Annotated in this window: 114 protein-coding genes and 4 pseudogenes (1 of these 118 cut by a window edge); 43 read left to right on the top strand and 75 right to left on the bottom strand. The window is 68.9% G+C overall.

All coding sequences use genetic code 11. The features are described 5' to 3' along the window. The 3 genes from ACODT5_RS03710 to ACODT5_RS03700 all read right to left on the bottom strand — a co-directional run. A protein-coding gene (locus ACODT5_RS03710) for a PLL family lectin (protein WP_422517736.1) crosses the window boundary here: on the bottom strand, positions 1–1,061 show its 5' portion. The gene continues 838 nt to the left of window position 1, outside the view; only the first 1,061 of its 1,899 coding nucleotides appear in the window; its start codon is at positions 1,059–1,061; its stop codon lies off the left edge, out of view. 568 nt (positions 1,062–1,629) lie between these two features. Then, entirely contained in the window at positions 1,630–2,010 is a 381-nt protein-coding gene (locus ACODT5_RS03705) for a hypothetical protein (RefSeq protein ID WP_422517735.1), read from the bottom strand. Positions 2,011–2,607: 597 nt separating this feature from the next. After that, positions 2,608–3,366, bottom strand: a complete 759-nt coding sequence (locus ACODT5_RS03700; protein WP_422517734.1) for a hypothetical protein — start codon at positions 3,364–3,366, stop codon at positions 2,608–2,610. 89 nt (positions 3,367–3,455) lie between these two features. Here ACODT5_RS03700 and ACODT5_RS03695 point away from each other — a divergent pair, with 89 nt between their 5' ends. Continuing rightward, positions 3,456–4,274, top strand: a complete 819-nt coding sequence (locus ACODT5_RS03695) for a S1 RNA-binding domain-containing protein (protein WP_422517733.1) — start codon at positions 3,456–3,458, stop codon at positions 4,272–4,274. A gap of 12 nt (positions 4,275–4,286) precedes the next feature. On the opposite strand, the gene ACODT5_RS03690 is transcribed toward ACODT5_RS03695, so the two are convergent. The 5 genes from ACODT5_RS03690 to ACODT5_RS03670 form a co-directional block, all read right to left on the bottom strand. Then, positions 4,287–4,715 carry a hypothetical protein gene (locus ACODT5_RS03690; RefSeq protein ID WP_422517732.1) on the bottom strand — a complete coding sequence of 143 codons (429 nt, stop codon included), beginning with the start codon at positions 4,713–4,715 and terminating at the stop codon, positions 4,287–4,289. Continuing rightward, a complete protein-coding gene (locus ACODT5_RS03685) occupies positions 4,712–6,805 on the bottom strand; it encodes a hypothetical protein (protein WP_422517731.1) in 2,094 nt (697 codons plus the stop codon). Before ACODT5_RS03685 ends, ACODT5_RS03690 begins: the two co-directional genes overlap by 4 nt. Further along, positions 6,802–8,742, bottom strand: coding sequence for a hypothetical protein (locus ACODT5_RS03680; protein ID WP_422517730.1), 1,941 nt, complete (start codon positions 8,740–8,742; stop codon positions 6,802–6,804). The genes ACODT5_RS03685 and ACODT5_RS03680 overlap by 4 nt, the downstream gene beginning before the upstream one ends. Beyond that, a complete protein-coding gene (locus ACODT5_RS03675) occupies positions 8,723–10,174 on the bottom strand; it encodes a site-specific integrase (RefSeq protein WP_422517729.1) in 1,452 nt (483 codons plus the stop codon). Before ACODT5_RS03675 ends, ACODT5_RS03680 begins: the two co-directional genes overlap by 20 nt. A gap of 467 nt (positions 10,175–10,641) precedes the next feature. Then, positions 10,642–10,857 carry a hypothetical protein gene (locus ACODT5_RS03670; RefSeq protein WP_422517728.1) on the bottom strand — a complete coding sequence of 72 codons (216 nt, stop codon included), beginning with the start codon at positions 10,855–10,857 and terminating at the stop codon, positions 10,642–10,644. A 296-nt stretch (positions 10,858–11,153) separates the two neighbouring features. Here ACODT5_RS03670 and ACODT5_RS03665 point away from each other — a divergent pair, with 296 nt between their 5' ends. Further along, positions 11,154–11,369, top strand: coding sequence for a DUF6207 family protein (locus ACODT5_RS03665; protein ID WP_422517727.1), 216 nt, complete (start codon positions 11,154–11,156; stop codon positions 11,367–11,369). 67 nt (positions 11,370–11,436) lie between these two features. Here the strand turns inward: ACODT5_RS03665 and ACODT5_RS03660 are convergent, their stop codons facing one another. Together ACODT5_RS03660 and ACODT5_RS03655 are read right to left on the bottom strand one after the other, a co-directional pair. Continuing rightward, on the bottom strand, positions 11,437–11,916 hold the full coding sequence (locus ACODT5_RS03660) for a hypothetical protein (protein WP_422517726.1): 480 nt from the start codon (positions 11,914–11,916) through the stop codon (positions 11,437–11,439). A 377-nt stretch (positions 11,917–12,293) separates the two neighbouring features. After that, the gene (locus tag ACODT5_RS03655; protein WP_422517744.1) at positions 12,294–13,370 is read right to left on the bottom strand and encodes a replication-relaxation family protein; all 1,077 of its coding nucleotides are present in this window, start codon (positions 13,368–13,370) and stop codon (positions 12,294–12,296) included. A 330-nt stretch (positions 13,371–13,700) separates the two neighbouring features. Here ACODT5_RS03655 and ACODT5_RS03650 point away from each other — a divergent pair, with 330 nt between their 5' ends. Both ACODT5_RS03650 and ACODT5_RS03645 read left to right on the top strand, forming a co-directional pair. Then, positions 13,701–14,141: a hypothetical protein gene (locus ACODT5_RS03650; protein ID WP_422517725.1), complete on the top strand. Its 441-nt coding sequence runs from the start codon at positions 13,701–13,703 to the stop codon at positions 14,139–14,141. A 154-nt stretch (positions 14,142–14,295) separates the two neighbouring features. Further along, the gene (locus ACODT5_RS03645; protein WP_422517724.1) at positions 14,296–14,769 is read left to right on the top strand and encodes a hypothetical protein; all 474 of its coding nucleotides are present in this window, start codon (positions 14,296–14,298) and stop codon (positions 14,767–14,769) included. A gap of 841 nt (positions 14,770–15,610) precedes the next feature. Here ACODT5_RS03645 and ACODT5_RS03640 read toward each other — a convergent pair. Then, on the bottom strand, positions 15,611–15,967 hold the full coding sequence (locus ACODT5_RS03640; RefSeq protein WP_422517723.1) for a hypothetical protein: 357 nt from the start codon (positions 15,965–15,967) through the stop codon (positions 15,611–15,613). Then, complete coding sequence (mobF, locus tag ACODT5_RS03635) at positions 15,964–17,781, bottom strand: MobF family relaxase (RefSeq protein ID WP_422517722.1); 1,818 nt, start codon at positions 17,779–17,781, stop codon at positions 15,964–15,966. Before mobF ends, ACODT5_RS03640 begins: the two co-directional genes overlap by 4 nt. 159 nt (positions 17,782–17,940) lie before the next feature. Between mobF and ACODT5_RS03630 the strand changes: the two genes are divergently transcribed. Beyond that, a complete protein-coding gene (locus ACODT5_RS03630) occupies positions 17,941–18,135 on the top strand; it encodes a hypothetical protein (RefSeq protein ID WP_422517721.1) in 195 nt (64 codons plus the stop codon). A gap of 142 nt (positions 18,136–18,277) precedes the next feature. Here the strand turns inward: ACODT5_RS03630 and ACODT5_RS03625 are convergent, their stop codons facing one another. The 4 genes from ACODT5_RS03625 to ACODT5_RS03610 form a co-directional block, all read right to left on the bottom strand. Beyond that, a complete protein-coding gene (locus ACODT5_RS03625) occupies positions 18,278–18,961 on the bottom strand; it encodes an isochorismatase family protein (protein ID WP_422517720.1) in 684 nt (227 codons plus the stop codon). Then, the gene (locus ACODT5_RS03620) at positions 18,921–19,559 is read right to left on the bottom strand and encodes a restriction endonuclease (RefSeq protein ID WP_422517719.1); all 639 of its coding nucleotides are present in this window, start codon (positions 19,557–19,559) and stop codon (positions 18,921–18,923) included. The genes ACODT5_RS03625 and ACODT5_RS03620 overlap by 41 nt, the downstream gene beginning before the upstream one ends. 143 nt (positions 19,560–19,702) lie before the next feature. Continuing rightward, positions 19,703–20,869 carry a ParB/RepB/Spo0J family partition protein gene (locus ACODT5_RS03615; protein ID WP_422517718.1) on the bottom strand — a complete coding sequence of 389 codons (1,167 nt, stop codon included), beginning with the start codon at positions 20,867–20,869 and terminating at the stop codon, positions 19,703–19,705. Then, a complete protein-coding gene (locus ACODT5_RS03610) occupies positions 20,866–22,071 on the bottom strand; it encodes a ParA family protein (protein ID WP_422517717.1) in 1,206 nt (401 codons plus the stop codon). Before ACODT5_RS03610 ends, ACODT5_RS03615 begins: the two co-directional genes overlap by 4 nt. Positions 22,072–22,512: 441 nt before the next feature. On the opposite strand from ACODT5_RS03610, the gene ACODT5_RS03605 reads away from it, so the two are divergent. The 4 genes from ACODT5_RS03605 (at position 22,513) to ACODT5_RS03590 (ending at position 27,432) form a co-directional block, all read left to right on the top strand. Then, on the top strand, positions 22,513–23,265 hold the full coding sequence (locus ACODT5_RS03605; protein ID WP_422517716.1) for a TnsA-like heteromeric transposase endonuclease subunit: 753 nt from the start codon (positions 22,513–22,515) through the stop codon (positions 23,263–23,265). A 356-nt stretch (positions 23,266–23,621) separates the two neighbouring features. Further along, positions 23,622–25,151, top strand: a complete 1,530-nt coding sequence (locus ACODT5_RS03600) for a Mu transposase C-terminal domain-containing protein (RefSeq protein ID WP_422517743.1) — start codon at positions 23,622–23,624, stop codon at positions 25,149–25,151. After that, complete coding sequence (locus ACODT5_RS03595; RefSeq protein ID WP_422517715.1) at positions 25,148–26,194, top strand: ATP-binding protein; 1,047 nt, start codon at positions 25,148–25,150, stop codon at positions 26,192–26,194. The genes ACODT5_RS03600 and ACODT5_RS03595 overlap by 4 nt, the downstream gene beginning before the upstream one ends. 308 nt (positions 26,195–26,502) lie before the next feature. Continuing rightward, on the top strand, positions 26,503–27,432 hold the full coding sequence (locus ACODT5_RS03590) for a hypothetical protein (RefSeq protein ID WP_422517714.1): 930 nt from the start codon (positions 26,503–26,505) through the stop codon (positions 27,430–27,432). Here ACODT5_RS03590 and ACODT5_RS03585 read toward each other — a convergent pair. The 18 genes and pseudogenes from ACODT5_RS03585 to ACODT5_RS03500 form a co-directional block, all read right to left on the bottom strand. Beyond that, on the bottom strand, positions 27,397–27,975 hold the full coding sequence (locus ACODT5_RS03585) for a hypothetical protein (protein ID WP_422517713.1): 579 nt from the start codon (positions 27,973–27,975) through the stop codon (positions 27,397–27,399). The two genes, ACODT5_RS03590 and ACODT5_RS03585, sit on opposite strands and share 36 nt — an antisense overlap. A 109-nt stretch (positions 27,976–28,084) precedes the next feature. Continuing rightward, positions 28,085–28,261 (bottom strand): hypothetical protein, encoded by a 177-nt coding sequence (locus ACODT5_RS03580; protein ID WP_422517712.1) that lies wholly within the window; start codon positions 28,259–28,261, stop codon positions 28,085–28,087. A gap of 185 nt (positions 28,262–28,446) precedes the next feature. Then, on the bottom strand, positions 28,447–29,493 hold the full coding sequence (locus ACODT5_RS03575) for a hypothetical protein (protein ID WP_422517711.1): 1,047 nt from the start codon (positions 29,491–29,493) through the stop codon (positions 28,447–28,449). Continuing rightward, positions 29,490–29,663 carry a hypothetical protein gene (locus tag ACODT5_RS03570; protein WP_422517710.1) on the bottom strand — a complete coding sequence of 58 codons (174 nt, stop codon included), beginning with the start codon at positions 29,661–29,663 and terminating at the stop codon, positions 29,490–29,492. Before ACODT5_RS03570 ends, ACODT5_RS03575 begins: the two co-directional genes overlap by 4 nt. A gap of 367 nt (positions 29,664–30,030) precedes the next feature. Continuing rightward, a complete protein-coding gene (locus ACODT5_RS03565; protein ID WP_422517709.1) occupies positions 30,031–30,261 on the bottom strand; it encodes a hypothetical protein in 231 nt (76 codons plus the stop codon). A 441-nt stretch (positions 30,262–30,702) separates the two neighbouring features. After that, positions 30,703–30,843: a hypothetical protein gene (locus ACODT5_RS03560; RefSeq protein ID WP_422517708.1), complete on the bottom strand. Its 141-nt coding sequence runs from the start codon at positions 30,841–30,843 to the stop codon at positions 30,703–30,705. Between the two features lie 133 nt (positions 30,844–30,976). After that, a complete protein-coding gene (locus ACODT5_RS03555) occupies positions 30,977–31,396 on the bottom strand; it encodes a hypothetical protein (RefSeq protein ID WP_422517707.1) in 420 nt (139 codons plus the stop codon). Then, positions 31,393–31,834: pseudogene (locus tag ACODT5_RS03550) on the bottom strand (NUDIX domain-containing protein). Before ACODT5_RS03550 ends, ACODT5_RS03555 begins: the two are co-directional and overlap by 4 nt. Positions 31,835–31,836: 2 nt before the next feature. Then, entirely contained in the window at positions 31,837–32,040 is a 204-nt protein-coding gene (locus ACODT5_RS03545) for a hypothetical protein (protein WP_422517706.1), read from the bottom strand. Then, positions 32,037–32,819: a hypothetical protein gene (locus tag ACODT5_RS03540; protein WP_422517705.1), complete on the bottom strand. Its 783-nt coding sequence runs from the start codon at positions 32,817–32,819 to the stop codon at positions 32,037–32,039. Before ACODT5_RS03540 ends, ACODT5_RS03545 begins: the two co-directional genes overlap by 4 nt. Positions 32,820–32,868: 49 nt before the next feature. Continuing rightward, positions 32,869–33,078: a hypothetical protein gene (locus ACODT5_RS03535; RefSeq protein ID WP_422517704.1), complete on the bottom strand. Its 210-nt coding sequence runs from the start codon at positions 33,076–33,078 to the stop codon at positions 32,869–32,871. After that, positions 33,075–34,073 (bottom strand): AAA family ATPase, encoded by a 999-nt coding sequence (locus tag ACODT5_RS03530; protein WP_422517703.1) that lies wholly within the window; start codon positions 34,071–34,073, stop codon positions 33,075–33,077. Before ACODT5_RS03530 ends, ACODT5_RS03535 begins: the two co-directional genes overlap by 4 nt. Beyond that, positions 34,070–34,423, bottom strand: coding sequence for a hypothetical protein (locus ACODT5_RS03525; protein ID WP_422517702.1), 354 nt, complete (start codon positions 34,421–34,423; stop codon positions 34,070–34,072). Before ACODT5_RS03525 ends, ACODT5_RS03530 begins: the two co-directional genes overlap by 4 nt. Beyond that, positions 34,420–35,037, bottom strand: a complete 618-nt coding sequence (locus ACODT5_RS03520) for a hypothetical protein (RefSeq protein WP_422517701.1) — start codon at positions 35,035–35,037, stop codon at positions 34,420–34,422. The genes ACODT5_RS03525 and ACODT5_RS03520 overlap by 4 nt, the downstream gene beginning before the upstream one ends. A 207-nt stretch (positions 35,038–35,244) precedes the next feature. Then, positions 35,245–35,886, bottom strand: coding sequence for a hypothetical protein (locus ACODT5_RS03515; RefSeq protein ID WP_422517700.1), 642 nt, complete (start codon positions 35,884–35,886; stop codon positions 35,245–35,247). After that, positions 35,790–36,290, bottom strand: a complete 501-nt coding sequence (locus ACODT5_RS03510; protein ID WP_422517699.1) for a hypothetical protein — start codon at positions 36,288–36,290, stop codon at positions 35,790–35,792. The genes ACODT5_RS03515 and ACODT5_RS03510 overlap by 97 nt, the downstream gene beginning before the upstream one ends. A 141-nt stretch (positions 36,291–36,431) precedes the next feature. Next, a complete protein-coding gene (locus ACODT5_RS03505) occupies positions 36,432–36,725 on the bottom strand; it encodes a hypothetical protein (protein ID WP_422517698.1) in 294 nt (97 codons plus the stop codon). Continuing rightward, positions 36,722–36,970 carry a hypothetical protein gene (locus ACODT5_RS03500; protein WP_422517697.1) on the bottom strand — a complete coding sequence of 83 codons (249 nt, stop codon included), beginning with the start codon at positions 36,968–36,970 and terminating at the stop codon, positions 36,722–36,724. Before ACODT5_RS03500 ends, ACODT5_RS03505 begins: the two co-directional genes overlap by 4 nt. A 227-nt stretch (positions 36,971–37,197) precedes the next feature. Here ACODT5_RS03500 and ACODT5_RS03495 point away from each other — a divergent pair, with 227 nt between their 5' ends. Further along, a complete protein-coding gene (locus ACODT5_RS03495) occupies positions 37,198–37,692 on the top strand; it encodes a DUF4265 domain-containing protein (RefSeq protein WP_422517696.1) in 495 nt (164 codons plus the stop codon). Between the two features lie 24 nt (positions 37,693–37,716). Here ACODT5_RS03495 and ACODT5_RS03490 read toward each other — a convergent pair whose 3' ends face one another. Continuing rightward, positions 37,717–37,914, bottom strand: coding sequence for a hypothetical protein (locus ACODT5_RS03490; protein ID WP_422517695.1), 198 nt, complete (start codon positions 37,912–37,914; stop codon positions 37,717–37,719). A gap of 175 nt (positions 37,915–38,089) precedes the next feature. Between ACODT5_RS03490 and ACODT5_RS03485 the strand changes: the two genes are divergently transcribed. Further along, positions 38,090–39,766, top strand: a complete 1,677-nt coding sequence (locus ACODT5_RS03485; RefSeq protein ID WP_422517694.1) for an ISL3 family transposase — start codon at positions 38,090–38,092, stop codon at positions 39,764–39,766. Positions 39,767–40,118: 352 nt separating this feature from the next. On the opposite strand, the gene ACODT5_RS03480 is transcribed toward ACODT5_RS03485, so the two are convergent. The 3 genes and pseudogenes from ACODT5_RS03480 to ACODT5_RS03470 form a co-directional block, all read right to left on the bottom strand. Next, positions 40,119–40,481, bottom strand: a complete 363-nt coding sequence (locus ACODT5_RS03480; RefSeq protein WP_422517742.1) for a transposase — start codon at positions 40,479–40,481, stop codon at positions 40,119–40,121. 564 nt (positions 40,482–41,045) lie between these two features. Next, positions 41,046–41,687: pseudogene (locus ACODT5_RS03475) on the bottom strand (ISL3 family transposase); the annotation flags it as partial. After that, positions 41,582–42,229 carry an RRQRL motif-containing zinc-binding protein gene (locus ACODT5_RS03470; RefSeq protein WP_422517693.1) on the bottom strand — a complete coding sequence of 216 codons (648 nt, stop codon included), beginning with the start codon at positions 42,227–42,229 and terminating at the stop codon, positions 41,582–41,584. The pseudogene ACODT5_RS03475 and the gene ACODT5_RS03470, both read right to left, overlap by 106 nt. Before the next feature lie 34 nt (positions 42,230–42,263). Between ACODT5_RS03470 and ACODT5_RS03465 the strand changes: the two genes are divergently transcribed. Then, positions 42,264–42,746 carry a hypothetical protein gene (locus ACODT5_RS03465; RefSeq protein WP_422517692.1) on the top strand — a complete coding sequence of 161 codons (483 nt, stop codon included), beginning with the start codon at positions 42,264–42,266 and terminating at the stop codon, positions 42,744–42,746. A gap of 464 nt (positions 42,747–43,210) precedes the next feature. Here ACODT5_RS03465 and ACODT5_RS03460 read toward each other — a convergent pair whose 3' ends face one another. The 16 genes from ACODT5_RS03460 to ACODT5_RS03385 form a co-directional block, all read right to left on the bottom strand. Then, the gene (locus ACODT5_RS03460) at positions 43,211–43,450 is read right to left on the bottom strand and encodes a hypothetical protein (RefSeq protein ID WP_422517691.1); all 240 of its coding nucleotides are present in this window, start codon (positions 43,448–43,450) and stop codon (positions 43,211–43,213) included. A gap of 179 nt (positions 43,451–43,629) precedes the next feature. Then, complete coding sequence (locus tag ACODT5_RS03455) at positions 43,630–43,938, bottom strand: hypothetical protein (RefSeq protein ID WP_422517690.1); 309 nt, start codon at positions 43,936–43,938, stop codon at positions 43,630–43,632. A 128-nt stretch (positions 43,939–44,066) separates the two neighbouring features. Beyond that, positions 44,067–44,849 carry a hypothetical protein gene (locus ACODT5_RS03450; RefSeq protein ID WP_422517689.1) on the bottom strand — a complete coding sequence of 261 codons (783 nt, stop codon included), beginning with the start codon at positions 44,847–44,849 and terminating at the stop codon, positions 44,067–44,069. Between the two features lie 126 nt (positions 44,850–44,975). Continuing rightward, entirely contained in the window at positions 44,976–45,515 is a 540-nt protein-coding gene (locus ACODT5_RS03445) for a DUF6197 family protein (protein ID WP_422517688.1), read from the bottom strand. Between the two features lie 319 nt (positions 45,516–45,834). Next, positions 45,835–47,955, bottom strand: coding sequence for a P-loop NTPase family protein (locus ACODT5_RS03440; RefSeq protein WP_422517687.1), 2,121 nt, complete (start codon positions 47,953–47,955; stop codon positions 45,835–45,837). An 81-nt stretch (positions 47,956–48,036) separates the two neighbouring features. Further along, a complete protein-coding gene (locus tag ACODT5_RS03435; RefSeq protein ID WP_422517686.1) occupies positions 48,037–48,450 on the bottom strand; it encodes a conjugal transfer protein TraB in 414 nt (137 codons plus the stop codon). A gap of 20 nt (positions 48,451–48,470) precedes the next feature. Beyond that, entirely contained in the window at positions 48,471–50,348 is a 1,878-nt protein-coding gene (locus ACODT5_RS03430; protein ID WP_422517685.1) for an ATP/GTP-binding protein, read from the bottom strand. A gap of 493 nt (positions 50,349–50,841) precedes the next feature. Beyond that, positions 50,842–51,078 (bottom strand): hypothetical protein, encoded by a 237-nt coding sequence (locus ACODT5_RS03425; RefSeq protein ID WP_422517684.1) that lies wholly within the window; start codon positions 51,076–51,078, stop codon positions 50,842–50,844. After that, on the bottom strand, positions 51,075–51,572 hold the full coding sequence (locus ACODT5_RS03420; protein WP_422517683.1) for a hypothetical protein: 498 nt from the start codon (positions 51,570–51,572) through the stop codon (positions 51,075–51,077). Before ACODT5_RS03420 ends, ACODT5_RS03425 begins: the two co-directional genes overlap by 4 nt. A 121-nt stretch (positions 51,573–51,693) precedes the next feature. Next, entirely contained in the window at positions 51,694–53,871 is a 2,178-nt protein-coding gene (locus ACODT5_RS03415) for a coiled-coil domain-containing protein (RefSeq protein WP_422517682.1), read from the bottom strand. 64 nt (positions 53,872–53,935) lie between these two features. Then, a complete protein-coding gene (locus tag ACODT5_RS03410) occupies positions 53,936–54,301 on the bottom strand; it encodes a hypothetical protein (RefSeq protein WP_422517681.1) in 366 nt (121 codons plus the stop codon). 121 nt (positions 54,302–54,422) lie between these two features. Then, positions 54,423–54,845 (bottom strand): hypothetical protein, encoded by a 423-nt coding sequence (locus tag ACODT5_RS03405; RefSeq protein WP_422517680.1) that lies wholly within the window; start codon positions 54,843–54,845, stop codon positions 54,423–54,425. A gap of 129 nt (positions 54,846–54,974) precedes the next feature. Then, complete coding sequence (locus ACODT5_RS03400; protein WP_422517741.1) at positions 54,975–55,163, bottom strand: DUF5999 family protein; 189 nt, start codon at positions 55,161–55,163, stop codon at positions 54,975–54,977. 213 nt (positions 55,164–55,376) lie between these two features. Then, complete coding sequence (locus tag ACODT5_RS03395) at positions 55,377–55,664, bottom strand: WhiB family transcriptional regulator (RefSeq protein ID WP_422517679.1); 288 nt, start codon at positions 55,662–55,664, stop codon at positions 55,377–55,379. A gap of 169 nt (positions 55,665–55,833) precedes the next feature. Next, complete coding sequence (locus ACODT5_RS03390; protein ID WP_422517678.1) at positions 55,834–56,025, bottom strand: hypothetical protein; 192 nt, start codon at positions 56,023–56,025, stop codon at positions 55,834–55,836. 323 nt (positions 56,026–56,348) lie between these two features. Beyond that, positions 56,349–56,918 carry a hypothetical protein gene (locus tag ACODT5_RS03385; RefSeq protein ID WP_422517677.1) on the bottom strand — a complete coding sequence of 190 codons (570 nt, stop codon included), beginning with the start codon at positions 56,916–56,918 and terminating at the stop codon, positions 56,349–56,351. Positions 56,919–57,251: 333 nt separating this feature from the next. Between ACODT5_RS03385 and ACODT5_RS03380 the strand changes: the two genes are divergently transcribed. The 14 genes and pseudogenes from ACODT5_RS03380 (at position 57,252) to ACODT5_RS03315 (ending at position 72,256) form a co-directional block, all read left to right on the top strand. Further along, positions 57,252–57,689, top strand: a complete 438-nt coding sequence (locus ACODT5_RS03380; protein ID WP_266888262.1) for a GntR family transcriptional regulator — start codon at positions 57,252–57,254, stop codon at positions 57,687–57,689. 191 nt (positions 57,690–57,880) lie between these two features. Continuing rightward, positions 57,881–59,269 (top strand): NsdA family TPR-like regulatory protein, encoded by a 1,389-nt coding sequence (locus ACODT5_RS03375; RefSeq protein ID WP_422517676.1) that lies wholly within the window; start codon positions 57,881–57,883, stop codon positions 59,267–59,269. A 29-nt stretch (positions 59,270–59,298) separates the two neighbouring features. Next, positions 59,299–60,503, top strand: a pseudogene (locus ACODT5_RS03370) (dihydrofolate reductase family protein). A gap of 82 nt (positions 60,504–60,585) precedes the next feature. Beyond that, a pseudogene (locus tag ACODT5_RS03365) lies at positions 60,586–60,831 on the top strand (GIY-YIG nuclease family protein); the annotation flags it as partial. A gap of 430 nt (positions 60,832–61,261) precedes the next feature. Next, on the top strand, positions 61,262–61,567 hold the full coding sequence (locus tag ACODT5_RS03360) for a helix-turn-helix domain-containing protein (protein ID WP_266888259.1): 306 nt from the start codon (positions 61,262–61,264) through the stop codon (positions 61,565–61,567). A 933-nt stretch (positions 61,568–62,500) separates the two neighbouring features. Continuing rightward, entirely contained in the window at positions 62,501–63,970 is a 1,470-nt protein-coding gene (locus ACODT5_RS03355) for a helix-turn-helix domain-containing protein (RefSeq protein ID WP_422517675.1), read from the top strand. Positions 63,971–63,980: 10 nt separating this feature from the next. Beyond that, positions 63,981–64,832, top strand: a complete 852-nt coding sequence (locus ACODT5_RS03350) for a DciA family protein (protein ID WP_422517674.1) — start codon at positions 63,981–63,983, stop codon at positions 64,830–64,832. Between the two features lie 347 nt (positions 64,833–65,179). Further along, positions 65,180–66,727, top strand: a complete 1,548-nt coding sequence (locus tag ACODT5_RS03345) for a competence protein CoiA family protein (protein WP_422517673.1) — start codon at positions 65,180–65,182, stop codon at positions 66,725–66,727. 321 nt (positions 66,728–67,048) lie between these two features. Continuing rightward, entirely contained in the window at positions 67,049–67,258 is a 210-nt protein-coding gene (locus tag ACODT5_RS03340; protein ID WP_422517672.1) for a hypothetical protein, read from the top strand. Positions 67,259–67,343: 85 nt separating this feature from the next. Continuing rightward, positions 67,344–68,048: a restriction endonuclease gene (locus tag ACODT5_RS03335; protein ID WP_422517671.1), complete on the top strand. Its 705-nt coding sequence runs from the start codon at positions 67,344–67,346 to the stop codon at positions 68,046–68,048. Between the two features lie 269 nt (positions 68,049–68,317). Then, positions 68,318–69,898 carry a hypothetical protein gene (locus ACODT5_RS03330; protein WP_422517670.1) on the top strand — a complete coding sequence of 527 codons (1,581 nt, stop codon included), beginning with the start codon at positions 68,318–68,320 and terminating at the stop codon, positions 69,896–69,898. A gap of 125 nt (positions 69,899–70,023) precedes the next feature. Then, on the top strand, positions 70,024–70,344 hold the full coding sequence (locus ACODT5_RS03325) for a hypothetical protein (protein ID WP_422517669.1): 321 nt from the start codon (positions 70,024–70,026) through the stop codon (positions 70,342–70,344). A gap of 141 nt (positions 70,345–70,485) precedes the next feature. Next, positions 70,486–71,367, top strand: a complete 882-nt coding sequence (locus ACODT5_RS03320) for a hypothetical protein (protein ID WP_422517668.1) — start codon at positions 70,486–70,488, stop codon at positions 71,365–71,367. Positions 71,368–71,533: 166 nt separating this feature from the next. Continuing rightward, on the top strand, positions 71,534–72,256 hold the full coding sequence (locus ACODT5_RS03315; RefSeq protein ID WP_422517667.1) for an HNH endonuclease family protein: 723 nt from the start codon (positions 71,534–71,536) through the stop codon (positions 72,254–72,256). Between the two features lie 20 nt (positions 72,257–72,276). Here the strand turns inward: ACODT5_RS03315 and ACODT5_RS03310 are convergent, their stop codons facing one another. Then, the gene (locus tag ACODT5_RS03310) at positions 72,277–72,474 is read right to left on the bottom strand and encodes a hypothetical protein (RefSeq protein WP_422517666.1); all 198 of its coding nucleotides are present in this window, start codon (positions 72,472–72,474) and stop codon (positions 72,277–72,279) included. A 260-nt stretch (positions 72,475–72,734) separates the two neighbouring features. On the opposite strand from ACODT5_RS03310, the gene ACODT5_RS03305 reads away from it, so the two are divergent. Next, the gene (locus tag ACODT5_RS03305) at positions 72,735–73,040 is read left to right on the top strand and encodes a hypothetical protein (RefSeq protein ID WP_422517665.1); all 306 of its coding nucleotides are present in this window, start codon (positions 72,735–72,737) and stop codon (positions 73,038–73,040) included. 233 nt (positions 73,041–73,273) lie between these two features. Here ACODT5_RS03305 and ACODT5_RS03300 read toward each other — a convergent pair whose 3' ends face one another. The 5 genes from ACODT5_RS03300 to ACODT5_RS03280 all read right to left on the bottom strand — a co-directional run bounded on the left by ACODT5_RS03300 (position 73,274) and on the right by ACODT5_RS03280 (position 76,871). Further along, a complete protein-coding gene (locus tag ACODT5_RS03300) occupies positions 73,274–73,672 on the bottom strand; it encodes a hypothetical protein (protein ID WP_422517664.1) in 399 nt (132 codons plus the stop codon). Positions 73,673–73,733: 61 nt separating this feature from the next. Then, positions 73,734–74,333 carry a hypothetical protein gene (locus tag ACODT5_RS03295; RefSeq protein ID WP_422517663.1) on the bottom strand — a complete coding sequence of 200 codons (600 nt, stop codon included), beginning with the start codon at positions 74,331–74,333 and terminating at the stop codon, positions 73,734–73,736. Then, complete coding sequence (locus ACODT5_RS03290) at positions 74,330–75,604, bottom strand: DUF7224 domain-containing protein (protein WP_422517662.1); 1,275 nt, start codon at positions 75,602–75,604, stop codon at positions 74,330–74,332. Before ACODT5_RS03290 ends, ACODT5_RS03295 begins: the two co-directional genes overlap by 4 nt. A gap of 1 nt (position 75,605) precedes the next feature. Then, complete coding sequence (locus tag ACODT5_RS03285) at positions 75,606–76,349, bottom strand: ATP-binding cassette domain-containing protein (RefSeq protein ID WP_422517661.1); 744 nt, start codon at positions 76,347–76,349, stop codon at positions 75,606–75,608. Between the two features lie 117 nt (positions 76,350–76,466). Further along, the gene (locus ACODT5_RS03280) at positions 76,467–76,871 is read right to left on the bottom strand and encodes a hypothetical protein (protein ID WP_422517660.1); all 405 of its coding nucleotides are present in this window, start codon (positions 76,869–76,871) and stop codon (positions 76,467–76,469) included. Between the two features lie 694 nt (positions 76,872–77,565). On the opposite strand from ACODT5_RS03280, the gene ACODT5_RS03275 reads away from it, so the two are divergent. Beyond that, positions 77,566–78,750, top strand: a complete 1,185-nt coding sequence (locus tag ACODT5_RS03275; protein WP_422517659.1) for an amidase domain-containing protein — start codon at positions 77,566–77,568, stop codon at positions 78,748–78,750. Between the two features lie 17 nt (positions 78,751–78,767). Beyond that, the gene (locus ACODT5_RS03270) at positions 78,768–79,190 is read left to right on the top strand and encodes a hypothetical protein (RefSeq protein WP_422517658.1); all 423 of its coding nucleotides are present in this window, start codon (positions 78,768–78,770) and stop codon (positions 79,188–79,190) included. Positions 79,191–79,519: 329 nt separating this feature from the next. Here ACODT5_RS03270 and ACODT5_RS03265 read toward each other — a convergent pair whose 3' ends face one another. From ACODT5_RS03265 to ACODT5_RS03255, 3 genes are read right to left on the bottom strand one after another with little or no spacing between them, the layout of a single operon-like run. Next, the gene (locus tag ACODT5_RS03265) at positions 79,520–80,095 is read right to left on the bottom strand and encodes a uridine kinase family protein (RefSeq protein ID WP_422517657.1); all 576 of its coding nucleotides are present in this window, start codon (positions 80,093–80,095) and stop codon (positions 79,520–79,522) included. A gap of 60 nt (positions 80,096–80,155) precedes the next feature. After that, a complete protein-coding gene (locus ACODT5_RS03260) occupies positions 80,156–80,704 on the bottom strand; it encodes a flavoprotein (RefSeq protein WP_422517656.1) in 549 nt (182 codons plus the stop codon). Beyond that, positions 80,701–82,026, bottom strand: a complete 1,326-nt coding sequence (locus tag ACODT5_RS03255) for a dehydroquinate synthase/iron-containing alcohol dehydrogenase family protein (protein ID WP_422517655.1) — start codon at positions 82,024–82,026, stop codon at positions 80,701–80,703. Before ACODT5_RS03255 ends, ACODT5_RS03260 begins: the two co-directional genes overlap by 4 nt. Positions 82,027–82,401: 375 nt before the next feature. On the opposite strand from ACODT5_RS03255, the gene ACODT5_RS03250 reads away from it, so the two are divergent. Both ACODT5_RS03250 and ACODT5_RS03245 read left to right on the top strand, forming a co-directional pair. Beyond that, positions 82,402–83,742 carry an NsdA family TPR-like regulatory protein gene (locus ACODT5_RS03250; RefSeq protein WP_422517654.1) on the top strand — a complete coding sequence of 447 codons (1,341 nt, stop codon included), beginning with the start codon at positions 82,402–82,404 and terminating at the stop codon, positions 83,740–83,742. 151 nt (positions 83,743–83,893) lie between these two features. Beyond that, positions 83,894–84,472: a hypothetical protein gene (locus ACODT5_RS03245; RefSeq protein WP_422517653.1), complete on the top strand. Its 579-nt coding sequence runs from the start codon at positions 83,894–83,896 to the stop codon at positions 84,470–84,472. Between the two features lie 264 nt (positions 84,473–84,736). On the opposite strand, the gene ACODT5_RS03240 is transcribed toward ACODT5_RS03245, so the two are convergent. Next, complete coding sequence (locus ACODT5_RS03240) at positions 84,737–85,567, bottom strand: hypothetical protein (RefSeq protein WP_422517652.1); 831 nt, start codon at positions 85,565–85,567, stop codon at positions 84,737–84,739. Positions 85,568–85,784: 217 nt separating this feature from the next. Further along, positions 85,785–85,934, bottom strand: a complete 150-nt coding sequence (locus ACODT5_RS03235; RefSeq protein ID WP_422517651.1) for a hypothetical protein — start codon at positions 85,932–85,934, stop codon at positions 85,785–85,787. An 808-nt stretch (positions 85,935–86,742) separates the two neighbouring features. Between ACODT5_RS03235 and ACODT5_RS03230 the strand changes: the two genes are divergently transcribed. The 3 genes from ACODT5_RS03230 to ACODT5_RS03220 all read left to right on the top strand — a co-directional run bounded on the left by ACODT5_RS03230 (position 86,743) and on the right by ACODT5_RS03220 (position 89,203). Next, positions 86,743–86,970 carry a hypothetical protein gene (locus tag ACODT5_RS03230; protein WP_422517650.1) on the top strand — a complete coding sequence of 76 codons (228 nt, stop codon included), beginning with the start codon at positions 86,743–86,745 and terminating at the stop codon, positions 86,968–86,970. Continuing rightward, positions 86,967–87,542, top strand: a complete 576-nt coding sequence (locus ACODT5_RS03225; protein WP_422517649.1) for a sigma-70 family RNA polymerase sigma factor — start codon at positions 86,967–86,969, stop codon at positions 87,540–87,542. Before ACODT5_RS03230 ends, ACODT5_RS03225 begins: the two co-directional genes overlap by 4 nt. Positions 87,543–88,387: 845 nt before the next feature. Further along, positions 88,388–89,203 carry an IclR family transcriptional regulator gene (locus ACODT5_RS03220; RefSeq protein WP_422517740.1) on the top strand — a complete coding sequence of 272 codons (816 nt, stop codon included), beginning with the start codon at positions 88,388–88,390 and terminating at the stop codon, positions 89,201–89,203. A gap of 396 nt (positions 89,204–89,599) precedes the next feature. Here the strand turns inward: ACODT5_RS03220 and ACODT5_RS03215 are convergent, their stop codons facing one another. Genes ACODT5_RS03215 through istA form a run of 3 tightly spaced genes read right to left on the bottom strand, consistent with a single transcriptional unit; the run spans position 89,600 to position 92,098 of the window. Further along, positions 89,600–89,986, bottom strand: a complete 387-nt coding sequence (locus tag ACODT5_RS03215) for a hypothetical protein (protein WP_422517648.1) — start codon at positions 89,984–89,986, stop codon at positions 89,600–89,602. 33 nt (positions 89,987–90,019) lie between these two features. Beyond that, positions 90,020–90,841, bottom strand: coding sequence for an IS21-like element helper ATPase IstB (gene istB, locus ACODT5_RS03210; protein WP_422517647.1), 822 nt, complete (start codon positions 90,839–90,841; stop codon positions 90,020–90,022). 3 nt (positions 90,842–90,844) lie between these two features. Further along, positions 90,845–92,098 carry an IS21 family transposase gene (istA, locus tag ACODT5_RS03205; RefSeq protein WP_422517646.1) on the bottom strand — a complete coding sequence of 418 codons (1,254 nt, stop codon included), beginning with the start codon at positions 92,096–92,098 and terminating at the stop codon, positions 90,845–90,847. A 27-nt stretch (positions 92,099–92,125) separates the two neighbouring features. On the opposite strand from istA, the gene ACODT5_RS03200 reads away from it, so the two are divergent. From ACODT5_RS03200 to ACODT5_RS03190, 3 genes are all read left to right on the top strand, one after another. Next, on the top strand, positions 92,126–93,586 hold the full coding sequence (locus ACODT5_RS03200; protein ID WP_422517645.1) for a zinc finger domain-containing protein: 1,461 nt from the start codon (positions 92,126–92,128) through the stop codon (positions 93,584–93,586). Positions 93,587–93,917: 331 nt separating this feature from the next. Further along, entirely contained in the window at positions 93,918–95,066 is a 1,149-nt protein-coding gene (locus tag ACODT5_RS03195; RefSeq protein WP_422517644.1) for a hypothetical protein, read from the top strand. A gap of 41 nt (positions 95,067–95,107) precedes the next feature. After that, the gene (locus tag ACODT5_RS03190) at positions 95,108–95,962 is read left to right on the top strand and encodes a hypothetical protein (protein WP_422517643.1); all 855 of its coding nucleotides are present in this window, start codon (positions 95,108–95,110) and stop codon (positions 95,960–95,962) included. A 279-nt stretch (positions 95,963–96,241) separates the two neighbouring features. On the opposite strand, the gene ACODT5_RS03185 is transcribed toward ACODT5_RS03190, so the two are convergent. Then, entirely contained in the window at positions 96,242–98,947 is a 2,706-nt protein-coding gene (locus ACODT5_RS03185) for a YfgM family protein (RefSeq protein ID WP_422517642.1), read from the bottom strand. 128 nt (positions 98,948–99,075) lie between these two features. Between ACODT5_RS03185 and ACODT5_RS03180 the strand changes: the two genes are divergently transcribed. Further along, complete coding sequence (locus ACODT5_RS03180) at positions 99,076–99,324, top strand: hypothetical protein (RefSeq protein WP_422517641.1); 249 nt, start codon at positions 99,076–99,078, stop codon at positions 99,322–99,324. On the opposite strand, the gene ACODT5_RS03175 is transcribed toward ACODT5_RS03180, so the two are convergent. Next, complete coding sequence (locus ACODT5_RS03175; RefSeq protein ID WP_422517640.1) at positions 99,288–101,213, bottom strand: zeta toxin family protein; 1,926 nt, start codon at positions 101,211–101,213, stop codon at positions 99,288–99,290. The genes ACODT5_RS03180 and ACODT5_RS03175 overlap by 37 nt on opposite strands. Positions 101,214–101,241: 28 nt before the next feature. Between ACODT5_RS03175 and tap the strand changes: the two genes are divergently transcribed. Both tap and tpg (ACODT5_RS03165) read left to right on the top strand, forming a co-directional pair. Then, entirely contained in the window at positions 101,242–103,497 is a 2,256-nt protein-coding gene (tap, locus tag ACODT5_RS03170; RefSeq protein WP_422517639.1) for a telomere-associated protein Tap, read from the top strand. A gap of 8 nt (positions 103,498–103,505) precedes the next feature. Further along, the gene (tpg, locus tag ACODT5_RS03165) at positions 103,506–104,069 is read left to right on the top strand and encodes a telomere-protecting terminal protein Tpg (RefSeq protein WP_422517638.1); all 564 of its coding nucleotides are present in this window, start codon (positions 103,506–103,508) and stop codon (positions 104,067–104,069) included. 135 nt (positions 104,070–104,204) lie between these two features. Here the strand turns inward: tpg (ACODT5_RS03165) and ACODT5_RS03160 are convergent, their stop codons facing one another. Both ACODT5_RS03160 and ACODT5_RS03155 read right to left on the bottom strand, forming a co-directional pair. Further along, positions 104,205–104,909 carry an AbiV family abortive infection protein gene (locus ACODT5_RS03160; RefSeq protein WP_422517637.1) on the bottom strand — a complete coding sequence of 235 codons (705 nt, stop codon included), beginning with the start codon at positions 104,907–104,909 and terminating at the stop codon, positions 104,205–104,207. A gap of 97 nt (positions 104,910–105,006) precedes the next feature. Further along, positions 105,007–105,762, bottom strand: a complete 756-nt coding sequence (locus ACODT5_RS03155) for a DUF4145 domain-containing protein (protein WP_422517636.1) — start codon at positions 105,760–105,762, stop codon at positions 105,007–105,009. A 156-nt stretch (positions 105,763–105,918) separates the two neighbouring features. On the opposite strand from ACODT5_RS03155, the gene tpg (ACODT5_RS03150) reads away from it, so the two are divergent. From tpg (ACODT5_RS03150) to ACODT5_RS03140, 3 genes are all read left to right on the top strand, one after another. Beyond that, a complete protein-coding gene (gene tpg, locus ACODT5_RS03150; protein ID WP_422517635.1) occupies positions 105,919–106,512 on the top strand; it encodes a telomere-protecting terminal protein Tpg in 594 nt (197 codons plus the stop codon). A 242-nt stretch (positions 106,513–106,754) separates the two neighbouring features. Further along, positions 106,755–107,327 (top strand): hypothetical protein, encoded by a 573-nt coding sequence (locus tag ACODT5_RS03145; protein WP_422517634.1) that lies wholly within the window; start codon positions 106,755–106,757, stop codon positions 107,325–107,327. Positions 107,328–107,520: 193 nt separating this feature from the next. After that, the gene (locus ACODT5_RS03140; RefSeq protein WP_422517633.1) at positions 107,521–108,519 is read left to right on the top strand and encodes a hypothetical protein; all 999 of its coding nucleotides are present in this window, start codon (positions 107,521–107,523) and stop codon (positions 108,517–108,519) included. A gap of 831 nt (positions 108,520–109,350) precedes the next feature. On the opposite strand, the gene ACODT5_RS03135 is transcribed toward ACODT5_RS03140, so the two are convergent. From ACODT5_RS03135 to ACODT5_RS03125, 3 genes are all read right to left on the bottom strand, one after another. Further along, a complete protein-coding gene (locus ACODT5_RS03135) occupies positions 109,351–109,773 on the bottom strand; it encodes a hypothetical protein (protein ID WP_422517632.1) in 423 nt (140 codons plus the stop codon). A gap of 309 nt (positions 109,774–110,082) precedes the next feature. Further along, positions 110,083–110,559 (bottom strand): hypothetical protein, encoded by a 477-nt coding sequence (locus ACODT5_RS03130; RefSeq protein WP_422517631.1) that lies wholly within the window; start codon positions 110,557–110,559, stop codon positions 110,083–110,085. Further along, the gene (locus ACODT5_RS03125) at positions 110,556–111,215 is read right to left on the bottom strand and encodes a hypothetical protein (protein WP_422517630.1); all 660 of its coding nucleotides are present in this window, start codon (positions 111,213–111,215) and stop codon (positions 110,556–110,558) included. The genes ACODT5_RS03130 and ACODT5_RS03125 overlap by 4 nt, the downstream gene beginning before the upstream one ends. Between the last annotated feature and the right edge of the window lie 986 nt (positions 111,216–112,201).

The following is a 112,201-nucleotide window of genomic DNA, read 5'->3' as shown; positions in this document are numbered from 1 at the left end:
ATGGGAATGTCTCCGGTGACCTTCACCCTCAGTTCGTGGTGGCCGTCACCGTTGAAGTGCCATCGTGTGGTCCCGTTGTAGGCCATCGCGGCCAGGGTGGGCTGGTCGAGGTAGAACGTGCGGGAGCTGGAGAGGTCGTTCTTCGCGACCAGGTTGACGATGGTGATCGCGGTGGCGGTGATGTCCATCAGAAGCCCGATGATGTCGGGCACTGCCGCACCGATGACTGTCCACAGGTGGGTGAACAGAGCATTCTGGTTCAGCTTGTTCATGGCCTCCCTGAAACTGTCGTCCTGGCCGTCGCCGGTGTCCCATTCCCAGCACGCCACATTCAGGACCAGGCCCTTGTCCGCCGCCCCATCGAAGGCCACCCGATCGCGGTAGGAGGTGTAGAAGGCCGGTGTCCTGCCCGCTTGCGCCGTCTCCCCGCCGAACTCCTGCGACAAGAAGGGGACGGCAGGCCGCAGGTCGCTCTGCCCGCCGGAGAGCCAGCGGATCTCATCCCTGGTAGTGGGCCAGCCGTCACCCACCACCCGGTGCACATAGAAGTTCTCGTACTCCAGCCGGAAACGGTACTCCGCCGCCCGCTCACCCTCAGGAAGCTCCCGGCCCGCCCGCTCTTCCCCTGACGCGGTCAGCCAGGCGGGCACCGTGACACCGAAGCCCCACTCACGCATGCCCTCGATGAACTCCGGGCTGTCGAAGTCCTCACCCGACGCCAGCGCCTCGGGTGTGGCCACCGACCAGTTCGGCTGCGCCATCCACTCCTCGGCCACCGCCGGCAGGTCCTGCTCCAGGTCGGCGTAGCCGTACCCCTGGGAGACCGGACGGCTCGTGACGACCTCGGGCACCCCCACCAATACCTTGCGGGCGGTCACCGACTCACGGTAGACCCGACCCCACTCCAGGACCTCCTCCTTCGGCAGCACACCCTCCAGCGTGCCCAGCAGCAGCTCCTCCAGCTCCGTCAGCCGCTCACCCTGACGCAGCCGGTCCGCAGCATGCAGCAACACCCCGAACAGCACGTTCGCCCTCGGTACACGCGCCAGGTTCCGTGCCATCCGCGACTCACCCCGCGTGCCTGACAACAACCCCCGCAACCGCTCCAGACGCTGCTCGGCAGTCATCTCCCCGCCACCCATGGCGTTCCTCCCCAGCTCGAAGGCACCAGGCCGCTCGTGACCAGGCCCAAGTGGAACGCTACGCATGGTGATCACGACACCGGGGCGAGTATCTGCAAATAGGCCATAAAGGGCCGGAAAGGTATCCAGCTAGTACAACCACTAATGCAAGGCACTCAGACATACGGCGACCCCATCCGGTTCACCAGCCAAAATGCCCGCCCCTGCGGCGTCCTGCCGCGCGGCCGGACGCCACGCAGGTACAAGGACGGCGCTGCCGTGGGGCACTGGGCCCCGGGCACTTGTGACTGAGCGCTCGACTTGGTCCCGTTTCGCCAACTGAAGCGCGAATTCCTCAAGTGCTCCCGGAGCCCTTCACCTGCGCAGCGTCTCGACCGGCTCCACCCCGCTCAGCTCTCAGGCACTCGCCGAGCTGGGACTCGGCTGGGCGCCGTGGGCGTCCAGCCCCAGGGCTGGTGCGGGGCGGTCGGGCCCCAAGCCGGCGGGCCTACTTGGTCAGGCTGAGGGGCCTGCAGTCGGGGGTGGCGCAGACGAGATCGTTCTGGTCCTCGGGAAGCATCCGGCTCGCGATCCGCTTCGGGGCAGGGCGTGCCTCGTACTCGGCCAGGACGTTCCCGGACCCGTCCACGACGGTGATCAGGGAGGGGACGATCGTGCCGCCGGTGAGGACGAGCGTGGGCACCAATCCCCTGTACCGGATGCTGAACAATCCCACCTCCTCCGCCTTCACGTCGGCCGGGGCGACCACGGTCAGGCCGCTGTCGGCCTCCGGGCGGATCTCGGTCACCGGGATCGAGCCCAGAGCGGGCGCTGCGGGACCGTCCCCGGACCCCGGGATCGCGCCGAGGTCGGTCACTTCATCGGACATGGTCTCTCCTCACAGGACGGCACGCTGCCTTCCTGGTCAGAGCCTTACACCGAAGATCACCACCAGGCCGGAACTCCCACGCGAACGGCCGGAACCCGACGATGGCGCAAACCACCCTGCCCGATGCCCGAAGGCTCGTGTCGCCCGGCTTCCCCGCCGCAGGGCACGCGCTGGTAACACGTTCCGGGACGCGGCTCTGCCCGGAGCCCCGTACGTCACATCGGTACGAAGAAGGTGCAGTCAACAAGCCAGCGCACGCACGGTCCGGACTGGGATGGGGCCCAGGTCGCGACTGCGGTGCGTGGAGTGGGGGTGCTCATGAGCGGGTTCCTCTCGGCGGCGGCACTGTAGTGAACCGTTTCGCCGACCCGGCATTCCCGCCGATACACAGCAGCACACGGACGCCACAAGCAGTCACCAGACCGCGCTCCAGTATCTGGGTAGCAGGGATCCCAGAACGGGGGCAACACGGTGGTGCAACGCGCTCGCGCAACAGCGCGTTGCACGCGTTGCGCCAGGTCAAGACCACAACGCACGGTTGCGTTCGACCGCGTTGCACCGCCTGTGTTGCAGGGCACCCGCGTGCAAACGGCGGGACTACCTCCTGCGGTCCGCGCCCCAGCCGCCGAGGAAGTCGGCCAGGGCACGGCGCTGCTCTTCCTCGCGGGCGATCTGCTGCGCGAGCACGGTGCGGTCGATGTACGGGTCGACGGCGGCGAGGACCAGGCGCTGGAGTTCGTCCGGCTCCAGCGCTTCTACCTCCCACTGGACCGGGTGCTCGATGTCGAAGCCGTAGCGGCGTGCGAAGGCCGGCCATCTCGGGTCGTCGCGCTTGCCCTCGGTCGCCGGGAGACCGTACGCGCGGACCTGCTCGCGAGTGAGCAGTACCCGGGTCACCGAGCTCCAGCAGCCCGTGCGCTCCACCCAGTCCCGCTCGATGTCCTCGCCAGAGCAGTCGAAGTCGCCGACCACGAGTAGACGGGCTTTGCGCTGCTCGTGGGCGACGCGGCGGCGGACGACGTCGGCGTAGGACTGGGAGCTGAAGCCGCGGACCACGAGCACGGGGATGCCCGCGAACTCGAGCCAGCCGGTCAGCTGCTGGCGGAGGGTGTCCTTCTCGGCGGCGACGTACAGGGCCTGCTTCTGGCCCGTGGTGCGGTCCAGGCGGAACCAGGCGGGCATCTCGGCGACGAACGCGCCCGCGCTCGGCCAGGCCGGCGGGACGTGGACCTCGCGCATGGTGTCGATCAGGTCGGGGAAGCGGCCCTCCCGCCGGGCCTGAGCAAGCCGCGAGGACAGCCGCCGGTACATCGGCGGCGTGTGCGGCAGCACGCCCTCGGCTGCGAGCCGGTACATCAGCTGTTCTCCACCGTTTCGGTGTCTCATGAGACACCGGGTCTCAGGGCACTGGGCTGTGGCAAGGGGGACCGCGTAGGGTCGGCGGCGTGACCGATTCCGAGCCGACTGAGACACTGCACGCCTTCTTCCAGACCATCCAACCCGGCGAAGTCAGGACTGGGAGGGTGACCGGCTTCGACGGTCACGAAGCACTCGTAGATCTTGAGGCGACTCCGGATCCGCATCACTCGGTGGGGTGCGTCCTGCGGCACGAACTGTCCTGGAAGCGGACGGATGACCCATCCGAGATCTTCCAGGTCGGGCAGGTCATCGAGGCCGAGGTGATCGGGATCGACTGGCGCAAGGAACGCGTCATGCTCTCAGCCAAGGCATGTGAAGACCGGGCTCTGCGGAGCTTTCTCGTGGGCATTGAGCGCGGGGCGATCGTGACTGGGACTGTGGCGGGTGTCCACAACTTCGGCGTCTTCGTCCATCTCGACGGCGAACCTGCGGAACACTGCACCGGGTTCATTCGAGTGCCCGACCTGACCTGGTCACACATCAATCACGCTGCGGACGTTGTCGAGGTAGGTCAGCGAGTCACCGCGCAGGTCATCGTGGCCGAGACTCGCCAGGGACAGGTGACTGTGTCGTTGAAGGCACTCCAGGAGGACCCGCTCATCCGGTTCGCCGACCAGGTCGGCGAGGTTGTGTCCGGCCGCATAACCAAGCTGATCCCCTTCGGCGTCTTCGTCCGCGTCGCCGACGGGATCGATGGTCTCGTCCACATCTCGGATCTTTCCGACGAGCCGGTGGAGTCTCCTGAAGAGGTCGTCCAGGAGGGCGACGAGATCGTAGTGAGGATCACCGAAGTCGACCTTGAAAGGCACCGGGTCAGGCTGACCCCCGCTCTAGCGAGGCCGTGAGCGGGAGGCCGGCTACTGCTGGTGAACGGTGTCGATGGCGACGACGCTTCCGGCCCTGGATGCCAGGTGTGCGCGGAGAGCTTGGTTGTCGTGATGGAGTGCGGCGATGACGGTGGCTGCGGCGTCAATGCGGTGCTGGAGGTTGGTCCGCTCGCGCTTGATATTCTTCAACTCGTTTTTGAGTTGTGTGAGTTCGTCGTCGCGGCGAGCCTCTCCGGGGGTGCACCCTCCGGCGGCGGCCGTGCGGCGGTTCCAATCGGCGAGGATCCCGTGCGCCCGGTTCATCGTGGCCCGGCTCACCCCGGCTTCCCGGTAGAGGTTCTCCTTGACCAGACGACCATCGGTGCAGGTAGGGCGGCCTGCGAGGAGTCGTTCCATGGCGGCCCGCAGGGCCTTCGCTACGGCACTGGAGACTTGGTCAGCGGCGGTGGCTGTGGTCACTGATGGGCCTTCCGGATCACGGAGCGGACGTCGTCAAGCTGCTGGTTGAGTTGTTCGCGACGGCATGGGGGCAGTTTGGGTGTGTCCAGGAGCTTGAGGAGGCTGTGCTCTTCCGATCGCCAGATCTGCATGTGGTCGGGGGTGATGACGCTGTTGTGGCAGCGGCCGGGCTGGCAGCGGTCGATCAGGGGGCCTCGGTGTCCTGGTGGGGCGGCCGCCTGCTCCAGGCAGCGGGCGCCGGCGGGGTTGTTCTCGTCGAAGGTGCAGTGGTTGAGCTTGCCGAACCGCAGCGAGATCCGGGTCTTGCGCAGGAAGGTGTACTCGGTCCGCTTGTCGCCGCCCACCGCGGTGCGGGTGCAGTGCTCGGCGGCGGCCTTCTTGACCGCGTCGAAGGCAGTGGTGAGTCGTTCCGCTCCGGGGCCGTAGCCGATCGTCTGGCCGTTGTGATGCCGGTCGTAGAGATCAGACAGGCGCCGGAAGCGGGCCTCGTCGACGGCGGTATCCAGATGCTCGGCCCAGGCAATGTCGGTGCCCGCGTAACTCTGGGTGGTGCGATTGGCCAGGGCCCTGGTGGCGGCGTGCTTGAGCTGGATACCGAGCGCGATCTCCGCGCCGGGCTCGGTGCCGACCAGCATGGCCATGGTCTTGCGGAACATGTGCGGGGTGGCCTTGCCCGCCGGGATGGCGACCAAGCCAGTGTGCTCGCAGTTTTCGTTGACGTGTCGGATGAACCGCCTGATCCAGTCCCGGCTGACGCTGAACTCGTGGGACTTCAGGTCGCTGCTGCCGCCGATGCCGGGGTCGGCGAATACCAGTTCGGGATGCTGGGACAGTTCCTCGGCAGTGACGATCGCGCGGGCGGCGGGTTCGATGATCCACCAGTGCTCCAGCGGCCGACCGGGGTCGAGCTTGCGCTTGCGGGAGACCACGGCGGGGGCGCCGTAGTGTTCCACCACCGACCCGCGCGTGATCTCGCGGATCTCGGAGTCACGCATCATGCTCATCGCAGCCAGGAATACGTAGCAGGCCGCCCGCAACGCCAGGCACTCCTTGCGCAGGGTGGTGGCGTCCAGGCCCTGGCGCCAGGGACCGCGGCTGCCGTCGGCGCGCGTCACCTCGGTGATGTCGTCGATCAGACTGGCGGGACTCCCCCGCCCCTCGGCGACCGCAGCCAGCACCCTTGCCCGCAGCCCGTCCCCGCCGATGAGGAGCGTACTGAACGGGGACAGATGCACCTGGTAGCCGAGCTTGAGTGTCAGCAGGTCCCAGTTGGGGCCCTGGACATGGGAGGTGTCGTGGTGAAGCGGGATCGACATGGCCGGTTCGGCGAGCCAGAGTTCGAGCGAAGTGCTGAAGCCGTCGCGGTTGCCCCGGGCCTCGGACTGTAGCCGCCGGTACGTATCCCGGGCTCGCAGGATGTCCGGCGCGAAGATGTCGATGTAGGTCCAGGCCGCCTTGACCAGGGCGAACCAGAGCGCGGGGGCGATGTTCTGGGTGGACAGCACCTCGTTCGGGGGGTTGTCTGCCGCCTGCCGGGCGGTACGGCCGGGCCAGGGATCCGCCTTCAGGCCGCCGCCGGTCAGCACCAGTCCGAGCTCGTGTAGCAGGCGGACCACGCAGATGTAGTTGCGGACGGTCGACTTCGAGCGCTCGCCGGCGACCTTTGCGATGAAGGCCCGGATATCGTCGGCCGCCCACTGGCCGAGGTCCTCACTGCGACCGGTCTTCTTCGCCCAGGCGGCCAGGATCCGCAGCTCGGACACCATGCCGGTCAGCGTGGTGGGCTGGAAGGGGTCGTGGTCCAGGGTCGTGCCGGCGGCCTCCAGAGCGGGGTGGCGGGGGTTGAGCACCGCCATGCAGACCTCACGGGCCCGCAGGTTCCAGACCGGTGACAGGCTGGAGAAGGTGACGGCCCAGATGTGGGGCGGGACGTTGGCGGGGCGGCGGACCGCGGTGAAGGGCCACTTCACGCTGGCACCGAAGTTCGGAACGTCGATGCCGGGCAGGAGGGGGTGGGACTGGATCACCCGTTCGTCGTCACGGAAGAAGAGCGAGGTCCGGCACGGTGCGGCAGCGGGTTCAAGGTTCATGCGTCGAACTCCACGAGGGACGAGAGCGGAAGCTGAAGCCGTAGGCCCTGCTCGGCGATCTGCCGCTGGGCCGCTTCAAGCTCGTCGGCGCCCCGTTCTGCCAGGACCGAGGCAAGGTTGGTACGGGCCAGAGCCCAGACCTGCTGAAAGTGCGGAGGGCTCAGCCGTTTACGCAAGAGCTCCAAGTGATCTGCAAACAGCAGGAGTTGCGGCAGGTTGGAGGGCAGTACGAACGCGTTGCGACACTCAAGACACCGCAGCGGGGCGACCGCGCAGAGCTCGCCGGGACGGTTGTAGGGCGAGTTGTAGGGATCGCGGCAGCTGGTGACGCCCATGTCTAACTCGCCCTGGCGGATCTGCTCAGCCTGAACCACCGTCAGACCCAGGCCCTCCAATGCCTCGGGCCCCGCCAACGCCTCGACGGCCGGCTCGTCCAGCACGACCGGACCCTCCAGTGCCCGGTCCAGCCAGGTCTGCTGGACGGTGGTGACGGTGTTCCCCGACAGCACCCGCAGCGTCGTGCCATGGGCGTAGTGGCCCAGGAACGTCTCCGCGGTGTGGTCGTCGGCGATGTCGGTAACCACCCCCCGGAACGCAACGGCCTTCTCGACCTTCACTGACTTGCGCAGGCGCCGGATGTCGAGCCTTCCGGCGACCTGCACGTTCGCCCGCTTGGCCCAAGCCGCCAGGCAGCCGTTGCTGTCGGTCGACTCGAAAGGCGCGAAGGCCAGGTCACCGCTTCCCACCCTCATGGTGCGTGGCAGCACCCGAGCACAGGTGAACAGGAAGGCGGGCCGGATTCCGCTTCGTAGGCGGGTCTCGGCGGTCGCGGCGGACAGGCGCTCCAGGATCTCCTTGACGTTCAGTCCGGTGCGATCCGGGTGGGTGATACGGCCCGCCTCGCCCAAGTCGCGGAACTCGCGTGAGCGGACCCTGTTCGCGCGGCGCTTGATCATCCGCAGCCTCACCCCGCCGGGGAGATACTCGACGTCGTCCTCGGTCAGCCCGGTGACCTCCTCGGGGGTGTGCCCGGTGGCCGCGACCAGCAGCAGCCGGAAAGCCTGCAGGTCGATATTGCGCGGATAGAGCAGGCCCGTCAGGGCCACGACCAGCTGGTAGTGGGCGATACGCGCGCTGAACTCGATACCGGCCTGGTCGATGACCTCCCGCAGTTCAGCCGGCCACCCGTCGGCCGGTGGCAGGCTCGACCAGATCTCCGTCGCGGTCACAGCATCGTTGGCCAGCGCCCAGAGCAGGTTGGCCCGATCCAGCCAGCCCCGCTCGGCCGGGTGCCCACCGGCGGCGACCAGTTCCCGGCCCAGTTCCAGCCGGGCCTCCAGGGACCGCACGTCCGTCCAGCCGGCCCGCACGATCTCCCGCTTCTCGGCCCGGGTGAACTCGTCGAGCTCCTTCATGCCCCCAGGACGGACCGGGGCGGCCATCGTGGTCAGCCTCTGGACCTGCGGCGCGAGCGGACGCTCGCCGTGAAGACCACGGAAGCGGATCAAGGCCAGGAGGAAGTTCGCCAGGAAGTAGGGCCGCTGCGAGCCCTCGGGCCAGCGCGTCGGCAGCCGGCGCATCCACTCACGGATGTGGAAGGCGGTGTCCGGAACCTCCCTCGCCAGCGAGCAGGCCGCAGCCTGGTCCCCGGCCGTCGCATCGACGAACGCGCAAAGGTCTCGAATCGCCTGCCGGTAGGCGAACACCCCGGTCGGGTGCGGGCGAGCGACCTCGCCGAAGTCCGCCCACTCGGCCCCGAGCTCGTCCGCCAGCTGCCGGCAGCGAAACTCGCCGGGGTCCAGCTCGATCACCTGGACTCGGCCGCTCGCGCGTGCGGCCATCACCCGCCACAGGCCGATGTGCCGGGCCTCCTGCACCTGCTGGGCATTCGGGTCGGATGGGAAATCCCGGCGGCTCTCACCTCGTCTGGCCATCACGGTCCCCTTCCAGGAGATGGCGGGCGATCTCGGCGTAGGTGGCGCCGTCGCTGTCGGTCCAGGCCCGGAACGCGTCCTCGACGTAGTTCATCGGGTCGTCCAGGTAGGCGAGGTAGACGTAGGTGGTGCGAGGACTGGCGTGGCCCAGGTGCCGCTGGACCCTCAGCAACGGGTTGAACGCGATGTGTTCGCCCAGCGTGACCAGCGGCCGCGGATCCTGGCGGCGGACATCGTGGGCCACCGCCAGCCGGGTCAGGTGCCGCAGCAACTGCAGGGCCAGCGTGTGACGAAGATCGTGGAATCGCCACGGTCGGCGCGGCAGCAGCGGAACCTCTGAGTGCTCGGCGTGGGCCAGCATCCGTCGCCAGGCGTGGCGCCGGACCCGGTCCCAGGACGAGGCGCTCAGCATCAGCCCGCCCTGCCCGAGGAACACCGCCAGCGACTCCAGCCCCCGCCCGCGGTCGCGGACCGTGATCGCCCGCAGCCCGGCGGGCATCCGAGCAATCGTGAAGGTCCTTCGGCTACCGGCCAGGACCCCGCTCATCTTGCCGGTCTCCTCGTCGGTCCGGTCCAAGACGAACAGGTCGCGGTGACGACGGCCCAGACGCGCCGCCGAGCGTTCGACGATCTCAGCCCGCTCCAACAACAGGTAGGTGTCCACCAGGTCCAGCGCGGCCGCCGGAACGTAGGCGTCACGAGCCCGCCCATACTTCGCGCACGCCTCCAACCGGAACTGCACCGGCTCCTGGCCCCGGCGGGCGCCCACCGCCAGCTCGGGCAACAGCACCGAGGACCACTCCCGCTTGCGCATCCCCGTCAGCAGCGCGAGCTCGGCAGCCGCCCGGCCCCGGTGCGGACACCAGCCCCGGAACCCGGCGTCGACCTCCCCGGCCGGATCCTGTCCTCCCAGCCCCACGTCCCTGAAGTACAGGTACTGCTCGATCGACAGGTGGCGGACCTGCATCTGCCGCGCCATCCCGCTGCCGTACCGCTTCGCCAGGCGCAGCGGCCGGCGTGCCACCAGTTTCTGGTCGACCAGCCAGTCGTAGAGGCCATTGACGGTGGCCGCCTCGCGGTCCCACGTCGACTCGCCGATCGGAATCGGCTGCAGCACCTGGCGCTGACGGCGATATGCCACCAGGTCCGCCTCGGTCGCGGACACCACGTCGGTGCCCCTGTGCTCCAAGAAGTCCATCAGCCGTGACACCACGTACGCGTACGACCGCATCGTCTCCGGATCCCGGTTCTTGTGTGCCAAGTGCCGGAACCACGAGCAGACCGGCTCCACCGGACGCATGTCCCTGTCCAGGAACACCGGAGTCCCGTCCGGGATCACCCGGCGGTCCAGCAAGCCGACCGCCCCCGACGACCCCGAAGGCAACGCCTCCGCGTACCGGTCGACCAGAGTCCGCTTCACGAAGTACAGGTCCAACTTCCCCTCCTGGTACATCGATCCCAGGACAGAGAAGAGCAGGACGAACGAACTGGATCTACAGCTCAGCGAGCAAACCACTCATTGCAGTGAGAGCCGTGAGACACCCTCAAACTATGCAGAGAAGACCTGCCTCAACGTGACCTTCAACGGGGCATACCCGTTCACGATCTCCCTCGCCCGTTCCACGACGAGAGGCCACCGGATCCGTTCACGCGCCATACCGGTACATGTACCCCTCGAGGCGGCCGACGGCCCCCGGGATACGGATAGACCTCTCCCCTCGGCTATCGCGAGGAAAGAGGTGTCGGTTTCCGAAGGGGGCTTGCCCACGGGCTCTGACCTGCACGGATGCAAGATCACAAGTTTCGGGGGGTCCCACTCCCGGTCACACCTGCGGTCCCCCGCCTAGCGCAACCCTGCAGACAACCCTCCAGCCCCCTTCCCGGTGCAACCCCTGCCGAGGCTCAGCGGGAGGGCTCCCAGCCCTCGGGGACGGCTCCTCGCCACTCGACGAAGTCGGGGTCGGTGAGGTCCACGTCCTCGGCGTTCTCCAGCCCGGCGGCCGCTAGGAACACCCGGATGTCGGCAGGCCGGTGCGCGACCCCGATGGCGACACCGTCGTAGCGGACCCGGCGCCAGCCCTGCTCGTCGGGCCGGTAGACGATCAGCTTCGCGACCATGCGCCCACCCTCTTCCCACACCTCGCCACCGGCACCCGGCCGCGCTCGAACGGGTGACGCCCGCCCCCGAGCCGCAGCGCGCGGGCAGCCGCACCGGCGCCTGCGGCCGCGGGGTACGTTCGGAGGTACGGGGTGCGGCCCTGGCCATCAGGGCCGCGACGGGGGCCGCACCCCGACACCCGGCCGGGCTCCTGGCAGGCGATACCAGCTCGCGTGGACTGGCTTCCCCGTCCCTCGTGCGAGTGGAACCGGCCCCGTCGGCGAACCGCTTCGCTTCCACCGCCGTCGCTGCGGTCATGAAGCCGATCGACGCGCAGCACATCGCGGAGCCCGGCCTGGTGGTCTTGGACATCACCGGCGGGGACGAGGACACCGTCCGGGCCGTCATGGCCGGGCTGGAAGAACGCTGGGCAACCTCCGGCATCGTCCCGGTCCGCCGGGACCCCGGTGAGCCCGGCGTGCGGGCCCGGGTCTACGCCGACGTCCTGCGCCCGGGACGAGACGGCCCGTAGGAGAGGCCCTGGGCAAGCCTCCCTCGCAGAGGGCTTACCCAGGTTCGCCTCAGGCTTGCCCAGGCACTCAGGGTTGCCCGGCCTCCGCGCCCCACAGCGGGCGGGCAAGCCCTGTGCCGTCGCAGTGGACGCAGCGGCCACCTCCAGCCGTTCCGTGAACCGCGATGGTGGCGGCGGCGTGGCGCAGGAGTCGGGTGAGGCCGTCGACGTGGGCCGGGTGCAGGGCGAGTTCGTGACGCTTGCCGACCATCACCTCGAGCGCGACCCCGGGCCCGGCGTAGCCCAGCTCGCTGGTGATGCCGTGGGTGACCGTGCGGATGAGGTCGTGGAGGTGACCCATCGTCTCCAGCCCGGACAGCTCCACTCGTGCGGTGAGCAGGAGGTCGTCCGGCTCGGTGAGGGACAGCAACGCCTCCGGTCGCTCGAACGGCACGAGGCGGCCGACCGGGTCGCGGTGCGCGGCGTGAAGACGCGCCAGGGCAAGCCACATGTCGCCCGCATCGCTCTGCCCGAGCGCAGCCGGGTTCTCTTGCTTGTTTCGTCTCATGGCTCCGGTCTACGGCCGGCGAGAGGGCTCCGGGCGGCTCCGGGACTTCGCGTTCCAGAAGGTGGCGCCGCGACCTTGGGAGCCATCCCGCCCTGCGGCCCGTACGGTGGGCAAGCCCTCCGTACGGTGGGGCTTGCCCACCGGACTCCGTGACCGGTCGGCAAGCCGGCCGTGACCGATCCGTCTCCGGAGATCGGTCAACCAGCACGTCAGCGCCCGTGACCGATCCGTGCAACTCCCGGCCGAGCCGGTGACCGGTCAGCCACGGCCCCACCGGGCGCCCCCGTGCGCACCGTGACCGACAAGGCCCGGCCGGGATGGGCAAGCCCGGTCCGGGGTGGCTTGCCCAGGCTCTCCCTGGGCTTGCCCGATGCCGGTCAGCGGTTGGCGGGTTCGGGGTAGCGTCGGCGGCGCCGGTCGGGGTCGTCGACCCCGGCCTCGTACCAGGGCTCCCCTCGCTGGAGCCGGGGCAGGGTGTTCACCCACACCGCGATGGTGATACCCCGGACGTCGGCGGTGAGTGCCCGGCGGCGGTTGTCGAGGAGGTGCTCGGCCTTGCCCGCCAGGACGACGTACAGCAGTGGGAAGCGCTCGGAGCGGGTGTAGCGGTGGAGCTGCCAGAACGGGTAGGTCCCGCCGATGGTGCCGCGGGCGCCTTCCCAGACGCGGTGTCCGGCGTAGCGCTCGTAGTCCCAGACCTCCTTGGCGAGGCGGGCCTGGGACATGGTGCCGTTGTCGAGCTCGAAGAGGCGCACCTCGCTGGTCTTGGTCGGCACGGCGAGGACGGCGTCGGTGTTGAAGGACAGGCCGGTCTGCTTGATGGAGTGGTTGACCTCCACCTGCCAGTCCGTCAGGCATCCACGGTCTCCGGACAGGACCGTGTCGGTGTAGGCGAGGATCATGTCCGTCACTGCGAGACCGTGCGGTCCGAGTCCGGCTTGAACGGCCTTCGCTCCGGTGCCGGCCTTCGGGCGGGGCGGTAGCTCATTGCCTTCGGCCAGAGCCTTCTGTCCCGCCACCGTCAGGTTCCAGATCTGGTGCTTGCCGTCCTTGCCGTTCGTCTCCGCCAGTCCGAGCTTCTCCAGTTCCACCATCGCCCTGCGCACGTACGACCGGCCGTCCGACTCCTCCCCCGTGATCACCGAAGCCATCTGCTGCACCGTCGCTATCCGCACACATCCCAGCAACCTCAAAGCCTCAGCCCTCACCTTCCCGGCTGTAGGAGTGGACCTCTTTCCCTTCGCTGGTGTCTCAGGTGAAGTTAGAGAGGTGTCAGCGTGCCGGGAGGCCCCCTTGCGGGCGGTGTGAGCTGCGGTGATGGGTACGACGTTGGAATCGTTCACGGCACTGGATACGGCACTGGCTTCCGGGCCGCCCCGAGGGCTCTCGCCACCCCTTGTCCAGGTGGGGTGCGGCTGCGGGTCAGGCTGGGCGGGCGAAGTGGGAGGGGGCATCGGATCCTCGGTTCTCCGGCGGGCGGCCGGATTGGTGAGCTGGACCAGCTCGCACGCCGCAGCGCACGAACTGGTGGCCACCGTGGAGAAGACCCCCTTGTCCGCGGTCTGACTTCCCCGCCCGGACCGTGTCCCCTATGCCCCCAAAAACCCTTTGGCCGGGCGGATATGTCCGTGACGGGTGCCACATCTACAGCCCGGCTTGTTGCGTCCGGGCGGGGAGGGAGACCTCTCCCTCCCCAAGCGCTCCCTCTGTCCACAGGCCCGCGGCCACAGGCTCCTCTTAAGGCCGCCGCGATCAGCGGGGCGGCCCGTACCTGAGGAGCTTTCATGCCCGAGAACACCGTCACCATCCCGCTCGCCCCGATGGAGCTGGACGACGTCGCCGACGCCTTCGCCTACATCCGGGCGCTGCAGGCCGGCGACATCGACACCGCCTGCGCGGTCGCCGACCACACAGGCCCGGAGCTGCACCGGCTGCTCCTGGAGATCGCCGCACGCGTCTTCATCCCGGTCACCGCCGTGGACGACTGCGACGGGGAACCCTGCGCGCACTCCTTCCTGGCCGCCGCGCTCGGCCGGCTCCTGCTGGAGCTCCTCTGCGACGGCGAATGCCTGGCCAATGCGCCGGGCATCGCCGAGACCATCATCCGCTTCACCGACAACATCCTCACCGACGAGCACGGCGACGTCGCCGACGTCCTGCGCCAGCTGGAGGCCGCGGGGATGAAGCAGGCGAAGGCGCACCCGGCGCACCGCACCACCGCGTAGCCGCACCTCCGATCCGGTGCCGGTACGCGTCACCCGATCCGCGAAGCATTCACGTTCATCGCCAGGCGTAGGCCGCTGTCCACAGGCCCGCGCGCTGAGTATCCGTCTTGAGGCCGCCGCGATCAGCGCGGCAGCCCGTACCCGAGGAGACCCCGTGTCCGAGACCATCACCATGCCGCTGACCCCGATGACCCCCCACGCGGTGATGAGCGCCTTCAACTACCTCCGGGCAATCGAGGCCGGCGACACCGAAGCCGCCGCCGAGTTCATCGCCGCGGAGCCGCGGATGCCCGCGCTGCTCATAGAGGTCGCGCACCACATCGTCATCCCGACGACCAACCTCCCCGACCGGGATCAGGAAGCGGTGCCGTGTGACAGCTCGTTCGCCCTGTTCGAGCTGGGGATCTGCTTCCTGGGCACCCTGCGTTCCTGGCACGAGCAGGCCGGCGCCGACGCGGCCGAGGGCCTCGCCCTCACCGTCATCCGGTTCATCACGCAGATCCTCACCCAGGACCACGAGGAAGTCGCCGACGTCCTGCAGCACCTGAACGCCATCGCCTTCGGCCAGGCACTGGAGGCGCACCCCGCACCGGCCGGAACGCACCCGGTGCGCACCACCGCGATGTAGTGCGCACCGTCGATGTCGGTGGTGCGCCCACGGTGCGCACCACCGACGGCCGGCGCGGTGCACCGTGCGCACCGCCGCACCGCACCGCGCGCACCGCACATCGTGGTGCGCGACATCGCGCTGGAGCTCCGCACCGAGCGCGGCACCACGGGGCGACGGGCCCCCTATCACACACCCCCTTGTCCGCGACCTGATCGGCGGCCGTGACCGGCTCTGTCAAGGGGAAACACCCCGGTAGCGAACCCGGTCAAGGAGAAACGTGCGGCCGCCCAGACCTGGACAAGGGGTAGGTGGTCGGCCACCCGAAGCCGGACAAGGGGTAGGCAGTCGGCCGGTGCGCACGATCCGGGAGGTGCGCTTCGCGTGCGGTGCGGACCATCGGATGCCAGACATCGTCGTGCGGGCGACTGCCGAACATCGTGGTGCGCACGGTGCGGTGGTGCGCACGGTGCGGTGGTGCGCACGGTGCGGTGGTGCGGTGGTGCGGTGGTGCGGATCATCGAGTGCCCGGCAGCGTCGACTGGTGCGGGCGATCCGGGCGGTGCGCACCGGGTGCGGTGCGGAGCATCCGATGCCGGACATCGTGGTGCCCGCGAGCGTGCCGGGCATCGTCGCAAGGCGCACCGGGAGCGATGGCGGACATCGTGGTGCACACCGGAGAGGCGTACATCGTCATCCGGTGCGCACCACGGTGGAGTCCACTCGGTGGCGTCCATCGGGTGTCGTCCATCGGGTGTCGTCCATCGGATCCAGCTCGCCGAGTGGAGCCCATTCGATGTCGTGCATAGCCACCGGATGCAGGTCATCGTCGGCTCCCCTCGGTGGACGATGCCCGGCATCGTCACCACAGCCAGGCGGTGGAGTGCCGCACCCGGGACAGGGTGCGGGCATCGCGGCGCGCGGCGGCGTTGCCGATCCGGCTCTGCCGGGAGCGGGGCCGGCGCGACTGCCCGGCGGCGAGGCGGCGCATCCCGGCGTCCTGGAGCCGCCGCCGCTGTTTGCGCAGTTCCTTCTTCTCCTCCGCCTTCGACTTCAGTTTCCGGGGCCGCTTCCACACCGGCTGCCACCCGAGGTCCTCATCGAGGCCGGGCTCCTGGTCCTCGTCGAGCGCGGCGGCCATCTTCTTGTGGGCTGCGCGGGCTCGGGCGAGGGCGTCCTCGAGTCCCGGGATCTCCGGGTTCTCCTCCGGTGTGCTCATGCGACTCCTCCAGTGGGTGTTCGGCCCGGCGTCTGCTGCATGCCGGGCTGCTGGGTGGGCGGGGACGCGGCCGGGGCGGGCTTCGGTGCGGGGCCGCGGGTAGCGGCGCGCTCACGGACGCCGTCCTGGAGCTTGGCGGCCATCTTGGCGACCGCCTCGAACGTGGCGCGGGTCACCTCCAGCGTGGCAACATCGGTCCCCTGCTCCTGGCCACGGCCGGCCTTCCGGTCCGTACGCAACGGATACGCGCGAGACCTCGATGCGCCGGACACGGCAACTGTGTGCGGGCGGGCACGGGAGCCCAGGCGGTCCGAGCGGCGCACTGCACGGACCCGGGCAGTCAGCGCTCCGGCGGCAAGGCGGGCCCGCTCGTAGAGAGGAGCGGGCCGCTTGCGGGTCAGCGGGCGCAGCACGGCCTGGTCGTCGGTGTCGCGCGGGTACAGGGCGCGCAGATCGGCGGTCATCATCCGGCCCCGCCCGACAGGCCGGGTGTAGTCGTCGACGACGGTCTGCACGATCTGTTCGTCCAGGCCGGGCTGGTGGGGTCGGCCGCGCAAGACGTAGGAGAGGTGGCGGCGGGCTTCGGCGAGCAGGTGGTGGCGCTTGAACGCGCCGCGCATCACGTACACCACGGCCACGACGTCGACGGCCGCCAGGACGACGTCGACCACCGGACGCACCCGCGCCCACACCGCCGCGGCCGCCGCCCGCGCCCGCTCCGCGAGTCGCTCGATGATGTCGGCGCCGAACCTGCGGATCGCCGACTCCCGCCAGATCGCGCGCAGTTCGGACAGCGACCGGAGCTCCTTGCGCTTGTGCGGGCGGGTCCGGTCTGCGGCCTGGCAGGCCAGCGCGTAGCCGGCCCGCTCCCCCGGCGCGTGCCCGTGCTCGGCTTCGTACTCCGCCGTGATGATGGGCAGCGCGTCCTCGATCTGCTGGCGGCGGGTCGACTGCCAGCCGATGAGCCGCTGGTCGATGCCCGAGATCTCCATGACGGGCCGGCGGCCGGGCGTTACCTCGCGCGGCTCCCACGCCCACCCGAGCCGGGCGGACACCTCCTCCATGAAAGTCAGTACGTAGAGGGTGTCGGCCGCGACGATGTGGGCCAGCATCGAATCCGCCGACAAGTTGCCCCACGTGCCCTTCTCGTCCGGCCGCCGGGCACGGATCGACACCAGCGCATGATCGTGGAGAAGGGGCTTCGACTCCGCGGCTCTGGACTCGTAGTGCCGGAAGACCGCGACCATCAGTCCGTCTCGGACACCGGCCCGGTGCTTGCCGCCGCCCTTCCAGCGGATCTGAGCGATCGACTCCTCCAGCCACTCCAGCGTCTTGTCCCGGGCGATGTCCTGGCACAGCTCCAGCACGAGGCGGATCTCGTGGCCCATCAGCGCCCACGCGATGTGGACCGTCGGCGGGGGCCGGAACACCAGGTGCATGCCGAGCCAGGGGACGCGCTCCTTGGCCTTGTCGGTCTTGGGTGAGCGGTTGTACTCGAAGGGCCTGCCCAGCACGGTCGCCCGCCGGGCCTTCGCCGGATCGTCGCTCGCCTCCAGGCGCTCGCGCTCGATCCGGTCGGCGTCCGGGTGCCGGCCCTCGCCCAGGAGGAGTTCGGCCTGCCGCTCGGTCACCACATCCCCGGCTACCAGGCCGACCGCGGCCAGGCCCTGGCCCCTCCAGATCCCGGGCGGGACACCGGCCTCGTCCTGAGCGGCGCGCAGCGACGTGCCCGCCCCGCGGTGGCCGTCGCCGACCATCACGCCACGGAAGAGATAGCGCCCGTCTCCCGGACGGATCGGTGTTTGACTGATCATCGGCCCATGGAACACCGGGCTTGACCTGCGGGAAAGCGTGATCCGGGGTCCTTCCCGCCGGGCGGGAGGCCATCACCAAGTCTTTACCGGAGCGCCCGCCAGGCGGACCGCGGCCGCAGCCCGAGACGGTAGGCCGCCAGTGTGTGCACCCCTCCCGCCATGAACATCACCAGGTACGGACAGCCCTGCCCCCTCTGCCACCAACGGCTGCTCCTAGACGTGCTCCAGGTGCGCTCCGCACAGTCCGACTTCCCCACCGCCGAGCGCATCACCAGGCGACGATGCCCCGGCTGCCAGACGGACCGGCCCGAGCAGTGGGCGAAGGCGATGCGGGACAATTACGGCGACGCCTGACAGTGCCGTGCGAATGCTGCGCGCACGGGACGCGCCACCTGGGCGTACGGACCCGAGCGCCGCCCTGGCACCCCGCACGTGATCTGGCGCCGCATCGGCTCCCACTCCATCCTCACCGGCCCCTGACGTACGGGGCCGACCGTCAGGCGCTCACGGCACCATCAATCAGTGCGAGGACTTCCGAGGTGGGCCGGACGTCTCCGAAGGACCGGTAGACCGTGTACAGGGTGGCGTTGTGGTCCTGGTCGCGGCCGGTGGAGTTGGCGTCGGCGACCATGATGACCCGGTAGCCGAGCGCCGAGGCGTCGCGGGCTGAGGATTCGCAGCAGACGTTCGTGACGGTGCCGGTGATCAGTACGGTGTTGATCCCGCGATCCTGGAGCAGCTCAGGCAGCGGGGAGTGGCCGGGGAAGAACGCGCTGGGCGTCGACTTCTCCACCAGGAGGTCGTCCCTACCGACGGTGAGACCGTGCCACAGCCGGTCTCGTAGGGGGCCGGTGCCGCCGGAGTTGCGGAACATCTCGGCTGCTTCAGGTCCGTGGAATTCGTCGCCGACTGGCGTGCGGTCAGTGCGGGCAGGAAGGACCCAGGCGACCGTGCCTCCAGCCGACCGGAGGCTCTGGGCGAGGTGCTGGATGTTCGGGACGATGCCGCGGGTGTAGGGGTTGGCGTCGACGAAGAACGGCACCATGTCGATGACCACCAGAGCGGTACGGGCGGGATCGAGGTGCGTGTACGCGTACCGGCGGCCCCGTCGTTCTTCCTGGCGCCGGTACTCCCGTTCATCAATCTGCCATGCGTGGAGGAGCGGCTCGGCGTCTGGCACGGGTGTGCTCCTGTCGGTCGTGGTCGGGCCGGAGTTTGCGGTTGGTGCCGGATCGACCGATGTCCAGGTCGAGGAGCGCGGTCAGGGGCGTGCCGCTGTTCCAGAAGCCCAGCAGGTCGACGTCGAAGAGCACGAGGCTGTGACGGGCGGCGAAGCCGCGGGCCTGCTTGGTGAACTTGCAGGAGGCGACGAAGAGCGGGACATCCGCTCCGTGCTCGTCGCGGACGGTGCCGTTGAACTTCTGGAGATCCGGGCTTCCCACGGTGCGGTGCTTGGCGTAGCGCTTGCACTGCACCACGATTTTCCGGCCGTCCGGGAGGCGCCCGATCACGTCAGCGCCAAGGTCGTTGGCGCCGCCTACCCGGCGGACTTCGGTGCAGCCGTCCCGCCGGCATAGATCGGCGATGTACTCCTCGAACTCGCGGTCCCCCATACACCAGACCGGCTCCATCGAGCGAACGGCCTGGACCCGTGCCTGTGCTGCAAGCCGGACCTTCTCCGCTTCGGCTTCGCGGCGCCCGGCGCGCACCAGCGTTCCCGTCACTCCCCCTGCGGCCAGGACGGCTAAGACCATCACCAGCACCAGTCCTGTTCCCATGCTCTGTCCCCTCCCCTTGCCCGGCTGTCCGTGCGCTCTACAACTCCCCCATGGAGCACGGATCCATCCAGACGAAGAGAGGCCGGACTCTCGACTGAGTCCGGCCTCTTCGGGAGGTGTGCTCACGCACACCCGGGTATCGATCAGATGGTGCGTAGGTCGGCTGCCACCGCAGCGAGGATCGAGGCAAGTTGGAGGCGACCCTCCTTGGGGAGGCTACGCGCGAGGTCGGCGACCAGCGCTTCCTTGCTTCCGCTGCGCTCGACATAGCGATGCAGGAATCGAGTCCGCTGCTCTTCATCCAGAGTCGCGAGGGCGATGTCCATGACGGCGTTGCCGTCGTGCCAGGGCATATGGGGAAGCGTCCGAACGTCCGCCAGCCGGGTCGGCGGGTCCTCCACACTGATAACGGCGTTATCAGTCGACGGGGGCGCCGCGCTCTGATGCTCGGCCTCTGAGGTGATAACGGCGTTATCAGTCGGCTGCGGGGCCACGCTGACGTCGTCTTGCTGTGCAGCTGTGGAGGGTGCGCTGATAACGGCGTTATCAGTTGCAGGGGCTGATTGCTGCGTCGGCACGGAGCTCCGGCGCCGCGGTTGCGGGGCATGTGCTCGTTCGTCGGCTGTCGCCCGCTGCTCTTCTGGCGTGAGCTTGGCCAGGCCGCGGACGTGTTCGACCTTGCGTCGGCCGGCTTCGAGATCTGCCTGAAGGTCAGGGGCGAGCGCCAGGAGCGAGAGGCGTTGGGAGATGTATGGCTGTGTCACTCCCAGCCGCTTGGCCGCCTTGTGCTGTGATCCGTAGAGCTTCACAAGCTGGCTGAGGGCATTGGCCTCCTCCAGGTCGGTCAGGTTCTCGCGCTGGGCGTTGGCGACGAAGGCGGCTTCGAGCAGCTTCTCGTCGGTGGCCGCCAGAGCGTCGTTAACGGTAATGCGGATGGAGTCGATGCCTGCTTCACGGGCGGCTGCGAGGCGTCGGTGACCGTCGATGACGACGTACTGAGCTCCGTCTGCGAGTTCGTTTTCGCGGCCGGGTCGCTCATTCAGGTATGCCTCGACGGTGGCGACCGTGATCGCTTGGACGAGTCCGATCTCGGCGAGGCTGGAGGCCAGTCCCTCGATGTCTCCCAGGGTGTCACGGGGGTTGTCGGGGTTCGGGCTGATGCGGTCGAGGCTGAGTTCGGTGACGTTCTCGTCTTGGGCTTCGCCTGTGGCGGCTGCGATGAGCTGTCCTCGGGTACTGCGGGCGAGGGCCGCCCGGCCGAAGGAGCTGGAGCTCCCAACACGGTCTGCGGCGGACTGGCGGGTGCTCACGTGATCTCCCGGACGATCTTGCGCATGGTCATGGCTTGGTCGCACTCCGGTGCGTAGGACAGGAGGGGCGTCTTGTTCCTGACGGCCTCGCGCTGTTCCTTGAGGCGCGCGACCTTGGCGAGGACGCGGGGGTCGCCGAGGGACTCCCACTCTCTGAGCGAGGACGTGACGACGTAGCCGTCGCGCGCGTCGTACATGTTGACGACGAGGCCGAGGTACTCGACGTCGATGCGCCAGTCCGTCTTGCCGGATTCGATCTGCTCTATCAGCAGCTCGTAGGCGTCCGCTGACGAGTCTTCGGCCTGCACGATGATCATTACGCCGGACTGGTTCTTGGCTTCGCCTTCGCGGCGCCGCCCGTAGTAGATCGCGGCGTCCATGCCTACTCCGAGGCTGGGGGGAGAGTCGACGAGGATGACGTCGTAGTCCTTCTCCAAGGGCTCAAGGGCACGCTCCAGAGTTGCCTGCCTGTTGCGGTCCATCGCGATCATGATGTCGAGGAGGAAGGCGTCCGGGCAGGAAGGCAAGACGTGGAGCCGGTCTCCATATCGGTCGTCTTCGACAACGACTACGAGGTCCCTGATCGAGGCGTCCTTGATCTGGCCGGCCATGAACTTGGCCAGGCTCGGCCCCTTGGCGGGAAGGCTCTGCAGGCCAAGCTGCTTGGTGAGGTGACCCTGGGGGTCGTAATCGACCAGCAGGACGCGCAGACCCTTGCCTCGAAACTCCTCCAGGAGCGCCTCGGTGTTCTTGGCCGAGGTTACGTAGGTCTCGCCCTCTGCCAGGGCCTCGCCGACGCCAGCGGAGATGGCGGTCTTACCCACGCCGCCTTTCTGGTTGCACACCACAATGCGGCGGGGGATCCCTGTGACGGGCCTGTACTTGGGGGAGGGATGCGTCTCCAGCCACAGGCCGACCGCCTGCGCGAGACCTTGCACGAAGGGAATGCCGCGCTCGCCGCAGGCCGCCTTGAGGTCCTCCCACTGGCCTGGAAGCAGCCAGGTCGAGAACGTCACGGACCCTGCCGTGTCGATGACTTCGTGCACTCCTGGGGAGCTGCGCCAGGCGTCGATGCCTTCGGTGACAGCGTCCTGGATGTCCACTCCGAGTTCGGCTGCTCGTACCTTCAGGTCCTGGCGTAGCTCGACTGGCAACTTGGAGACAACTTTCTCTCTGTCTCCGGAGGGGCTTTGGGTGACCATGAAGGCACCTTACTAACTCACAGGGCGCCTCGGGGTCTCCGACTCGCACAATGCGCGCGAGATTCCCACCTGTTTACCCAAGATGATCAAGGTTTGCTGATAACGGCGTTATCACTCAGGCCCGCTCATGCGGCCTCACCTCGATTCTTTCGGCTGTCCGTTCTCAACGAACTCAGTCGTTCCCGCGGCTGACCAGCGGCGACCAACTTCGCTGAGACGGCTGCTCCCCGGGGACTCTGGCCCTCCGGCCAGCGGCGACTGGATTCCCTGAGATGGATCGCAGTCGACTCGGTTCGGTGAGACGAGACACCGGGAACGCAAAGAGGCCCTGTCCCCAGCTGTCCGTTGTCATCCAATCGAGGCGTTTGACAGCGAACCCAGTCGTTTCGGCTTCTTTGCCAGCGAACCTAGTCGTACCGGGTGACGGGCTGGGGGTGCTGGGTGGCTGAACCGGTTGGGGTGGAGTCTGCAGAAGCACGTGTCGAGCTGTCGTACGTGGGCGCCGTACGCGAGCGGTTGAGGCGTCCGCTGCTGGACTGTGTGACGGCCCGCTTCGAGGACATCGCTCCGGTGCGGCGCTTTCGCTGGTCGCGAGGTGAGCGTCACTTCCCTGGCTGGTACTGGGCGGCTACGACCGGGCAGCATGTGGGGTTCGAGTCGTGGCTGGAACGGGACCGGCTCCTGCTGATGGACTTCGATTCCACGGTGGCGGGGATCGCCTCGCAGCCGTTCTGGCTGCACTGGTACGACGGCAAGCGGGAGCGTCGGCACGCTCCGGACTACTTCGTGCGTCGGGTGGACGGCTCGGCGGTGGTCGTTGATGTTCGCGCGGACGACCGGATCGAGCCGAAGGACGCTGAGGCGTTCGAGGTGACCCGTCTGGCCTGTGATCAGGCCGGCTGGGGCTTTGAGCGGGTCGGAGTGCCGGAGAAGGTGCTGTCGGCGAATGTCCGGTGGCTGTCGCGCTACAGGCATCCCAGGTGCTTGAACAGCCCGATTGCGGACCGGCTCCGGGAGGTCTTCGCGGCCCCGTGCCCGTTGATGGCTGGCGCGGATGCAGCCGGCGACCGCCTCGCGACGCTGCCCGCGCTGTTCCATCTGCTTTGGCTCCAGGAGCTGACCGCGGAGGAGATGACGGTGGAGTTGCTTGGCCCGTCCACGATCGTGCGCCTGGTGAGTGGAGGTGTCCGGTGACGGGGAAGGGGCGGCGGGTTCCTCCGACGGCCAGGATCGCGGAGTTTCCTGAGACGGCTGCCGGACAGGCTCGCTGGTGGGAGAACCACATTCTTGAGGTCCTGGACGGATTGCCTCCTGATGCTCCCGAAGGGACTGCCCCACGGCCGGAGTTCGACCCGAGGGTGAACTCGCTGGCCCAGCGCGAGCGGGCCAAGGCGGCCGAGCTGACGGCGGCCGGACACGCGATGACGGCCAGCGGCATCAAGCAGCGGCGCCAGCGTTACCAGCGCGACGGTCTGGTCGGACTGGCCGACGGCCGGTCGGCCAAACGGATGCCGGCCTTCGGCAGGGTTGCCCCGGCGGTGACCGAGGCAATGCAACAGGCGATCGCCGAGACGGCCGAGGCATCGTCGAAGACGATCGGCTTCGTGGTCTGGCGGGCGACGCAGATCCTGGCGGCCCGTGAGGACGCGGCGGACATCGAGGTGCCCTCACAGCGCACGCTCTACCGGCTGTTCGACAAGATGGCCATCGGCACCCATGCGACGGGCTCGGCGACCACCCGCCGTTCTGTGAATGCGCGTCCGGCCGGGCCATTCGGGGAAGTGCCGGCCTGCGCGCCGGGCGAGTGGATGCAGATCGACTCCACGCCGCTGGATGTCCTGGTGCGGTTGGACGAGGGGATCGCCGAGAAGGTCGAACTGACAGGAATGGTCGACCTGGCGACCAGGTCCCTTCCCGCTGCGGTGCTGCGGCCGACGACGAAAGCGGCTGATGCTTCTGCTCTCCTGGCCCGGAGTGTCACTCCTGAGCTGATGCGTCCGGGCTGGTCAGAAGCCCTTCGGATGTCGAGGTCGGTTCTGCCGCACCGGCGGCTGCTGGGCTTGGACGAGCGGCTGGAGCACGCGGCTGCGAGGCCGGTGATCGTGCCGGACACGATCGTCTGCGACCACGGCAAGGTCTTCATCTCGAACAACTTCCGTGCGTCCTGCCGCTACTTGGGCATCAGTCTTCAGCCGACTCACAAAGCGTCTCCCTTCGAGAAGGGCACGATCGAGAAAACACTGGGCTCAGTGGCCACGCTGTTCGCACAGTTCGTAGCGGGCTACACCGGCCGGTCGGTGGATCGCCGCGGCCGGGGCCTGGAGAACGGTCCTCTGTGGTCGCTGCCGGAGCTGCAGAGCTTGCTGGACGAGTGGATCGTCGCCGTCTGGCAGAACCGGCCGCACGATGCACTGCGGGACCCGGATTCGCCGAAGCGGGCGTTCTCACCGAACGAGAAGTACGCGACGCTGCTGGAATCGTGCGGCTACGTTCCGGCCCCGCTCAGCGGCGAGGACTACGTCGAGTTGCTGCCCGAACGCTGGCAGGCGGTCAACTCCTACGGCATCCGGATCAACCACCGGACCTACGACGGTCGCGAACTGGCCCCGTTGCGCCGGCAGCACTCCGGGGTGGTGGAGAAGAAGGGGTTGTGGGAGATCCACTACGACCCTTACGACGTCTCCCGGGTCTGGGTACGCGACCGCCGCGGAGAGGCAGATCAGTGGATCACGGTGTTCTGGAAGCACTTGCACCGCGTCGGCGTCCCGTTCGGTGAGATGGCTTGGGACCACGCCCGCGAGCAAGTTCCGGACGGGACCGAGGAACAGATCGCCGATGCTGCCGCCGCCTTGCTGCGGCGGGCCCACAACGGCCCACTTGAGGAGAAGGGCCGCTCGGCCAGACGCTCACGGCGCGACCGGCGGGTCGCTGCCCGCACCCGGGCCACCGCCACCGACCGGCCGATCCCTGACCTGCCCGCCTCCGAGCCCGCGCACGACGAGGAGGCGGACACCGACGTGGCCAAGGTCATCCCTCTGGGCCTGTTCAACCCGCTCGCCAACCCCTGGAGGCGCACGTGACCATCTCCGAGCCGACAGCCCGCCACCCCGCGCTGGGCGAGGCGGACGCCGAGGCCAACCGGCAGCTGACCACCCTGGACGGATGGCGGAAGTCGATCGAAGGCCCGCCGGCGCCCCCGGTTCTTTTGCCGCCAGGCGATCTGAAGCGGCTGTCCACGAGCGAACGGGATCTCTACGACGAAGACCGGCTCGACCACCACGCCCGAATGCTCGTGGTCGCGACCTCGTTCGTCGAGAAGACCGTGGTCTGCGGCCGCCGCCTGGTCCTGCTCAACCGCCACGCGATCAGCGCCCGCCGCGGCCTGATGGTCTCCGGGCTTCCCGGAACGGGCAAGACCAGCGCCATCACCCAGCTCGGACGCGCCCACGAACTCCTCGACCGGGCCCGCCACCCGAACGTCGCCGACCGCATTCCCGTCCTCTACATCACGGTCCCGCCCGCCGCGACCGCCCGCATGGTCGCAGCCGAGTTCGCCCGCTTCCTGGGCCTGCCGGTCCGGCCCCGGTCGAACATGACGGACATCATCGAGGCCGTGGTCGGCGTCTGCACCGATACCCGCACCGGCCTCGTGCTGGTCGATGAAATCCACAACGTTTCGCAGGTCACCCGGGCAGGGGGCGAGGTCTCCGACACCTTGAAGTACTTCTCCGAGCGCATCCCCGCCACGTTCGTCTACGCGGGCATCGGCCTGGAGACCAGTGAACTCCTGGCCGGCACCCGGGGCGCTCAGATCTCGGGCCGGTTCACCCTCGTCCCCACCCGCCCCTTCCCCTACGGCGCCGAGTGGAAGGGACTGGTGGCGACCATGGAGGAGACCTTGCTCCTGCACGACCACCCGCCGGGAACCTTGGTCAAGCTGGACCGCTACCTCCACGATCGGACCGCCGGGATGATCGGAGCGCTCTCCCACGCCATCCGGGGCGCCGCGATCGACGCGATCCTGAGCGGCACCGAGTGCGTCACCAAGGAAGGACTCGCCGCGATCCCGCTGGACCACGCGGCGGAGACCCAGAAGAAGCCGGCCAGGAAGGCCCCCAGGTGACCGGCGCACCCGCACGGCTTCCCATCCAGGCCTCACCGCGACTCGGTGAAGGCACCGATCCATCCGTTCGCCCTCACCTCGTCGAACATCTGGTTCCGCTTCCCGTTCGTGTTCGCCCGCGGTCTGAAGAGTCCGTTGACTCCTACGTCCGCCGCCTGGCCCTCGCGAACCATCTCAAGCCCAGCTACCTGCTTAGTTATCTTGCCGGACCGCCTGACTACGGGCCCGGGAAGCGTCCACGACCTGACCGGCTCGCCGCTCTCACCGGACGACAGCAAGACGTTCTGGAACGAGCTCTGTCCGATCTGGTGCGTCAGAAGCCCGCGAATCCCAAGAAGCCCAAGCGCAGCTTCACGAAGGCCGCGGACAAACCCGCGCTCTTCGCGGCGATCCGCCGAGACGCCGAAGTCGAACGGCTGCCCGTCTCACATCTGGCGAGACGCCACCGCGTCAGCCCCGCCACCGTCCGCCAGGCCCTGAACTCGCCCACGCCTCCACCCCGAAAGAAACGGCCTCCCACCATGGGCCCGGCCAAGGGACGCATCGGCCCCACAATCGACGCCATCCTCGACGAGTACGCCGCCGCCCACGCCGGCTGTTTCCCCACCATGAGGGTGATCTGGGAGAAGCTGCTGGACGAACACGGTGTCACTTCCGCCTACGCCACCGTCCACCGCTACCTGGCCAGCCATCCCCATTGGAGCACGGACACCCTGGCCCGGCAGCCCGGCCAGCCTTCAGGAGACTTCCTTGCGGCCGCTCAACTGCCCTTCTACGGCAACGTGATCAAGCACTACCAGGCGCTGCTGACCGCAATCCGCCGCGACCCCGCACGACACGGACTCGACGGCTCTTACGCCACTACGACAGCCTTCCTGCTCGGCCTCGACGCCGGCAGCTCGTGGAGCATGCTCACCGGATTTCAGGAATGGCTCGTCGTCCGGCTCGGCAAGGGACATGACCTGACCTGGCCCGTTCTCGTCCGACACCTCACCCCCGGAGGCTGGGTTCACCCGCTCTCCGCACCCGCCGACACCGCGGCGGTGACCACACTCCACCGACTCATCGGGGAATTCTTCACCACACGAGAGCAGCCGGACGGCCTCGCCCGAATCTTCCGGGACTACCAGTCCTGGGCGACCACCCAGGACTGGTACCACCTCGCACAAGCCCAAGACGGGTCTGATCGTTTGCCATCCAACCTAGTCGCCCCAGGTCAGGACACCGCACCCGACTAACTTCATTGTCAACGGACACCAGCTGTGCCGGGGACAGGGCCTTAGGTGGCGGCAATCGGCGGCTGTCGTCTGGGCGGCCGGGTGCCGCATGACGGTGATCGGGATGGCGCCGGGCTCGGTGGGCGGGGCGTAGACCAGGCGCCAGGTGTTCTCCCACTCGCAGGCGCAGGCGCAGGGGTGGTCGGGGTGCGGGTGGCTGAGGATCACGGCGTGGGTGTGGACGGCTCGCGGGATGCGGGGGATGAGCTCTGCCGAGTCGTCGCCGGGGTAGAGGTGCAGGTTTCGCCAGCCGTGGACGCGGTCCATGTAGGCGGCTGCGGCCTTGATGACGGCGGCCCAGGGCTGGTGTCCGAGGGCGACGAAGGCTGCCGGGAAGAGACTCTCGTCGTCGGCCGATCCTCCAATGCCGGTGATGTGCACGCCGCCCTGGGTGAGGAAGCCGTGCCTCTTGGTGTCCTCGTCTGGGGTCCAGATCTGTTCTGCGGGGCGCCTCGTTCCGTCGGCGGCTCCGGTGGGTTCGATCTCGTACAGGGCGCTGGTCATGCGCTCACCTCCGCGATGGCGGCGGCCAAGAGCTCGGCGACGTCGGCCTCGTACGGGTCGCTGTAGTTCTCGCGGTTGCTGACGTCGCAGCGGCGGAACACGCGACGGATCATCGGGAGGTCTCCTGCTCGGGGAGGTTGAGGTGGGTGCCGGCGGACATCTTCAGGACACGGGGGAGGTGTACGTGGAGGTGTTCGACGTGGACCTGGCGGCCGCGGGCGCGGAGTTCGCGGGCAAGGAGTTCGGTGAGACCGGATGCCCATTTCCGGACTAAGAGAACGATCAAGGTTCAGGCCTCCTCGACACGAAAGCGGCCCCGTCTGTGACGGGGCCGCTCGTTGTGACATTGATGTTGGGGCCGCTTGGGCACGTCGTTTGGATCTCCGGTAGTTGGCCAAGGCGGCTTACCGGACAGTCGATCGCGGTGTCGATTGTGGCGTAGGCGTCGGTGCGGAGGACTTCCGCGCGAGCTCACTGGAGCAGTTCGAAGTGGGGGTGGTGAGGGGAAGACGGGCAGACGTGGAGCTGCAGGTTGTTGCCGCCGGTGATGTCGATCAAGGTGAAGTTGCCGTCCCGGGCGCCCAGGGGCGGCGGGCCCGGGGTCGGCCGGTCCTCCTCTGCGATCCAGGTCGCGCTGCCACCGTCCCATTCCCATGAGGCGATGGTGAGGAGAGGGACCGCCTCGGTGCCGCACTCCGGACAGGCGCGGTCGACGGGGTCGGTGGGGCTCCAGCTGGTCCAGCCGCCGGTTTTCCAGCCGGGGGCGGTGCAGAGGTTGTTCAGGTAGAGCTCGCCCGGATCGTAGGCGTACGCGTTGTACTGCGCGGGGTCGATCGTCTCCCAGCTGCTCTCGTCGTCCAGCTGCTCCCGAAGCTCCTTGCTCAACTCGCTGGGGTGCGGGTAGTCGGTGACCTGCTCCGGTGAGAACAGGCACGGCTCCGGGAGGTAGCAGCCGTCCTGGACGATCGGCGGCTCGGGCGGGGCGTCGAGGACGTCGGTGATGGTGGCGGAGGACCGCCAGAAGAGGGCGGTCTTCGGGTGTGCCATCTCGTGATCGAAGGGGCACCACAGGACTTGAAGCAGGTCCGCGTCGGGCGGGCAGGGGAAAGGGATGTCGCGGGCGTGCAGCTGGGCGACGGGCACGAGAGGGATCGGGCCGTCGAACCATGGGCGGCCCGCCCTGATCAGATCCAGGGTCTCCTGTTCCTCGGGGGTCTGCTCGGGTGCCTCGCGGTCGAGGTGAAGGCGCTCGGCCGCTGCGGCGAGGACACGGCGCTGGAGCCGGATGTCGTCCGGGGAGTTGATCCTGAGCGCCGCATGCCTGTCGTGCGGTTCTTCGCAGTACGGCCACGGCTCGTCGGCGGGCCACAGGAGCGGCCCGCCGACGGAGCTGTCGTGCACGGTCGGCGACCCGGGCCGCGGGTGCAGCCGGGTCGCCGTGCGCGCCAACGGGACCAGTTGAGGGAAAAGCACGGTGACGTCGAACGGCCGCGGCGGGGTGGTAAACATGGCGCTCATAGCGGTGATGCTGCCAGCAACCACTGACGGTCAGCCTTGGAGTCCGGGCTCGCGACCTCGTCCGCGAGCGCCTGGAGTTGCACGGCGGTACGGGCGATGAGGGCGCGGGCGCCGGGGGTGGCGAGGACATGGGCGTAGACGTCGGGGTCCAGGCCGGTGCGGTAACGCATCGGGGGTCGTCCGCGGGGTTGCGCAGCGCTCGCCGGAGATCCACGTACAGGCCGTCCGTGACGAGGTTGTGGGCGCCTTCGTGGCGGAAGCCGATGGTGCTGATGACAGCGCTGACGGGGCCGAGCCCGTCAAGGAGGGGGGGCTGCATGCCCACCACGATTTCGGCTGGAGAGGTACCTCGGCAGTAGTTGCCCGCTGCCTCCTTCACCATGTGCGCCGGCGGTTGAGTTCGTGAGCCGACCGCAGCCCTTCTCCATCACCACGGTAGAGACAAGAAGCTCCGAACACCGCCCCGATCAGCGCTTCCCTTCAAAGGAACTACCTATATCCGCAGGGGCATCTTCGTCTCGTCGTCTGCACGTTGGACTACCTGAGTGCGGCGATCAGCATCAGGAAGCCCAGCACGAAGACCACCGACCAGAAGCACCCCACCAACAGGTTGTACTGCTGGTCGGCCTGGTCCGCGCTCTTGCCGAAGTCGTGCCGCCACAGCCTCCGATCACGGGCGAGCAGCGTCCCGCAGGTCGGGCACGATTGCCCGGCTACGTAGTGCAGGTACACCGTGATGGGACCCGTCTTGCACGACGGGCACTCCACCGAAGCCGTCGATAGACCGCGCCGACTGAGCACCCGGGGCAGGACCGGCGCCGGGTAGGTCTTGCCGGGCCGGGACTGGGGCTGAGCCGGGAGAGGCTGGAGCTTCCGCAGCGCGGCGACACTATCCCCCAGCCGGAGCGTCTCGCCGCTCGCGTCCCAGACCCCACACCGGCACCGCCAGAACCTCGGCGTCCCCTCGGGTTGGAACTCCTGCGCACATATCACGCAGTTCCCTCGCACAGTTTCCCTCCCCCTCTACCTCCAGACCGTGGCACTCGATGATGTCTAGAAGATCGGCACCCCGATAGTCCTTGAGCCGGCCGCCTTGCCAGCACCACCGGAAACGACAAGGCCCCATCTCAAGCCTCACGACGTAAGGCGGATCTTCACTCGAGAAGAGCCGCACCCTATCGAGATGGCGAAGTTGTCCCTGCCTCCGTGTCAGAACGGCTTGGGCGGGTGCGGCGGGTGCGATGGCCGGATGAGGATGCGCGGATGGAGTGGCCCCGGGGTGAAGCCGCGGCGCAGGTAGGCGCGGTGGATGGCCGGGCTGGTGGCGGCGGTGTCGGTGAAGACGGTCACGAAGGTCTCCTCGAGTTGAGGGGTAGCAGCCGGGGCGGCCGGGCTCGTGGCCGGCGGCCGCCACGGGCCGGACATGGGTGAAGCGGCCCGTCACTGGGGCGGGCCGCTTCGGGGGCGCTGATCGCAGTGGCGGTCAGCCGCTGGTGGGGGTATTCATGCGCAGTTCGGCCAGGGCGATCCCGACCGTGGCGCAGGACCCGGAGCAGAACGCGCGGGCGGGCATGGTCGAACCCTGGACGTGGATGCGGACCCAGCCGCGGCGCTGCACGCTGCGGCCCGCGACCTCCTGGCCGCATCCGTCGACGGGGCAGTCGCCCGGCGGCAGGATCCGGCGTCCGGGCTGGGAGCCGGACGCGGCGGTGACGTACTGCCCGCCGTACCACTCCCGCTGCTTCTGTGAGCGCTCCTGCACCGGCTTGCTGGTGCGCTGGGCCTCACGGACGGCTGCCAGGCAGCCGCACGCCTCGGTCGCGGGGACCTTTCGGTAGGTGTGCTGGCGGTAGCCGCGCATGCTGCCGTGATCGATCCCGGCTTCCTGCCCTATGACGCTCACCGCGCGGTCTCCTTCGAGGTGGTGAGCGCCACGGCCGTGTTCAGGATGTCGGCGTGGTCGAACGCCAGCGGCGGCAGGCCCTCCAGGGGCCACCAGCGGGCGGCGCGGGCATCGTCCCCGGCCATGAGCGGGGTGTCTGCGGGGACGATGGCCATGTAGGCGACGGTGACGTACCGGCCGCGCGGGTCGCGATCGGGCGCGTCCCACACGCCGACTTGACGCAGGCTGTCGGCGTCGACGTGGACACCAGTTTCCTCCGCCAGCTCCCGGACAGCGGCGGCACGGCTCGACTCCTGTCGGTCAACGTGCCCGCCGCATGAGGGCCCATTCGCCCTCATGCGGCGGCCAGCCGCGCTCGATCAGCAGGACGTCGCCGTCGGGGGTCAGGGCGACCACGTCGGCGGTGTAGCGGATGGTCTCGGGCTCGGGCTCGGTCATGCTCACCTCTCGGTTGGTCGGGCTAGTGGGTGTTGGCGTTGGTGACGACGAGGAAACTGGTCGCTGGCGAGGTCCATGACGACGTGGGCGTCGGTGCCCTGAGTGCGCTGGGCGGCGGCGTATTCGTCGGCGGGCCACGAGCCGCGGGGGTGGCCGGCGGGGAACCGCTCCAGGACTGTGTGCTGGGCGGGAAGTGTGCTGGTCATCGTTTCGCCGTCAATGCCGGGGTGGGGGAGTCGAGGCTCACGCCGCGCAGGGCGTCCAGGACGTACGCGTCGAAGCGGGCCTCGTGCTGGGTGGCCATGGCGAGGCCGGCGGCACGGCTGCGGGCGTACTGGGCGGCGCCCGCGCTAGTGCCGGTTCCGGCGAGGGCGCGGTCGGCGGCGTTGGCTGCCAGGCGCCGGTTCCAGTGCTGGGCGGTGGACTCGCGACGGGCGCGGGCGGTGTCGTGGGCCAGAATCTCGGCCTTCATGCCGCTCGTGGTGTTCGGGGCGCCGGCCAGCCGCCAGTTCTCGCGCCGCTCAGTCATCTGCCGGGGATCGGCGTCCCAGTCGGCGGCCCACTGCGGGGCAAGCTGGGGGATCTGGCGGGCGACGACGTCCAGGACCTCCTGGCCGCGGGTCCCGAGTGCCTGCCAAGCGTCGGTCTCCCCCAGTACGCGGATCTGGTGGGAGAGCAGCCGGTAGGGGAAATAGCGCCCTGACCAGTTCCCGGTCTCGCCGAGGGGCTCCACGATCCACAGCCTCACGGGCCAGGTGACCGGCCAGATCTCCGTACCCTCCAGCGCCTCACCGACGCGCTTGACCATGGGGAAGTAGGAGAAGCGCGTCTCGTCGTACCACTGGGTGCGGCACGGCGTCGGGTGCTCGATGACGTCGCCGACGGAGTCGGCGAGGCTAACGGGGGATAAGCGGCGGCTGCGCTCGATGATGCCGTCGGCCGGGGTGGCCATGTACCAGATCGGATGCTTCGGGGTACGGGTCACGAGGTCCTCCAAAAGGTGTTTGGGGGCGGCCCTGGGTGGGCCGCCGGGGTCACAGGGACAGGTTGAGATCGACCGTGATGCGGGTGCGGCGGTCGCCGTAGTCCCGGTGGGGGTCGTGCACGGTGCGGCGGTGCGCGGCGAGGCCGGCGGCGCCGCCCTGGACCGGCAGGTTGCATTCGTCGCAGCCATACAGCCACTCATCACCGGCCGGAAGCTCCGCCGGGGTGAGGGGGTGCGGTCCGTCGGCGGCGCGGCTCATTCGAAGACCGCTTCGGCGAGCTGCGCGTCGAGGTCGGCGCGACTGTCGGGGTTGTCGCCCCGGCCCCGGTAGTGGTCCTCGGGGTCGACGGCGCGGGGGCCGCCGTGGGCGGTGCAGAAGGTGTCGCGGTGCTGTTCCCAGCCGCCGGTGTGCGCGGTGAGGAGCTCGGAGGCTGAGCCGACCGGTGCCCACGCCGGAGCTGTGCAGTCCTCGTCGACGGGGCAGGGCATCAGCACCTCGAAGTCGACGTGCCCCTCGCCGTCAACGTCGGTACGCATGGTGATGGTCAGCTGGTCCGCTCCGAGACGGATGTCGCCGACGCGGTCGCCGTCTGCGAGCTGTGATCCGTCGCGCCACTGCCACAGCGCCAGGACTTCGGGACCGAAGTAGGAGTGGATCAGGAGCTGGTCGCCCAGGCTCCCGCTGCGGTGGTCGAGCTCCTGGCGGCGGGTGTCGATGGCCCGCTGCAGCAGCGGCTCCAGGCGGTGGATGTTGTTGGCGAAGACGACGTGGTCGAAGCCCTCGGAGTGCAGGCCGGGGAAGGCGGCGACGGCTTCGGCGTGCTGGCGGCGTACGACGTCGTCGGGCACGGCGCGGGCCGGGGCGCGGTCGGCCTGGCGTGCCACGCACACGGAGGACGGGGTGGAGACCAGGAGGGCGACGGTGGCTACGCCGTAGGAGCGGGCGACCCCGAGGAGGCCGGCCCTCACGTGCTCCTCGGTGTTGGTGGCGTCGATGACCGTGGTGCGCTTGCGGGCGAGGCGGGCCTCGAGGACGGCGTGCATGACGCTCGCCGCGGACAGGCTGGCCGACTGATCGCCGGCGCAGTCCGAGATCATCGCCCTGAAATGGTCGAGCTCCAGGACCTGCGTGGACGGCCAGCTGCTCGCGAGGACGGACTTGCCGCTGCCCGCAGCCCCGATCAGGACGATGAGCGCCGGTTCGGGGATGGTCGTGTCGAGCGGCTGCATGGTGCCTTCGAACGTGGTCTTCACGGGCGTTCTCCTTGCGGGTCGAGGGTGGTGGTGGCCAGGTGCAGGCGCATCCCGGCGGAGTCGGTGAGGAACGCCGCGGCCTCCTCAAGTGCGCGCGCTGCCTCCTCGCCGTCCGGGGGTGTGAGCGCGGCAGCCCGAGAGGCCGCTCGTGCGGCGAGGGTGAGCAGCTGGTTGAGGGAGCCGAGGATGCCGTCCTGCGGGAAGGGTTCGTCGAAGAGTTCGCGCAGCGTCTCGGTGAGGAACTCGGCGTCGGCGGGGCAGTCCAGCTCGTCCTGGATCTGCTGGATGGCGAGCTTCGCGATGCCCGCCGAGGCGCGCACCCGGCCCAGCCGGCGGCCGGCGGGAGTCACCGGCGGTCGCTCTTGCGCAGGGCGATGAAGGCGGTGACCAGGGCGGCGGCCACGCCGATCGCGCGGTGTGCCGCCTCGTCCAGCTCCATCAGCGCCGTGCCCGGACCGGACACGTCCTGCACCGGCTCGGGGTAGGCGGTGCCTTTACCACCGGCCTTGCGGACGACGGTGGCGTGCTGGACGTACCCGGTCTTGCCGGTCTTCTCGGCGAGCCAGAGGAGAGGTTCGCGCCTGTCCAGAACGGCATGGGTGATCGCGTTGATCGCGGCGCCGGTCAGGAGCGCGGCCGCGGGGATCCGGTAGCCCAGGGTGCGGGTGACGGCGAGGGTGGAGGCGAGCTGCACGGCGGAGTAGCTGGCGACGTGCCGGCTGACCGAACGCCTGCCGTACGCGCTGGCGGTGCAGGTGCGGCCCTCGGCCCCGTGCCGCCACGGGTCCTCGGTGACCGGGGTTCCGTCGTTCTTGTAGACCAGGTGGGAGCCGTGCATGCCCTTGGTCGAAGCATCGTGGCTGTTCTGCACGAACTGGTCCCCGAGGCCGTGGACTCCGTCGAAGACGGCGGTCAGGGCGGCGACCAGGGCGAGGCCCTCGATGGCGCGGAGGCGATCGGTCATGCTGGGTGTGCTCCTCATCTCGGATGTTCGGGTGGGGTGTGCGGGGCGGCCGGCCATTGAGCCGATGCTGCGGCCGCCTCGTGAGCGTCTTCACCCCCGGCCGATTCCGGCCGGGGGTGAAGGTGTCTGGGCACATCGCTGGTGTAGGAAGCCGGCACCGCGGCCGCGGCGGCGCTATGGTCTGCGCGGCCCCCGGGCCGGTCCTCGTCAGACGGAGGTCGTGGCGGGCTGGTCGGTTTCGACCTTCTCCCGCGCCGTCGCCAGGTACTTGTCCACCTCGTCCTGCCAGGCGTTCGGGTCGTGGCCGGCGGCCTCTGCTGCATCCCAGGCGAACTCGCCGATCTCGCCGCTGTCGAGTTGCCCGGCCGTGTCGGCGACGACGGAGGCGGCCAGCTGCGGGTCGGCGATCTGCAGGCCTTGCAAGTAGCGGTAGGCCGTCCACGCGTTGACGCCCGCGGTGATGCGCGCGGTGTGGACTTCAGAGGAGGGGTCGGGGCCCCAGAGCAGGGTGTGGGTGCTGCGCAGCGTCTGCTTGAGGAGCTCACCTGCGGTCTCGGCAACGTCGGTGGTCACCTCGCATGGGGAGCGCTTCGCTGGTGCCGGGATGCCTTCGGGCGTCCCCGTGTTGCCCGGGGTCAGGCTGGCCTCCCAGGCGGCGCGGACCTGGTCGATGGAGGACAGGTCGTCGGTGGTGATGCCGTGGTGGCGGGAGCGGACGGGCATATGGATGCCGAGGAAGTCCTCCCCGGCGATCAGCACGGCCTGCTCGTCGGCGGTGACGCGGATCCGGAGCTTGTCCTCGACGGCCCGGAACCGGTCCAGCAGGCGGGTGTCGAGGACGGGGAACACGGCGCTGGTCTCGCTGGTCTGGTCGATGACGCGCTGCGCCAGTTGAAGAAGTTCAGGCCCAGGCTGACAGCGATACCGAGGTCGCTGTCAGGGGCCGTGAAGCGCACCCGATCCTGCAGCACGCTCACGGTGATCTCGCACTCCCCGGCCCGGGCACTGGCCCACTCGCGCAGAGAGGGCAGGGCGCCAGCCGGGATCGTGCGGGCGAACGACTCGCCGTCCAGGCCGCCGTGGCGGTAGCGGGCGGCGGCGACCGTGTAGCGATCGCTGGCGATCGCGTAGAGAAACGTGTCGTCGGCTTCCAGGCGGATGCCGTGCAGCTGCTCGGTGTACTCGTCGCCGATGTGGCCGATCGTGCGGGCGACGAGACGGGCGAGCTGGTGGGCGTTCATGGTGATGGGCACAAGTACCTCTTCTCGGGAAGGCGGGGTGGAACAGGCAGACAGGGCTCGCACCGGCCCGTGTCGAGGCCGCATGTAGCGGGGGCGGTGCGTGGTGGGTTGTGTGCCGTCGGCCGGGTGTGAGGCGGTACGCGTGTCGGTGGCTCAGAACGAGGGATCGTCCGGCCAGGGCGCGACGGGCCGGAGCGGGATGATCAACTCGCGGCGGTGCGACCAGCAGCCGCACGCCTCCATCTCGGGGAAGGCTCCGCCCACCCACCAGCCACCGTCGCCGTAGCAGTGCGGGCAGTCCGGCCAGGGCTGGGGGGTGAGTTCGATGCGGTGCCGGTCGGCGGACAGCTTGAGGTGGCTCGCCTTGAGTACGGCGGCGGCCACGCTCACAGCGGCGGGTAGAGCAGCTACGAGCAGCAGGGCGGCGCGCAGGTGGCGGGTGGTCACGTCAGCGGGATGGCGCGGCAAAGACCGGCGTGGGTGTTGGCGCGGGCCCGGATCGGGTGGAGGTAATCCTCCTCGGGGAGGGCGGAGTGGTCGGCGCAGCCGTGGCACTTCCAGCGGTGGACGCCGGAGGCGTAGTTGGGGCCGGGGCCGGTGACGTCGACGTACGAGCCGCCGAGGGTGGCGAACCGGATCTGCAGGTCCTTGGGGCGGTCGGGTTCGGTGAGGGCGGTACGGAGGGCGCTCATGGGTCTGTGGTCCCTTCGGTGGTCAGGCGGCCAGGCGGTGCATAGCCGGGGGCGCGAAGTAGGAGCTGGGGTCGGCCGGGGTTCCGTCGGCGCATTCCAGGCACGAGCCGACGGTCTTGAGCGGTACTGGCGCAGGTCACTTGTTCCGGACGTGCGGTATTCCCGAGCGTCATCGCTGGTCTGCACCTGTCGAGGACTCCTGGGCGGAGCTCTGACATCCTTCGCGGGTGACTGTGAACGACATAGATCAGAGGGCTGAGCGGGTCCGGCTCATCTTCGAATTGGCGCAGGACTCGGATGGGTGGCCTCCGGCGCGCACTGAGCGCCTGTGGGCGATACGTGTCAGCGATGACACGGCCCGGCTGGACAACATCCCGTTCTTCGTGCGCGGCTTCTCGCTGGGCGACATTGTCCGTTTCACGGTCGATGACAAGGACGTTCTGCTCGGGCAGGAAGCCGTGGCGTACTCCGACAACTGCACGATCAGGGTGATTCCGGCAGAGGATGGGCATCTCGTCGAGAAGCGTCAGGCTGTGCTCGACGAGTTTTCCCGACTGGGCGTGGACGGCGAAGGCATTGCCCAGTTCGGTTTGGTGGCTTTGAACGTGCCTGCGAGCGCTGAGATCGCGCAGGTCAAGCAGCTCCTCGCCCACGGGGAGAGGGTCGGCCGGTGGCACTATGAAGAGGGTTGCGTGACCTCAGCCTGGCGAGCCGTCGAATAGTCCTCTCCGCAGCCAGGTCATTCATCAGCTTGAAGTGTCCCTTTTGCGGGCAGCGACGTAGTCGGTCCAGTCACGCTTGGCGAAGTTCGTCCACCGGACGGCGTTGTCGACGCTGGTGCCAGTGAGGTCTGCGAGGACAGATGCCGGCAGGTTCGCGGCAAGGGCCAGGCGGGCGGCGTTGCGGCCGGCGAGCCCGTTGAGGCCGTAGTCGCGGAACTTCAAGCTTAGGTATTCCACTCGCAAGGGGCGTGCTGGGCTTTGTCCGGGCATGAGCCAGGCTCGTGTAGAACACGTAACGTCGGCCACAGGTGGGAACCGGGCATGTTGTCAGCGGTCGCGTAATTCGGCTCTGTCGACGATCTTGTGATGTCGCAGGGTTGAGCTGGGCAGTCTCTGGGTGTGCGATTCAGGGGTGTTGGGGCGGCTGCTGCCGCATCTGTCCGGTGTTGTCGTCGAGTCGATCAAGCGAACGGGTGGGAGTGTCACAGTTCGCGCGGGGTGCCAGGCCTTGCCGGTCGGGTGCCCGCGGTGCGGGATGCCGTCTTGGCGGGTGCATGGACGCTACGTCCGCCGGCTTGCCGATGCCCCTCTGGGCGGGGCTGCGGTCGTGATCGAGCTGACGGTACGCCGTTTCAGATGCCGTAACTCCTATTGCCCCTCCGTGACGTTCACTGAGCAGATTCCTGGGTTGACCAGCCCTCATGCCCGGTACACGCCGCTCCTGCGTGCGGTGCTGACCTCCGTCGCGGTGGTCCTTGCAGGTCGGCCTGGAGCCCGACTCGCCGCCTCCTTGGCTATCCGCGTCGGGAAGGACGCTCTGCTCCACCTTCTGCGCGGGATGCCTCAGGCCCCGCCCGCATCCATCCGAGTGCTGGGCGTCGACGATTTCGCCCTCCGCAAGGGCGACTGCTATGCCACGATCCTGGTCGACCTGGAGACTCGACGGCCGGTCGACGTGCTGCCCGGCCGGGATGCCGAGCCTCTGGCCCAGTGGCTCCGGGGTCATCCCGAAGTCGAGGTGATCTGCCGTGACCGTGCCAGTGCCTATGCCGAGGGTGCTCGCAGCGGCGCCCCGCAAGCCCTGCAGGTGGCGGACGGCTGGCACTTGTGGCACAACCTCGGCGAAGCCCTGGAGAAGACGGTCGGCGCCCACCATCACTGCGTGCGGGCCGCGTTCGCGACACCCCAGGTCACCGCGGCGCCGCCCTCGAAGGACCTGGTCGGCGCGGATCCCGCCGCCCTCGCGTTGCCGGAGTTCGTTCCGCCGGACGGGACACTGGACTGGGCCGGACGCCCGCGCCGACTGGTGGCCCGCACCACCGAGCGGTACACCCTCGTGCAGCAGCGTCTCGCCGAGGGCAAGACCCTGGCCGCTATCCGCCGCGAGCTTCAGCTCGACCACTCCACCGTGCGGCGCTTCGCCCGCGCCAAGAACCTCAACGAGCTGCTGGTCAAGGCAACCAACCGGGCCACCATCTTGGACAAATACAAGCCCTACCTGCACCGACGCTGGGCCGAGGGCTGCCGCGACATTCCCCACCTCCACCGCGAGCTGCGAGAGATGGGATACGGCGGAGGGATTCAGAGCGTCCGCCGCTACTTCCAGTCCGCCAAGGAACCCCGCCACAGGAACCGCTCCGACCGCCCCACACTGTCACCGGTGCCCGAGCCGCGTTCAGTACCCAAACCCCGCCGCATCGTCAGCTGGATCATGAAGCCTCCCGACCAGCTCACCGACGAGCACCAGGCCAACCTCAAAGAGATCCGGACCCACTGTCCCCACCTCGACGCCGCGACACGTCACGTCCGCGACTTCGCCACCATGCTGCGCGACCTGACCGGCAAGGACCTGCCTGATTGGATGAACCGCGTCCTGGACGATGATCTGCCCGCCTTCCACACCCTGGTCACCGGCCTACGCCGAGACCTCGACGCCGTCGTCGCCGGCCTGTCCACGTCCTGGAGCTCAGGCCAGGTCGAAGGACACGTCACCCGCGTCAAGCTTCTCAAACGCATGGGCTACGGCCGAGCCAACCTCGACCTCCTACGCCAACGAATACTCCTCAACCCATGACCCGGCGACATCACAAGATCGTCGACAGAGCCCGTAATTCCCCACCCCGGCCTCCTTCGTCCCCAGGCGCCGGCCTCGAAGCGGCGGTGCCGACTGAGGGGGCCGCCCGATCTCGAAGTGTGCGGGCCGAGCCGGGCCGTCAAGGACGCCTTCGACGTCGCCAAGGCGATGAGCTGCGCTCATCCTTGACTGCCCGCCCCGACCCTGAACCTCGGCTGGCTATCGGGCGGCCCGGGGAGCTGTGGCATCCCCATGGGGACGACGGTGCAGCTCCGCCATCCCCATGGCCCATTCCGTGACGCTGGGGGTGGGGAATATCGGGCTCTGTCGACGATCTTGTGATGTCGCCGGGTCATGGGTTGAGGAGTATTCGTTGGCGTAGGAGGTCGAGGTTGGCTCGGCCGTAGCCCATGCGTTTGAGAAGCTTGACGCGGGTGACGTGTCCTTCGACCTGGCCTGAGCTCCAGGACGTGGACAGGCCGGCGACGACGGCGTCGAGGTCTCGGCGTAGGCCGGTGACCAGGGTGTGGAAGGCGGGCAGATCATCGTCCAGGACGCGGTTCATCCAATCAGGCAGGTCCTTGCCGGTCAGGTCGCGCAGCATGGTGGCGAAGTCGCGGACGTGACGTGTCGCGGCGTCGAGGTGGGGACAGTGGGTCCGGATCTCTTTGAGGTTGGCCTGGTGCTCGTCGGTGAGCTGGTCGGGAGGCTTCATGATCCAGCTGACGATGCGGCGGGGTTTGGGTACTGAACGCGGCTCGGGCACCGGTGACAGTGTGGGGCGGTCGGAGCGGTTCCTGTGGCGGGGTTCCTTGGCGGACTGGAAGTAGCGGCGGACGCTCTGAATCCCTCCGCCGTATCCCATCTCTCGCAGCTCGCGGTGGAGGTGGGGAATGTCGCGGCAGCCCTCGGCCCAGCGTCGGTGCAGGTAGGGCTTGTATTTGTCCAAGATGGTGGCCCGGTTGGTTGCCTTGACCAGCAGCTCGTTGAGGTTCTTGGCGCGGGCGAAGCGCCGCACGGTGGAGTGGTCGAGCTGAAGCTCGCGGCGGATAGCGGCCAGGGTCTTGCCCTCGGCGAGACGCTGCTGCACGAGGGTGTACCGCTCGGTGGTGCGGGCCACCAGTCGGCGCGGGCGTCCGGCCCAGTCCAGTGTCCCGTCCGGCGGAACGAACTCCGGCAACGCGAGGGCGGCGGGATCCGCGCCGACCAGGTCCTTCGAGGGCGGCGCCGCGGTGACCTGGGGTGTCGCGAACGCGGCCCGCACGCAGTGATGGTGGGCGCCGACCGTCTTCTCCAGGGCTTCGCCGAGGTTGTGCCACAAGTGCCAGCCGTCCGCCACCTGCAGGGCTTGCGGGGCGCCGCTGCGAGCACCCTCGGCATAGGCACTGGCACGGTCACGGCAGATCACCTCGACTTCGGGATGACCCCGGAGCCACTGGGCCAGAGGCTCGGCATCCCGGCCGGGCAGCACGTCGACCGGCCGTCGAGTCTCCAGGTCGACCAGGATCGTGGCATAGCAGTCGCCCTTGCGGAGGGCGAAATCGTCGACGCCCAGCACTCGGATGGATGCGGGCGGGGCCTGAGGCATCCCGCGCAGAAGGTGGAGCAGAGCGTCCTTCCCGACGCGGATAGCCAAGGAGGCGGCGAGTCGGGCTCCAGGCCGACCTGCAAGGACCACCGCGACGGAGGTCAGCACCGCACGCAGGAGCGGCGTGTACCGGGCATGAGGGCTGGTCAACCCAGGAATCTGCTCAGTGAACGTCACGGAGGGGCAATAGGAGTTACGGCATCTGAAACGGCGTACCGTCAGCTCGATCACGACCGCAGCCCCGCCCAGAGGGGCATCGGCAAGCCGGCGGACGTAGCGTCCATGCACCCGCCAAGACGGCATCCCGCACCGCGGGCACCCGACCGGCAAGGCCTGGCACCCCGCGCGAACTGTGACACTCCCACCCGTTCGCTTGATCGACTCGACGACAACACCGGACAGATGCGGCAGCAGCCGCCCCAACACCCCTGAATCGCACACCCAGAGACTGCCCAGCTCAACCCTGCGACATCACAAGATCGTCGACAGAGCCGAATATCGCCGTCGTTCACACATGTCTGCCGTGCGGCCATCGCACGGTCCAGCGCCCATTCCTGGGCGAGCGTCGGGACCCGCTTCGGTCGGGCGAGGCTCACGTCGTAGAGCCAGCCGCGGGTGGGGTGGTTGCACGACTGGTCGGGCCGGAGCGCGCAGTACGTGCAGCGCAGGACGGCGACCGGGTCGTGACCGCCGGGGCTCAGCCCCTTCGCCCGCAGTTGCCGCCGGGTGAGCAAGCCCTTGGGTAAGGCCCCGCGATCATGCTCTGAAACCAGTGGGTTCGCGGCATCTGAAGGGTCACCTGGCAGGAACCTGCTGGTGGAGCGAGGGTTCTGGAGCGGGGACGCACTTGGGTTCGGTCGCGACGTGTCAGGCAAGATGGGGTCTCCGATCGGTTGGAGAGGCCGTGAGATGGGCTACGTATTGCAGGCAGTGATCGCGGCTGACGAGTTGCTGCGCGTCGCGTCGCGGGAAGTTCCTGGAGCCCGAGTGGTGCCTCTTCGCCAGGGCCTGTCGCTGATGCCGATGACCGATGAGGTCTTCGACGCCGTCACAGATGGCAGCGACGGAGGGGGCCTGGGGTTCTGGAAGCTGCCGGGGGGCTTCGGCACGCTGCTGGCTCAGTGGTCCACCGCAGGGCCGATCGCCTATGTAGAGGCCGAGTATTTCGGGGGAGTCGGCGAGCAACGGTCCGCTGTCTGGGCTGCCGGCTCGCTGGCATTGGGACCACTGGACACGCCCGCAAAGAAGCGGTTCTCGCGGGCGGTCACTCCGGTCTCCCAGGCTCTGCGACAGCTTGGCGCACGAAAGAGCCTCGGCGAGGACGAGTTCGAGGCCGTGGGACTGGATCGCCATCGCGAAACCGACGACTGGATTTCTTCAAGCACCATCTAAGCCACGCGGGACAGCAGCGACTTCCGGAATCGAGCACGGACTGGCAAGTTGCTGGCCGAACTCTCAGAACCTGCCAGCGATCCGTAGAAGTTGAAATGCACGAGCGGTCTGCGCGAGGTAGGCATTGACCTGCCCACTTGCGCTCCTTGCCCCGCTGCATCCGTCCCGGAACCCGCGTGAACTCCAGTTGGCAGCGTCATGTTGGAGCGCGGAACCCGCTTGAGTTCGCGGTGCCGCTTGCGCCGTACCTGCGGCATCACCGACTCCAGGTACCGGGCAGGCGTCGCTGGGGCAGCGGGTAGCGGGGGCCGGGGGTGGTGGGGCGCGGGCGGCCGGTCCTGCGGCGCGGCCGGGGGGTGAGCACGATGGACCCTCCAAGACGAAGCAGTGGCTGGGCACGTACGGGCGCCCGCCGTCCCCGTTCGGGGTGGCGGGCGCGGGGTTCAGCGGGTGCTTGCCCCGGCCTATGTGGGGCGGGGGAGGGCCCGGCAGGTCTCGGCGTGTTTCTGGGCGTCGTGCTTGACGGTCTCCGCCCTGTAGTTGAGGTAGCGGGAGAGTTCCCGCTGGCAGCCCCTGCACGTCGCCGTGGTCTCGTTGCCGTTCTCGCTCACGTCAACGGTGGCTTCGTGGTCGCCGGTGATCTCGGCGGCCTTGGTGAGGTAGCGGGCGATGACGCCCTCGAGCCATGCGGTCTGGCTGGTCACGGGAGCGACTCCTTTCGGGTAGGCGTGGGTGATGCACCTGCCGAGTGCGGCGGGGTGGGGTGGCTGGTACGGGGATCTTGTTGAGGCCGGTCGGCCTGCCCGGGCACCGGCACCCGGCCGGCCCCGGGGTGCGGGGTGGCGGGTGCCGGTGGCCAGGCGGAGCGGCCGGAGCAGGTGAGTCAGAGTGCGGCGGTGATGACGCCGAGGACGAGGGCGGCCGCGGCGACGAGGATGAGGGCGGCTCCCGCCGTGGCCGACCACGGGAGGCCCATGCCTTTGGGGTCCTTGATGTCGGCGAGGTTGTCGGCGATCTGGGCGTGCAGGGCGGTGAGCGGGGTCAGGGAGGCGTACGGGCGGCCGAGTCTGTCTATTCGGCCGGTGCTCTCGCCGTCGGGGAAGTGGCCGCCGTGGATGGCCTGGCGGTGGGCCGTGCCCTCGGCGGCCAGGTCCTCGGAGTGGAAGGTGACGGGGCTGGTGGTGCTGCACACGGCACAGCGGTATCGGTAGCGGCGCACAGGGGGGTCCTTGTCGTGAGGTGTGAGCGGGCAGTGCTGTGCCCCGCCGAGCTCGGTTGTCGACGGGGCACAAGCTTGGGTGTAGGGCGGGGTTGCGGGGTTCAGTGCTTGATCGGGTGCACGTTGTCGGGGGCTTCGTCGGCGGGCGGTGTGGGCTGGGCGGGGATGTGGATCTCGGGCCGGATGTCGATCTGGGGCTGGACGGGGGAGTAGTTGTTGATGACCGGGCGCAGGCTCAGGCCGCGCAGGGCGAACGTCGAGGCGATGGTCCAGGCGAGGACGGCGATGACGGTGGCGACGGTGTGGCCGTCAGCGGGGGTGGTGGTCCACACCGCCGTGGCGGTTGCGGCGCCCCAGAGGGTCCAGGTGATGCGGGCACCGGTGGCGCCGATGAAGCCGCCGATGAGGCCGAAGAGGCCCGCGAGCTGCCAGAAGGTGTAGGCGGCGGAGCCGCTGACTGGGAGGCCGGCGGTGTGCTGGTCGATGTAGACGCGGACCGGGGTGTCGACGACGTTCCAGAACTCGCTGGAGGTGCTGGTGTCGATCGTGGTGGTGGGCGTCGAGGCGGCCAGGCCCCGCAGGAAGCCGTCGAAGATGTCGCCGGCGGCCTCGAGCAGGATGATCAGGGCGCAGACTCCGGCGAGGATCAGGAGTGCCTTGATCCAGTTGGCCATACCGTGCCAGCCGGCCTTGCGGGCCGTGCGGATCTCCTCCCACCGGCGGTGGAAGACGCCGCCGTCGTCCCAGGCGTCGTTCCAGGTGCTGCTCCACCAAGCGAGGATTTCCTCGAACTCGGCGTCCGTCGTCTTGGTCTCGGATTCGTTGCCGGGCTGGTTGCCAAGCGGGTGGTTCTTGCTGGTGGGCTGCTCGTCGTTGGAGGGCATGGTCGGGCTGCTCCTTCACGGAAGGTTGGTGGTGTTCAGGGGGAGGTGCTGGCCGGGTGGCCTGCCCCGTGCCCGATCCCGGCATTGGGTTCGGGCACGAGGCAGGGGGCCCGGAAAGGGGCGGGGCTACAGGCCGCGGGCGTCGGCGAGGGTGGCGGCCTGGGCGACCATGCGGGCCGGGATACGGCTGGTGGCCCAGGAGTCGTTGAAGGCAGGCACGGAGTCGATGTGCTCGCCGAAGGTTCGTTGGATCGCGTGCAGCAGAACGGAGACGGCACTGTCCTGCAGGCCGCCGTCGCCGCGGGCCTCGATCCCGATTGCGCCGAGCATGCAGCGGGCGCCTTCCGCGTCGACCAGGCGGCCGGTGCACCAGCCGGCGGTGAGCAGTCGGTGGTGGGCGCGCTGCAGGAGCGCTGCGACCGGTGTCGGGTACGGCGTCGGTGGCTGCAGGGTGGGGGTGAGCGGGATGGTGACGACGTCGGCCAGGTCGAGGGGCTCGGTGTCGATGTGCGCGGTGTTGACCTCGTAGGCGACGGCGGCCTGGTCCAGGCGCAGGGTCATCTCAGAGTTGATGAGGGTCAGCCGCTCCTCGAAGGTCAGCTTCGGGGACGGTGAGGTGGCGGTCGCGGTGGGGTGGTCTGTGGTGAGAGGGGCGGAGGAGGGCATCGGGGCTCCAGGCAGCGCAGGGGCACGCCGAAGGCCGCCGTCGGGGGCTGGCGTCCTTCGGCGTGGTGCAGCAGGGGAGATGGAGGCTGGTGGTGGGTAGGCACCGTCCACGCGGCCCGGGCATCCCTGGGCCGGCAGACGGGGGAGGGGGTTGGGGTGGAGTTCGTCTTCGATTGCGGTTGGTGCGGTGGGGACAACTACTTCGTGGGCCGGCAAGTCGGCTGGTGGGCCGACAAGTGGGAGATCCCTTCGGATTGGCACTGCCGCTTCTGTGACGGGCTCAACGACACCCCCGACCCGCCGTGGACCGAGGCGTAGATCAGGTGCGGGAGAGGTTCTTGATGGCCTCCAGTGCCTGGCGGGGCGAGGTCACCGTGTCGCGTCGTGTGGTCGGCTTCCCGCCACCGCTGCGGCGGTTGCCGCCGCCCTTCGCCGGTGCCTCCTCGTCCCCGTATTCGTCGTCGTCCTTGGGTTCGGGGCCGAACTCGCCGGGCCGGGGCGGTTCGGTCCAGTCGAACCACAAGTTGCGGGCTTCGAGCTCGCGGATCTCGTGGTCGGTGAGGGTTTCGATGGTGTCGGGGAAGTAGCCGTCGATGCCCGCCTTGAAGTCCATGAACAGGGTGCGCAGGACATCGGGCTGTTTGGCTTCGACGATCCAGCCGGCGCCGCCGGTGTTGGAGTCGGAGGGCGGCTCGGGCTCGCCGCGCATCACGCGGTCGATGCGGCCGGCTTCGGCGGGGGAGAAGGAGCGGGGGAGGGGGTCGGGGGTGTTCTCGGAGGAGATGCCCAGGGCCTTGAACATGTCGCCGACCTTCTTCGGCGCGACCTTCAGCACGACGGGGATGCAGTTCTCCCGCAGGTTTTCGCACAGCAGCTGCGTGAAGCCGTCCTGGACGTAGATGGACTGGCCGGCGACCTTCAGGCCGACCCCATACTTGCGGCCCTTGACCGACACCCTTTCGGCGAGGTCCATGATCTCCGCGCCGAACAGACCGTCACGGGCGGCGGAGAGGAACTCATCCAGGTAGGCGGACAGCATCCGGTAGGGGCAGCCGGGCAGGCTCGGGTCCCAGTCGTGGACCTGACCGTCCTCCCACACCATCTCGCCGCGGATCTCCATCAGCGCGTTCAGAACCCGCAGGAGACGAATCATGTAGAGCGCGCCGACGCCGTAGCGGGCGGTGTGGCTGCCCAGCACGGCCGTCTTCTCATCCGGTGCCTCGGTGGCCAGCATGACCACGGCTCCAAACAGGGCGTCGGCCGCGACGTGCAGGGCCATGAGCTGGGTCTTACCGCCGCCGGAGGGGGCGACGAACAGGCCGTGGGCGGCGCCCCGGTCGGTGTAGACGCGGTTGCGGGCCGGCTGGCCGTTGCCGAGGTAGCCGGTCACCCACCGGCCGTCCTTGTCCGGGGTGAGGAGCTCCCTGGTCGCGGGGAAGACCTGCCCGAGCGGGCTGGTGTCCCACAGGGAGACCAGGACCTGGTTGCCGTCGACGGTGACGAACAGCCGGCCCTCGTCGTACTTGGTCTTCAGCGCGGCCGCCAGCGTGTGCCGGTTGACGCGCGGCTCGCCCATCTCGTCGGGGACCTGGGCGATGTAGTGGGTGACCTTGCGCCCGTGTTCGCGGACCTTCCGGATGAACTGCGAGCCGGGGACGGGGCCGCCGCTCTGACCGATCCGGTCGGCCCACCACTCGTGGTCGGTGGGCGCCTTGCGGCGCTGCTCGTTCATGTCTGGGGTGACGTGGACTTCCTTCCAGCCGGGGCCTCCCTCACGCCCGTACTGCCGTCCCACCTCCTCGATCCGTACATCGGTGACGTCGACACCGAACGCGGCGGCCACAGCCTCCTCGGTCAGGCCGGAGATCGGCCTGCCCGGCTCGGCAGCGCGCAGCAGGAGTGACAGGTCCATGGGCATGCCGGGGTGCGGGGTGGCCTTGATGACGATGGTGCGGCCGGGCAGGCCGCGGTTCTCCCACAGCCAGCGGACCTGGCGGGTGAAGTTGTCGGCTCCGTCGTCCGGCTGCGCCGGCGAGGGCTCAGGCACGGCCTGCATCTGCGGGGCGGGGGCCGGGGCGGCGAGAGCGGGACGGTGGTGGCGGCGGGTGTGCCGGGAGAGCGGCATGACCAGCAGGCCGGCGGCCGCCCATCCGGCGGCGAGCAGTCCGTCCAGGCAGTAGGGGCCCCAGCCGATGGTGTGGCGGGCGGCGACGTCGATGGCGGCGGCGGCCACGAGCGGGGACCAGCGCAGGATTTTGCGGCCCGCGCCGAGCCCGTCGCTCTTGTAGGCCAGGAACCAGCCGCCGAGTCCGGCGACGCCGGCCAGCTGCACGACCGTGTTCACGGGGCTGTCGGGGTAGAGGGTGGGGGCCGCGGCGAGGACCGGGGCAGCCAGGGTGTAGAGGGTGCGCTCCAGTGCGACGCTGCGCGGCAGGGACACGTCGTTCTCCTTCGGGAAAGGCGAGGGGCGGCTCCGCCGTGCTGGCGGGGCCGCCCCTCGGGGGTGTTGGTGGATCTGGGGTCAGCGGACGAGGAAGCCCGGCTTGGGGGTGCGTTCGCGGCGGCCGGAGCGGACGGTGTCCAGGCCCTCGTACAGCCGTGCGTGCGTACGCCGCGTGTCGTTGGCCATGCCGGCGACTTCCTGGGCGGTCTCGTGGAGCTTGCGGACTTCGACGGCGGCGCCGCCCAGGGCGACGGACACCTGGTTGGTCATCTCCACGAACTTCACGTCGAGCTCGGCGTTGGCGATGTCGACGGCCAGGCCCTCCGCGCGCTGGGCGTTCGTGCGCATGCCGAGCAGCAGCCCTTCGAGTTCGTTGCTGGCCATCTCCATGGCGGTGCCCAGCGTCTTGAGCTTGTGCTGGACGGCCTTGAAGCGGTTGTCGCCGTCGCTCTGGGCGGCAGCGCCGCCGGTGTGGGGTGTGAGGTCGCTCATCAGCAAGTTCTCCGGCTTCTTCAGTCGTGGTGGGTGGCGGAGGAGGCGGTGGCCAGGCCCGCGTCGTCCATGGCCTGGATGTCCTCGCCGTAGGTGACGCCGACGGAGAGGGCGGTGATCCGCGCTCCCTGGGAGGCGATCTCGCACTCGGTGGCGCACCGTTCGGCCAGCTGCTTCATGCGGGCCGCGGCGTCGGCCAGATCGGTGATCTGATCGACGACCTCGGTGGCAATGTTGTGGTCACCGACCAGGTCGGCCGCCATGTCCCGCAGGGCGTCGGCGACCCTGCCGAGCGCGACGGCCAGGTCCTCGGCACGGGCCTTGTCGAGGTCGGCGGCGATCGCGATGTTCACGATCTCCATCAGGAACTCGCCGAAGGTGATGTCGGTACGGTGCTTGGCCGCCATACCGGCCTGACCGGACGCGGGCTTGCTGACCTGCGATGCCACGGGATCCTCCTGTGCAGTGAGGCGGCTGGTGCCGGGACGCTGGGTGTGGGGTTCCGGGGCACGAGGAAGAGCCGCGGGGCCGGACGGCGCCCCGGACGGGTCGTCAACGATGACCGCGTCCTCGATGTAGTCCTCCTCGGCGAGTCCGGACCGTGTCGGCCGGCTCGGACGGCCGGGGCTGTCGACGGTGAACCCGAGGTCCTCCGGCTTCACCGTTCCGGACGGCTCCTCCGCCTCGGGCTGGGCGTAGCCCTCGCGGGCCTTGGTGAAGAAGTCCCTGAGGCGGTCCTTGAAGGAGCGCTCGTCGTCGCTCCCGCCGTCGTCGGCCGCGTCCTTGGGATCGTCGGGCGGGTCCTTGACGTCGTCGGGCTTCGAGCCGTCGTCCGTCCCTGAACCGTCCTTGTCGGCGGCATCGCCCGCGGGTTCCTCACCCGGCTTCCCGGTGTCGGCCGGCTCCTTGCCGTCCTCCGGCTTCTTGGCTGCGGAGTCGCCCTCGGGGCCCTTGGAGGACGTCTTCGGGTCGTCCTTGGCCGTCTTCTCGGCCGTGGCCTCGGAGTCCTTGCCCGCGGTGGTGTCTGGGGCTTCGCCGTCCTTGGCGGCCTTGGCCTTGGCCTCTGCCGCACGGCGCTTCTCCCAGCGCCGCTGCGCCTCGCCGGCCACGGCCGCGCCCAGGGTGGTGCGGCCGTCGGCCGCCGTGGCAGCCTCCCGCTTCGTCTTCCTGGCGGCCTTCCGCTCGGCTTTCGCCGCTCGGCGTTCCTCCCGCGCCGCCTGCTGGTTGACGCGGTCCTGGTCACGGTCCTTGCTGCGGTCTGCGATGCTCGCCACCTGGCCGGCGCCGCGCCGCTGCTGACGCGCGGCCTGACGGGCCGACGCACGCTCCTGGCGGCCGCGGGCCCGTTCGGCCGCCGGGCTCGAGGCCGGGCCGATCTGCGACTTGCCGACTCCGCCGCCCTTGCCGGATCCAGGACCACCTGAACTGCCCTTGCCGGTAAGGCTCTTGCCTGACCCGGAGCCGCTAGAGCCGCTCTGGCGACCCTTGGGACCGCCGGACGAATCATTGCCCTTCGAGCCACCGCTACGGCCGCCAGAGGGGCGTCCAGAGCCGTTCCCGGCACCCTTGGGGGAGTTGCCGCCCCCGGAGCCGCGCCCGGCGCTCCCGGCCCCGTTCGTCCCGGAGGTGCGGCCCGCGCCGATGGAGCTGCCGCCTCCTGCTCGCGGGCCACCTCCGCCGCCGGCCTTGGAGCGGCCCTTGTCCGCGCCCATCCCCGACGCGGGGGAGCGTGTCGTGTCGGCCTTGCCGTGGGCCTTCGCTTTCATCAGTGCGGCGTGGAGCTTGCCGTTCTGCTCCATCATGGCGACTTCCGCAGCGGTGCGGGCCTCCACGAGAGCCGCTTTGCGCGCTATTTCCGCCTCACGGAACGGGGATTCCCCGGCATGGCGCTCGCGCATCACTTCCAGCCGGTATTCCAGCCAGTCACCGAGGCGATCGGCGAGAGAGCGAGGCTGGACGTATTCGCTTTCCTCATATTCTTCGTATTCGCCGTCGCCGGAATTCGGGGCGTCAGGCATTCCTGTCTCCCGTAAGGCCATTTGCGGGGAGATGGGGCCGCGAATGGCCGGGATTTCCATGGTTGTTTCCTCCGGGGATTCCGGGGGAACGCCGCCGCCCACACTGTTTATGGACGGTTCTGAATAGAAGAGATCCCCGCCGTCGGGGGCGTCCGGCATGCTGCCGGAATCGGCGCCCCGAGCGGGGAGGTGAACAACGTTGCTGCCGGTGTCGTCGGACACGCGACTCCTCCTCCTGGGCTTGACAGTCGGCTCCCGCCTCGCGTACACGCGCGCACGCCACGCGCGGCACGCGTCACGCGCGGCACGCGTTGGGTTGCCGAAGGGCCGCCCCCGGGGATCGGGAGCGGCCCTTCGTGCGGTGCGTGGTGGGTCAGCCGGCGTGGCGGCGGTAGACGTTCTCCAGGGCGAGCGCGACGTCACGGATGAAGCCGGTGTCTCCGTCGCGGTAAGCCTGGGTGCCTCGGATATTCATAATCCGGAGCCAGTAGTAGAAAGTGCCGAGGTCGTTGCCGTGCTGGGCGATCAGATCCTGTCTGATTTTCCGCTCGTGTTCCGCACGGTTCATTCTCTTCCGCTCGACTTTCGTGAGCGGGTGACCTGCACTCACGCCGACTCCCTGCGGTCCAGGTTGTAAATCGACGTGGGGCCACCATAGCCCGGATTCGGGTTATGCGCACCCTGCTGACCGGGGTTCTGCGGGGCGGCCTGGAGCGGCGGGTTATTCTTCCGCTCCTTGAGCTGCACCTTTTCCTTGCGCTGTTTCTTCACATCCTTCACTTTTTCGTCGTGGGCGTGACGCTTGTGGGCGCTCTTTTCCAGTCCCGAACTAATGCTCTTCAGGTCATTGAGAACGCCGTTCAGGGACTTTTCCACCGGGAAGGAGCGCAGGAAAGCCTGACCCCACTTGTCACCCTCCACGCGGGTCCCGCGGCAGTGCACGCGGGCCTCGCGCTGGAGGATCTCCAGCTTGGCCTGCATGTCCAGCACGACCCGGTGGAAGTCCGCGAGGTAGTGCGCGTAGGCGGCGGGGTTCTTCGCGATCTCGCGCAGTGCCGCGTCCGGGTCGTCGAAGAAGGGCTGGCCGTTGTTTTCGGTGCTCACGGGGTCCTCCAGGGGTCGGATCTGCTGTACTCGGGGGCTGTGGACTGCTTCCGGCAGTCGCAGCGAGGGCCAGCCCGCTTCCTTCGGGCTGGCCCTCACTGGTGTGTGCCGGATTGCGGGGTCAGGTCAGGTGCTTGTCCGCGTCCTCGGGGCGCAGCAGGCCGGCCTCGGAGAGCAGGCGTACCGCGCGGGTGTTGTTGACGGAGAGGTCGGTACGGACCCGGTAGAGGGTCACGAAGCCGTTCGCGTCCCGGGGCAGGTTCTGTACGAGCGGAAGGAGCTCCGCGTCTGTCCGTACAGCCGTCCCTGTACGGTCCGCGCCGCCTGTACCGCCGGTTCCGGTTGCGGGAGAGGACGCAGTGTCCGTACCTGTACGGACCCCCGGAAGGGCGTCGCCACCGGGCTGTGTACGGACGTTGATGGCGCCGGTGCGTCCCTGTACGGCCGCGCTGGCCGTCCCGGTACGTCCCGTGGCCGCCGTACCTGTACGCGCCGCCCCCTCAGGGGTGGTGTGTACGCCGTATGTACGGTCGCTGTACGCCCTGGTCAATGCTGCTTCTGCCCCGGCATCGTGTGCCGGGTGCGAGGCGGGGCGGACAGGGTCCGTACCGTCCCATCCGGTGCCCGTGCCGTCCGGCCGAACCGCGTTCTGCGGGGCGTACAGGTCGTGGCTCGCGCCCTCTGTACGGCTGGACGGCGCGGTGTCCGTTCCGTCGGTACGTCGGTGCGTACCTGTACGGGCGGGCGTTCCGTTTTCGGCGTCCTTACTGTCGTCGTGCATGAGCGTGTGGACGCGCCAGATGACGGCCACGAAGATCAACACCACGAAGGTCGTCAACTGCCAGGGTGCCGACTGGCCGTCCTGGACGAGGTGAGCCTGCTCGGACAGGTGGTAGGTGACGTTCGCCGACGCCATCAGCAGCAGCGCGTAGGGGATGTCCTTCTTCGCCCGGAACGCGGTGACGCAGTAGACGTCGATGCTGACCGGGAGCAGCGTGGCGACGTACGGGTGGATGCCCACCATGGTTGCCAGCTTGTACTCGCCGGAGGCGGCGAGCCCGACGCCGGCGGCGAGCGCGATCCACGGGGCCGTCTTCCACGCCTTGCGGCTGACCTTCTGCTGCCAGCCATTCCAACGGGAAGTGGCCTTCTTGGCCTCGCGGGCCTCATCGAGCAGTCGGCGGGCGCGTGCCTCGTCGGCCTTCGCCCGGTCGGTGATGCCCTTGGCCTTGCGCTCCGCCTCCGTGGTGATGCGGCTCGCTTCCTTCTGAGCGGCCTCCCGCAGCTGCGCGGTGACGGTCTTGGCTTCGTCGCGCAGCCGGTCGCGCTGCTTGTCACACGCGGCCTTGAGCCCGGCGAGCTCGGCGTCGAGGGCCGCGCGCTTCTCCAGGGCCTGGGCGTCGAACGCCTCCCCGAGCTCGCGCAGCTGCTGGCGCAGGTCCGCGCGGGCCTGCTCGGCCTCGGTGTGCGCGGCGGCGACGCTGGCCTCGGCCTCGCGGCGCCGTTCGTCCGCGGCCTTGATCGTGTCCGCGTACAGCGCCTCCGCCTCCGCCCGGCGCCCGTCGTACTCCTTCGCCGCGGTGGCGGCGAGAGCGGCGAACCGCTCGCGGGCCGTCTCGACCTCCCGCTGCGCCACGGTGACCAGTTCGTCGGCCTGTGCCTGGGCGCGGGCCAGGATCTGGCCCGCGTCGGTGCGGCGCTGGTCGACCAGGGCGCTGATCTCGGTGAGGTCGCTCTCCGCCAGGCGGCGGAGCTCGGCGACCGCCGTGGCCGTGGCCGCGCGGTCGGTGGCGGCCAGCTCGGTGAGGTCGGCGACCTGCGCGCGGGCCTCTCCCACCACGCTCTCGGCACGCTCGCGGGCCTCCGTCAGGAGCCGGTCGGCCTCACCGCGCGCGGCCTGGAGGTCGTCCCTCGCCGCCGTGCGCTGGGCGGTGGCCTCCTGGTCGGCGTCGGCGGTGATGTTCGCGGCGCGGGTCTGCGCCTCGGACATCAGCACGGCGACCTGCTCGTGCGTGGCGGCGACGGTGCGCGCGGCCGCCGTCTCGGCCTCCGCCTGGAGGGCGGCGGCCTGCTCGCGCGCGGCGTCGATGACGTCGGCGGCCCGGTCCCGGGCGTCGGCGACGCGGGCCAGCGCCTCGAAGTCGACAGCCTCCGGCTCCGGCTTGGTCACCTCGGCCTCGGCCGGGGCCGAGGAAGCGTCGGGGGTGGTGGGGGAGGCGGTGGGCTGCGAAGCCGGACGGGGGGTCGCCGGCTTCTTGCGGGCGGGGGTCCTCTTGCGGGCGGTTCGTGTGGCGGCCACGCCGCCTCCTTCCGGGTCGAGTGCCGCCCCTGGGCGGGGACGGCGGCGGTTCAGGGTGGTTCGGTCAGTCGCGCTGGGCGGGCAGCTCCGCCCGCTGGTTGGCGGTCGCGTGCTGCTGGGTGAGCCAGGCGATGGCGGCCGCGGTCATGTCCTCGGCCGCGCCGTCGGTGTTCAGCGGGGCGGTGTCGATGTCGCGCATCGCGTCGAGGGCCGGCAGCAGCCGCATGTACTCCGCCCCGGCGGAGTGGATGAAGCGGTCGGAGGCCAGGGCGATCAGGTCGTACTTGTCGTCCAGCCACGTCCGCTGGACCTTGCACACGAACGTGTGGCCGGCCTGCCCGGTCCAGAACATCTCCGGGTCGCGGAACAGGACGAACTGGCCCCGCTGGAACTTGATCACGGGGGTGGTGCTCTGGGCGCTGCTGCGCATAGCGGCTCCTGGCGGGTCGGTGGTCCGGGCTGTCCGGTTCCCCGTCACCGCCCGACCCGTCCGCCGGAGTTCGACGGGCGGTGCGGGCGGATCAGGCAGCCGTCAGAGGGCCACAGCGCTGTCAGTCGAGAGCGGCCGGGTCCATCGCCCGGCACTTGTTGGCGTGGTCGTTGGCGTCGGTGCGGGCCAGGTCCCACTCGTCGGGCAGGTAGCTCCCGAAGTCCATACGGGGGCCGCTGGAGCCGTCCGTGGCTCCGGTCGCGCTGCAGCCGCCGCACTCCCACCGGAATCCGTCGACCTTGCGGGGGTTCTCCCGGTCGACGTACGGGCGGCCCTTCCACGTGACGGTGGTGGTGAACCGGTAGGCGGTCACCGCGACCACGGCGCCGCCCATGGTCAGGAAACGGATCAGCGGGAGCGGGACGTCCGGCTCCGGCTCCGGCTCGAAGTCGCCGAGTACGTGGTCCGTGGGCATGGGGTCGATGTCGGGGAAGTCGGTCCCGATGTCCTGCTGACGGCGGCGGAACAGGTCGAGGAGCTGCACGGCGGTTCCCTTCAGATCAAACGGTGAACAGGGCGAACACGGGGGCAGAGGCGGACTGTCCGGCTCCCAGCCACCGCCCGACCCGGACGCCAGGGGTGCGGCGGCCGGTGCGGGCGGATCAGGCAGCCGTCAGGCCGTCGCGAAGAGCCGGTGCGGGGCGATGATCTGGCCGTCGGGAAGGAGTTCGCCCGTGTCGTCGAAGATCACGGCGGAGTTGCAGAGCAAAATCCAGCCCTGCTCCGGGTGAGCGGCGATGGTGTGCGCGGCCTCGCGGTCGGGGCTGTCGGCGGTCGGGCATGTCGGCCGGTGTGTGCACAGGGACTCCGGCATCCGGGTCGTCCCGGTGGTGACGGTGGTCGTCGCGGTGTCGAGCTGGGTGCTGCGCTGCATGAGCTCTCCTGACGAAGGGCAGGCCCGAGACTCTCCCGGACCGAAGGTGTGCGAGAGGCCGGCCACCCGTCATAAGGGAGACCGGCCTCGGGAAGTCGCAAGGGACGGGCAGTAACTTGTTTCACCGTCCCGTACTGCGGATCAGGCCGCGCTGGCGAGGCGGTCGAGGGCGGCGCCGCGCTTCATCAGGCGCCGCTCGTCCTCGTCCTTCCCGCCCCACACGCCGTGCTGCTCATCGCGCTCCAGCGCGTCCTCGAGGCAGGCCGCGCGCAGCGGGCAGACACGGCAGATGGCCTTGGCCCGTGCGCTCTGCAGGGTCGACAGGGCGTGGGCGAAGAACAGTTCGGGGTCGACGCCGACGGCGGCACAGGCCGGGCGGGACTTCGCGACGGTGGCCTGCTTGGGCGAGGTGCGTACGATGGTGCGCATGAGGGCCTCCAGTGGGTCCGTGCGTACGAGACAGCCCCGGGGGTGCCGCCCCGGGGCTGTTCTGTTCCTGCGGCCGGACGGCCTGAGCGAGAAGGGGAGCGTGAGCTCCCGGCGCTCTCCGCCGGCCCCGCCCCGGCGAACGGGGCGGGGACGACGGGCAATGCCGGGTTCAGCTGCGGCGCTTCGCGGACTGCCGGGCCAGGTAGGCGTCCTGGGCCGTGGCGAACGCCTTGTGGAGCGGCGCGCCGCTCTCGCAGTCCCGGCCGCTCTGGCAGGGCTGGCAGGCGCGTCGATGAAGGGTGGAGGCGCTGAACGTCGTCATGTAGCGGACGTACAGCGGGTCGCCCTTCGCCGCGGTCATCGGCCGCTGCCCTGCGACGACTGCCGGTTCTGCTCGGCGACCTTCCGCGACAGCTCGGCGTGCTCCTCTTCAGTCAGGCGGGTGAGCATCACTGGCCTCCCCGCGCCCGCCGCAGCGCTTCGTCCATATCCGGGTCCGAGTCGGTCGGGTGCTGTGCAATCCTGTGATCCATCAGGTCCTCCGCGTAGGTCCTGGACAGCCCCGGGGGGTCTCAATTCACCGGGGCTGTCGCCATTTCGGCTGGTCGTACGAGCAGCCACGGCCCCGGCCGCCCCTCTGTTGAAGCGGGGTGGCCGGGGCCGTGGTCGTTCGTCCGGGGCGGTTCAGCGCGCGGGGCGCTGGGGGTGGAGCGTGTCCTGCGGGACCTCGGGACCGTCCCTCGGGGCGTCACCGGCGGGCACCATCCGGCGCTTCTTGTCGGCGGCGGCCACGCGGGGCAGTACCGCGTTCCAGTCAGCTACGCGCCCGGTCGCCGTGCGCTCGGCACGGGCTCGCAGGGTCCGGTCGGTCTGCGGGCTGAACGCCTTGGGCAGCACCGTGGTGGCCGTCCGGCTGGCGGTCTCGGCACCACCGTCCTCAAGCCGTTCCTGCCACTTCTTGACCGTCACGTCGACGGTGACCAGGCGGTTGCTGCCCAGGTGGCAACGGACGGCCGCGTCCTTCCCCGCACGGCCGGTGTCGTGCGGCACGACCTTGGGCTGCTTGGTCTGGAGGCCGGTGATCGGCACCCACGTCCTGCAGTCGGGGCAGACCAGCGACGCGCAGGCCGGCCGCAGATCGAACTGGTGCGGCTTGAGGGTGGAGATGACGAGCGCCGGGCGGGCGTTGACGGTGCGGGAGCGGGTCCGGCTCCGGCGGGTACGGGCGGTGCGCTCAAGGGTGGGAGCAGACATCTGAACTCCTTAAGGACGGAGTGACGGGGAAGCGCGTCGCGATGCTCTCTCTGCCCTCCAGGCCGCACGGCACGAGGCCGGCGTCCCGTAGGACAGACAGCGCACAGCGCGCTGCGACGTGCACGCAGTGGTCGCGGCCGTCAGGCTCCGGGGGAGTTCGATGGTGCTCTCGACCCCGGCCGCCCCGAGGGGCGGACAACTACTGCGGTGGTGCAGTCGGCATGCGCTATTGGCCATGCCGCGTGTCTTGCTCAGGTCGGCGGCTGAAGTTCGCCGCGACCTCTTACACACAAGGTGCACTATGTGTATAAGGTTGTCAAGGAGGTGTTACCGATGACGTTCTCGACCCTGCACCCGCCCCTCCGCACCGGCGTGTGCTGCACTATGAGCAGGCCAGACAGACCGTCACGCGAGGGAGAAGCAGTGGGTGAGCCGTCCGGTCAGCCGGAGTATCAGAGGGTTATGGAGGATCTCCGGCGCCAGATCGCTGAAGGTGACCTAGAGGTCGGTGCCCCCATCCCCTCCACAGCCAGACTCGGTTCGCAGTACGGCGTGTCCAGCACGGTGGTTCGGCGAGCCGTGACGGAGCTGACGGCTGAGGGACTGCTGTACGGCAAGGCCGGCAAGGGTGTCTACGTCCAAGCTCAGCCCGACCTCCTCGAGAAGCTGCCAACATCGGCCGAGCTCACAGCCACCGTCAGGAACCTTGAGGCCAAGCTTGAAGCCATGGCAGCACGCCTGGAGGCCCTCGAACGTGGTCGTGAGGACTGACCGTGCACCGCAGCCCAAGAAGAGGTGCGTTGGCCGAGCTGAACTCCCACTGCTCTCTCCGCATGTGCCTCACCCCTTGGTTGCTCTCGGTTTCGCTACGAGATTTGTAGAGCCGACCAGGGATGGCGTTCTAGATCTGACATGTGTCCTACGGTCGGACACAGCGATCGGAGACATGAAGGGGGAGCAGCGTGGGGCAGAAACCGAACGAATTAACTCCGGAGGCATCGCCCCTGGACCGCTTCGGGTACCACGTGCGAGATCTGCGAGAGCGCAACAACCACACCCTGCGCAGCCTGGCCGAGGCGACGTTCTTCTCCTACTCCAAACTCTGGAAATGGGAAAACGCCCTACGGGCCCCGAAACACCGCTCCGAGGTCGTCCATCTCGACAGGATGCTCCGCGGCCAGGGGCTACTGGTTGACCTCTGGGAACGTATCGGCGCGGAGCCTCCCCAGGGCCATGTGTCCATTCCGGGACCTCATGTGTCCGAATCATCGTCCGGCCTGGTCGCACCTCCCTCTGAGCAGGCAGGCTCGAACACTGACGACACAGACACAGTCGTCGTTCCCTGCCGCGTTCACGGAAGGATCTTGTTCGTGCCCGTGCCCCGCCGCGTTGTCCTCGCGTCCGGCCTCGCCGGCCTCGCCGCAGCCGCGCTCCCGGCTTCGACGGCAACAGCAACCGCCGCCGCCATGACTTCTCCCGTTGAGCATTTCGCACAGCTCCGCCGCGTGATGATCCAGACCGACAACCTGATCGGCCCTCGGCATGTCCTGCCCTCGCTCCAGCATCAGCTAGCCCAACTCGCCTTCCGCCGCCGGGCCTCCCGCGGCGCCGATGCCGCCGACCTCCTCGCCCTCGAGACCCGCTACGAGGAACTGGCTGGCTGGCTGGCTCAGGACATCGGCGATGAGCGCACCGCCCATGGACACACTGCAAAGGCTCTCGACGCTTCGCACATCACGGGCGACAGCAACCTCACCGCGTACATCCTCGGCCGCAAGGCCCAGCTCGCCGTCGACACCGGTCACGCCGCGGACTCTCTGGGCCTCGCGGCGGCTGCCCGACGTACTGCCCAGCCCGGCAGCCGCCTCGAGGTCATCGCAGTTATGCACCAAGCCCACGCACACGCCGTCCTCGGCGAGGGTGCAGAGTCCTTGACCGCGTACGACACTGCGGTCACGCTCCTGGGGCGCGCGGACAGCGACGGAGTTTGGGGCTCCTGGCTCGACGAGGCGTACATCAGTACCGCTCGCGCTCGCTCTCTCGCCGCTCTCGGAGACTACGAGAACGCCGCGGCCGGCTTCGACAGCGCCATCGCTGCCCTCCCACCCACATACCGGCGTGACCGTGGCGTCTACCTCGCGCGTGCGGCCCGCGCCCACGCCGGCACAGGCAACATCGCACTCGCGACGCAGATCGGCCTACAAGCCGTCGGAATCGCCGCTGAGACGGGCTCGGCACGCATCGTGGGCCAGCTCGACCGGCTCGAGCGCACGCTCGCAGCAGCCAGCGGCAAAGAGGGTGTCGCCGAATTCCGTGCCGCGCTTGACGAGATCGTTCTGCACCCCTCCTGACCCAGCCTCACTCAAATTCTGGAGTTTCCTTGCCTCGCCCGTACGTCCTCCTGTCCGCTGCCGTCTCCCTCGACGGGTACCTCGACACCAGGCCGGGTGAGGACCGGCTCCTACTCTCCAACGCCGCCGACTTCGACCGCGTCGACGCCGTACGCGCCTCGGCCGACGCGATCCTCGTCGGCGCCGGCACACTCCGAGCTGATAACCCGCGCCTCCTCGTCAACTCACCCGAGCGGAGGACGGCCCGGGTGGCCGCCGGCCTGCCGGAATACCCGCTGAAAGTCACCATCACCAGCACCGGCGACCTCGACCCCGATTGGAAGTTTTGGCACCACGGTGGCGAGAAGCTCGTCCTCGCCGTTGGCAACGACGCCGCCAAGAAGGCACACGCCAACCTCGGTGACCTTGCCGCTATCCAGGGCATTCCCGCCGAGGCAACCTGGCCGACCGCACTGGATGTCCTCGGCGATGTGTACGGCGTCCAGCGGCTCATGGTCGAGGGCGGCGGCACGATTCACACTCAGCTCCTCGAGGAGGCGCTCGCCGACGAGCTCCAGCTCGTCGTCGCCCCGCTCTTGGTCGGCCAGTCCGACGCCGTACGGATGCTCGGCCCCGCCAACTACCTCGGCGGCCCCTCCGCCCGTCTCCGACTTCTGGAGACCCAGCAGATCGGCGACGTGGTACTTCTGCGGTACGCCCCGAAGGACGTCTCCATGGAACCCCGATGAGCACCACTCCGAGCCCGGCCAGCATGAACGCCCCGGGCACCGGCAGCTCCCCAAACGCTGCGGACCGGCACTGGCTCGCCCTCGCTTGCGACCTCGCCACTCTCTGCCCACCGTCGACAACCGCGTTCTCCGTCGGTGCGGTCATCGTCGCCTCCGACGGAACCGAGCTCGCCCGCGGCCACTCGCGAGAGAGTGACCCGCTGGACCATGCCGAAGAAGCTGCGCTCGCCAAACTCTCCGTCAGAGATCCCCGGCTAGCCACCGCGACGATCTACAGCTCCCTCGAACCCTGCGCGAAGCGGGCCTCCCGAGATCGCCCCTGCGCCCAGCTCATCCGCGACGCCCGGGTCCCTCGTGTTGTCACCGCCTGGCGTGAGCCCGACACGTTCGTCCCAGGCGCTGACGGTACAGAACTCCTTGAACACGCCGGCGTCACCGTCGTCGAACTCCCTGAGTACGCGGACGCCGCCCAAAAGCCCAACGCACACCTGGTCGGTGGGAGGTGAAACCATCTCTCCAACCCCGAACTCCGATGGTTTTCGAGGGCACCACTTCTACGAGCTGGGCGTTCTCCCCTCAAGGGGCAGGATGGCGCAGAGGGCGAACGTGACGGGGCAGGTGTACGTGATTGGGCCGCCCGGCGGCCAGACCGTGAAGATCGGTGTGACGATCGATCTGGTTCGTCGGCTTCGAGAGATCCAGAACATGTCGCCTGTGGAACTCAAGGTCCTGTGGAGCACCCCGGGGGGCCTCGCACTCGAGCAGGCGCTGCATGTTCACTTCGCTGAAATCCGCTCGCACGGCGAGTGGTTCACATTCACGTCAAATCCGGTGCATGCGGTGAAGACTGCCGTAGAGGGCAGCCCGGTTGTGGCGCAGCAGCTCCCTGCGCCTTCGAAGAGGGCTCCTTACAAGCAACCGCCCCCTCTTGCACTGAATCAGAGAGTCCAACAGCTGGCCTGGGCCGCTTTCGCAGATTCTCGGTTCACCGCGCTGACGCCGCCGACCGCCTCGGATTCACGCTCCCCACGATGCTTGTGCACCTGGATGAGTTGGTCTCCAAGAGCCGTGCCCGCCAACGGCCGCCAGTCCGAAGTGACCGATCCCGTCAGATCTTCACGGTTCGGCGGCCAGCGTGACGGGCTATCAGAGGAGTGCCGAACTGCGCCCGCATGGTGGGCTGGTGACACTGCCGTCGAGACAACCCTTCCAGAGGCCCAATGGTGTATCTTTCAGGGATCGATTGATCATGAGAGGCTGCGCCATGCCCGACCCGGACCGCTTGAAGCAGGTCGACGCCCTGCTGGACGGCCTGGACGACGTCCTGCCACCGCCGCGCGTGCGCGCACAGTTGCGTCTCGCGGCCGGCCTCACGCAGAGGGAAATCGCGGAGGCTGTGGGCGTGAAGCGCGTAGCTGTGGCCCGTTGGGAGCTGGGAGAGTCCCACCCGCGGCGCCCTCACCGAGCCGTCTATGGCCACCTGCTCAAGCGGCTCGCGGAGCGTTTCCCCGAGGCCGCTGAGCTGAATGAGGGCATGCCGACGCCGACCTCCGAAGGGGGATCGGGATGACCTAGAGGCCATCGACCGCGCGCCAGAGGCGGATTAACCACCCGCTGGCCGTCGCGCGGTCCGTCTGCCGACCGGATTAACCACCCGCGTCGGCCGCTCAGGTCCCAGTTAGCGCTGGTCCTGAGCTGCGGCTCACCGAGCCGCTCGTTTCTCTCGGCCCCTAACCAGGGCCACAAACACACCAGGCCACTAACCACGGCCACCACAGCTGTAGCTAGCAGTTGCTTCACCCGCGGGCCCCCACCACAGGGGCTTCGCAGTTCGGCAGATCCAAGAGGGAGGAGAAATCTCCCCCCCGCCCGATCGGTGTCTGCCCCGCTTCTCACGAAGGGGGGCTCACCCGTCACATCCGAACAGATGGAGGTCGGTCCAGCCCCGAGGGGCTCGGTCGGTCCAGCTATATGGAAGGTGGGTCGTTCTCATAGTGCACGAGAGTGGTGTCCCTTGTCAGCTTGGCCTTGTCCGTTTCACACCGGTTCAGGCCCGGCGGACGTCCCGCTTGTCCGGATCGCGAGGCGGTTCATGCGCTTTTGTGGAGTTCATCCCGGAAATTAGATCTCCTGCACGGGGCTCCAGGGTCCGCGCTTTCGGGGTGGTCTCGGTGCGCGCGGTCGCGATGCCGGCCGCCCCGGTCATGCACCCGCTTGCGGAGGTCATCGACAAGTCCGTCGACGGCGGTGTCCGCGAGGGCGGCGTCCCGTGTGGCGGGATGGGTTCCAAGATTGTTGCCCGCCGTGCGGGAGCGCCGAGGGGTACCGGGGCTGAGCGGCCTCTGTCCACAGGCTGCCCGGTGCAGGGTCGGCAGATGGATCACGAATCAGCTCCAGACGGAGGTGTCCGCTTTGGCGCGTACACCTGCCGGATGGCTACTCAGACGGCGTTCGGCAGTTCGGCTTCTTCGGTGTTCACCGCTCCGGTCGGGGCGGTGGGCTGGTGAGCGGTGTGGCGGCGACGGCCGCCGTGCTGCTGCCTGCTCCTCGTGCGTCGGTCGACGATGTCGCGGTCACGGTGCTGCCTGGGCTGTTCGTGCCGGAGGCGTCGCAGTGGCTGTCGGCGACGTCGGGCCGGGTCGCGCTGGAGGGCTACAGCTGGATGCAGGCGGTCCACTGGGTCGCCGGGTCCGGCCTGTATGAGCCGCGCCGCTACCGGTCACACGGCCCTCGCTCGTTCGGTGTGACGACGGTGCGTGTCGCCCAGGAGCTCGCGCAGCTGTCGCCGTGCCGTCCGGGCATCAGGTACCTGATGCGTCGTGTCGGCTTGTCGGAGCGGGCGGTGCAGGACCACCTGCGCATGCTGCGGGAGACCGGTCTGCTCGCGTACGTGGTCAAGGGCACCCGGGTCGCAGAGGAGGGTGGCCAGGCGTCGGAGTTCGCGCTGATGGTCCCGCCTGCGTTCGATGTCGCGCTGGGGATCCGTACGGTGCTGCGGGACGAGGCCGCGCCCGCGTACACCCGTGCGATGACCGGGATCGCGGACGCCGGCCGGGGGCTGATGGCGAAGCTGGCGCGCAAGGCGTCCAGGAAGGTCCGCAAGCCCCGGAAAGCAGCTCCTGGGACTCCGAAGCCTGCCCGGGAGAGGGCTGCCGGGGCGTCTGAGACGGCTGTTTCCGGTGAGGCCCGTTGCACCCCAATGCAGGTGGGTAGTTCTAGTTCTTCTTCTGCGGCTACTACCTCGCTTCCCTCTGAGACGACAGGCATCGCCAGCGGGAAGAGCGAGTTGTCCATCAGGAAGGTGTCCGGCGACAAGGCCCGTCGTGGGGTCAACACGGTGGGGCGCCGCTACCAGCTGGCCGCTGAGCTGATCCGGGAGGTCTCCTGGCTGGGCCGGGCCTCCACGCCCCGGATCGCCTGGGTCATCCGGCACGTCGCGGACGCGGGCTGGAGCGCTGCTGAGGTCCAGGGATGGCTGCACGCCCGCGGCGAGGTCGACACCGTCCACCGCGCCTCTGGCCTCCTGGCCACCCTGCTTTCCGGCGCCCACGAGATCGTCCAAACCCCCGAGGCCCGGGCCGGGCTGGTCTCCGACTGGCGCGACTCCCGTATCGCGGCCGCCCGCCGCCACCAGGAGCTGGAGGCCGTACCCCAGGGTCCGTGCAGCCAGGCCGCGAAGGCCGAGTGGCTGCGCTACGACACTGTCCGCCAGGCCCTGCCCTCCGACTACGACAAGACCTCCGGGACCGTCGCCGACCGGCACGTGGGCCACGCGATGAGCGCCCAGGAGGTCGAGGAGATGCGGGCCCTGGCACAGGAGGAGTACAGCAACGGCCGAAACGACCTGGTCCGCGTCATGATCACCGACTTCGGGCGGGGCGGCGCCGAGGTCGTCTTCGGCGCCGAGCTCGTCTACCGCGCCCTGAACATCCCCCGCCCCACCCGCCCGATGACCGCTGCGAACCGCTGGTAAGGAGCCCTCGATGACCGACGCGATCAACACCCCGCAGGCCCCGGCAGGATCCGGTGTCGACCTTGCCCGCCAGGCCCTCGCCGCCGCCCGCGCCGCAGCCCAGCAGCGCGGTGACCGCCCCAGCGGCTCCCGCAAAGCCCACCGCCCCCGCACCACCCGGCAGCCGGACGGCCGCGAACCCGTCGGATTCGCCGCGCTCCTGGCCAACCTCGTCACCGACCGGGCCTGGGAACTCCCCTCCGCTGGCGGCTCTCTGACCGACGAGTGGCAGAGCATCGCTGGCGACCTCACCGGCCACGTCGCCCTGGCCGGGTACGACGCCGAAACCGGGGAACTCGCCGTACGCCCCGTATCCAACCCGTACGCCACCGCCGTCCGGCTGCGCACCCCCGCGCTCATCGAGGCCGCCAACCAGGTCATGGGCAACGCCACCGCCGTGCGCACCATCCGCATCCTGCCGCCCGGAACCGCGCCTGCCTCAGCCCCGTCACGGACCGTGGACTCCGTGGAGACCCCTCCGCCGCCTGGACCGGACGGAACCGGGGAGCACTACCGGGCGCCCGCCGGCTACCGCGACGCCATCGCTGCACACCGCAGGGCGAGGACCTCGAGGCCGGTGGACCCTGTGCACCAGGCCGCTGTCGAGGGCCAGATCCGTAGTGCCTGGCGGGAGCCCGAGCATCTTTTCGTGGAGGGACAGGCTGAGCTCGCCCGGCTCCGAGAGCGGGCCGACCTCGAGAGTGAGAGGCGTTCCTCGCACGCGCTCGCTGTCGCCCGGGCTCGGGCCGAGAGGGCCGGGCTCACCCAGCTTCCGCGCCAGGCCACGGCTCTCCCGTCCGGGACCCTGGACCGCACCGCCTGAACACCCAGGCGCCGGTCGGTGTAGATCCCGAAATCGCGGGCTCGTGGACATCGTTCCGCGCCCGCGTGCTGATGGCTCACCCAGGTCATGCCGGGCGGTGCGCGCAGCAGCGGCTCGACAACACCCGACACGCCCGCCCAGCACGGTCGAGTCCGTTGCGCAGGCGGAGGAAAGGGTCCAGGTCAAGCTGGCGGCGGTGGGCGGCCGGTTCCCGTAAACACCCGAGCGTTGTCAGTGCCGAGCGCAACAATCAGGTGGCATCACCCATATGGAGCACTGGGAGCATGATGGATCGACGCCTCATCCAGACTGCGGTCTTTGGGAGTTCGGAATCTGACGAGCCGGCCTTGTGTCCCGAGACGGTGGAGGAGCTGGACGCGTTCCGTCTGGAGCATGCGGACGACACCATATGGTGCGGCACCAAGTTCGAGGGCGGTTGCGGTCGCCGGCTCACGACGCGCCGGTACACCGAGAAGATCTGCCACTTCGCCCACTACGGCACCGACGGCACCGGTGAGCAGTGCGCCCGTACGGCGAAGGGCAAGGACAGTGCCAACCACCTGTTCGCCAAGGCCCACCTCGCGTCATGGCTGCGGACCCAGGGTGTCACCGCCGAGTTCGTCTACCTCGAGCCGTTGGGCTCCGCCGTGCGGGCCGAGCTGGATGACGGGCGGACCTTCCTGGTTCATCTCGACCGCAACCGTCCCGTCGTATGGGACGACGACTCCTGGGAGCTCGTCCTGGGCCCCGGCGTCCCCGTGGTCACCGACATCCTGAAGCGGCGGGGGTATGTGCACCGCATCCGCTTTGAGGACCGGCCCGGCGGCGGCCGTCTCATGAGGTTCGGTACCGAGCTCCCCGGACAGGGCACGACCTGGGAAAACCTGGACGCGGTCACGCTGACCTCCCAGGGTGTGAACACCGTGATCAGGCCCGCCGCGGTTCGCGTACCTCTGGCCGAACTCCCGCGGCAAGCCACAGCGGACCAACGGACCAGTGCTTCTGTCGCCCGCACCCAGCTGCTCGCGGTGACTGCCGCCCGCCAGAACGACCCCGTCAAACGCGCGCTGCTGCACCTCGACCGGGCCCTGCGCGACCAGCAGGAACAAATCCCCGTTGCGATCAATGCCATCCGCCAGCTTCTGGAGACGACCCAGACGCCGGAGAACGTCGGCCGGCTGCGTATCGCTCTCAGCCGTGTACACGCGTGGACGGACCAGCGTGCCAGGCACCGCAAGGAGGTCGTAGGCCAGCTGAAGGAACGCGCTGCCTACGGACTTCTCCTCGAAGCCACCGAGCTGCTGAAGGACCGGGACGCCACAGCTGAGGAACGAGAGACCGTCCGCCTGGCATGGCAGCGGTACGACGAGGAACAGGCCGCGAACCAGCGTGCGCAGGCCGAGAAGCGCGAAGCCAGACAACGCCAGCGCGAAGCCGAAAGGCAGCAGCGCGAAGCTGAGCAGAGGCAGCGGGAAGTAGAGCGCCATGCGCGAGCTGAACACGCTGTTAACGAGCGTCGTCGTCTGACCGAGGCCGCGGAGCGCCAGGCGCAAGCCGACATGGTCGCCTATCTGGCCCCGTTCCTTTTCGGCGCGCTGAAGAAGGCAGCCCGCGAGGGGCGCACCACCACCTGGGAGGAAGTCGGTGAGAAGACCGGACAAAGGCAACTGGGCCGTCTCTCTCACCAGGACAGGCTGGACCTGCTGAAGGCGATCGAGAAGAAGACCCTCCCCGGAAAACCCCTGTGGTCGGCTGTGCTCTCCGCCGCCGGCACCAGTGATGCACTCCGCCTTCACCGCGGAATCTCCGACCTTCTCCAGCGGTCCGTCCCCGACAACGACAGCGACCTCCTCACCCAGCTCACCGCGGACTGCGCCCAGCTCCGCCGCCAGTGACAGGACCGTTGCCAGCCCCCGCGCAAGGCGTAGAGGCCGTGTCGGCGTTGACGGGGCCACGGGCTTCGCTGGCCCGGTCCACACCCGCACGCGGTCATGGAGGAGGCTGCCAGCGGTCCGGCGAAGTAGCCCGCGCGTCCTGGACCATCGGGCGATGACGGACCTGAGTTCCCCGAACGCGCGGTCCCGCCAGATTTGGCCAGTGCAGTGCATTGCCGCCAATCCCAGGTGATCGGGTCACAGCCCTGCTGACCTCCAGCTACACAAGACCAGGGGGCTGTCGTCCGCTGCCCCGTGGGTTGTGGCGGGGGGACTGGGCGCTTGCTGACGATCAACGTGGCGGTACTGCTGGTGGTCATCGTTGCGCTGCGGCTTCGCCGCCGCACCGAGGCCCGGAGCAGGTTCGACGAGAAGATGACCGTGCTCATCGTCCTGGCCCTGGGCATCATGCTCGCACCCACCGAAGTCGGTCAGGGCATCGCCAACTTCATCGGGCAACTCGTCAGCAGCGTCTCCCAGGCCAAACTGTGACCGGGCCTGGCTGGCTACCGTCCCGAGCTGCAGAGGGCACCGCTGTCCAGAAGCCCTCCGGGGCTTCGTCCCTGGGGAGCACGCGGTGAGCGGGCGTCGTCGTCCTGTCCGACGTTCCGGCCGGCGGACCCGGCGACGGAAGGACCAGCACCTGGAGCAGCTGCTCCTCGCCGCTCTCGCGGCCGCCGTCGTGATCAGCGTGGTGGCCGCAGCCCTGCGGTGGCTGTCCGCCCACCCGTGGACCGTGGCCATGATCCTGCTGGCGGCCGCCGCCGGTACAGGGTTCTGGGTGTGGCGGCGCAGGGAGGCCGCACGGTGGGAGCAGGTGAGGGCGAGCGGCCTGCGCTTCGCCCTCGGGCAGCTCGACGCTCTGCATCACCGGGCGTTCGAGTTCGCGGTGCGGGACCTGATGCGCCGCGACGGCTGCGCGGATGCCCGGCAGGTCGGCGGGCGGGGCGACAAGGGAGCGGACGTGAAGGCCACCGACCCGTACGGGCGCCGGTGGGTGATCCAGTGCAAGCACAGGAAGGACGGCTGGTCGGGCAAACCCGTCGGGAGCCAGGACCTGCAGGTCCTCAACGGCACCGGCCGGCAGGTCCACAACGGCGACGTCGTGGTCATGCTCACCAACGGCCGAATCACCGCCGACGCCACCCAGTTCGCGAAATCCCAGAAACTCCACCTCGTCGACCGCCACCTCCTCGCTGAATGGGCCAGCGGGTCCCGGCCCCTGTGGGAGCTGCTGCGCGCTCTTCCTCCAGGCGGCCGCCGGGCCACTTCGGCGCCATGAAGCCGAATGACGGCCGGCCCATCCCGGAGCTGAAGAGTCTGCGGCCGTAGTACTGCTGCAGGCCACACCGGCGCGGGACCCCAGCCTGACTGCCCCGTGGTCTGGTGGAGCCAGGGCGTACCCCACTCTTCTGGCTTTCCGCGTGGTGAGTGACCGGCGGCGACATGCACCGCCGCGCCGTGTGGCTCAGCGTGACGGACCCCTGTCGGATTGTCAGAGGTGCCCTCTACCGTGAATGCCGGGGTTGCCGTCAAGGGGGAGGGCACAGCGTGGCCAACATCGTCTGGCACACCGCGTACAGGTTGCTTCTCGATCTCAAGCAGGAAGACCTCGGGCACGAGAACTTCGATGACCTGTGGGAATTGCTTTATAGGGCGGACCGGATGGCGGCCCAGCGCAATGTTCCTGTCGCCGAACGGGGGCTGCAGTGCGGCGGCGTCTGCAGGGACGCCGGCGTGGTCGCGTGGATGTACCTGCGGCAGCAGGCCAACGGCCGCCGCGAGGCCGTCCACGAACGCAAGGAGGACGAGGACCGCCACAAGGCTCCGATGAGCGACGAGCACAAGGCATACCAGGAACGGATTCTGCGGGCAGCCGAAGAAGGCGGCTTCCATGGTGACTGCGAGGTCCGTACGCCCGTCGGGCGCAGTAGCTTCATCCAGACCGACACCCTGATCGAGGGCGAGGGTGGACGGCGAATCGGGTGGGAGGTCCAGCTATCTTCGGCCGGGTTCGACGGGCCGAGCAGCGTGAAGGCCCGGGCCTCGAAAGCTGCGAAACGGGGGATCACTCCGGCGTGGCACACCGACCGGGCGGACTACGCGCGCCGAAGCGATACCCAGTGGACCAGGAGTAACAACCTGCCCGCCCACGTCATCGCGCAGATCGGTGACCTACGTGTCATCTCCGGCTACCGAGCCCTGGACTTCTGGGTATGCGACCTGCGGGCGCTCTACCCGTGCCCGGACGGGGTCCGTCGTTGCGGCAAGCCGCACGTCACTCCCAAGCCGCGTGATGTGCTGTTCGATGATCTCGTGCGCCGGACGGCGGCCGGAACGATTGTGCCCGTCGAGTACCTCAGGGGAACCAAGGTCGACAGGTTCTGGGTGACCGACGCGGATCGCGATCGCCTTGCCGAACTTCAAGCCGGCGTCATCATCCTGCCCTCAACCCGGCCGGATGACTCCAGCTCGAAGACGAGCCCCAACCTGCCCACATGCCGTCCCACAACGAGCTTGAGCGGGTCCCTCCCGGCAGCCACCGTGGCGTCCGATGCGCTGGCTCTGATCCCGCAGCAGCGAGCCTTGGCGTCAGCGCCGCCCCTGGGCGAGGGCTTCGATCCTGGGCTTCAGCCGCAGAGCCGCCCCGCAGCGGTCTCCGCGCCTTCGCCGCCACACGGCTCAGGGGAAGCCAGTCACGCTGATCCCGAACAGCTGACACGCCCGACCGCCGACTTCCCTACAGAGATCGAACCGATTCGTGCAGGTGGGATCGCCGACGCACCCACATTCCCCGATGACCTCCTTCAACTGCAGGAGCGCCTCCACGGTGCCCACGCCGAGTACCGCGCCTACCTGGCCGAACTGCCCTGGAGCGTGGAACCCACCCCTGGCTGGACGCGAGGTGAGCGTTTCTCGCACCGTGGAGACGTCCCCGACAGTCCTGGCTGGAGCGGCGAACAGAAAGAGGCCGTCGACCGGATGCGGACGGAGCTCCGGGATCTGTCGGCCGCGGTCGTAGACCACCCCCACCGGTCCACCGTTCCACGGGAGGACCTGGTGGACGCCCGGATGCAGCTCAAGAAGCAGACCCGCCCGGTGGAACCCGATGTCGTGACCGAGGCGGCATAGCCCGTCTGGTGTGCGCCGCGCCGGCGCGGGCCCGAACCCCAACGTTCTCTGGGAGCCCGCGCCGTACTGGGGCGTTCCGGGGCGCCTTCCCGGTCGCTGTCAGTGTCGGGCCCTAGGCTCCGGCCGTGGCTGATATCGAACTCACCGACGACCTGATCCTCCTCCAGAAGCGCTCCGACACCGCGTGGGTGCGGGTTCAGGAGATTCAGGACCGCCACGGGCGGCCCTCGGCTGAGGGCGGGTGGACGGATGACGCCCATTCCGAGTGGGACACCGCATGGAAGGTGTGGGGCGACCAGACCGACGTCGTTCGCGAGGCGATCGCGGCGTGGGCGGGAGAGAGCGGGCAGAGCCGAATCAACATCGAGGGCCGGTTGAAGGGTGAGGTACGAGGGGGGAAGGGCCCCCAGATCTGGCCCGAGGCCAAGGAGCCGAACCAGGAGTAAGTGGCAGCGCAGCCCACCGGCGCTCGTCAGCGCCTGCGCCCCTGCCGACCCGCACGCGGAACTGCTCCGTGCGGGCCAGCGACGCGCGGTGTCCTGCGGGGTGCGGGCCGGTCCGGGGCGGTGAGCGGGAGACTGCCGCCCATGGACGTGGGCTCGGTGATGCTGGAACTGAACGCAGTACTCCCAGCCGAGTTCACCGCGGCCCGGGCCGCGTACGTGGCCCGGGCCCGCAAGGCCGGGGACCGTGACCTCGCCGCCGCGATCACCAAATTGCGCAAACCGACCGTCGCGGCGTGGACCGCCGGTCTGCTGGCCCGCCTCCGACCCAAGGAGGCCGAGCAACTCCTCCAGCTCGGCGAGGCGCTGCGTGGTGCGCACCGAACGCTGGACGGCGAGCAGCTGCGGAAGCTGTCGCACGATCAGCATGTGGTGGTCGGTCGCCTCGCGCGTACAGCGCGTTCGCTCGCTGCCGAGGCCGGCCAGAGCGTGAGCGAGCCGGTCCTCCACGAGGTCGAGCAGATCCTCCACGCGGTCCTCGCCGACAGCAACATCGCAGCGCGGTGGGCGGAGGGCCGGCTGACGAAGGCCCCGGACGCCGTGCTTGGCTTCACCGGCCTTGAACCGCTGCCCGGTGCGGCTCCACCCAGGCGGGAGGCAGCGGCCCGGCCAGCTGGCCCCACGACGAAGCGGGCCCCAGCGCCGGACTCGGGCGGGAGGGCGGAGCAGGCACGGCGTGAGCGTGTGGAGGCGGCCCGGGCGGAGTTGGCCGAAGCACGGAACGAGGCGGACCGCCTGCATGCCGCCGAGGCCCCGGCTCAGGAGCTGGCGGACAGCACGGCGGCCGCGGTTGCCGCGATCGAGGAGGAGATTCGGGCTGCGCGTGAGCGGCTGGAGGCGGCGACCACGGCGCGCTCGGACGCGGCCGCCGGCTTGAGCGAGGCCGGGCGAGCGGCCGCGAAGGCGCAGAAGCGGGCGGAGACTGCGGCACGGAAAGTTGAGAAGCTCGGCGGCTCCGAGGGGTGAGCAGCCGTTCGCGGCGGAGCTGTATGGGCCGATCCGCCGCGGAGCCATGAGGCCGGCTGAGCCGGTGGCGAAGTGCCGATTCTGCGGTGAATTCGGTCGCCCACCCGGGTGACCCGCCTTCTGGACTCCTCCCGCAGACGGCGGCTGGACGGCTACAACGCGGGACGTGATCAAGAACCTGCTGCAGCGCGGTCTGCCCGCGTTCGCCCTCGCCGCCCTTCCCCTCCTCACCGTCTCCCCGGCCGCGCACGCGGCCGGCCCCCAGCAGGCGTTCGCCGCTGGCGCCCCGGCCAGCGCGACACCCGCGCTCCGGGCGCCGTTGCCGTTGTTCGAGGCCGTCGACCTGATTCCCGTGGCCGATGAGCAGCGCGAGGGCTACAAGCGGGACCTGTACAAGCACTGGAACCGCGGGCTGAACCCGACGGACGGTTGCGACACCCGCAAGGAGGTCATCCTCTCCGAAGCCGTCGAGTCCCCGGCCGTCGCGACCGGGTGCAAGCTGACGGGCGGGGCGTGGGTGTCCCCGTACGACGACGTCACGGTCACCGACGCCGCCGGCCTGGATGTTGATCATTTCGTGCCCCTGGCCGAGGTGCACGACTCCGGTGGCTACGCCTGGAGCGCGGCGCGCCGGGAGGCGTACGCGAACGATCAGGCTTCTCCGCTGACGCTGATCGCGGTGACCGCGAAGTCGAACAGGTCGAAGGCGGACAAGGACCCGGCTCAGTGGATGCCGCCAGCTGGTGGCTACCACTGCGAGTACGCCGCGCAGTGGGCTGCGACGAAGCTGCGCTGGAACCTGGCCGCGGACGACGCCGAGCGCCATGCGCTCCTCGGTCTGGCTGAGGACTGCCCGACCACCACCGTCGTCTACGAGCCCGCACCATAGAAGGCGTACGCGGCTGATTCTCAGGGTCCGCCGAGGCGGGATCCGAGCCGGAACCTCATCTCGACAGCGGCCCGGCGCACGTCCTCGGGTTGCTCGGTGTCTTCGAGTAACCCGAGGAGCACCATCAATGCGCGCGCTTCGTCCTCGCTGACCAGCTTCAGGCGCGGCTCGGTTACCCCGTCGAGCAGCACGTCGAGGAGTTCCATGGTCTCGTCCATGCCAGCAACAACGCTGAACGGGCTCGCACGTCACCCTGTCTCATGCCCGACACCGCACGCTGAGGAGCACCTGTGACCATCCAGCTCAACCCGGCCGACATCGGCTCCGTCCTGCTCGCCGACGGCTGGCACCAGGTAGGCAACTTCAGCACCGGTGAATCGCCTTTCGGCGATGGAGCAATCTGGTTCGCCTTCACTGAGACGTTGGAGGGGGCCTGCCGGGGTCCCGCCTCGCCGGTCCGGTCTCCGCGATCCAGTCCGTGGCCTTGCGCGAGGGCCGCGAGCCGCAGCCGTCGCAGGCGGAGGAGATCGCCCGCCTGGTGAAGGGCCAAGTTGAGGACGAGACGGTCTACTTCGAGTTCGGCAGGGTGGAGTTCGAGCTCTGGCTCGGGCCTGCGCCCGGCGGCTGGTCGCTGGCCCGCCTGGGTCAGCGTGACGACGCCCGCCCCTACGGATACAGCAAGGACGACCGCGCCGGCACGGTCGCGAGCGCCGTCATGGGGGACCTGAAGACCGGAGACCTGCCTGGGCCGGCCCGAGACAAGACCACGTCGCCGTCCCGGTGACACCACCGTGTTCGTCGACGCCGCCGGGACATCCGCCAGTGCAAGCAGATCAACCGGTCCTGGGGGTGAGTACGAGCCAGCGGCACCTGCTGCGTTGGGTTATACGCTCTCGAGGCCTCTGGCCTGACAGAGCGGGATGTTGCCGCTGCGATGGCCTCTGCACTCGTCCCTGGGGCGGACTCGCGGACCGATTCAGTCCACGAGACCGCCCCAGGTGCTAGCGGCTTGGTGCCTTAGTAGTCGACGCGCACACCGGTCGCTGATATGTAGAAGCCGTCCGGCAGCTGGACCTCGAAGTAGTAGTTGCCGGAGGCGAGGCGGCCCCAGGACTTGAGGTTGCAGGGACTCGTCTTGCCGCCCTTGCCCTCGTCCGGTCCGAAGACGTCCTTCCAGACTTCTACCTTGAATTCGCTCGGGATATGGGGCTTACCGCTGCAGCCCCACAGGGAGACAGTGGTGTTGCGGGCGTCGGTGTTCTTGTCGGTCCAGCGTCGGGACTCGTCGCCGTTTCTGAAATCGGTGATCGAGGAGGTGAAGTAGCCCTCGGCGTGCGCGGGGGCGATGCCGGCGGCCAGGGTCAGGATGGCCGCGGCGGCGGCGCCGCGGATGGCGCGCGTGCGTATGTGGTGCACGTTTCTCCTTGTAAGGGGTGCGACGGCCTCTCGTTCGGAGACCGGGTCTGGGTGTGGCGGACTAGAGACCCCGGATGGTCAGGGGCGGTCGGCGCCATGTCACTGCGAACGCCATACCTGCTGGGAGCAGGGCGGTGACGAGGAGCAGTGCGGGGAGGGAGTCGGCGGGGTGGAGGATCCAGGCCCACTGCTCGGGTTGGCCGTTGCGGGCCCAGCCGGTGGCGGCGCAGATGAGGGGGATGCAGGCCAGTGCTGAGGTGGACAGGTGCTGGCCGAGGAGGGGCATGAGGAGCAGGGCGAGTGCGGTGTAGCCGGCGAGGTTGCGGCCCAGGACGGTGGTGAGGCCGTCCGAGCCGATGAGGCGGCTGACCACTGCGGTGCTTAGTCCCAGGAGGCCGATGGCCCCGGCGAGTGCGGTGTCCCAGACGCGCAGGGGCCGGCTTGCGACCGTCTCGGTGGCGAGGTCGCCTCGGCCCGTGCCGTAGAGAAAGACGATCGCCGGCGCCAGGGTGATCAGGTGCCCGATGAGGAAGTCGCCTGATGCTCCGGTCAGCGCGGGTACGGGGAGCTGGGCGTCGCCGATGAGGAGGCCGAGGGCGATGGTGGCGATGAGTGTGGCCAGTAGGGCGGGGACCGCGCGGGTCTTGCACCACCAGATCACTGGCTGTTCCCGGCAGCGAGGGCGATCGGGGGGGTGTCGTTGCAGTTGGCCATGGCGGCGGTGTTGCGCTGGTACCAGTCGAGCTGGACGTTCTTCGGCTGGCTGAGGATCTTCTCGGTGACGAAGGCGACGTCTCGGGGGTCGAAGCGGCCCTCGATGAGGCGGGTTTCCCCGGTGGCTGTGGCGTAGAGCCAGGCCGCGACGGGTCCTTGAGCAGCACCGGCGGGGTACGGGTCTCCGTTGAGGGCGCAGGTGGGGGGCTGGGGAAGGAATCCTGAAACGACACCGGCCGCGAGGTCGCGGGGGGTGGGTTGGGTGGGGATGCCGAGCTTGCTCTCCCCTGGGCCGGGTTCGGCCGCCATGGTGAGGGTGGGCGCGATGGTGAGACCGGCCTTGGCCAGGCGGTCGGTCGCGGCCCGGGCCCCGCTGGCGATCACGTCGGCTTGGGGTTCCAGCTCCGGCCACAAACATACTTTGGGGGTGCCGTTGTCGCAGGCCAGTTCGGAGGTGGGGCGGGCGACGACCGGGTCGTAGTCGACGTCCCGGGCCAGGTAGCCGGCGATACCGGCGCCCGAAGCCGCCACGACCAGGGCGGCCGCGGCTGCCGGGAGGGTGCCCCGGAAGTGGATCAGGAGCATGGCGGCGCCGCTGATGGCGAGGGCGAAGACGGCGCCGGTCCACAGTGCGCGGGGGTCGATGACCTGGTCGACAGCGCAGCAGCTGTCGAGGCTGCTGGCGACGAGGTGCCGGATCCAGCGGATGTTCCAGGACGCGGGGTAGGCGTTGGCGATGAAGGCCACGATCAGTGCGAGGGGGGCCGCGAGCACGCCGGGCAGGATGCGGCCCAGGACGGCTCCCGCGAGCGTGTTCGCGATGAGGATGGCGGTGGAGACGGCGAGGATGCCCAGGTCCGGGACGCCGAACCCGAGGTCGGCGGCGGCAGCGGCCGTGGCGAACGCTGCGAGAAGGGCGAGCAGGCCCATGACGACGACCGGGGCGAGAGCGGGGAAGGCGATGGCCAGCGGGGAGCGGACCGGACCCTGGTCGAAAACACGTCCTCGGCGGAGGCGTGCGCCTTCCCATGCCCCGGCAGCCGCGCACGCGGCGGCGATGAAGGGCTGGGCGAACGTCGCGGTGCCCGTTGCGGAGGGCCAGTACAGCGGCGTCACCCAGGTGGTGAGGTCGTCACCCAGGGCCGTGACCACGAACAGGGCGAGCAGGGGCAGCAGCCAGGTCGCCGAGGAGGACCGGATGATGGTGCGCAGCAGCATCTCAGACCTCCTTGCCGACGAGGCGGGCGTAGGCGCTCTCCGCGTGCGCGCGGGGCGATTCCCCGTGGTCGGCGAGCTCGTGGAACTGGGCGGTCGTGCCCTGGAACCGGACGGTCCCCTCGTCCAGGACGACGACCTGGCTGTAGAGGTCGAAGAGGTCTTCGGTCTGGTGGGTGGAGACCAGGACCTGGACGTCCCCGGTGAGTTCCTCGACGAGCCGGCGGAACACGGACCTCTGCTGCGGGTCGAGGCCGGCTGTCGGCTCGTCCATGAGGATCAGTTCGCTGCGGTGCGTGAGGGCGCCCGCGATGCCCATCCGGCGGAGCTGGCCCCCGGAGACCTGGTGGCTCTTGCGGTCGGCGAGCTTGCCCAGCAGCATGCGGTCGAGAGCACGCTCGGACGCCTGCCAGGCGTCACTGCGGGACATTCCCTTGAGCCAACCTGCGTAGGCGACCTGTTCCCGGACGGTGAGGCCTGGCATCGGCGTCACCTGCTGGGGAATCCAGGCGACCTGGCGGCGGAAGTCTGCCCTCTCGCGGCGCTTCGCGGGATCGAGGTCCTTGAAGGACAGCCGGCCACTGTGGGGATGCAGCTGGGATGAGGCCAGCGCCATGAGCGTCGACTTGCCGGCGCCGTTGGGTCCCAGGAGGACCGTAGCGGAACTGTCCAGGTGAAGGTCGAACCCGTTGAACACGTCGTTCCTCCGGGTGTACCGGAAGGTTACGCCGTCGAATACCAGAGCCATGAGGTTGCGCAATCCGCCGCCCGGAGCGCGGGCGGCTGGTAGAGGTTCGCTGAAGCGCGTGCCGCCTCAAGAGCCCGATGGACTAGGCATCTTGAGGCGGTGGTCACGCGATGTGTATCAGTACAGGGCCGATACGTTCGTCACCGTCAGATGCTGGCCGTATGTCAGCCCCGTCAGCCTGAAGTAGTACTTCGCCGCTGCCTTGTCGCCCCAGCTGACGTAGTTGCAGGTATTCGACCGGGCCCCCTGCGACTCGTCCGGGCCGAAGACGTCCTTGTACAGCGTCAGCGAGGCACTCTTGAAGCCGAGACTGCTCGTGGTAACGCAGTCGCTGAAGCCAACCAACGTACTGACGCCATCGGAGTTGCGGTCATCCCAGCGGCGCGATTCGTGGCCAACCTCCCATCCGGTTATGTGGGAGTTCCAGCTGCCCTCCGCGTGGGCGGGCGTGATGCCCGCCATGCCGAGAAGCGCGGCGCCGACCAGGGCGCCCCGTACGGTTTTGCGGTTCATGAGGCTCATGCCGATCCAATCCCAGACACAGGAAGTAGTGGGACGGCGCGAGACGAGGTTTGTGCGGCGCCTGCATGCCCCCCGGCCACGCCAAAAGCGCGATTCGAACGTTCGAACGCTGAGTAAAGTACCCATCAACTCAGTGACCGGCCAAGCGGTTTCAAGTCGTTTGACTTGAGCGTGGCCGCAAGGGTTGTCGGTGTATGTCCAGCTAGACAAGCCCCTCGTCAGGCGAGGTCGGAGAAGGTCTCCTCTGTCGCTCTCCAAGGCGCCACCGCCCCTGAGGCCGTTCGCCACATGCGGCCCTAGCCGATGCCTATCTCGCGCGGCCACCTGGGAAGATTGGCTGGGAAGCGCCGCCAGTGCCCGGACTCCGGGATGGCGAACGAGTCAGGCCTTGGTTGCCGGCTCCCTCGCCACCGGAAGGTCGACCGCCAAGCGCTTGCGTGGGCAACCGCCACGGCTGGGCTGCGACGGCTGGCCGGCCCCAAGGGCTGATCACCGACGCGGCGGCCTCCTTGTTCATGAGTGGTCCCCTCTGCAGTGAGGCGACCCGGCCATGGTGGAGCTGGAAAACCATGGAGGACCGCACAACCGGCCATGTCCGGGACGATTACCGGACAGATGATCGAATTGGTTCGCTGTCGAGGCATGAATGGCCGTACAACTTTGATCGATCATTCAACACATCCGGGGGGATAACTTGAGTAGAACCAGAGTTCCCGTACGCGCTGCCAGCGCCGTGACACTGGCGCTGGCCTCACTCTCGCTCGGCATAGCCGCGCCCGCCTCGCAGGCGGCGGAGACCGCGCTGCCGACCGCAGACAAGAGCCAGCTGGCGCAGATCGCCGACACCTACCTCCAGCGCCGAGCCGACGCCGTCACCCTCTCGCGAACCCAGACTCTGCGTGCCCCGGCACCTCTTGCGCTGACCGCGCAAGCGGCCGACGTACTCGGAGGCGAGATCACCGCACTGCAGGCCAACGCTACGACGCTGGAAAAGCGCTGGAGCGGATTCAGCCGTGCCGAAGTGACCGTCATTCCTGGCAAGGGCACGGTCAGCGGTGACACCGCGACGCTGGCGATCGAGGAGGAAACCCGCCTGTACCTCGCCGACGTCAAGGAGGGTGCCACGATCACGTACACCACGTACGTCCTCCCTCACACGCTGACGTTCAAGCGTGCCGCGGACGGCGCGTGGAAGCTCGCGGACGATCAGACACCCGCCAACGGCTCTGGGCCCGCGGTGCCCACGCAGCTTGAGGGTCCCGCCACTTTGAGCGAGCCGGTCCCGGACGACGAGATCCTGCCCGCTCCCGTAGACGAGGGCCCCAAGCCTCCGCCCAGCAGCGACGTGCCCGGCGGGGACGCACCGCTGAGGGACAAGACGATGGACGGGCCCCTGGCCGGGTACAACTACACCTCGATGGTCAACTACGCGAGGAAATACAGCCTCCGCGGTAACGGCAACTTCCGTACCTACGGGCAGGACTGCACCAACTTCATCTCTCAGGCAGTTGCGGCCGGCGGCTGGGCACAGACGTCAGGTGGCATCTTTGACCGGGCGAACACCCGAAAGTGGTGGTACGGCAGCTTGAGCTCGACGACCAGTTACACCTGGGCCGGCGCGGAGAACTGGTACTGGTTCGCCCGGAACTCTGGCAGGGCAAAGAACATCTCCAACGTCTGGAACATGTTCCCGTCCGATGTACTCCAGGCTGACTGGGGTCCGAACCCCAACAGCAACCTCAACCACACGATGATGGTCACGGGCCGGGAGGGAGGCATGCTCTACCTGAGCTACCACACCCCCAACTCGGTCGACATGCCTCTCAGCTACATCAAAGCCAGGAACCCCGGCACATGGTTTTACGCCCACCGCACCTGACACGAAGGGTGAAACCCATGAAGAGGGCCCTCGCGCTGCTGACAGTGCCTGTTCTGTGCGCAGCACTCACCGCCTGTTCTTCGGATGACAAGGAGGGCAGGAGCGAGAGGCAGACCGCCGAGAGGTACATCGCCGCGCTCAACGCCCGGGACCCTCAGGGCCTCATCGACCTGGATCTTCGGGCGCCGGGCAAAACCGGGGTGAAAGAGGACGCCGACAAGCTGATAGCGGAGAACGGCGGCCGCGGCTACAAGATCTCGAATATCAACGTGAGCAAGGAGTTCGAGCCGACCATCGCGAGCGTAGGCATCACCGGCACCGACGGCACCGGCAAGCCGTTCAGCATGTACGTCATGATGAACGAGAAGGACGGCGACTGGGTCATCGGCCTGGGCAAGCTCCCCATCAAGGGCACACCCAAGCCGACCTCCAAGATCTAGCGTATCGCCGTTCCGGGGGCCCACGTCTGAAAACGCGGGCCCCCGGAACGGCACCGCTCACTCGGTCTCCCACCGGCCCAGGAGCTGAGGGAGGCCCACTTCGACGGATGTCCGGGCGCGCCCCGCCCGGGTCCGCCGCGGGTTCAGAAACCTGCACGCGAAGAGGGGTCGGCCAGCCGGGCGAGAGGCGGGCGGAGCCCTGAGCGGCCATGCCAGTGTGGGTGTGCGCGGGGCATCACTGCGCGGTGATACACCGTTAGCCCCCAACATGCGCCGACCGCAATGGTGCAGGGGTCACCACCCCGCGAGGGGCGGCGGCCCCGTGCTGGCTACAGGGCCGAGGTGTTCCGGCGCTGCCTGGCCAAGTGAGTCTGAAGCTCGGCGGCGAGCTCGGCGATCGTGCGAGTGCCGTCGAGGACAAGGTTCGCGTGCTCACGGGTGGGGGCGACGTGGCGGGTGTAGGAGCGGTGACTGGTGTCGTACCCGAGGAGGCCTGGGGCCGGGTCCTGGCCCTCCTGAAGTTTCCGGAGGGTTTTGCGGACCACGCGGATGGCGGCGGGGGTGTCGACGTACACGCTCAGCGCGGCGATGGCGGTGAGCTCGGGCAGGGCGAGCGCGAAGGTGCCTTCCACGATCACCAGCGGAGCGGTCGCGTGCTCGGCGAGCGCGGTCTTGATGAGGGCGCTGTCCAGGGCGAGCGGGTCGCTGAAGTCGACGACCCGGCCTGGCCCGTCGAAGCGGGGGACGCTGGGGGCCAGGTCGGGGTCGCGGTGGTAGCAGGAGTCGAGTTGGACCAGCGCTGCCCCGGGCACAGTGTCGGCGAGGGCCCGGGCGAGGGCGGTCTTGCCGGAGCCGGCACCCCCGCCGATGAGCAGGAGCTGCTGGGGGTGCTGGTTCACGTTCACGTGCGCGGTGCCTCAATCCAGGGGGCGGGTTGAGGTCGCGATTTTAGCGGCGCAGGGCAGTCAGCTCTCGTGCTTGTGCCGGTGTGCTGCCGCGGTGGCGAGGACGGTTCCGGGGATCGCGCCAATGCCGCCGGTGGGGTTGTCGCTGGTGAGGGGCGGGGTGGGGGTGCTACCCAGGATGTGGTGGCCGTCGGCGGTCAGTAGCCCGATCGTGCGGCGTGTCGCAGGGCTGTTCCACATGCGCTGGTTCATGGAGGGCTGGAAGTACACGCCGGGCCCGTGGGCGAGGATCAGTGCGGCGAGGAGGGTGTCGGCGAGGCCGGCGGCCGCGCGGGCGAGGGTGGTCGCGGTGGCGGGGGCGACGATGAACCAGTCGGTGTCCTGGAGGAGCCGGATGTGCAGCGGGTCCTCGGGGTGCGCCTTCCAGTGGCTGTCGGTGAAGACGGGGACGGGCAGGTCCGGCAGGAACAGCTCGGCGGCGGTCTCGGTGGCCACGACGGTGACCTTGCGCGCGTACCGGCCCGCGTCGGCGACGAGCTCGGCGGCTGCGGTCGCGGCGCTGGACCCGCTGACGCCGAGCAGCAGATGTTCGGCGCGGCGACCGGTCACCGGATGGTCCGGGGCCGGGGAGCTGCCTTAGTCATGGCCAGGAGGTCGGGCCGGCCGGTGTGGCGGGCCAGGTGCGTGATGCGCTCGGTGAAGACCCCTCGCCACCACATGCCCGCGTACAGCTCCCCGGTGTGCAGGAGCGCGTCCTCGACGGCCGCCAGAGCGCGGTAGAAACCGAGCACGGAGCCCTGGTCCGTCGTGGAGGCGCGGTGGAGCTGGTCGAGGAGGGCGGTGAGGCCGGCGCCGTCGGGGAGCACGGTGAGGATGCGGGGCGAGAGCAGCCACTTGCGGGGCGGCGGCAGGACGCCGGCCTGGGCGAAGCCCAACTGTGCGAGGAGCTCGAGGAGATGGGTGGCCAGGTGGCGCCAGGCGTGTTCCTCGGTGCGGAGAACGCCCTGGTAGACGGAGCGCCAGTAGGTGGAGGCGTACCGGCTGGCGAGCGGCGGCAGGAGCCAGTCGCCGATGGTGTCGACGGCGTGGTGGCGCAGCCACACCTGGTGGGTGGCGATGACGCCGGTGGGGTCGTGGAGGACCTGCATGGTCGTGTAGTTCTCCAGGTCCTCCAGGTACTGGCCGTCCAGGTTGGGGTCCTGGGCGCTGAAGGCGGTCAGGACGCGGGTGTGGAGGATCTTGAGGTTGAGGACCTCGGTGTCGGTCAGGACGGGGCTGACTGGGGTGTCGCCGAGTGGGCCGGCCAGGAGGTCGAAGAGCTCCGGGTCGTCGACGATGGCGATCTTGAGGGCTTCGCCGTACGCGGAGACGAGCTGGGGGCGGGGCAGGGTGGTGAGGGCGTCGAGGTGGATGTGGACCTCGGCGGGGTGGGAGAACGTCCCGATCAGATTCTTCTGGCGGGGGTGGTTCACGCCGGTCTTCCCGCCGATCGCGGCGTCGATCATCGCGAGGAGCGTGGTGGGGACGTAGGCGGCGCGCACGCCCCGGAAGTACAGGTTGGCGACCAGGCCGGTGAGGTCGCAGAGCACGCCGCCGCCGACCGCAGTCACGGTGGTCCGGCGGTCGACGCCGGCTTCGTGGAGCACCGTGATGATCCGGGCGGCGTTCTCCAGGTTCTTGCCAGCCTCGCCGGGTTCCACCACCAGGTGGCGGCCCGGGACGAGGAGCGGGCGCAGGCAGTGTTCCCACGCCGTGTACAGGCCGCCGTCGATGAGGAGGAAGTCCCCGCGGCCGGCGAGCGCGGCGACGGCCTCGGTGAATCCGGTCTCGGCGACGTCGATGTGCGTGGTGTCGTGCCGGACGACGGCCGCGGTGAGCCCCTCGGCGCGCAGGGTGACGCGGATGCCTTCGGGCTGCTGGGTGGGATGCATGGACGGGCTCCTTGCTCGGTGTCGGCGCGGGTGACGGGTCCGGCCCCGGACTCCACCAGGAAGTCCGGGGCCGGCCGAGGGCTGTGCGGGGTCAGCAGGGGCGGCCCGAGACGATGACGGGGCGCTTGCGCGGCTTGGGACTGGTCATGGGAGTGCCTCCCTTCCGGGGTCGGCGTTTCGCTGACTCCTCCAGGAAAGCGCCGCCGCCCGGCCGCGAACAGATTCGCGAGGGGCCCACGGGGGCCCACGGGGGCCCACGGGGGCCCGTGGGGAACCAGAGGGAACCATCCGGGTCCCGCGGGTTCCATTCGCTCACCGCCGGGGCCCTGTTGGAGGACCATCGGGGATGGGAACACTCTTTGTGGGGGTGGGGACGTGGACCGCGAACAGCATCCGCTGGCAGCTCTACTGCAGGACAACGGCTGGACCGGCGTCGGCTACCTGCGCCGCCTGGCCGCCCGCCACAAGGCGTTGGGCTACGGCGCCATCAGCGCGGACAAGAAGCGGATCTACCGCTGGCTCAACTCCGGCGTCGTGCCGGAGTGGACCGCCCAGCTCACCATGGCCGACCTGCACGGGATCCCCGTCGAAATGCTCCACGAGCGGCCCTGGCCGCAGTGGCTGGCCTGCGTCGGTCACGACGACCGGCTGCTCCTTGACCCCGCCTGGACTCCGGCGGACACCAACACCATCCTGACCAGCATGGCCGGAGGAACCATGGACCGCCGCGACTTCCTGATCGTCTCCGCCCTCGGCGCCGTCACCGCCCAATGGGCCACCGCACCGCCCGCCACCGCCGCGGGCGCCGGACAACGGGTCGGCACCGAGCTCGCCGACCTCCACGACGAACGCCTCGGGGCACTGCGCCGCCTGGACGACCAGGTCGGCTCCGGCGAGGTCTACCAGGCCGCCAAGACCGAACTCCGCATGATCACCAAGACCCTCAACCACCGCTCCTACACCGAGGAAGTCGGCCGACGCCTCTACGCCGCGGCCGCCGAGGCGTCCCGGATCTGCGGCTGGACCGCCTACGACTCCGGCTTCCACGCGGACGCCGAACGCCACTACGTCACCGCGCTCCGCGCAGCCGCGAGCGCCGGCGACCGGATCATCGGTGCGAACACCCTCGCATTCTGGGCCATCCAGCGCTACAGCACGGGTGACCCTCACGGTGCCCAGCACCTGGTGGAGACCGCCCTGGGCGCCGCACCCGCGATCGGGTCGCCGAGGATGACCGCGATGCTCCACGCCCGCTCCGCCCGCGCCTACGCCCGCGCCGGCGACCGCCGCTCCAGCGAGCGCGCCGTCGGCGCCGCGTTCGACGCCTACGACCGGATCGACAACTCCTCCGCCGAGCCCGACTGCACCTACTGGGTCAACCGCGGCGAACTCCACCAGCTCGCCGGCTCCAGCGCCCTCAACCTGTCCAACCCCGGCCAGGCCCTGACCCACTTCCGCGCCGCCGGTGCCGCCCAGAACAGCGACGCGTACGACGGCACCGCCTTCCCCCGGGGCGCGGCCATCTACCTCGCCCGCGAAGCCGAACTCGCCCTCGGCGACGTCGACGCCGCCCTCAACAGCGCCCACCAGGCCATCGAACACATGGGCGGCGTCACCTCCGCACGCGGCACCAGCACCCTCAAAGACCTCCGCACCCAGCTCTCCACACGCCGGACGATCCCCGCGGTCCGCGATTTCCTCACGGCCACCGCCTGAGCACCGGCCCCATGCTTTCGGGTGTTCCCTGCACGGCCGCCAATGCGCTTCGGCATGCTGATGAAGCTGCGATGGCGCGGACTCGTGCCTTCGGGCGTGGTGCTCGGCGGGTGATGTCCCGCCGACCAGCCGACAACAGGAGGAGCACGCCATGGGGTGGAAGTCGGAGGAGTTCGGGCCGTCGCACGAGGGCTGGACGGGAGCGCTTCTCGACGACGGGAACGAGCCGGGCCCGGTCTACCTGGACCCCGGAAGCGGCGCCAATTTCCACGAGACCCGCGAATGGTGGGCCTACAGCGGCATCCTGAACCGGCCGCGGGCGGCCCAGGCCCGGGCGGCGTGCGCGTGCGGTTGGCGGGGAACCACGACCTACCCCATCGACTGGACGACGGTGGACACCGCCAGCCTCTACGAGCCGGTCATCGACGGTCCCGAAGACGACTGGGAACACCACATCGCCGACGTCGAGTCCCGAACCGTACCCCTGCCCACCGAGCTCGCCGCCCTCCTGGAGCAGGTCGAGGACCAGCTCATCAGCCTGGCCAACGACGCCCCGCTCGCCGCACTCCGGGCCGTAGCCGCCCTCGAGCGCACGACCCGGCAGGCAGCCAGGACCGCCGCCTACAACGCCAAGGACGACGAGCTCACCGCAGAAGCGATCGGAACCGGCCTCGGCCTGTCCCCGGACAAGGCCGGCTCACGCCTGACCCACTACGCGCTCCGCCCGTGATCTGCCCCTGCCGCAAACTGGCTGACAGCGCCTGCACCTCGGATCGTCCTCCGAGCCCAGGCGGTGTCGCCATCCGGCAGGCACCGAGTCGGCCCGGCCATATCGCGTTGAATCAAGCTGGCCACCCTGCTCAGCCTTTCCAGCGATGACTCATGCCTCGCTCCCAGCTCTCCCAGCTGGGCGGTGCGCTGATCCCGCACCACGTCTACACAGGCCATAGAGGCCGCATGGCCGTTCGGGACCCCGAACGGCCATGCTCCGCGGCTACTCGGCCACCGGACGGCGACGGACTGGCTTGCTCTGTGTCATCTCACTGAGCGGGCGGGGCGCTGCCGCCCCAGCTTCGGCGTAGAGCAGGCGAATGTCCGTGACGAGCTCGGGATGGTCGCCAAGGTCGATGTGGCTGGGGTCGAGGGCGTAGCCGATCAGACCGGCCAGGCTATGGAGCAGGTCCGTCTGCCTGACCCCTCCCACGTGTTGGCCGGGGCGACCACGTGTCGCGATCTCTGACCGTTCGGACTGCAATGCATCCAGATGATCCAGCGACTCCCCCAGCTGATGGGGCCAGGGGGCGCTGCTGGGTGTGGGCTCGGCTCCTCCGGCCTGTTCAGCTGCCCATTTCGCCCGGCTGTGAGCCTGCAGAGTTTGGGCCGACCGGTCGGCTCGTTCTTGGAGGTCCGGGACTGAGACGAGCCGGCGGGCCAAGAGCTTGATCTGGGCCGCTTGATTTACGGCCCATGCCCGCTCGGTGCGTCGGTCACGCTGAGACCGGGCGAAGTCCACGCGTTCGGCCTGCGTCAGCTGCTTCCCGCTCGCTTGGTCGAGATCTTCGCGGAGCTGGAGGTAGCGACGCTCGGCCGCCTGACGGCTCTTGAGCTCCAGGGCGCCGGCAAGCCGCTGCCAGGTGATCTTCTTCCGGCGGGATGCGGCGATGAGGCGTACCTCGTCGGTCTGGAGCTTGCTCCTCAGCTCCCGGATGGCCAGCAGGCTGGCCAGCAGGTCCGTCTCGCTGGTCTGGTCATCGGCGTCGAACTCGACGTTGCGGATGACCCGGTCGTACTTCGCCGCGACCTCCCCCAGTGGGCGGGTAGGCATCTGGATACTCGGGTCGATAGCAAGTTGACCTCCCCATGCGTGGGGGTCCAGTGCGTGTGGATCCGTCAGGAATGACCATGCGTGACGCCGATCGGATTCCGCATTGACCGTTGAGCGGTTTGTCGTTAGCGGGATGACATCATTTGTCGTCTGTAAGGCGACTTCATCAGGGTCAAGCATTTGATTACCCTTCTCGAATATCTGTCTACCCTCGGGCCTACTGCTGGTTTCCAGCCTGTGGGGCATCCTCGCCGGGCCGGTTCCGCTTCCAGCGCCGGGCCGCCCGGGTGCAGACGGCGATCGTGAGCAGGCCCAAAGCCCAGGCGATGTAACTCGTCAGGATGTCGTGCAGGAGCTCATTAAACATGCAGGTCATTGCACCAGCGCGTGCCGGATCGCTGGGCTCTCCTTCCGTCGTGGACACTCCAATCGCGGCCCCGGCGGACAGCGGCTGGACACGTTTGGCCGTACCCAGCGACGCCAAGGCCGCAAGACGTCCAGTCGCGGATCACGCGACCTGGGGACGGCGACTTCTTTGTCTGAGGATCAGTCTTATGGCATGTGCCCGACCTCCCCGACCAATTCGACTGCGGCACAGCAATTCGCTAGGTCCCGCCACCCTTCAAGAGGTGGATAGCTGTCCCTGTTTGCTGCCGTCTGGAGCTATACCTCCATAAATTCTCCTTCCGTTGTGAACCGTTATAGTTCTTCCCTCCGAAAACGAGAGCACCATGTGCGTCGCGGACCCTTCCCTTGAGTACGGACCGGTCCGATCCCGCAGCCACCACACACGTGCCCGGCCGCTCCTCCACGCAACACGGCCAGTCCGTGGCCGAGCTCGCGAACGGGGACGACCCAACCGGTCCTGACCTGGCGCCGGCCATTGCGGGACGGGCGAACCTCGGATTGACCAGGGGAGAGCCCAGAGCTGTCAGCGCGCGAGGCCAACAGGACGCTGACCTGGGCGCCCGTGTAGGTGTGCGCGGGCGCGCGGGGGCGTACGAACAAGCGGATGCGCCCGCTCCAGAAACTTTTTGAAATCGGCCTGAACGTTCGGGGGTTGTTTTCGATTGGCTGTGAGTAGGAGCCGGCTTCGAGCCGCCTCCCGGCTGCCGGACCTGGGGGGAGGCACGCCTGGACTCTCAACTGATCCGCTTGGAAGGACTCCCTTCGACGTGAACAGCACCGAGCCCCTCGTCCTGGCGCTGATAGCCGCGACTGCCGTCCGGGTGTTCGCACCCGATGTGGTGAGAGGTCTACGGCGCCTGCTCGGCGCCGGTGTCCGGGTCGGCGCGGCCGAACTGTCCGCCCACCGTCTGCCGCACGCACATGTGGCCGTGCAGCGTGAGATGCCCTCCGTCAGCCTGGACGGGCCGGGGGAGCAGCCGTGGGGGAGCTCATGACCGACGCCGAGTACGACCCCTTCGGGGAGCAGGCCGTCTCCAGCGAGCTCGCCGGCGTCATGCCCGTGGAGTTCGTCGCCTTCCACTCCCAAAACCACCTCGCTTACCTCGAGTACGCCCACCTCGAACTCGGAGGCGAGGCAGCCGAGACGGTGGTGGAAGACGTCTTCACCTTCCTGCTGGAGGTCTGGCCGGACGCCCTGAGGGAGGCCAACCTCGCCGCGTTCGCCTGGGCCCAGCTGCGTGAGCACGTCGAGCGCTACCGGGCCCGCCAGGTTTTACCGGTCGCCCTGGTCGACACCGCCAAGTACGCGGCGCTGCGCCAGGGCTCACGCCGGAGACTTGAGCTGATCGAGTCCAGGTCGGGTGTGTACGAGGCGATCGCCGAGCTGCCCGACCGGCACTACGACGTGGTGCTGCTGACCCACGTGCTCGGCCTGGACACCCCGGAGGTGGCGCAGCGGATGGGTATCGCTGTGGGTACGGTGCGCTCCCACCTGCATACCGCGCGGCGCATGCTCGCGAAGAAGATCGGAATCGACTTGACTCCCGGAGAGGAGAAGGACCTGTGAACGACATGACCCGCCACGACGCGGAGGCCGGAAACGAACTGGACGAGGCTCTCGGGGACGCCGAGGTCTTCACCGACGAGTACGCCTCCTACGACGAGGACGCCGCCCGGCGCCGCATCGCCGGCCGGCTCGTAGCGGCCCGCCACAGCCGGGCCGTCACCTCGCCGAGGGCCTCCGACGCCAGACTCGCCCTATCGCCGACGGGCCGCTCCAGCAGCCCGGCGGAGCGCAAGCTCGTTCTCGACGCGGCCTGCAACGTGCGGGCCGCCCGCACCCTGGACACCATGGCCCGCGCGCTGGTCGACAGCCCGACCTTCACCCGCCTCGCCCTCGCTGCAGATGCCTGGCCCCACAGCCAGCCCTCAGCGCTCCTCTTCGCCAGCCTCCTGCACCTCTCCGGCCGGATGGAGGGCGCCCAGTTCTGGTTCCAGTACGCCGCCGGCGCCGGATCCGACACCGCCATCCAAGCCCTCTACCTCCTTCACCTCTCCCGCGCCGAGATCGCCACTGCCCACCACTGGAGCAACCAGCCTCCGAACCCCGACCCGAGCGAAGAGGTCCCACCGCTGCCCGACGTCGACGACGTCGAAGACACACTGCAGGCCTCGATCATCTGGACCTCCCCGCCCATCTCCACCACCAAGATCACCCCCACCCCACTGTCCCGACCCCATCTGCGCCACCTTCCCGACCCGATCCGCTACGCGCTCGACACCACCACCCCTCACGAGCACGACGAGCTCGGCGACATCTACACCCCCACCCCCCGACTCGCCTCCGCCCTGGCCCGCTGGGCACGACTGGACCCCAAGGGTCTGGCCCCGGACGCCAAACGCGGCGCCCGGATGGGTCGGCGGCCCAAGCGCCAGCAGCCGGTGAACACCCACCTTGAAGCAGCCCAGCGGGCCCTGCGGGTCCTGGAGGTCATCCACCGCCACGAGGGAGGCGTCTCCCGCACGCAGATCGCACGCGAAACCGGCCTGCCCCAGCTCTATCTCGCCCACGCCATCGAGCACCTGGTCCGCACCCAGCTCGCCACCCCGGTCGCCCACGGCGTCTACGCGGCCGGCTCCTCCCTCAAACTCGCCGGAACCGGAAGCCTCGGCGGAGCGCTGCTGAGGGAAACGCTCGCGATCCTGCGCGACGAGGTCGGCGCCGCGGTCTACGTCGCCAGCTACACCGACGGCGAAATCTCCATTACCCAGTACGCCGACAGCCCCACAACCCCCGCCGTCCACGAATGGGTCGACTTCCGCGAAGCCGCCCACGCCTCCGCCGTCGGCAAAGCCCTCCTGGTCCAGCTCGACGACGACGAGCGCCGCGAACACCTGAACCGACACCGAATGGAGGCCTTCACCCCCCACACCATCACCAGCCCCGAAGTCCTCTTCAACGAACTCGACACCCGACACCCCGGCGAACCCCTCCTGGACCTCCAGGAATACGCCCTGGGCACCGTCTGCGCCGCCGTCCCCATCCGCACCGGCACCGAACCCGAATGTGTAGCCCTCTCCCTGCCCACCCCAGACCCCTACAAGCTCCACCAAGCCGCCCGCGTCCTTCGCAACGAAGCAATCGCCGTCCTTCTGGCCCTCCTCGTCGGAGGCATCACCACCCCACCCAGCGATCCCGGAGTTCCCTGCGCGGTGATACACCACTAGCCAGGTTCCTGCAGCAGCCGGGCTCAGTAGTGCAGGCCACCGCCGCCCCCCTGAGGGGGTGGCGGCCCTGATCGCGGGCACAGGTAGGCACGACACCTTGCGGTTCGCGCGTGAGCACCGTGCTGGGACTCTCGCTGTCGGCGTCGAGCCTGCGCACTCGGATCTGCCCGTGAGGGGAACGTGCTGATCGCCTGCGGGCCCTTAGGAGGGGGTGGCACGCTGAGCTGGGGCGAATGAGGGGGCGGGATTCGTGCGGGGTGACAACCGGCAGATCCAGACAGCGGTTTTAGGCGGGGCAGCTTCAGAGGATCCCCTTGTCAACGCTCTGTGAATCTTGACCCCCACGCGCTCCCGGAAACTTGACCCCCGGTTGCTCGTCGTTGAGATCTGTCAAGATCAAATTTGCTGTGGGAACTCTGCGTCGATCAGCTGTAGGACCTCCTGCTGCCGCTGGTGGAACTGGGGGAGGTTGGGGCGGATGTGGTCCAGATGCTCGGCTGGCGAGGTCTCGCGAAAGTCAGGGTGCTGCCGCAGGTAGTCCAGGCTCAGTGACTTTTGAAGCGATGCGCAGAACAGGTAGGCCGAGGAAAGCGGCTCCGACTCGAACAAGACTTGCAGGTCCTCGTCGGCGGTAGTGGCTCTCCCGCAGACTCCCTCGACCATGGCTGCTAGCACCTCGACGGCCGCCGCAGGATCGCCGGTGGGATCCCAGAGAGCTTCTGAGAGTGCCCTGCGCATCCTCTGCGCAATCAGGGCTGTGGGTTCGCTTCGTTCGTCCGTCACGCCCTCATCATTGCCTGGGCGGGAAGAATTCGATCAGTCCTGGTGCGTCCGGTTTCCCTTTGCCAGCAGTTCGCGTCGTTGGCGGGTGCGGTAGGAGTCACCGGTCAGGGTGAGGACCTCGGCGTGGTGGACAAGTCGGTCGATCATCGCGGCCGCGACAACGTCGTCGGAGAAGGTCTCTCCCCACCGTCCGAAGGGCAGGTTGGAGGTGACCATCACGGAGCCCTGTTCGTAGCGTGAGGCGATGAGCTGGAAGAACAGGTTCGCCGCGTCCTGGTCGAAGGGGATGTAGCCGACCTCGTCGATGATGATCAGCTTGTAGCGGCGGATCTTCTTCAGTTCGGCGTCCAGGCGCCCGGCCTGATGGGCCGCGGCCAGGCGGGCGATCCAGTTGCTCGCGGTGTCGAACAGGACCGAGTGGCCGGCCTGCGTGGCCTTGACACCCAGGCCGATCGCCAGGTGGGTCTTGCCGAGGCCGGGCGGGCCCAGCAGGATCACGTTCTCCGCCTTCGCGACGAAGGTGCCCGTCGCCAGGTGGGCAAGGACGTCACGCCGCAGTGAGGGCAGGTGGTCCAGGTTGAAGTCCTCAAGGGTTTTGACCTGCGGGAAGTGCGCGGTGCGGATCCGCATCGTGGTGCCCTTGGACTCCCGGTCGGCGACCTGGCGCTGCAACAGGGCGGCCAGGTACTCCTCGTGGGACCAGTTCTGGTCGCGGGCCTGGTCGGCGAGCTCCTCCCAGAAGGCGCCGACGGTGGGCATCTTCAGGACCCGGGTCAGGTAGGCGATCATCGATGGCATGCCGTCCTTCGGGAAGGATCCCGCAGTGTCCGGCTTGGCCTGGGTGGAGGTGGTCATGGATCACTTCGCCTTCGTGGAGGGTGGGTTGAAGTCGACGCCGAACAAGGCGTCGTAGTCCGGCAGGGCCCGCAGGGCGACCGCGTGCCCGTCGGGATGGCGGCGAGTGGCAGCTGCACGTTTCTGGCGGTCCAGTGCCAAGGCCTCGCGCATCCGTGCGGCGGTGGCGGCGTGGATCGGGTCAGTGACAACCCCGTGCTTGGCCCAGGACCTCACGTGACGGGCGACGACCTGTCCATCGCAGAACGCGGTCACCGTCTCGGGCGATGCGGTGATGTCGACGAACCGGCCGATGACCTGCGGGTCCACTGAGTAGTCGACGGTGTCGACGCGGATGTAGTAGTCGCGGCCCAGCCGGATGCGATGGTTCAGACCGATCGGCGGGGTGACCGGCGGCAGCGGGAGCATCGACAGGTAGTCGGTCTCCAGCAGATCCACCGGTCGGCCCTGGATCGAGCGGACGGTGCGGGCGTTGGCCCGCAGCAGCCACTGGCCCAGCTGGTCGTTGAAGTCGGCTGGGGATGCGAACTGGCGGCCCGGCAGGAACGAGGTCTCCAGATACTGGTTGTTGCGTTCGACCAGCCCTTTGTATTCCGGGTCGCGGGGTGGGGCCAGCTTGATCTTGGTGGCCAGCGTCCCCGCAAAGGCCGCGGCCGGTGCGGTCACCCGACCGGTTCCACCGATGGCCGCCTCCCGGTCCCAGACCAGGGTCCGCGTGACGCGGCCGATGCCGTGAATCAGCGACCACATGCCCGACAGGATGTCGCCACCCTGCCGGGTCGGGATCATCGTGGCCGCCATGAACCGGGAGAAGCCAAGCGTCATCACCAGCACCGGCAGCACTCGCTCCTGTCCTGGCGCGACCCGCACCTTCGTCTCGGGAAACCACAGGTCACACTGGGCGATCTGGCCAGGCTCGTAAGTCACCCGGTCGACCGGGTCGATGCCGACATACTCCGGCCGAATCAACGCCAGCCGTTTACGCAGCGGCGGCATCGAGTACGGCCAGCCGATCCGCTCCGCGATCACCGGCGCCGGCATCCGCGGCGACTCGTTCAACAACGCCCGCATCTGCGGCTCGAACGCGTCCGCGACCTGCCCGCGGGACACTCGCTCGTACTTCGGCGGTCGGTCCGAGGACAACGCGGCCCGCACCGTATTCCGGGCCACCCCCAACCGCCGTGAGATCTCCTTGATGGGCACGCCCTCGGCTCGATGCAGCCGACGTATCTCCGCCCAGTCCTCCACCTTTAGCACCCTCCAAGAGTGATCAGGGGGTCAAGGTTGCGAGAGCAGTACGGGGTCAGTTTTCAGGAAGCATCAACACCCCTCACGCTGCCGCTGGAGGCGATCGAGCTGGATGCCTTCCGCCAGCGGCACGCGCACGACACGTTCTGGTGCGGGCTGCTCCTGGGCGGCTGCGGCGTCCAGCTGACGACGAAGCTGTACACCGACCGTGTGTGCCACTTCGCCCACCACCCGGGCGCTGAAGGGCACTGCGGCCGGCGGGACCGTGGGGTGGCGAGCGCGGACCACCTGTACGTGAAGGCCTCGGCCGCCGCCTGGCTCCGCACGGCCGGCCACCCTGAGGACCAGGTCCGCTTCGACTTCGCGCGGCCGGACGGCGCCGAAATCGGATCGGTCCTCGACATCCGGTTCAAGGAGCGCGGGCTGCGCGTGCACCTGGACCAGGCCGTCGCACCCGTCTGGGACGAGGACGGCCTCGAGCCCGTGCTGGGGCTGTCGGTGCCCGTGGACCGGGACACCTTGATCGACCGCTGGTACATCCACCGGATCCGCCTCGACAGTATCGGTACCACCCGGCAGGTCCAGATCGGCACGGAAGCCTTCAAGCGGCCCACCAAATGGTTCGAACTCGACGAGTGCGAGGTGACCGAGCGCGGGCTCTCGACCCCCGCGGTCGAGCGGATCATCCGAAACCACAACACCCGCCCCGTATCCGGGCGCCCCGCGACTCCGACCCGGAAAGTCCCTGACCAGAATGCCCGCGCACAGCTTCTGCTCCGCAAGCTGGCCGAGGGGCAGAAGGTCGGGTCGGTACTCCTCGTGTCCCAGGTCAGCGGCCAGCTAGCCGCTTTGACCGGTCTGAGTGCCGAAGGGCAGGCCCAGGCCCGTGCTGCCGTCGCCAGCACCCAAAGCTGGTTGGAGGAGCAGGAGGCAGTCCGTCAGAACCTGTTCGCGCGGCTTCAGCACGCCCTGGACGTCCAGGACCTCGAGCAGCTGCGTACGCTGCGGGTGACCGCGAACGCGACGGCGAGCCATGACCGCACCGTCGAGGAGTCCGCCATCATCGAGGCGGCGGGTGAACTACTTGCTGCCGATGCGCGGGAACGGCACGAGGAGATTCTCGCGGCCGAGCTGCAGGCCGAACAGGCCCGGCGGGCCGCCGACCGGGTCCGTGCCCTGCTGTCGGCCCTTCGCCGCCCTCCCACCGGGCTGCGGTCACAACGCCGCGACTGGATCCGGGCTTCTGTACGGAAGCTGCTGGTCGCGGCGGAGCAAGCGGACAGCGTCCTCAGCGCGCGCGAGCGGGAGCACATCGAGTCGTGGAAGACGCGCGTCGGTACCGGCGGGGCGCCGACACGGGGTGCCCGCTCCGCAGGGGGAGAGCGACAGGTTCATGAGGTGGCATGTCCGGCGTGTAGGGCCGAGGCCGGGGTGCGGTGCGATACACCCCGCGGCTATCACCCGTCACGGATGGCCCGGCTGAGGCGCTCACGCTGATCCGCGCTGAGCCCACGTTCAGGTCCGCCAGAGAGCTGTCCGGCGCACTTCCTCCAAGCTGACCCGGTCGGAGCTGACCGGCGAATGCTGGTACACCGGCACAGTCGGGCGTCAGCTCCTGATCCGTCCGCGACTCAAGGCCGGCCCAGCTGGGTACCCGACGAGGTGGCTCGAGAAGCGCCAGGGCACTGCCGTCATGTTGCGTGATTCCGCGACTTACCCGGCCTAGGCAAGCGCGAGATATAGAAAATGTTGCCTGGATCGAAGACTTTACTGACTTAGTAAAGTCTCCTTCCTGAGCAAGTTTGCTTGCGAGGCGTGTGATGATGGCATGGTGGAATCTCCCCTGATCAGAGAGTCGCACCTGCTGGAACAGGGCATTCAAGCCTTGAGCGGCCTACTCGGGCCGGAGTGGCAGGTCACGCAGCGCCCGAACAAGAGCAAGGTCTTCGACGCCGCCCTGGAGGTGAGGGCGGACGGGGACAGCGCATTCACGCAGCTGCTGGTGGAGGCAACCCAGGCAGTTCCACCGCGGTTCGTCATGGAGCGGCTGGTGCCCAAGGTACAGCTGCTCCGCGAGGTCAATCACTACACAAACCTGCTGATCATCGCGCCGTGGATCTCATCCCAGGCCCGGGATCTACTGAGACAGAACGGCATCGCGTATCTCGATCTGACGGGCAACGTCGACATCCGTGTGCCACGACCGGCCATCATCATCCACACCGTAGGAGCCGAGAAGGCGCCGAGGTCAGGGCCTCGGGAAACCAGCAGAACCACTCTGGCGGGGGTGAAGGCAGGGCGCCTGGTCCGACTCTTGGCCGACGTTCCGCCACCTCACCGCGCCACCGACTTGCACCGGGTCTCCACATTGAGCCTCCCATATGTATCCCGGCTCCTGGACACCCTGGAAGACCAGCTCCTGATCCGCCGCAAGGGGCGGATCATCACGGACGTCGACTGGGCTCAGCTTCTACGCGCCCGGGCCCACGAGACGAGCCTCCTCACTTCAGGGTCCTACCAGGGATTTCTGGCCCCCAACGGCGTACCAGCCCTCCTAGAACAGATCCCTCAGCTCTCCACGAAGTACCTCGGGGACGTCACCGTCAGAGACGTCCTTTCCGTCACTGGCTCCTACGCCGCACAGCGCTTCGTCCGCGTCGCCGTGGGCGGTCAGCTGATGCTCTACGTCGGGCCTTGGCTGGACATCGATGAGGCCGCCGATGAGCTCGGGCTCCTGCCGGTCACCGAAGGCGCGGATGTCCTGCTGTTGAACGAGCCGGATTCCTTTGTCCGGAGACGGTCGGAGTTCTTCGACGGCGTGCAGTACGTCGCGCCTAGCCAAGCGGTACTCGACTGCCTGGCCGGCCCTGGCCGGATGCCTGCCGAGGGAGAGGCCCTCCTGGACTTCATGGAGGCGTATCCCGAGGGGTGGCGAGCTTCCAAGAAAGTCATCGGGGCGCCGCCCGTTCAGCACTAAGATCGCAACGCAGGACACAGGCAACGAGAGCGCGAGGCACCATGTCACAGGTCCCGGAGGGCGTCGACCCCGATCAGCTGACGGTGGTGGCCCGACGTGTTCTCCTCGACGGGCTGGTTGCGTTGAGCCCTCACCTCGATGCTCTGACGGTTGTGGGTGCGCAGGCTGTCTACCTGCGCACTCCGGACGCGGCGATCCGCAACTCGCCCTTCACCTCCGACGGCGACTTGAGCATCGACCCGGCTCTCCTTGAGGACCAGCCCCTTCTCGACGCATCCCTGCGTGAGGCCGGCTTTACCTTGAAGTTGAAGAACGAACCCGGGCTCTGGGTACGGCAGGAGACCGTGGGCGACCGGATTGTGCCGGTAGAGTTGGATCTCCTCATTCCCAAGCAGCTCTCCCGCGAGAACGGGCGCCGCAGCGCCAAGATCCCCCCACACGGCGTAATGTCAGCACGCTGGACCCCGGGCCTTGAGGTCGCCGCCGTGGACCGCTCGCCCCTGTCCGTCGCCAGCCTCGACCCCGCCGATGACCGGTCGATCACGGTCAACGTCGCCGGCCCCGCGGCTCTCCTCGTAGCCAAAGCCTTCAAGATCACCGACCGGCTCCGCGAGGCCGAGACGCGTCCGGACCGCCTGACCGACAAGGATGCCGGTGACGTCCTGCGCATCATGATGACCACCCGGGCGCGACAGGTCTCGGACACATTCGCCGTGCTGCGCGACGATCCGCGCGTGGGTGCCGTTGCAGTGGACGGGCTGGAAATGCTGCGTCAGCTCTTCGGCGGGCGTGCTACCCCCGGCGTTGAGATGGCTGTCAAGGCGCTCGCGGGCTCCCTCGAAGAGGACCGCGTCCGGGCCCTCGCCCCGGCCTTCATGGCGCGCCTGACGGAGTAGCCGTGGTGCCGGGGCACCGGCCTTGGCCACCGCCCCGCGCATAGCCCGCCCGCAGGGGCAACGCGAGGCCAGTTCACTTCGGATTCGCCGCGTTCGGGCATAAGTCGGGCCCTACTTGAAGGGGCACTCGCCATCGTCGGCCACTGCCCCTCTCTCGTTTGGTCCGCACGCCGGTCGGCATGCGGACCGTTTGTTTTGTCGGGCCCTGGTGCTGGCGGACCCCACGACGACGGCCCCGAACCAGCTGCTGGTCCGGGGCCTCGTGCTTGCCCAGGGCGGTCAGTTTCCGGCGCGCAGGTGTTCCTGCCGGGCCTCCACCAGGTGGCGCCACGAGGAACGGACGTGTTCTTCGCTCTCGGTCCAGCGGATGACAGAGGGCCCCGGCAGGGGCAGGCTGGCCATGAAGTGGGCGACGTCGACGAAGTACGCGAAGTCGCCGCTGACCGTGAGTTCGCGCAGGCGGGCGATGGTGGCGGCCAGGTCCTGGTGTTCGCCGCAGACGGCGTGGTGGAAGGCGGTCGCGAGTTTCACGAACCGGTGAAGGAACGGGAGTCCGGCGGCCTCGATGTCGTTGTGCAGGCTCTGGGCGCGGTCGGGAACGCCATGCGTTCCTGCGTCCTTGATCAGGGCGACGGTGTGCGCGAGGAGGGTGTTGGAGCGCTGGTCAAGGCCGTCGAGGAGCTGGTGGGCGAGGGCGAGTTCGTCGTCGGCCCGGACAGGGTCGGCGAAGGAGACGGCCAGTGCGAGGCGGACCTGCATCATGGCGCGCTCGCCGGCAGCACTGTGCTGTTCGGCTTCGGCGCGGCCGGCTTCGAAGGCGGCTACGGCGCGGCCGGTGTCGCCCTGGGACCAGCGGATGTCGCCGAGGACTCGGTGGTGGCGGCCTTTCCAGCCCAGGGTGGGGACGGCGGCGAGTGCGGTGGGGAAGTCACCGGACAGGCGTGCCAGGTTGGCCAGACCGCGCTGGGCCCGGGGAGCGTACCGGCCGCCCGAGTCTGCCACCTGCTGCATCCCGGCACGGGCGGCGTCGTTGAGGCTGAGGTCCTTGTACGCCTTGGCCCGGTAGTACAGGCCCATTTCGGCGAGTTCGGCGGGCAGCAGGCCGCTGTCGAGAACGGCAGTGAGCCGGTCGGCGGTGCGCTGACGGTGTTCGTGCTGGCGGCGGGCGATCGTCGTGAGGAGCTCGGCCAGGGCGTCGGCGGGCGTGTCCGGCGCCGGTTCGGTGCTGGTGTCGGTGGGCAGGGAGAGGGGCTCCCACACAGAGTCGTCGGTGTATGCGTGGGCGGCGGCGGTGAGCCACCCCAGATCGCTCAGGTGGTGTTCGCGGGCCAGGCGCAGGCCCTGGCGCAGGCAGGCGACCAGGAGCATGCGGCTGGGACCGAGCGTGGTGGCACTGGCCCACTGGTCGCCGAGGGCGGCCAGGGCGCGGTTGGCGGCCTGGTTCCAGTCGGCTGGTGTCCAGCGGTCGTCACTGTGGTCGTCGTTGCGGACGGCGCTGCGGATCGCACGGTGCAGGTGGTACGGCCACAGGGCGTACGGGTTCTCGTTGACCAGGGGCCGCTCCACCAGGCGCCGGGCCGGAGCCTGCTGGGCGAGGCCGGCGGTGCGGGTGGCCAGGTCGAGGTCGAAGGCGTCCAGCAGGGCGACGCTGCGCAGCAGGTGGCGTTCTTCGGGGGTGAGGTCGGACAGGGTGCGTGCCAGGAGGGCGGGGAAGGTGCAGTCGAAGTCGGCCGGGGTGGGGGTGCGGCCGGTGCGGCGGATCTCCAGGAAGCGGGAGACGGCGAGGTCGAGGTGGAGGGGCAGGCCGTGGGAGCGGGCGGTGATCGCGGCCCGGATGTCGGCGCCGATGAGGGGTTGGCCGTCTTGGACCAGGCGGCGGGCGAGGTGGGTCTCGCAGTCCTCGGGGGAGAGGTCGCCGATCAGATACTGCCGGTCGCCGGAGCCGGCTGCCCGCGGCTGCGGGACCGTCACGAAGGTGGAGGAGGCGGCCAGGCCGGGCCAGGCGATGGGGCCGGTCCAGTCGAGCTGGCCGTGCAGCGCGGGGTCCGCCCACGGCAGCCGGCTGCGGCCGCCGATGACGAAGAAGGTGCCGGGCATGAGCCAGACCAGGCGCTGCAGCAGCCGCTCGAAGTCCCGGTGGCGGTCTGCGGTGTCCTCGAAGGTGTCCAGCAGGACCACCGGGACGATGCGCTTCTTCGTGGGCAGCCGGCTCAGGTCCCAGGCCAGCAGGTGCGGATAGTAGGACAGTGCCTCCAGGTCAGGGGTGGCTTCCAGCAGGGCTGCCGTCCGGGTGGCGCCGGCCAGGGCATGGGCGCGTTCGTGCCGCTCGCGCAGTGCGTTCACCAGCGCCGAGGTGAGCTGTCCGGCGGCCGAGCCGACCAGACCGGGCAGCGCCAGAGCGGCGGCGACCTCACCCACTCCGGCCTGCAACTGCTGGGGCAGCATGTCCGCGAACTTCCCGGCCAGCCCGGACCGCCGGATGTACTCATCCAGCGGTTCACCGGGGTGCACGTGCTCCCAGTAGTTCCGCAACGCCATGTCGAAGGACGGCATCGGCCTTCCCAGGGCCGCGGCGAGCGCGAGGCGGATCGTCAGGACGACGCGCTCGAAATCCGCTCCGGTCGACGCGGCCCTCGCCAGGTCGATCCGGATGGGCAGCACCCGGTCCGTCCAGGTGGGAGCGCCCCACTGTTCGGGGCGCTGCTCGGCGGCTGTGAGCGCGGCCTCGATCTTGCGGAGCAGCGTCGACTTCCCGACACCGCCCACACCGTGAAAGACGATCAGGTTACTGCGGGAGGTTTCGAGGTCCTCCACGTCGAAGGACGGCGCGGCGATGCGGCGCAGGTGTTCCTCCAGCGCGGCGGCCACCAGGACCCACTGGCCGTGCCGGTCGGTGAACGCCTCCGCGACATCGAACGACGACGGGTCGTTGGAGCTGAACAGCGCACGCAGGTCGGCCACGGTCGGTCCCCCCAGAATGATCATCGGCGGTATCAACCGTATGGCCTGGGGCGTGCGGTGTGGCCACCTTTCGCAATGCGGGCGTCGCTCTCACATCGTCCCGGCCAGAGACAATGGCGCCCCGTCCCCTCCGAGTACATGAAGGAAATCCCTTGTCAGAGCATGTAAGTCCCGAGGCCACCACGTATCTAGTGGAGAAGGTGAGGGCCTGGTACATGGCACAGATCAGGGACGAGCAGGGCTCCGTCGGCCCCGGCTCCGAGCGCCTGAAGACGCTGAAGGCGGAGCTGGCGGTGTGCGCCGCCGATCTGCTCGCGCTTGAGGAAGATGCCAGCTCGGAGGAGGTGGCCGAGATCGCGGCCCGCTACGCCGCCCGAGCCCAGGAACTGGGCGGCCAGTAGCCGGACGCGTGCTGCAGAACGGGCAGCTGGGCCGTGGTGGTCGTGAAGGGGATGGTGCGCGGCTGCAGGTGGGTGGGCATCAGGGGCCAGGCCAGCGCGGCGATCTCGACCAGATCCGACCGGTATTGCGGCAGCTCCCTGTCCAATCGCTTGAGTGTGGCGAGGAGCTGGGCCGCCTCTGCTGGCGTGTATGGGCGGCGCTGTTCGGCCTCGACCACGGCGCCGGCCCGGGGCGGTCCGCTCAAGGTGCCGTCCGGGGCGCGCTCGTTGAGGTAGACCGGGGTCAGGTCCCGGCGGACCACGGAGATGCGGTGTACGAACGGGGAGCGTTCGGCGGCGTCGGCCACGGTGGGCATGATGGCGACCATCGCGGCGTGGGCGGCCGTCGCGGTGAACCGCGACGGCCGGACGCCCAGGTTGGCGATCTCCGCGCACCGGGTCGCGGTCCCCAGCCTGCTGTCCGCCGCGCGCCCCCCGATCACGACGAGCTCCACACGCCGGCCCGCCCGGTGGTCGCGCCGCGCGCCGTTCAGGAAGTGGCTGACACTGTCCGGGGCGATCTCGATCAGCATGTCCCCGCAGCGCGCCCGGACGTACGCCTCGGCCATCTCCTGCCACGCCCGGTAGTCCGGCCGGATCCGCGCCGACGCGGTACGCGGCTCCTCCTCCAGGAGCCGGAGGTAGTCGGGGTGGAGCATCTTGAAGCGGCCGCCCTCGATTTTGATGGGCTTGCGCTGGCGTAACGCCCGGCGCAGCATGCGGGCCATGTACGACTTCCCCGACCCCTGTTCGCCCATCACGTACAGGCTGACGGGGTCGTCCTGCGGAGTGATGGCACTCAGGAACATCGGGGCGTACAGCTCGTCGAAGATCCATCGGTGCTCGCTGGCCGACAGGCGGTGGTAGTCGACGCCGGGCGGCACGGTGAGCGGCTGGGCGATGCGGCGCACTGGCTCGGCCAAGGCGAAGGCGCGCTCCAGCCCGCCGGCCACCGCGAGGCGGCGCTCCGGTGCGAGCACGGCCGGGTGCAACCGCTGCTCCGTACTGGTCAGGCGGCGCCGGAACTGCCAGGTCTCCGGCGCGGTCCACGGCCGGCCCCACTCCGCCGTCAGTGCTTCGGGCGCGCCCTCCTCGTGGCGCCAGGACGTTCCGTCCGCGGTGAGCTCGTTGCGGTACAGGACGTGAAGCCCGCGCCGGACCACCGTCACCTGGTCCGCCAGCCGCTCAGCCTCGACGGCTTCCAAGAACAGGGGCAGGTTTCGCGTGCACTGATCGAGGTTGCCCCAGGACACGGACCGGCCAACGCCCTCCTCGTCGACCTGCGTCAGGTACCGGTCTAACCCGCTGAGCTGCGCCTCGGCCTCCGAAGTGGCCAGCGCCACCACCTCGATGCGGTAGCCCTCCGTACGCCAGACGCGCGCCGACGCAAGGGCCTCCGTCAGATCCGCGATCGGGGCTTCCAGCACCGCGTCGAAGCGTTCCCGGCGTACGTGCGCCTCGACCTCGGATTGCCATCGCAGAACGTCCGGGCGCACTCGCACACCGGCCGTGAGGTCGTCTTCGCGCATGAGGGCGTCGTATCGGGGGTGGGCCGCCTTGTAGAGGTCGCGGCCGATCAGCACGGCGCCGCCCCGTTGGGCGAGAACCGCCAGCAGGAGGTCGCATAGCCGGGACTTCCCGGCGCCCGCCGGTCCTGCGACGACGATGACCACCGGCTGGTCCTGCGGGACGGCGTGCGCGGTCCAGGTCGGCAGGATCTCCGTCATCAGGATCTCCTCGTGCTGTCGCTCGGCCAGCACGACCGGAACGACCTCCTCGTCTCTCAACGCACCCCTCCACAGCTCCGTACGCAGTTCGTACGGCAAACGTACGGCATTCGTTCGTTCCACGCGCTAGAATCTATGAAGGAGGTGTTCCATGTCCGAGTTGTTCGCTGCGGTCGACGCGCTGGTCGCGTCCCGCTCCGTACTGCCGCCCCCGGCGGAGCGCAGGCGGCTGCGGGCCGCGCACGGGCTGACGATCGACGAAGTGGCCACCGCGCTGAAGGTGCGCCGCGCCACGGTGTCCGGGTGGGAGTCCGGCAAGACGGAACCGCGGCCGCCGGAACGCGACGCGTACGCCCGGCTGCTGAAGCAGCTTGCGGAGCTCTACCCGGCCCCGGCCGACGCGGCCGCCCCCGTCTCTGCCGCCGCGGTGCCGGCCACGTTCACCGCCGTGCCCACCCCGGCGGAAGCACGGCCGCTGTCCCCAGGTCCGGCGCCCGAGGCTGCGGACATGACTGCAACCGAGAACACCCAGACCAGCTCCACCCCCGCTCCTTCCGCAGCTGCTCCGGAGGCCGCGCCGCGTTCGGCGCCCACCACCAGGCCGACGGCGTCGACGTCGCCCCGCCCCGGGGCGAAGAAGGCGGCCCCGGCCGAGGCCCCGACGGGTGAGACGGACCCGCGGTTCGAGAACGGGCCGCTGGCGGTCGTCGACGTCGAGGACGGGAAGGTGCTGGCGTACTGCGTCGGCGGCCTGGTCCTGGACGTGCCCGCCAAGAGCCTGCCGTCCCTGGTCGACTGGACCCTCAAGGAGGCGAAACTCGGTCAGCCGAAGCTGTCCGGGCCGGGAAGGCCGGCCGACCCGCTGGTCGTGCTCACCGCGGCCGCGTGCGAGCGCTATGGCCTCCCGGTGACCCTCACCGAGGAGGAGCGGATCGCCGGGCGGATCCCGGAGGGCCACAAGGTCATCAAGCAGCTGACCCGCGCCGACTGGCGGCTCACCAAGCGCGGGTTCGGCCCGTGGGCGCGGATCTACCGCCCCGCCAAGGGCTCCGACCGCCAGTGCGTCCAACTGTGCATCCCGTCGTGGAACGCGCTGGACACCCGGTTCTGGGGCGCCGCCGGGCAGCTGCCGCCGGCGGAGCTCGCCCGCGTCCTGGGCACGTACGCGGCCAGGGTGATGACGCCGCGCGGCTCCACCGCCGTCACCGGCCTCGAGCTCATGACCGCCCTGCACCCGCCGACCTACGCCGTACGCGATGAAGAGACCGGCGCCCTGCGGCAGGCCGACGACAAGACCCCCGGCTCGCTCGGCAAGGACCCGGTGGACTGCGCGCCGTGCGAAGCCCCCGACGGCCACCCGCTCCTGGCGGACCTCCCCCGCTTCCACGTTCGGGGACCTGTGGAGAAGCTGTTCGAGGAGGCGTACGACTGGGCGCGCCCGCTCACCGACGACGAATGCCTGCGCAGCAACCTGGTTGGCCTGGACGTCAACATGGCGTTCGCCGCCGGAGCCAACGGACTGGTGGTCGGCCTGGGCGCGCCGACGCACGTCAAGAACCCGGTGTTCGACGCGAAGCTTCCGGGAAGCTGGCTGGTCGACCTCAGCCATGTCGACCTGTCGCGGGTGAAGGTCGGCAAGGAGTGGGTGGAGCTGGACGGCACGCTGCTGCCCAGCCCGTTCACGCCGAAGGGCGACCGGCCCGAGGGGCCTGCCTGGTACGCGACGCCGACCGTCGCCTACGCCCAGGAGCTCGGGTACGACGTGACGCCGACCGAGGCGCACGTGCGGTACGAGAACGGTCGCTACCTGGACGGCTGGTACAGCCGGCTGCGCGATGCCTACCTCTCCACGATGGCCGACCTCGGCGTCGACGCCGACCTGTCGCCCGAGGACTTCCTCGCGGCGATGGACGGCTACAAGAGCCGCGACCCGGAGATGGCGATCGTCGTCGCGGCGGTCAAGGCGACAGTAAAGGGCGGCCTGGGGAAGCTGCGCGAGCGGCCCCGCGGCGAAGGCTGGATGTCCGGCGAGCGGTGGCGGGCCCTGGAGCGCCCGACCTGGCGACCCGACATCCGCGCGGCCGTCATCTCCCGCACCCGGATTAACCTGCACCGCAAGATCGTCAAGCACGCGTCGTTCACCGGGCAGTACCCGGTCGCGATCCTCTCCGACTGCGTCGTCTACGCCGTCGACGGCGAATCGCCGTTGGACTTCCTGCCCTACCGCGACGGGAAGCCGCTCCCGGGCGGGTTCAAGCTCGGGGTCAACCCCGGCCTGGTGAAGCACGAGGGCACCCAGACCACGCTGTGGGGCGAAGGCGCCCGGGAGCAGTTCAAGGCCCCTGAGCTCAACCTCGCCCGGTACATCAAGGACGGCAACCTCACCGACAAGGACAACGGGGAGTAGGGAGCGCGATGAACAAGGAGTTCGGGGACGGCCTCAACCAGGCCGTGGCGAAGGCGTTCACCCGCCCCGCGCCGAAGTCGGCCGGCGCGCAGATGCGCTACCTGGTCAAACAGTACAAGGGCACCAAGCAGGTCGCCCAGATGCTGCGGGTCTCCCAGCGCACCGTCGAGCGGTACGTGAAGGACCAGATCAAGAAGCCCCGCCCGGACCTCGCCGCGCGCCTGGAGCGCGAGGTGAAGGCTCGGTGGCAGCCGCAGATCCGGGCCAAGGCGAAGAAGCAGGCGGCGACAACCGGAGGCATCGTCATCGACGTCCACGCCCGCCTCGGCTACGCCGGAGCATCGATGGAATCCACCGATGAGGACCGCCAACGGCACATCACCGTCGCCCTACCGCCCCAGTACGCGGCCCGCCTCTTCGACGCCCAGGAACAGGGCGCCAGCGAAGACCGACTCCGCGAGCTCACCGCCGAAGCACTCAAGGAGGTCTACTTCCAGGACAGCGGCCGCCGCGCCGGCTCCCTCCAGGAAGTCCAGATCAACGACGTGCTCGACCTGGGGTTCCAGCTGTAGAGGTCGTACCCGAACAACCCGCGAGCGCCGGGCCGACGCTGTCCGGGGCTCGCTCGCGTATCCGTAGACGGCATCGCCACGTGATGTACGTGGGGTCACATCGACGTCCAACTGTCGGCTGGCACATGACGCGACCTACTGACCGGGCGGGAGGTTACTGTGCTTCGTCCCCGGATCAGGCGCTGCTGTCGCAGCGGACCAGTCTTCGGGGTGGGAGACCGGCAGCAGGCGGATCTGTTGCTGGCTGGTGCTGTCGTATGGCGTGACGGCATCGAATTTCATGCGGCTGTGGTCTTGGATCAGCAGCATCTCGATCACCTGCGCCGCGGTCTGCAGATCCTCGGCTGTCGTCCCGGGCTCGATGGCCGTCGGCGAAAGAACCGTTTGATCATCATCGCGGTCCACGTAGAAACCACGCTGCTTGGCGAGGTTGGCCTCGCGCGCTGCGGTCGCGGCTTCCGCCTGCCGCTGCTGGTGGGCCTCCTCCCACGAGGCGGCCTCCGAGCTCGTCGCGCGCACACGGCTGTAGTCACCCCAGAACTCCGCGAGCTCGTCCCCGAAGACGACAGCCTGGAGGTACTTCTTCGCGTGGTCGCGTCCATGGGTGGCCAGCGCATCCACCCTGCGCGGTGCCTCGTCACCCTGGCTCCAGGCGTCTTGGAAGACGTCATAGATCCAGAGCGCCTTCCCGAGCTCTTCCTGCGCCAAGACCGTGAGAGATCGCGCCCGCCCGTACGAGCCGGCGACCAGCAGGGTGTGGGCGTCGGCGATCAAGGCGGAAGCGTTGTCCAGCAGCGCCTTCCAAAATTCACGTGCCTGCCCGGGGCTCATCTCGACCATGGCACCAGTGTGCCCCGCGACACGGCGCAGATCCGGCTCTCGTCCGGGTCTGCGGCCGCCTCGGGTCGTGGCGCTGCTCAATGTCCGTGTGGTGTCATCACGGTGTCGCGCGATGCCCGTCGCGTCGTGCCTGGCGGGCCGCACGCAACGCGGCGCGCTGCTCTGGCTGGACGTAGAGAAGGAATACAGCCTCCTTGATCAGGGAGGCGACGTCGGCGACCTCATCGTGGGAGAAGTTGAGTCCCTCGTGCAGGCTCCAGTTGCCCAGCAGACGGGCCTCGTCCAAGTCCCGGACTACCTCGGCGGGAACCCCCCGGTTCACGAGGTCTGCGATCTTGGCGATCAAGTTCCTCCCATTGGCGCCACGGTCCGCGCAGAGTTCCTCGACCGCGGCACGGTACATGGCGCCGGCCGCGCGCAGGGCCCCGGCCTGCTCGCATCGGGCGCCCTCGGCGAACAGGCCACGCACACTCTCGGGTGCTTCGGGAGCCAGCTGGCCCGGTTCGCCTGCCGGATGCACGCACCGTGTGAAGCGCACCTTGCTGGCCTTGGCGTCGGGTGCTTCGCCCACCATCTCGAGGTTTTCAGGGAGGTCCGGGCCGAACTGCTGGTGCAGGACGCACGTCTTCCGGCAGCCGGGGCACATCAAGACGTGCTCGACCACGCGGAACATGTCCGGTTGTGGATGTGGCTCTCCTGGGCTGCGAAGGTCAGGTCCGCTGCTGCGCCCGAAGGAGAGCTCAACGAGCTCGGGCCAGACCTGGCGCCTGGACGCGTGCATGAAGGCGACATTGAGCTTGCAGTTGGGACACTCCCCGGCCGGCTGAGGGGTGTCCAGGGCTTCGATCGTCACTCGATTGCGTGCACTCATTGCCCAGGCATACACCGGTACGACTGCGAGAGCAGCAACTTTTGAGAGGTAATGGTTCGCCCCCACAGCAACGGCGGCCTCGACCGGCCTCCCCACGACGTCCCTTGTCCACAGGGGCACCGTGGCGTCCTTGGTGACATGAGCGATCACGAGCAGCAGCAGCAGCCGGCCCCGCGCCGCAGCAAGGTCCTGGAGGCCCTCGCGCGGGCGGAGCGGAAGCTCTTCACCCGGCCCACCCCGAAATCGGCAAAGGCACGCATGAAATTTCCCCGCACGCGCGAGCAGGGGTCCACGAAGGCCCCGGCGGGGCGCCTGGGCACCTCACGCCGGACGGTGGAGCGCTACATCGCCGGCAAGCTGACGAAGCCGCAGAAGCGCCTCCAGGCAGCCCTGGTGGAAGCGACCGAATCCGAATGGCAACCGCAGGTCAGAGCACAGGCGCGCGAACAGGCGGCTACCTCCAGGGGGATGATGGTGGAGGTGACGGCGTACTTCGGATTCGCATGCACGGGCAGCTCGGACGACGGCCGCGAGCGTCAGATCACCACGGACATCTCGCCCACCTACGTGAAGCAGATCCTGGAGCTCCAGGCCGCCGGTGCGACGGAGGAAGAGCTGCACCCGATCGTCGCTGAGGCCATCACGGAGTCGTATTTCACAGAATGGGGCACACGGGCTGATGGCCTCCGCGCGGATTTCACGGCCGTTTCGTCAATCTCTTTCCGATTCTGACGTGGCGAATTCCAAGAACCTGCCTACAAACCAGATCTTGTGCCGAGCACGGTAAATGTCCGATGGGCTGGCTGTCACCGAAGGACCATTGGTGCGCATCTGCTCGTACCTCTAGAAAGCGCGCCGGAAGAAGGTGCTGCCCCACGTCGCTCGGAGACGGCCGCTCTCGCTGAGAGTGCACGATCCATAGGCACAGGCCCATGGTGGAAGAGAAAAGCGTCGGTACCAGCAGGGAGTCGGGTATGGCCACCATCCGCAACATGAACCCGAACTGGAAATTCCACCAGCAGATGCACCGGCGTGCCAAGGCGCTAGCTCGCCTCGCCGACCCGCTGGCCGACCTGAGAGGCATCCTCGGACCGTCCTACCTCACGCCTGCCTGGGCGCCTTACATGAACCCCCTGCTCCGAGAGATGGAACAGACGCGGCAGTGGATGGAGGCCATCAAGCCCTTGCTCCCGACGCAGTCCCCTAGCTGGGGCGACCTCATACAGAAGGCCACGGCACAGTTCGACCCGGGAAAGATCGACGTCCCCGAACTTGATTCCGCCACCGAAGCCCACACTGAAGCCGACACCAGGCTCACCCTGCACATCGACAGCCTCGGCGAGCTCGACAAGCTGACACCTGAAGAACTCGGCCGAGTTCTGGCGCAGGTGACAGCGGCCGTCTTCTGCACCCTTACCGGGCTATTGGAGCATCCCGAAGACACCGACGAAAGAGAGTGGACGCTGCGCGCTTACAGCCAGGCCTTCACGGCCGGTGAGATCGCAGCAGTCCTATGGGAGGAGCTCACCGACGACACGGAGGGATGAGCCGTCTCAGTTGCTGACACAGTCTCGAACAACCTGCGGACCCCGTGTCCCTGGGCAGTGCGATCGGGCACGGCCCGCGACCAGTGCGACCGATACTCTGCCCGACGGAGACTGCTGGGTTGTGTAGCCGCAGTCCCGGTCGGGCCCAGCAGTCGCCGTGGAGCCGGCGTCGTCAGCACCCAGGAACAGGACGATGGTGGACGACTACCCACTTACGGTGACCGAGGAGCACGGAGCCCGAAGCGGCCTTGCTGCCCATCTCCCCGTGATCCACGCTGTAGCCTCCGCTGCCGCAGAAGCATGGGACGCTCCCCCCTTCGAGCTGACGATCGTGCTCTCCGGTGATCTTGCTTCCTCCATCACGGACCGCGAGGCCGGCTTCAGCCCAGAGCGGCTCGGCGGGGGAACGGTCGGTGGCAAAACGATTGCCGTGCACCGCGATTACAGCATGGTCGAGATGTTCGTCGGCGCCCAGGCCAGTGACGACTTCGACCAGCTTGAGTGGATTCACACCGTCCTCCATGAGTACGGCCACGTCATCCTGGGCCGCCTGCGCGCCGCAGCCGGCACCCGGCCCCCCTACCCGACCCGAGATCAGACGCTGCCGGAGATCGCTGCGATCTTGGCCTTCGAAGCCGCCGACGAGTACCGATGCGAGCTGCTCTCCGACGGTTTGATGAAGGGGCTGCAGCGGGCGGGAGTGCTCAGCAGCTCCGATCCCTCAATCGCCGTCAGCCTCGAACTCGTGATGCAGGACCGGTACTACGGCACGCTTGCTGACTTGCTGGACTCAGTCGTTCATCCTGGCTGGCCGAACCTGATCGACTGCTTCCTGAACGGCGACATCGACGACGTCACGATGTTCAACCAGCTGGTCGCCGAGACCGGCCACCTCCTGAAAGTTCTGGGCTACGCCGACGCGCTGGAGCGCACGGCTGGCCGAGGTCGGATCCTCGACCACTCCCCTGCGCATTCGGGCACCTCGCTCTACCTGGCTGCCGCCTGGGACCCCATCGTCAGCTTGTTGGAGCGCCAACCCGTCATTCCCACGCTGTCCGAGTTCGCGACTGCGGACACGCGGCTCCAAGCCCTGGGAGAGGGGATCGTCCGCATGTGGGAGACGCTCGGAGTCACTGGCTACCTGACTGCCCGGAACAGTCTGGTGGTGGAGGTCGAGCTGCCGCTGCGATAGGCGTTCGGCCGCGAGCGGAGCTTCTGCGTGCGCACAGGCCAGCCGGTACTCGCCGGCGGCGTTCGTCACCCTCGGGTTGCACACGTGGTGGTGCAACGCTGCCGTGCAACACGCTCCTATGGAAGCCGCAACCGAGCGGACCACTCGGAGCCGGCCTCGCAGACCGTCTTGCACCCCAATGTAGGTATGTACTTGTAGTACCGATCTGCGGTTGAGTTCCTTTCCCCCTGAGGCGAAGCTCGCCGCGCGGGCACACATCACCCGCCGCTCACCCCGGATCGACTGGCCTCCGCCGTTCGGCGCACATGATCCTTCCCGGCGCTGTGGGCCTGCCTGAGGCGCTCTGACGGCCTTCGGGCTCCCCGGGCAGTGAACAAGGGCCTCAAAGGCGCTCACAGCGCCGTACAGGGGTTCAATCGGGCGCAGGAGCACCTGACGCTCGCCAAAGGCCACCAAACGGCGCCACGCCCTCGTACCCCCTGGGCTGCCTCTGACCTGTTCCCGGCCCCGAGCTCTGCTCTCAGAGGGAAGGGAACTCAACCCGCAGATAGGTACTACAAGTACTTACCTACATTGGGGTGCAAGACGACCCGCCGGCCCTGGCGCAGTCGACGGTCGGCAGCAGCACGTGCAGCACCACCGTGCTGCTCTGCGCTGCGGCTCCTGGCGATGATGGGTGCACGGCCCCCTGTTGCTTCTCTGCAGGGGCATCTCCCGGATGCAGCGCAGCGCAGCATTCGCACGACCCGGCCGGCACACGGGTGCTGCTCGTGTAGCAGGCAAGCCCGGCCGGGCTCGACATGCAGCAGACAGCAGCTGCACCCGGGGCGGCTACGTGTTCACGACTGCTGCCACCGACGTGCTGCTCGGCTGGCCGCTGCTGCGCGAGCACGCCCGCAGCGCGCACTCGAAGAACACGTCGACGTCCACGTCGTCGTCCCGGCGCGTGACCTCGTACAGCGCCTTCGTTGCCTCGAAGGCGGCCACAACGTCGAGGGTGGGATCCTCGTGCGCCTCGGTCTCCAGGTCCAGGTAGTGGGCGAAGCCGAAGTTATAGGTCCGGACCTGGCCTGCAGCCTGATGAGCCCTGCGGGCTGCTTCGAACCAACGCACCGCACCGTTCGTGCCCAGCGTGTGGGCGATGATCGCGAAGAACGGGGTCACCTGCTCCGCGCTCGCAGGCCAGCTGTCGGTGGGCGAGCCGAACTGGTTGCCCAGCTCCTGGGTGAAGTGGAAGCCTAAGTTGTGCGTCACGCTCGACTCGTACCGCGCCGGCCGACGCTCGGGCGGGCGGCTCGCGGCGGCCGGTCCCGGGAACGCTCGTACGGGTTGTCCTTCCGGACGCCTGCCCGGGTTGTTCTGGAGAACCAGAACAACCCGGTTCACCTGGTGCTACCGGCCGCCATTCTCGCCCGATGCCGGACCGCGGGGTTCGCCTGCTGGTTGTTCTGCTGCTGCAGAACAACCCGGTTTAGCTAGTGATACCGGCTTGATCGCGGGCATGAAGAAGGCGTTGCACCCTGGGGATCGGGGGGTGCAACGCCGCTTCGTTGGGGACGGGGCTCAGGTTCGTCGGCGGGCGGCGAGGTCGATGGGCGGCTCCAGCCTCCGCTGCCGCTCGGCGGCCTTGGCCTGCTTCTCCTCTTCGTACGCCTCGATCTGCTGCTCGTAGCGTTCTTGGAAGTCCGGGTGGTCGAAGCGGTCGTCGTCGTCCATCGCGCCGATGGCCTGCAGTTGCTCGGCGGGTGTGCGGAAGCCGGCGATCAGGGGGCTGAGGCGGTAGGCACCGTTGCCTTCCTTCCACACCATCCGGGCGAAGCCGAGATGCTGGAGCCCGCGGGTCACCTTGGAACGGGTGAGGCCGATCTCGGCGGCGAGGATCTCGTGGGTGACCAGGCAGCGCCCTCCCGGCTCCTGCCGGCCCAGGAGATGGAGCAGCACCGGGTACGCGGCCGCCGGCATCCCGCGCGGTGCGAACACAAGAGCGTTGTTGGCCGACCAGACGTACTCAGGGGCCAGGTGCTCCGCAGCGATTGTCATGACGTCCCATCCTCCTCAGCGCGGGCCTGGGCGCGCACCTTGTCCTCCCGAAGTGGCTTCTCCGATGGCTTCGGGAGCTGCCGCAGTTCCTTGAACACCTCGGGCAGATTCGGATTGTCCTCGATCGCGTCCAGCAGCGATAGCTGATCGACTTTCAGCGACCCTTGGGCCCGCATACCCGGCTTCGGCTCCACCGGCACCCGGCCGCCCCGCAGCGACAGCCGCGGGTGCAGCTGGTAGAGCCCGGCCTTGACCTTGGCGGTTACCCCGAGGGCCCCGGTGTCCTTGAGCGACCGCGAGATCTGTGACTGCTTGACCTTCAACAGCGTCGCCAGCACACTCTGGGTCGCTTCCACCGTCCCGCCGGGCTTCTGGATCCCCATCATCCGGATGATCAGCCGGAGGGTGACGATGTCGTCGCGGTAGTAGTCGGAGAGCCAGCACAGGAACGCCTGGCTGTCCATGACGAAGTCCTCGCCCAGGAAGCCGTCGCTGGTGACGGGCGGCTCGACACTGGCTCGGTAGCCATCCGGCAGGTTGACCACGTTGGTGCGCCGCAGCGCCCCGGGCGCCCGGAACGCGCTGGGCGGCGGAGGCGGCGGAGCTCCGGGCGAGGCCGGCCTCTGGCGCGGCTGCTGCTGGGGCTGTGCAGGCATCGCGGTGGTCCGCTCCTCAAGATCGGTTGGGCCAGGCAACGGCAGCATACGGGATTGTCCCCCCAGTGCACTTTCATGTCCCCTGGCTGCACTTTCAGCGTGTCGTTATCACCCGGGGGTGATTTCTCCCCCCTGCCGACTCCCGCGCGACCACGACGACCACCCCGCGCAGAATGTCCCCCCGGTGCACAATATGACCAGTCGACCGCGCGGTGCCCGCCCGTTAGATTGTCCCCCTGGTGCACAAAACGACGTGGTTTTATAACCCCGGGGCGATAACTGACCCTTCGATTTATCACCCCGGGGTGATACTCCCGACGGCCCTGAAACGCGCTGACCTGGGACGATGATCAATCTCGCTCCCCATCTAGAGCATGTGCGCGCGTTATACCGGACCGCGCGTTCGTGATCAACCACCGACACGCAGCAATCTGGGGCAGGTCCTTCGGTCGCATTCGCGGCCGACTGCTCGAGCACACGTGTGCCTCGGCGCACTTGCTACGGGCCTCGGGGCAAGGGACTTGAGCCGGTCCCCTCGCGTGGCCTGGCGGTCGCGCGGCTGGCGCCCCTCGGCCCCTTTAATTCGGTCTCCCAGTCTCGGGATTCACTTTGTGTCCAGGGTGGTCTATAGAAAAGGTGCAATCTGACGGGCTGATTGGTGGTACCGAATTCCAGGGATTCTATTCTCGAACTTATAAGCCTACTGGGATGGTTGGGTGTCTCGTGTTTCCACCAACGGTACATCCTGCATCAACCTGATGCACCCACTACACTGGAACCCGACACGTACGAGCGACCCCCACCCTCTCCTCCTTGCCAGCCAGGCCCACGCAGTGGGCCCTCAAGGGGACTGGCGGCGCAGCCGGAAGGCCCCGTCAGGGGATGGGGGAGCGCAGCGGACCCAGCCCGCCGGCCGCGTAGCGGCCTGACCCCCCCGCCACCTACCGCCCGCACCGCACCCGTTCACCCGGCCCGCGCAGCGGGCC

The organism is Streptomyces tatrensis, assembly GCF_049310065.1.
In the GTDB taxonomy this organism is placed as follows: domain Bacteria; phylum Actinomycetota; class Actinomycetes; order Streptomycetales; family Streptomycetaceae; genus Streptomyces.
This window is presented reverse-complemented; position numbering and strand designations above follow the sequence as displayed.

Excerpts from the sequence above, each read along its gene's own strand:
- ACODT5_RS03705 (WP_422517735.1), bottom strand. The coding sequence starts at position 2,010 with ATGTCCGATGAAGTGACCGACCTCGGCGCGATCCCGGGGTCCGGGGAC.
- ACODT5_RS03700 (WP_422517734.1), bottom strand. The coding sequence starts at position 3,366 with ATGTACCGGCTCGCAGCCGAGGGCGTGCTGCCGCACACGCCGCCGATG.
- ACODT5_RS03685 (WP_422517731.1), bottom strand. The coding sequence starts at position 6,805 with ATGAACCTTGAACCCGCTGCCGCACCGTGCCGGACCTCGCTCTTCTTC.
- ACODT5_RS03670 (WP_422517728.1), bottom strand. The coding sequence starts at position 10,857 with ATGGTCGCGAAGCTGATCGTCTACCGGCCCGACGAGCAGGGCTGGCGC.
- ACODT5_RS03665 (WP_422517727.1), top strand. The coding sequence starts at position 11,154 with ATGAAGCCGATCGACGCGCAGCACATCGCGGAGCCCGGCCTGGTGGTC.
- ACODT5_RS03660 (WP_422517726.1), bottom strand. The coding sequence starts at position 11,916 with ATGAGACGAAACAAGCAAGAGAACCCGGCTGCGCTCGGGCAGAGCGAT.
- ACODT5_RS03655 (WP_422517744.1), bottom strand. The coding sequence starts at position 13,370 with ATGCCCCCTCCCACTTCGCCCGCCCAGCCTGACCCGCAGCCGCACCCC.
- ACODT5_RS03650 (WP_422517725.1), top strand. The coding sequence starts at position 13,701 with ATGCCCGAGAACACCGTCACCATCCCGCTCGCCCCGATGGAGCTGGAC.
- ACODT5_RS03640 (WP_422517723.1), bottom strand. The coding sequence starts at position 15,967 with ATGAGCACACCGGAGGAGAACCCGGAGATCCCGGGACTCGAGGACGCC.
- mobF (WP_422517722.1), bottom strand. The coding sequence starts at position 17,781 with ATGATCAGTCAAACACCGATCCGTCCGGGAGACGGGCGCTATCTCTTC.
- ACODT5_RS03630 (WP_422517721.1), top strand. The coding sequence starts at position 17,941 with ATGAACATCACCAGGTACGGACAGCCCTGCCCCCTCTGCCACCAACGG.
- ACODT5_RS03620 (WP_422517719.1), bottom strand. The coding sequence starts at position 19,559 with ATGGGAACAGGACTGGTGCTGGTGATGGTCTTAGCCGTCCTGGCCGCA.
- ACODT5_RS03610 (WP_422517717.1), bottom strand. The coding sequence starts at position 22,071 with ATGGTCACCCAAAGCCCCTCCGGAGACAGAGAGAAAGTTGTCTCCAAG.
- ACODT5_RS03600 (WP_422517743.1), top strand. The coding sequence starts at position 23,622 with ATGCAACAGGCGATCGCCGAGACGGCCGAGGCATCGTCGAAGACGATC.
- ACODT5_RS03585 (WP_422517713.1), bottom strand. The coding sequence starts at position 27,975 with ATGACCAGCGCCCTGTACGAGATCGAACCCACCGGAGCCGCCGACGGA.
- ACODT5_RS03575 (WP_422517711.1), bottom strand. The coding sequence starts at position 29,493 with ATGAGCGCCATGTTTACCACCCCGCCGCGGCCGTTCGACGTCACCGTG.
- ACODT5_RS03570 (WP_422517710.1), bottom strand. The coding sequence starts at position 29,663 with ATGCGTTACCGCACCGGCCTGGACCCCGACGTCTACGCCCATGTCCTC.
- ACODT5_RS03545 (WP_422517706.1), bottom strand. The coding sequence starts at position 32,040 with ATGACCAGCACACTTCCCGCCCAGCACACAGTCCTGGAGCGGTTCCCC.
- ACODT5_RS03535 (WP_422517704.1), bottom strand. The coding sequence starts at position 33,078 with ATGAGCCGCGCCGCCGACGGACCGCACCCCCTCACCCCGGCGGAGCTT.
- ACODT5_RS03520 (WP_422517701.1), bottom strand. The coding sequence starts at position 35,037 with ATGACCGATCGCCTCCGCGCCATCGAGGGCCTCGCCCTGGTCGCCGCC.
- ACODT5_RS03500 (WP_422517697.1), bottom strand. The coding sequence starts at position 36,970 with ATGAGCGCCCTCCGTACCGCCCTCACCGAACCCGACCGCCCCAAGGAC.
- ACODT5_RS03480 (WP_422517742.1), bottom strand. The coding sequence starts at position 40,481 with ATGAAGCCTCCCGACCAGCTCACCGACGAGCACCAGGCCAACCTCAAA.
- ACODT5_RS03465 (WP_422517692.1), top strand. The coding sequence starts at position 42,264 with ATGGGCTACGTATTGCAGGCAGTGATCGCGGCTGACGAGTTGCTGCGC.
- ACODT5_RS03450 (WP_422517689.1), bottom strand. The coding sequence starts at position 44,849 with ATGCCCTCCAACGACGAGCAGCCCACCAGCAAGAACCACCCGCTTGGC.
- ACODT5_RS03445 (WP_422517688.1), bottom strand. The coding sequence starts at position 45,515 with ATGCCCTCCTCCGCCCCTCTCACCACAGACCACCCCACCGCGACCGCC.
- ACODT5_RS03435 (WP_422517686.1), bottom strand. The coding sequence starts at position 48,450 with ATGAGCGACCTCACACCCCACACCGGCGGCGCTGCCGCCCAGAGCGAC.
- ACODT5_RS03430 (WP_422517685.1), bottom strand. The coding sequence starts at position 50,348 with ATGCGCGAGCGCCATGCCGGGGAATCCCCGTTCCGTGAGGCGGAAATA.
- ACODT5_RS03410 (WP_422517681.1), bottom strand. The coding sequence starts at position 54,301 with ATGCGCAGCAGCGCCCAGAGCACCACCCCCGTGATCAAGTTCCAGCGG.
- ACODT5_RS03395 (WP_422517679.1), bottom strand. The coding sequence starts at position 55,664 with ATGCGCACCATCGTACGCACCTCGCCCAAGCAGGCCACCGTCGCGAAG.
- ACODT5_RS03390 (WP_422517678.1), bottom strand. The coding sequence starts at position 56,025 with ATGACCGCGGCGAAGGGCGACCCGCTGTACGTCCGCTACATGACGACG.
- ACODT5_RS03385 (WP_422517677.1), bottom strand. The coding sequence starts at position 56,918 with ATGTCTGCTCCCACCCTTGAGCGCACCGCCCGTACCCGCCGGAGCCGG.
- ACODT5_RS03380 (WP_266888262.1), top strand. The coding sequence starts at position 57,252 with ATGACGTTCTCGACCCTGCACCCGCCCCTCCGCACCGGCGTGTGCTGC.
- ACODT5_RS03360 (WP_266888259.1), top strand. The coding sequence starts at position 61,262 with ATGCCCGACCCGGACCGCTTGAAGCAGGTCGACGCCCTGCTGGACGGC.
- ACODT5_RS03350 (WP_422517674.1), top strand. The coding sequence starts at position 63,981 with ATGACCGACGCGATCAACACCCCGCAGGCCCCGGCAGGATCCGGTGTC.
- ACODT5_RS03320 (WP_422517668.1), top strand. The coding sequence starts at position 70,486 with ATGGACGTGGGCTCGGTGATGCTGGAACTGAACGCAGTACTCCCAGCC.
- ACODT5_RS03310 (WP_422517666.1), bottom strand. The coding sequence starts at position 72,474 with ATGGACGAGACCATGGAACTCCTCGACGTGCTGCTCGACGGGGTAACC.
- ACODT5_RS03290 (WP_422517662.1), bottom strand. The coding sequence starts at position 75,604 with ATGCTGCTGCGCACCATCATCCGGTCCTCCTCGGCGACCTGGCTGCTG.
- ACODT5_RS03285 (WP_422517661.1), bottom strand. The coding sequence starts at position 76,349 with ATGGCTCTGGTATTCGACGGCGTAACCTTCCGGTACACCCGGAGGAAC.
- ACODT5_RS03280 (WP_422517660.1), bottom strand. The coding sequence starts at position 76,871 with ATGAGCCTCATGAACCGCAAAACCGTACGGGGCGCCCTGGTCGGCGCC.
- ACODT5_RS03270 (WP_422517658.1), top strand. The coding sequence starts at position 78,768 with ATGAAGAGGGCCCTCGCGCTGCTGACAGTGCCTGTTCTGTGCGCAGCA.
- ACODT5_RS03255 (WP_422517655.1), bottom strand. The coding sequence starts at position 82,026 with ATGCATCCCACCCAGCAGCCCGAAGGCATCCGCGTCACCCTGCGCGCC.
- ACODT5_RS03245 (WP_422517653.1), top strand. The coding sequence starts at position 83,894 with ATGGGGTGGAAGTCGGAGGAGTTCGGGCCGTCGCACGAGGGCTGGACG.
- ACODT5_RS03240 (WP_422517652.1), bottom strand. The coding sequence starts at position 85,567 with ATGCCTACCCGCCCACTGGGGGAGGTCGCGGCGAAGTACGACCGGGTC.
- ACODT5_RS03235 (WP_422517651.1), bottom strand. The coding sequence starts at position 85,934 with ATGTTTAATGAGCTCCTGCACGACATCCTGACGAGTTACATCGCCTGG.
- ACODT5_RS03225 (WP_422517649.1), top strand. The coding sequence starts at position 86,967 with ATGACCGACGCCGAGTACGACCCCTTCGGGGAGCAGGCCGTCTCCAGC.
- ACODT5_RS03220 (WP_422517740.1), top strand. The coding sequence starts at position 88,388 with ATGGGTCGGCGGCCCAAGCGCCAGCAGCCGGTGAACACCCACCTTGAA.
- istB (WP_422517647.1), bottom strand. The coding sequence starts at position 90,841 with ATGACCACCTCCACCCAGGCCAAGCCGGACACTGCGGGATCCTTCCCG.
- ACODT5_RS03195 (WP_422517644.1), top strand. The coding sequence starts at position 93,918 with ATGGTGGAATCTCCCCTGATCAGAGAGTCGCACCTGCTGGAACAGGGC.
- ACODT5_RS03190 (WP_422517643.1), top strand. The coding sequence starts at position 95,108 with ATGTCACAGGTCCCGGAGGGCGTCGACCCCGATCAGCTGACGGTGGTG.
- ACODT5_RS03185 (WP_422517642.1), bottom strand. The coding sequence starts at position 98,947 with ATGATCATTCTGGGGGGACCGACCGTGGCCGACCTGCGTGCGCTGTTC.
- tap (WP_422517639.1), top strand. The coding sequence starts at position 101,242 with ATGTCCGAGTTGTTCGCTGCGGTCGACGCGCTGGTCGCGTCCCGCTCC.
- tpg (WP_422517638.1), top strand. The coding sequence starts at position 103,506 with ATGAACAAGGAGTTCGGGGACGGCCTCAACCAGGCCGTGGCGAAGGCG.
- ACODT5_RS03160 (WP_422517637.1), bottom strand. The coding sequence starts at position 104,909 with ATGGTCGAGATGAGCCCCGGGCAGGCACGTGAATTTTGGAAGGCGCTG.
- tpg (WP_422517635.1), top strand. The coding sequence starts at position 105,919 with ATGAGCGATCACGAGCAGCAGCAGCAGCCGGCCCCGCGCCGCAGCAAG.
- ACODT5_RS03145 (WP_422517634.1), top strand. The coding sequence starts at position 106,755 with ATGGCCACCATCCGCAACATGAACCCGAACTGGAAATTCCACCAGCAG.
- ACODT5_RS03140 (WP_422517633.1), top strand. The coding sequence starts at position 107,521 with ATGGTGGACGACTACCCACTTACGGTGACCGAGGAGCACGGAGCCCGA.
- ACODT5_RS03130 (WP_422517631.1), bottom strand. The coding sequence starts at position 110,559 with ATGACAATCGCTGCGGAGCACCTGGCCCCTGAGTACGTCTGGTCGGCC.
- ACODT5_RS03125 (WP_422517630.1), bottom strand. The coding sequence starts at position 111,215 with ATGCCTGCACAGCCCCAGCAGCAGCCGCGCCAGAGGCCGGCCTCGCCC.